General features: G+C 72.8%; 107 protein-coding genes, 7 tRNA genes, 2 pseudogenes and 1 riboswitch (1 of these 117 cut by a window edge). Of the genes and pseudogenes, 33 read left to right on the top strand and 83 right to left on the bottom strand.

Annotation, left to right across the window (positions count from 1 at the left end):
- The 3 genes from ABZ449_RS15270 to ABZ449_RS15260 form a co-directional block, all read right to left on the bottom strand.
- Positions 1-510: the 5' portion of a hypothetical protein gene (locus ABZ449_RS15270; RefSeq protein ID WP_360345608.1), read on the bottom strand. The gene continues 21 nt to the left of window position 1, outside the view; only the first 510 of its 531 coding nucleotides appear in the window; its start codon is at positions 508-510; its stop codon lies off the left edge, out of view.
- Positions 511-761: 251 nt separating this feature from the next.
- On the bottom strand, positions 762-1,592 hold the full coding sequence (locus tag ABZ449_RS15265) for a VWA domain-containing protein (RefSeq protein WP_360345606.1): 831 nt from the start codon (positions 1,590-1,592) through the stop codon (positions 762-764).
- 118 nt (positions 1,593-1,710) lie between these two features.
- Positions 1,711-2,271, bottom strand: a complete 561-nt coding sequence (locus ABZ449_RS15260) for a hypothetical protein (protein ID WP_360345604.1) — start codon at positions 2,269-2,271, stop codon at positions 1,711-1,713.
- Between the two features lie 169 nt (positions 2,272-2,440).
- On the opposite strand from ABZ449_RS15260, the gene ABZ449_RS15255 reads away from it, so the two are divergent.
- The gene (locus ABZ449_RS15255) at positions 2,441-3,583 is read left to right on the top strand and encodes a serine hydrolase domain-containing protein (RefSeq protein ID WP_360345602.1); all 1,143 of its coding nucleotides are present in this window, start codon (positions 2,441-2,443) and stop codon (positions 3,581-3,583) included.
- On the top strand, positions 3,571-4,137 hold the full coding sequence (locus tag ABZ449_RS15250; protein ID WP_360345600.1) for a hypothetical protein: 567 nt from the start codon (positions 3,571-3,573) through the stop codon (positions 4,135-4,137). Before ABZ449_RS15255 ends, ABZ449_RS15250 begins: the two co-directional genes overlap by 13 nt.
- 360 nt (positions 4,138-4,497) lie before the next feature.
- On the opposite strand, the gene ABZ449_RS15245 is transcribed toward ABZ449_RS15250, so the two are convergent.
- Together ABZ449_RS15245 and ABZ449_RS15240 are read right to left on the bottom strand one after the other, a co-directional pair.
- Positions 4,498-5,307 (bottom strand): alpha/beta hydrolase, encoded by an 810-nt coding sequence (locus ABZ449_RS15245; RefSeq protein ID WP_360345598.1) that lies wholly within the window; start codon positions 5,305-5,307, stop codon positions 4,498-4,500.
- Positions 5,308-5,566: 259 nt separating this feature from the next.
- Entirely contained in the window at positions 5,567-7,078 is a 1,512-nt protein-coding gene (locus tag ABZ449_RS15240; protein ID WP_360345596.1) for a hypothetical protein, read from the bottom strand.
- Positions 7,079-7,305: 227 nt separating this feature from the next.
- Here ABZ449_RS15240 and ABZ449_RS15235 point away from each other — a divergent pair, with 227 nt between their 5' ends.
- Positions 7,306-8,094 carry a class I SAM-dependent methyltransferase gene (locus tag ABZ449_RS15235; RefSeq protein WP_360345594.1) on the top strand — a complete coding sequence of 263 codons (789 nt, stop codon included), beginning with the start codon at positions 7,306-7,308 and terminating at the stop codon, positions 8,092-8,094.
- Between the two features lie 88 nt (positions 8,095-8,182).
- Here the strand turns inward: ABZ449_RS15235 and ABZ449_RS15230 are convergent, their stop codons facing one another.
- The gene (locus ABZ449_RS15230; RefSeq protein ID WP_360345592.1) at positions 8,183-9,586 is read right to left on the bottom strand and encodes a carotenoid oxygenase family protein; all 1,404 of its coding nucleotides are present in this window, start codon (positions 9,584-9,586) and stop codon (positions 8,183-8,185) included.
- The gene (locus ABZ449_RS15225; protein ID WP_360345590.1) at positions 9,583-10,218 is read right to left on the bottom strand and encodes a TetR/AcrR family transcriptional regulator; all 636 of its coding nucleotides are present in this window, start codon (positions 10,216-10,218) and stop codon (positions 9,583-9,585) included. The genes ABZ449_RS15230 and ABZ449_RS15225 overlap by 4 nt, the downstream gene beginning before the upstream one ends.
- A 619-nt stretch (positions 10,219-10,837) precedes the next feature.
- On the opposite strand from ABZ449_RS15225, the gene ABZ449_RS15220 reads away from it, so the two are divergent.
- The 9 genes and pseudogenes from ABZ449_RS15220 (at position 10,838) to ABZ449_RS15180 (ending at position 15,922) form a co-directional block, all read left to right on the top strand.
- Positions 10,838-11,167: a hypothetical protein gene (locus tag ABZ449_RS15220; RefSeq protein ID WP_360345588.1), complete on the top strand. Its 330-nt coding sequence runs from the start codon at positions 10,838-10,840 to the stop codon at positions 11,165-11,167.
- Between the two features lie 32 nt (positions 11,168-11,199).
- On the top strand, positions 11,200-11,889 hold the full coding sequence (locus tag ABZ449_RS15215) for an alpha/beta hydrolase (RefSeq protein WP_360345586.1): 690 nt from the start codon (positions 11,200-11,202) through the stop codon (positions 11,887-11,889).
- A 45-nt stretch (positions 11,890-11,934) separates the two neighbouring features.
- Positions 11,935-12,069, top strand: a pseudogene (locus tag ABZ449_RS15210) (kinase); the annotation flags it as partial.
- A 73-nt stretch (positions 12,070-12,142) separates the two neighbouring features.
- Positions 12,143-12,499 carry a DUF6204 family protein gene (locus ABZ449_RS15205; protein ID WP_360345584.1) on the top strand — a complete coding sequence of 119 codons (357 nt, stop codon included), beginning with the start codon at positions 12,143-12,145 and terminating at the stop codon, positions 12,497-12,499.
- Between the two features lie 72 nt (positions 12,500-12,571).
- Positions 12,572-13,117, top strand: coding sequence for a MarR family winged helix-turn-helix transcriptional regulator (locus ABZ449_RS15200; RefSeq protein WP_360345582.1), 546 nt, complete (start codon positions 12,572-12,574; stop codon positions 13,115-13,117).
- 143 nt (positions 13,118-13,260) lie between these two features.
- A complete protein-coding gene (locus ABZ449_RS15195; protein ID WP_360345580.1) occupies positions 13,261-13,947 on the top strand; it encodes a class I SAM-dependent methyltransferase in 687 nt (228 codons plus the stop codon).
- Entirely contained in the window at positions 13,944-14,261 is a 318-nt protein-coding gene (locus tag ABZ449_RS15190; RefSeq protein WP_360345578.1) for a sulfurtransferase TusA family protein, read from the top strand. Before ABZ449_RS15195 ends, ABZ449_RS15190 begins: the two co-directional genes overlap by 4 nt.
- A 156-nt stretch (positions 14,262-14,417) precedes the next feature.
- Positions 14,418-15,431 carry a polysaccharide deacetylase family protein gene (locus tag ABZ449_RS15185; protein ID WP_360345576.1) on the top strand — a complete coding sequence of 338 codons (1,014 nt, stop codon included), beginning with the start codon at positions 14,418-14,420 and terminating at the stop codon, positions 15,429-15,431.
- Between the two features lie 41 nt (positions 15,432-15,472).
- On the top strand, positions 15,473-15,922 hold the full coding sequence (locus tag ABZ449_RS15180; protein ID WP_360345574.1) for a hypothetical protein: 450 nt from the start codon (positions 15,473-15,475) through the stop codon (positions 15,920-15,922).
- 10 nt (positions 15,923-15,932) lie between these two features.
- On the opposite strand, the gene ABZ449_RS15175 is transcribed toward ABZ449_RS15180, so the two are convergent.
- The 5 genes from ABZ449_RS15175 to def form a co-directional block, all read right to left on the bottom strand.
- Positions 15,933-16,877, bottom strand: a complete 945-nt coding sequence (locus ABZ449_RS15175; RefSeq protein WP_360345572.1) for a MerR family transcriptional regulator — start codon at positions 16,875-16,877, stop codon at positions 15,933-15,935.
- Positions 16,878-16,962: 85 nt separating this feature from the next.
- Positions 16,963-17,235 carry a hypothetical protein gene (locus tag ABZ449_RS15170; RefSeq protein WP_360345569.1) on the bottom strand — a complete coding sequence of 91 codons (273 nt, stop codon included), beginning with the start codon at positions 17,233-17,235 and terminating at the stop codon, positions 16,963-16,965.
- Positions 17,236-17,580: 345 nt separating this feature from the next.
- On the bottom strand, positions 17,581-19,014 hold the full coding sequence (locus tag ABZ449_RS15165) for a transcription antitermination factor NusB (RefSeq protein WP_360345567.1): 1,434 nt from the start codon (positions 19,012-19,014) through the stop codon (positions 17,581-17,583).
- A gap of 110 nt (positions 19,015-19,124) precedes the next feature.
- The gene (gene fmt, locus ABZ449_RS15160; RefSeq protein ID WP_360345565.1) at positions 19,125-20,063 is read right to left on the bottom strand and encodes a methionyl-tRNA formyltransferase; all 939 of its coding nucleotides are present in this window, start codon (positions 20,061-20,063) and stop codon (positions 19,125-19,127) included.
- A gap of 123 nt (positions 20,064-20,186) precedes the next feature.
- Positions 20,187-20,732 (bottom strand): peptide deformylase, encoded by a 546-nt coding sequence (def, locus tag ABZ449_RS15155; RefSeq protein ID WP_360345563.1) that lies wholly within the window; start codon positions 20,730-20,732, stop codon positions 20,187-20,189.
- 255 nt (positions 20,733-20,987) lie between these two features.
- Between def and ABZ449_RS15150 the strand changes: the two genes are divergently transcribed.
- Positions 20,988-21,665, top strand: a complete 678-nt coding sequence (locus ABZ449_RS15150; RefSeq protein ID WP_360345561.1) for a hypothetical protein — start codon at positions 20,988-20,990, stop codon at positions 21,663-21,665.
- A gap of 197 nt (positions 21,666-21,862) precedes the next feature.
- Here the strand turns inward: ABZ449_RS15150 and ABZ449_RS15145 are convergent, their stop codons facing one another.
- The 14 genes from ABZ449_RS15145 to pyrR all read right to left on the bottom strand — a co-directional run bounded on the left by ABZ449_RS15145 (position 21,863) and on the right by pyrR (position 38,519).
- Positions 21,863-23,947 carry a primosomal protein N' gene (locus tag ABZ449_RS15145; protein ID WP_360345559.1) on the bottom strand — a complete coding sequence of 695 codons (2,085 nt, stop codon included), beginning with the start codon at positions 23,945-23,947 and terminating at the stop codon, positions 21,863-21,865.
- Between the two features lie 132 nt (positions 23,948-24,079).
- Entirely contained in the window at positions 24,080-25,291 is a 1,212-nt protein-coding gene (gene metK / locus ABZ449_RS15140; protein ID WP_360345557.1) for a methionine adenosyltransferase, read from the bottom strand.
- Positions 25,292-25,443: 152 nt separating this feature from the next.
- Positions 25,444-26,673 (bottom strand): bifunctional phosphopantothenoylcysteine decarboxylase/phosphopantothenate--cysteine ligase CoaBC, encoded by a 1,230-nt coding sequence (gene coaBC / locus ABZ449_RS15135; protein ID WP_360345555.1) that lies wholly within the window; start codon positions 26,671-26,673, stop codon positions 25,444-25,446.
- Between the two features lie 194 nt (positions 26,674-26,867).
- Positions 26,868-27,134 (bottom strand): DNA-directed RNA polymerase subunit omega, encoded by a 267-nt coding sequence (gene rpoZ / locus ABZ449_RS15130; protein ID WP_030240625.1) that lies wholly within the window; start codon positions 27,132-27,134, stop codon positions 26,868-26,870.
- Between the two features lie 37 nt (positions 27,135-27,171).
- Positions 27,172-27,729 (bottom strand): guanylate kinase, encoded by a 558-nt coding sequence (gene gmk / locus ABZ449_RS15125; protein ID WP_360345553.1) that lies wholly within the window; start codon positions 27,727-27,729, stop codon positions 27,172-27,174.
- A 49-nt stretch (positions 27,730-27,778) separates the two neighbouring features.
- A complete protein-coding gene (gene mihF, locus ABZ449_RS15120; protein WP_030056187.1) occupies positions 27,779-28,105 on the bottom strand; it encodes an integration host factor, actinobacterial type in 327 nt (108 codons plus the stop codon).
- A gap of 350 nt (positions 28,106-28,455) precedes the next feature.
- The gene (gene pyrF / locus ABZ449_RS15115) at positions 28,456-29,289 is read right to left on the bottom strand and encodes an orotidine-5'-phosphate decarboxylase (protein WP_360345551.1); all 834 of its coding nucleotides are present in this window, start codon (positions 29,287-29,289) and stop codon (positions 28,456-28,458) included.
- A gap of 31 nt (positions 29,290-29,320) precedes the next feature.
- Complete coding sequence (locus ABZ449_RS15110; RefSeq protein WP_360345549.1) at positions 29,321-30,424, bottom strand: quinone-dependent dihydroorotate dehydrogenase; 1,104 nt, start codon at positions 30,422-30,424, stop codon at positions 29,321-29,323.
- Positions 30,425-30,563: 139 nt separating this feature from the next.
- Entirely contained in the window at positions 30,564-33,872 is a 3,309-nt protein-coding gene (carB, locus tag ABZ449_RS15105) for a carbamoyl-phosphate synthase large subunit (protein WP_360345547.1), read from the bottom strand.
- Positions 33,865-35,022, bottom strand: a complete 1,158-nt coding sequence (carA, locus tag ABZ449_RS15100) for a glutamine-hydrolyzing carbamoyl-phosphate synthase small subunit (protein ID WP_360345545.1) — start codon at positions 35,020-35,022, stop codon at positions 33,865-33,867. Before carA ends, carB begins: the two co-directional genes overlap by 8 nt.
- Entirely contained in the window at positions 35,019-35,612 is a 594-nt protein-coding gene (locus ABZ449_RS15095) for a hypothetical protein (protein WP_360345622.1), read from the bottom strand. The genes carA and ABZ449_RS15095 overlap by 4 nt, the downstream gene beginning before the upstream one ends.
- Positions 35,612-36,916, bottom strand: a complete 1,305-nt coding sequence (locus ABZ449_RS15090) for a dihydroorotase (RefSeq protein ID WP_360345543.1) — start codon at positions 36,914-36,916, stop codon at positions 35,612-35,614. Before ABZ449_RS15090 ends, ABZ449_RS15095 begins: the two co-directional genes overlap by 1 nt.
- Positions 36,913-37,890, bottom strand: a complete 978-nt coding sequence (locus ABZ449_RS15085; protein ID WP_360345541.1) for an aspartate carbamoyltransferase catalytic subunit — start codon at positions 37,888-37,890, stop codon at positions 36,913-36,915. Before ABZ449_RS15085 ends, ABZ449_RS15090 begins: the two co-directional genes overlap by 4 nt.
- A gap of 5 nt (positions 37,891-37,895) precedes the next feature.
- Positions 37,896-38,519 (bottom strand): bifunctional pyr operon transcriptional regulator/uracil phosphoribosyltransferase PyrR, encoded by a 624-nt coding sequence (gene pyrR / locus ABZ449_RS15080; RefSeq protein ID WP_360345539.1) that lies wholly within the window; start codon positions 38,517-38,519, stop codon positions 37,896-37,898.
- A gap of 331 nt (positions 38,520-38,850) precedes the next feature.
- Here pyrR and ABZ449_RS15075 point away from each other — a divergent pair, with 331 nt between their 5' ends.
- A complete protein-coding gene (locus ABZ449_RS15075) occupies positions 38,851-39,354 on the top strand; it encodes a transcriptional regulator (protein WP_030056198.1) in 504 nt (167 codons plus the stop codon).
- A gap of 147 nt (positions 39,355-39,501) precedes the next feature.
- Here the strand turns inward: ABZ449_RS15075 and ABZ449_RS15070 are convergent, their stop codons facing one another.
- From ABZ449_RS15070 to ABZ449_RS15050, 5 genes are all read right to left on the bottom strand, one after another.
- On the bottom strand, positions 39,502-40,419 hold the full coding sequence (locus tag ABZ449_RS15070; protein ID WP_360345537.1) for a hypothetical protein: 918 nt from the start codon (positions 40,417-40,419) through the stop codon (positions 39,502-39,504).
- A gap of 182 nt (positions 40,420-40,601) precedes the next feature.
- A complete protein-coding gene (locus ABZ449_RS15065) occupies positions 40,602-41,429 on the bottom strand; it encodes a thioesterase family protein (RefSeq protein ID WP_360345535.1) in 828 nt (275 codons plus the stop codon).
- Positions 41,430-41,570: 141 nt separating this feature from the next.
- A complete protein-coding gene (gene nusB / locus ABZ449_RS15060) occupies positions 41,571-42,008 on the bottom strand; it encodes a transcription antitermination factor NusB (RefSeq protein WP_360345533.1) in 438 nt (145 codons plus the stop codon).
- A 4-nt stretch (positions 42,009-42,012) separates the two neighbouring features.
- The gene (gene efp / locus ABZ449_RS15055) at positions 42,013-42,576 is read right to left on the bottom strand and encodes an elongation factor P (protein ID WP_360345531.1); all 564 of its coding nucleotides are present in this window, start codon (positions 42,574-42,576) and stop codon (positions 42,013-42,015) included.
- 76 nt (positions 42,577-42,652) lie between these two features.
- Entirely contained in the window at positions 42,653-43,759 is a 1,107-nt protein-coding gene (locus ABZ449_RS15050) for an aminopeptidase P family protein (RefSeq protein WP_360345529.1), read from the bottom strand.
- Positions 43,760-43,998: 239 nt separating this feature from the next.
- Between ABZ449_RS15050 and rpmG the strand changes: the two genes are divergently transcribed.
- Positions 43,999-44,163, top strand: a complete 165-nt coding sequence (gene rpmG, locus ABZ449_RS15045) for a 50S ribosomal protein L33 (RefSeq protein ID WP_360345527.1) — start codon at positions 43,999-44,001, stop codon at positions 44,161-44,163.
- 48 nt (positions 44,164-44,211) lie between these two features.
- Entirely contained in the window at positions 44,212-44,460 is a 249-nt protein-coding gene (locus tag ABZ449_RS15040) for a type B 50S ribosomal protein L31 (RefSeq protein WP_360345525.1), read from the top strand.
- A 68-nt stretch (positions 44,461-44,528) separates the two neighbouring features.
- Here ABZ449_RS15040 and ABZ449_RS15035 read toward each other — a convergent pair whose 3' ends face one another.
- Positions 44,529-45,647: a HoxN/HupN/NixA family nickel/cobalt transporter gene (locus ABZ449_RS15035; RefSeq protein ID WP_360345523.1), complete on the bottom strand. Its 1,119-nt coding sequence runs from the start codon at positions 45,645-45,647 to the stop codon at positions 44,529-44,531.
- Between the two features lie 30 nt (positions 45,648-45,677).
- A riboswitch (cobalamin riboswitch) is annotated at positions 45,678-45,891 on the bottom strand.
- A gap of 81 nt (positions 45,892-45,972) precedes the next feature.
- On the opposite strand from ABZ449_RS15035, the gene ABZ449_RS15030 reads away from it, so the two are divergent.
- Both ABZ449_RS15030 and ABZ449_RS15025 read left to right on the top strand, forming a co-directional pair.
- Complete coding sequence (locus ABZ449_RS15030; RefSeq protein ID WP_360345521.1) at positions 45,973-46,356, top strand: metalloregulator ArsR/SmtB family transcription factor; 384 nt, start codon at positions 45,973-45,975, stop codon at positions 46,354-46,356.
- Positions 46,357-46,461: 105 nt separating this feature from the next.
- Positions 46,462-48,132, top strand: a complete 1,671-nt coding sequence (locus tag ABZ449_RS15025; RefSeq protein WP_360345519.1) for a hypothetical protein — start codon at positions 46,462-46,464, stop codon at positions 48,130-48,132.
- Here the strand turns inward: ABZ449_RS15025 and ABZ449_RS15020 are convergent.
- The 15 genes from ABZ449_RS15020 to ABZ449_RS14950 all read right to left on the bottom strand — a co-directional run bounded on the left by ABZ449_RS15020 (position 48,129) and on the right by ABZ449_RS14950 (position 64,450).
- Complete coding sequence (locus ABZ449_RS15020; RefSeq protein ID WP_360345517.1) at positions 48,129-50,135, bottom strand: AAA family ATPase; 2,007 nt, start codon at positions 50,133-50,135, stop codon at positions 48,129-48,131. The genes ABZ449_RS15025 and ABZ449_RS15020 overlap by 4 nt on opposite strands.
- Positions 50,136-50,205: 70 nt before the next feature.
- The gene (locus ABZ449_RS15015; protein ID WP_360345515.1) at positions 50,206-50,532 is read right to left on the bottom strand and encodes a putative quinol monooxygenase; all 327 of its coding nucleotides are present in this window, start codon (positions 50,530-50,532) and stop codon (positions 50,206-50,208) included.
- A gap of 137 nt (positions 50,533-50,669) precedes the next feature.
- The gene (locus ABZ449_RS15010) at positions 50,670-51,479 is read right to left on the bottom strand and encodes a DNA-formamidopyrimidine glycosylase family protein (protein ID WP_360345513.1); all 810 of its coding nucleotides are present in this window, start codon (positions 51,477-51,479) and stop codon (positions 50,670-50,672) included.
- 147 nt (positions 51,480-51,626) lie between these two features.
- Positions 51,627-52,517 (bottom strand): AAA family ATPase, encoded by an 891-nt coding sequence (locus ABZ449_RS15005; RefSeq protein WP_360345511.1) that lies wholly within the window; start codon positions 52,515-52,517, stop codon positions 51,627-51,629.
- Between the two features lie 85 nt (positions 52,518-52,602).
- Entirely contained in the window at positions 52,603-53,031 is a 429-nt protein-coding gene (gene aroQ, locus ABZ449_RS15000; protein WP_360345620.1) for a type II 3-dehydroquinate dehydratase, read from the bottom strand.
- An 8-nt stretch (positions 53,032-53,039) separates the two neighbouring features.
- Positions 53,040-54,131, bottom strand: a complete 1,092-nt coding sequence (gene aroB, locus ABZ449_RS14995) for a 3-dehydroquinate synthase (RefSeq protein ID WP_360345509.1) — start codon at positions 54,129-54,131, stop codon at positions 53,040-53,042.
- The gene (locus ABZ449_RS14990) at positions 54,124-54,645 is read right to left on the bottom strand and encodes a shikimate kinase (RefSeq protein ID WP_360345507.1); all 522 of its coding nucleotides are present in this window, start codon (positions 54,643-54,645) and stop codon (positions 54,124-54,126) included. The genes aroB and ABZ449_RS14990 overlap by 8 nt, the downstream gene beginning before the upstream one ends.
- The gene (gene aroC / locus ABZ449_RS14985; protein ID WP_360345505.1) at positions 54,642-55,826 is read right to left on the bottom strand and encodes a chorismate synthase; all 1,185 of its coding nucleotides are present in this window, start codon (positions 55,824-55,826) and stop codon (positions 54,642-54,644) included. The genes ABZ449_RS14990 and aroC overlap by 4 nt, the downstream gene beginning before the upstream one ends.
- A 199-nt stretch (positions 55,827-56,025) precedes the next feature.
- On the bottom strand, positions 56,026-56,856 hold the full coding sequence (locus ABZ449_RS14980) for a shikimate dehydrogenase (RefSeq protein ID WP_360345503.1): 831 nt from the start codon (positions 56,854-56,856) through the stop codon (positions 56,026-56,028).
- Between the two features lie 34 nt (positions 56,857-56,890).
- Positions 56,891-58,801 (bottom strand): endolytic transglycosylase MltG, encoded by a 1,911-nt coding sequence (gene mltG, locus ABZ449_RS14975; protein ID WP_360345501.1) that lies wholly within the window; start codon positions 58,799-58,801, stop codon positions 56,891-56,893.
- Positions 58,802-58,989: 188 nt separating this feature from the next.
- Complete coding sequence (gene mltG / locus ABZ449_RS14970) at positions 58,990-60,258, bottom strand: endolytic transglycosylase MltG (protein WP_360345499.1); 1,269 nt, start codon at positions 60,256-60,258, stop codon at positions 58,990-58,992.
- Between the two features lie 137 nt (positions 60,259-60,395).
- Positions 60,396-60,875, bottom strand: coding sequence for a Holliday junction resolvase RuvX (gene ruvX / locus ABZ449_RS14965; RefSeq protein ID WP_360345497.1), 480 nt, complete (start codon positions 60,873-60,875; stop codon positions 60,396-60,398).
- A complete protein-coding gene (alaS, locus tag ABZ449_RS14960; protein ID WP_360345495.1) occupies positions 60,875-63,544 on the bottom strand; it encodes an alanine--tRNA ligase in 2,670 nt (889 codons plus the stop codon). Before alaS ends, ruvX begins: the two co-directional genes overlap by 1 nt.
- Entirely contained in the window at positions 63,544-63,966 is a 423-nt protein-coding gene (locus ABZ449_RS14955) for a DUF6167 family protein (protein ID WP_360345493.1), read from the bottom strand. The genes alaS and ABZ449_RS14955 overlap by 1 nt, the downstream gene beginning before the upstream one ends.
- Before the next feature lie 4 nt (positions 63,967-63,970).
- Positions 63,971-64,450, bottom strand: coding sequence for a DUF948 domain-containing protein (locus ABZ449_RS14950; protein WP_359897457.1), 480 nt, complete (start codon positions 64,448-64,450; stop codon positions 63,971-63,973).
- A 302-nt stretch (positions 64,451-64,752) separates the two neighbouring features.
- Between ABZ449_RS14950 and ABZ449_RS14945 the strand changes: the two genes are divergently transcribed.
- Entirely contained in the window at positions 64,753-66,897 is a 2,145-nt protein-coding gene (locus tag ABZ449_RS14945) for a regulator (RefSeq protein ID WP_360345491.1), read from the top strand.
- A gap of 48 nt (positions 66,898-66,945) precedes the next feature.
- Positions 66,946-67,272 (top strand): tetratricopeptide repeat protein, encoded by a 327-nt coding sequence (locus tag ABZ449_RS14940; protein ID WP_360345489.1) that lies wholly within the window; start codon positions 66,946-66,948, stop codon positions 67,270-67,272.
- 99 nt (positions 67,273-67,371) lie between these two features.
- Here ABZ449_RS14940 and rpsD read toward each other — a convergent pair whose 3' ends face one another.
- The 8 genes from rpsD to ABZ449_RS14900 form a co-directional block, all read right to left on the bottom strand.
- Entirely contained in the window at positions 67,372-67,986 is a 615-nt protein-coding gene (gene rpsD, locus ABZ449_RS14935) for a 30S ribosomal protein S4 (protein WP_196952100.1), read from the bottom strand.
- Positions 67,987-68,296: 310 nt separating this feature from the next.
- Positions 68,297-69,754, bottom strand: coding sequence for a replication-associated recombination protein A (locus ABZ449_RS14930; protein ID WP_360345486.1), 1,458 nt, complete (start codon positions 69,752-69,754; stop codon positions 68,297-68,299).
- Positions 69,755-69,851: 97 nt separating this feature from the next.
- The gene (locus tag ABZ449_RS14925; protein ID WP_360345484.1) at positions 69,852-70,466 is read right to left on the bottom strand and encodes a hypothetical protein; all 615 of its coding nucleotides are present in this window, start codon (positions 70,464-70,466) and stop codon (positions 69,852-69,854) included.
- Positions 70,467-70,599: 133 nt separating this feature from the next.
- Positions 70,600-71,418, bottom strand: a complete 819-nt coding sequence (gene ppk2, locus ABZ449_RS14920) for a polyphosphate kinase 2 (protein ID WP_360345482.1) — start codon at positions 71,416-71,418, stop codon at positions 70,600-70,602.
- Between the two features lie 147 nt (positions 71,419-71,565).
- Positions 71,566-72,072: an N-acetyltransferase gene (locus ABZ449_RS14915; RefSeq protein WP_360345480.1), complete on the bottom strand. Its 507-nt coding sequence runs from the start codon at positions 72,070-72,072 to the stop codon at positions 71,566-71,568.
- A 95-nt stretch (positions 72,073-72,167) separates the two neighbouring features.
- Positions 72,168-73,958: an aspartate--tRNA ligase gene (gene aspS, locus ABZ449_RS14910; RefSeq protein ID WP_360345478.1), complete on the bottom strand. Its 1,791-nt coding sequence runs from the start codon at positions 73,956-73,958 to the stop codon at positions 72,168-72,170.
- The gene (gene hisS, locus ABZ449_RS14905) at positions 73,955-75,217 is read right to left on the bottom strand and encodes a histidine--tRNA ligase (protein ID WP_360345476.1); all 1,263 of its coding nucleotides are present in this window, start codon (positions 75,215-75,217) and stop codon (positions 73,955-73,957) included. Before hisS ends, aspS begins: the two co-directional genes overlap by 4 nt.
- 11 nt (positions 75,218-75,228) lie before the next feature.
- Positions 75,229-75,936, bottom strand: coding sequence for an MBL fold metallo-hydrolase (locus ABZ449_RS14900; protein WP_360345474.1), 708 nt, complete (start codon positions 75,934-75,936; stop codon positions 75,229-75,231).
- A gap of 250 nt (positions 75,937-76,186) precedes the next feature.
- Here ABZ449_RS14900 and ABZ449_RS14895 point away from each other — a divergent pair, with 250 nt between their 5' ends.
- Complete coding sequence (locus tag ABZ449_RS14895; RefSeq protein ID WP_360345472.1) at positions 76,187-77,026, top strand: peptidylprolyl isomerase; 840 nt, start codon at positions 76,187-76,189, stop codon at positions 77,024-77,026.
- A 265-nt stretch (positions 77,027-77,291) separates the two neighbouring features.
- Positions 77,292-78,521: a DUF349 domain-containing protein gene (locus tag ABZ449_RS14890; protein ID WP_360345470.1), complete on the top strand. Its 1,230-nt coding sequence runs from the start codon at positions 77,292-77,294 to the stop codon at positions 78,519-78,521.
- 68 nt (positions 78,522-78,589) lie between these two features.
- Here the strand turns inward: ABZ449_RS14890 and ABZ449_RS14885 are convergent.
- The 16 genes and pseudogenes from ABZ449_RS14885 to pgsA form a co-directional block, all read right to left on the bottom strand.
- Positions 78,590-80,911 (bottom strand): annotated as a pseudogene (locus tag ABZ449_RS14885) (bifunctional (p)ppGpp synthetase/guanosine-3',5'-bis(diphosphate) 3'-pyrophosphohydrolase); the annotation flags it as partial.
- 284 nt (positions 80,912-81,195) lie between these two features.
- Entirely contained in the window at positions 81,196-81,747 is a 552-nt protein-coding gene (locus tag ABZ449_RS14880; protein ID WP_360345468.1) for an adenine phosphoribosyltransferase, read from the bottom strand.
- A 44-nt stretch (positions 81,748-81,791) separates the two neighbouring features.
- On the bottom strand, positions 81,792-82,895 hold the full coding sequence (secF, locus tag ABZ449_RS14875) for a protein translocase subunit SecF (protein WP_360345466.1): 1,104 nt from the start codon (positions 82,893-82,895) through the stop codon (positions 81,792-81,794).
- Between the two features lie 4 nt (positions 82,896-82,899).
- Positions 82,900-84,600, bottom strand: coding sequence for a protein translocase subunit SecD (gene secD / locus ABZ449_RS14870; RefSeq protein ID WP_360345618.1), 1,701 nt, complete (start codon positions 84,598-84,600; stop codon positions 82,900-82,902).
- Positions 84,601-84,833: 233 nt separating this feature from the next.
- Positions 84,834-85,235: a preprotein translocase subunit YajC gene (gene yajC / locus ABZ449_RS14865; RefSeq protein ID WP_360345464.1), complete on the bottom strand. Its 402-nt coding sequence runs from the start codon at positions 85,233-85,235 to the stop codon at positions 84,834-84,836.
- 260 nt (positions 85,236-85,495) lie between these two features.
- Positions 85,496-86,581, bottom strand: coding sequence for a Holliday junction branch migration DNA helicase RuvB (gene ruvB, locus ABZ449_RS14860; RefSeq protein WP_360345462.1), 1,086 nt, complete (start codon positions 86,579-86,581; stop codon positions 85,496-85,498).
- Positions 86,582-86,634: 53 nt separating this feature from the next.
- On the bottom strand, positions 86,635-87,246 hold the full coding sequence (gene ruvA / locus ABZ449_RS14855; protein ID WP_360345460.1) for a Holliday junction branch migration protein RuvA: 612 nt from the start codon (positions 87,244-87,246) through the stop codon (positions 86,635-86,637).
- Positions 87,243-87,794 carry a crossover junction endodeoxyribonuclease RuvC gene (gene ruvC / locus ABZ449_RS14850; RefSeq protein WP_360345616.1) on the bottom strand — a complete coding sequence of 184 codons (552 nt, stop codon included), beginning with the start codon at positions 87,792-87,794 and terminating at the stop codon, positions 87,243-87,245. The genes ruvA and ruvC overlap by 4 nt, the downstream gene beginning before the upstream one ends.
- A 183-nt stretch (positions 87,795-87,977) precedes the next feature.
- Positions 87,978-88,736, bottom strand: a complete 759-nt coding sequence (locus ABZ449_RS14845) for a YebC/PmpR family DNA-binding transcriptional regulator (protein ID WP_049651428.1) — start codon at positions 88,734-88,736, stop codon at positions 87,978-87,980.
- 99 nt (positions 88,737-88,835) lie between these two features.
- Positions 88,836-89,459: a pyridoxal 5'-phosphate synthase glutaminase subunit PdxT gene (gene pdxT, locus ABZ449_RS14840; RefSeq protein WP_360345458.1), complete on the bottom strand. Its 624-nt coding sequence runs from the start codon at positions 89,457-89,459 to the stop codon at positions 88,836-88,838.
- Positions 89,460-89,553: 94 nt separating this feature from the next.
- Entirely contained in the window at positions 89,554-90,465 is a 912-nt protein-coding gene (gene pdxS, locus ABZ449_RS14835; RefSeq protein WP_360345456.1) for a pyridoxal 5'-phosphate synthase lyase subunit PdxS, read from the bottom strand.
- Positions 90,466-90,594: 129 nt separating this feature from the next.
- Positions 90,595-91,095 carry a hypothetical protein gene (locus ABZ449_RS14830; protein ID WP_360345614.1) on the bottom strand — a complete coding sequence of 167 codons (501 nt, stop codon included), beginning with the start codon at positions 91,093-91,095 and terminating at the stop codon, positions 90,595-90,597.
- A gap of 74 nt (positions 91,096-91,169) precedes the next feature.
- Positions 91,170-91,538 (bottom strand): isomerase, encoded by a 369-nt coding sequence (locus ABZ449_RS14825; RefSeq protein ID WP_360345454.1) that lies wholly within the window; start codon positions 91,536-91,538, stop codon positions 91,170-91,172.
- Between the two features lie 72 nt (positions 91,539-91,610).
- Positions 91,611-92,792, bottom strand: coding sequence for a glycosyltransferase family 4 protein (locus tag ABZ449_RS14820; protein WP_360345452.1), 1,182 nt, complete (start codon positions 92,790-92,792; stop codon positions 91,611-91,613).
- A gap of 52 nt (positions 92,793-92,844) precedes the next feature.
- Positions 92,845-93,807 (bottom strand): phosphatidylinositol mannoside acyltransferase, encoded by a 963-nt coding sequence (locus tag ABZ449_RS14815; protein ID WP_360345450.1) that lies wholly within the window; start codon positions 93,805-93,807, stop codon positions 92,845-92,847.
- A gap of 16 nt (positions 93,808-93,823) precedes the next feature.
- Positions 93,824-94,471, bottom strand: coding sequence for a phosphatidylinositol phosphate synthase (pgsA, locus tag ABZ449_RS14810; RefSeq protein WP_224278759.1), 648 nt, complete (start codon positions 94,469-94,471; stop codon positions 93,824-93,826).
- A gap of 290 nt (positions 94,472-94,761) precedes the next feature.
- Between pgsA and ABZ449_RS14805 the strand changes: the two genes are divergently transcribed.
- Positions 94,762-96,810 carry an elongation factor G-like protein EF-G2 gene (locus ABZ449_RS14805; protein ID WP_360345448.1) on the top strand — a complete coding sequence of 683 codons (2,049 nt, stop codon included), beginning with the start codon at positions 94,762-94,764 and terminating at the stop codon, positions 96,808-96,810.
- 118 nt (positions 96,811-96,928) lie between these two features.
- Here ABZ449_RS14805 and ABZ449_RS14800 read toward each other — a convergent pair whose 3' ends face one another.
- The gene (locus ABZ449_RS14800) at positions 96,929-97,354 is read right to left on the bottom strand and encodes a DUF393 domain-containing protein (protein ID WP_360345446.1); all 426 of its coding nucleotides are present in this window, start codon (positions 97,352-97,354) and stop codon (positions 96,929-96,931) included.
- A gap of 194 nt (positions 97,355-97,548) precedes the next feature.
- On the opposite strand from ABZ449_RS14800, the gene ABZ449_RS14795 reads away from it, so the two are divergent.
- Entirely contained in the window at positions 97,549-99,195 is a 1,647-nt protein-coding gene (locus tag ABZ449_RS14795) for a hypothetical protein (RefSeq protein ID WP_360345444.1), read from the top strand.
- A 72-nt stretch (positions 99,196-99,267) separates the two neighbouring features.
- On the opposite strand, the gene ABZ449_RS14790 is transcribed toward ABZ449_RS14795, so the two are convergent.
- The 4 genes from ABZ449_RS14790 to ABZ449_RS14775 form a co-directional block, all read right to left on the bottom strand.
- The gene (locus ABZ449_RS14790; RefSeq protein ID WP_360345442.1) at positions 99,268-99,828 is read right to left on the bottom strand and encodes an HIT domain-containing protein; all 561 of its coding nucleotides are present in this window, start codon (positions 99,826-99,828) and stop codon (positions 99,268-99,270) included.
- Positions 99,829-99,976: 148 nt separating this feature from the next.
- A complete protein-coding gene (thrS, locus tag ABZ449_RS14785) occupies positions 99,977-101,956 on the bottom strand; it encodes a threonine--tRNA ligase (protein WP_360345440.1) in 1,980 nt (659 codons plus the stop codon).
- A gap of 88 nt (positions 101,957-102,044) precedes the next feature.
- Positions 102,045-103,208, bottom strand: a complete 1,164-nt coding sequence (locus tag ABZ449_RS14780; RefSeq protein ID WP_360345438.1) for a hypothetical protein — start codon at positions 103,206-103,208, stop codon at positions 102,045-102,047.
- Positions 103,209-103,240: 32 nt separating this feature from the next.
- On the bottom strand, positions 103,241-103,792 hold the full coding sequence (locus ABZ449_RS14775; protein WP_360345436.1) for a DUF4365 domain-containing protein: 552 nt from the start codon (positions 103,790-103,792) through the stop codon (positions 103,241-103,243).
- Positions 103,793-103,955: 163 nt separating this feature from the next.
- Here ABZ449_RS14775 and ABZ449_RS14770 point away from each other — a divergent pair, with 163 nt between their 5' ends.
- On the top strand, positions 103,956-104,723 hold the full coding sequence (locus ABZ449_RS14770; protein ID WP_360345434.1) for an exonuclease domain-containing protein: 768 nt from the start codon (positions 103,956-103,958) through the stop codon (positions 104,721-104,723).
- A gap of 102 nt (positions 104,724-104,825) precedes the next feature.
- Here ABZ449_RS14770 and ABZ449_RS14765 read toward each other — a convergent pair.
- The 3 genes from ABZ449_RS14765 to ABZ449_RS14755 all read right to left on the bottom strand — a co-directional run bounded on the left by ABZ449_RS14765 (position 104,826) and on the right by ABZ449_RS14755 (position 105,715).
- A tRNA-Val gene (locus ABZ449_RS14765) sits at positions 104,826-104,897 on the bottom strand.
- Positions 104,898-105,106: 209 nt separating this feature from the next.
- Positions 105,107-105,178, bottom strand: a tRNA-Val gene (locus tag ABZ449_RS14760).
- Positions 105,179-105,256: 78 nt separating this feature from the next.
- Positions 105,257-105,715 (bottom strand): TIGR02611 family protein, encoded by a 459-nt coding sequence (locus ABZ449_RS14755; protein WP_360345432.1) that lies wholly within the window; start codon positions 105,713-105,715, stop codon positions 105,257-105,259.
- A gap of 194 nt (positions 105,716-105,909) precedes the next feature.
- On the opposite strand from ABZ449_RS14755, the gene ABZ449_RS14750 reads away from it, so the two are divergent.
- Complete coding sequence (locus ABZ449_RS14750) at positions 105,910-106,323, top strand: SsgA family sporulation/cell division regulator (protein ID WP_030056266.1); 414 nt, start codon at positions 105,910-105,912, stop codon at positions 106,321-106,323.
- A gap of 419 nt (positions 106,324-106,742) precedes the next feature.
- Positions 106,743-107,312 carry a CGNR zinc finger domain-containing protein gene (locus ABZ449_RS14745; RefSeq protein ID WP_360345430.1) on the top strand — a complete coding sequence of 190 codons (570 nt, stop codon included), beginning with the start codon at positions 106,743-106,745 and terminating at the stop codon, positions 107,310-107,312.
- Positions 107,313-107,346: 34 nt separating this feature from the next.
- On the opposite strand, the gene ABZ449_RS14740 is transcribed toward ABZ449_RS14745, so the two are convergent.
- Complete coding sequence (locus tag ABZ449_RS14740) at positions 107,347-107,823, bottom strand: hypothetical protein (protein WP_360345428.1); 477 nt, start codon at positions 107,821-107,823, stop codon at positions 107,347-107,349.
- 110 nt (positions 107,824-107,933) lie between these two features.
- On the opposite strand from ABZ449_RS14740, the gene ABZ449_RS14735 reads away from it, so the two are divergent.
- Entirely contained in the window at positions 107,934-108,434 is a 501-nt protein-coding gene (locus ABZ449_RS14735) for a DsbA family protein (RefSeq protein ID WP_360345426.1), read from the top strand.
- Positions 108,435-108,446: 12 nt separating this feature from the next.
- On the opposite strand, the gene ABZ449_RS14730 is transcribed toward ABZ449_RS14735, so the two are convergent.
- The 3 genes from ABZ449_RS14730 to ABZ449_RS14720 all read right to left on the bottom strand — a co-directional run bounded on the left by ABZ449_RS14730 (position 108,447) and on the right by ABZ449_RS14720 (position 111,313).
- Complete coding sequence (locus ABZ449_RS14730; protein ID WP_360345424.1) at positions 108,447-109,292, bottom strand: GNAT family N-acetyltransferase; 846 nt, start codon at positions 109,290-109,292, stop codon at positions 108,447-108,449.
- A gap of 64 nt (positions 109,293-109,356) precedes the next feature.
- Entirely contained in the window at positions 109,357-110,187 is an 831-nt protein-coding gene (locus tag ABZ449_RS14725; protein ID WP_360345422.1) for an aminodeoxychorismate lyase, read from the bottom strand.
- A 28-nt stretch (positions 110,188-110,215) separates the two neighbouring features.
- Complete coding sequence (locus tag ABZ449_RS14720) at positions 110,216-111,313, bottom strand: chorismate-binding protein (protein ID WP_360345420.1); 1,098 nt, start codon at positions 111,311-111,313, stop codon at positions 110,216-110,218.
- A 329-nt stretch (positions 111,314-111,642) separates the two neighbouring features.
- Between ABZ449_RS14720 and ABZ449_RS14715 the strand changes: the two genes are divergently transcribed.
- The 5 genes from ABZ449_RS14715 (at position 111,643) to ABZ449_RS14695 (ending at position 112,161) form a co-directional block, all read left to right on the top strand.
- Positions 111,643-111,715 (top strand) — tRNA-Gly (locus tag ABZ449_RS14715).
- A gap of 40 nt (positions 111,716-111,755) precedes the next feature.
- Positions 111,756-111,829: transfer RNA gene (locus ABZ449_RS14710), tRNA-Cys, on the top strand.
- 31 nt (positions 111,830-111,860) lie between these two features.
- A tRNA-Val gene (locus ABZ449_RS14705) sits at positions 111,861-111,932 on the top strand.
- Between the two features lie 41 nt (positions 111,933-111,973).
- Positions 111,974-112,045, top strand: a tRNA-Val gene (locus tag ABZ449_RS14700).
- Between the two features lie 44 nt (positions 112,046-112,089).
- Positions 112,090-112,161: transfer RNA gene (locus ABZ449_RS14695), tRNA-Val, on the top strand.
- The last annotated feature ends 26 nt before the right edge of the window (positions 112,162-112,187 follow it).

The raw sequence follows: 112,187 nt of genomic DNA, 5'->3' as shown, positions 1-112,187 counted from the left end.
CGAGCCGAAGCAGCAGACTTTGCTGGCGAAGTCCGTCAATTCACTCACCACACTGTCGGGCCACCACGGTTCCACCGGAATTGCGAACTCCGGCCGATGAATCGGGTAACCGAGATCGGCATACGTTTCCCACAGATCGCCCTGATGGCGCCGAAGGCTTTCGACGTGCTCATCCTGGGTGATACGCGGCGGCACGGAGTCCGCATATCGTGACGGATCAGGCAGTGCCAGGAGGGCTGCCGCCGTCCGTCTTCCGTCACTGGTCAGAGCGGCCAGACCGATACCGACCACTCTCAGCTGTTCGGGGTCGCCACCGAGATCGGACTCCTCCGTGATTCGGACCGCGAGGCGCTGCCACGGGTCACCGGCCGTCTCGGGCGGATCGGGTACGAGCACCGTCCTCGGCCCGAAGAGAAATCCGTAAGCGATGACCGGGTCGGCCGTTCCGCCCGAATGGGCAGGATACACGGTGGCGCTGACGTAGCGATCTGAGGTGATACGAGCGTTCATAGTCGACTCCCCAAGGACTGCGCACTTTCAGACCTTCCTCTCTTTCTACCTCGCCCTGTCGCATCTCGCACGGGGGGTAGGAATGCCCGAACGAATGACGGGATGGATCATCGCAACACGTCATTCGCATGCGCTTCACTTCTTCACTATGACCCGCCGTAGGTCCCGGGCACATGAGCCCCTGGTCCCGACTGTCCGCCCACGCACCCCGACCGCGGAAGCGCGCGGCTACGACTTCACGTCCCCCCGCTTCACCGCCTGGTCAGCCACGCGGTCAGGGCAGCCCAGAGGCCCCCGCGCCGCGGCTGTTCCGCCGCGGGAGCCTCCGGACCGGCCGCGGCACGCGGCACCCGCAGCGCCGGGCCCTGCGGCGCGATGCCCTGGGCCCGGGCGGCCTCGAGCCACACCGGAAGCTCCGCGAGCAGCAGGTCGTACAGCTTCTGGTCCGAGACCTTCCGGGGGTCGTGCCCCAGATGGACGAAGCCGGCGTTGTCGATGGGCCGCTTCTCCGGGACGGCCAGTTCATCCAACTTGCGCAGGAAGTCGAACTGCCGGCTGTCCGGGTCGCCGAATCCGATGAACTGCCAGAAGATCGGCAGCTTCGCCGCCTCGCACAGGCGCTGCTCCGCCGCGCCCTTGTCGATCGGCCCGCCGTCCGTCTGGAACAGGACCAGGGCCGGCGCCGTGGACCCGCTCTCCTGATAGTGCCGGACCACCGCGTCCATCGCCAGGTGGTAGCCGGTCCTGCCCATGTGCCCGAGGCCCGCGACGATCCGGTCGATCCAGCCCGCGTGGTCCGCCAGGGCGATCTCGGTCTCGGCGTCGACCTCGGTGGAGAAGAAGACGACCGGCACGCTCCCGTCGTCGTCCAGGTGCGCCGACAGCCCCAGCACCCGGTCCGCGAGCGCCTGGACGCTGCCGTCCTTGTAGTAGGGCTTCATCGAGCCGGAGTAGTCGATCACCAGGTAGACCGCCACCCGCTGGCCGCTCAGCCCGCGCCGCTCCACCGAGGCGCCCGCCGTCTTGTAGAGGTTGACCAGCGCGGGCGCGCTCTGCTCGACCTTGCTCAGGCTGACGGCCATGTGTCGCTCCTCGCTCAGTGCGGCAGCCGGGGCCACCGGGGCACGTGATCGTCAACGCGCCCCGGACACTGTGCGGCCGGGACCGCGGCGGCGGCAAGCCCTTGCCCCGGCCGGCCGCTCACCACCCTCCCGGGTGCCGCGACAGCCAGTCGGCGTGCCGCTCCTTCAGCCGGTCCCGCTCCTCCGTCGAGGCCAGGAACACGTCGGCCCCGCCGTCGTACGGGTGGTACAGCCGCCGCATGCCGGTGTCGGTGACGATCACCCCGCCCTCCCGATCGTCGGCGACCCGGCGCAGCAGCCAGTCCAGGCTGCCCCGCCGCCACTGCCGCCGCTCCACGAACACGTGGCAGTAGGTGCGGAACGCCGACTCGGGGTCGTCCGACTGGAGCCAGGTGCGCCAGTGCTTCGCGTCCCGACGCATCCGGGGCACGCTCGTCCGGCCGCTCCACCGCGGGGTGAGGACGTACACCTCGGAACCCGCGAACAGCTCGTCCAGCACGGTGTTGTAGCGCCCCAGCACGATCTCGTACTCGCGCTCGTCGTCGGGGTACCGCTTGGACTCCGGCAGGCTGTGGAAGCGCACCCAGACGTCCCGCGTCCGGGTGCCTATCTCGTACCCGACGGGTTCCGTGCCGGGCCATCGCCGCTCCCAGAGTGCGGTCAGCGCCTCGCGATCCACCTGGTTCCTCCTCCGTGCCGGCAGGCGAGTCTGCCACATCCGCCCCACCAGCCCCGGCCTGAGGAAATCCCCTCGTCACGGCCGCCCGGCTCCCGTAGCGTGGTTCGGTCGATCTTGACGGCAGCACAGGACAGTACAAGGCAGTACAGGGCAGAACGGGGTCCACATCATGCAGCAGCGCCAGGGCTGGGCCGACGAACGCTTCGGCGCCGTCGCGGACGCCTTCGCCGCCAACTTCGCCGAGTTCCCCGAACTGGGCGCCGCCGTCACGGTGTACTCGGGCGGCCGCAAGGTGGTCGAGCTGTGGGGCGGCCCGGCCGACGACCGCACCGGCCGGGCCTGGACGCAGGACACCGTCGTCCCGGTGTTCTCCTGCGCCAAGGGCCCGGTGAGCCTCTCCGCACACCTGCTCGCCCAGCAGGGCCGGCTCGACCTGGACGCGCCGGTCGCCCGCTACTGGCCGGAGTTCGCCCGCAACGGCAAGCAGGACGTCACCACCCGGATGGTCCTCGGCCACCGCGCCGGCCTCCCGGCCCTGGACGCGGCGCTCTCCTTCGAGGAGATCGCCGCGTGGGATCCGGTGATCCGGGCGATCGAGGCGCAGCAGCCGCTCTGGGAGCCGGGCTCCACCCACGAGTACCACGGTCATGTGTTCGGCTTCGCGGTCGGCGAGGTGATCCGCCGGATCACCGGGCTGACCCCGGGCTCGTTCCTGCGCAAGGAGATCGCCGAGCCGCTCGGCCTGCCGGCATGGATCGGCCTGCCGGAGAGCGAACTTCCGCGCCTGGCACGATTGGTGGAGGCCGAGGGTCGCCGTCCGATGCCGGGCCCGGAGCACCTGCTCACCCGGATCGTCACCATGAACGGCGCCCTGGTCTTCCCCGGCCTGGACGTGCCCCACGGCTGGAACGACCCGGAGCTGCACGCGATCGAGCTGCCCGGCGCGGGCGCCGTCGCCTCGGCCACCGGCCTGGCGGGCCTCTACGCGGCGGCGGCCACCGGGCTGGACGGCTCCCCCCGCCTGCTCTCGCACGACACCGTCACCGACGCGGTGCGCGAAGTCTCCTCCGGCCCGGGCTTCCTGGGCTTCGACATGGGCGCCCGCTGGGGCTCCGGCCTGCTGCTGGACTCCCCCGCCTTCCGTCCGCTGCTCGGCGCGCGCAGCTTCGGCAACGACGGCGCCGGCGGCCAGTTCGCCTTCGGGGACGACGAGTTCGGCGTCGGCTTCGCCTATGTCGCCAACCGGATGATCGGCCACGGCGACGCCCGGGCGAACCGTCTGATCGAGGCGGTGCGCGGGTGCCTGGGCTGACGGGCTTCCTCCCGCTCGTCACCGTCCTGGCCACCACCGGCGGCCTCGGCGAGCTGCGCTACGGCGCCTCACTGCCCGAACTCGCCGCCCACTACGGCGAGCCCTGGGACGGCGGGCGCGTCCACCGCGGCCACCGGTGGCCGCACGCCTTCGGCTGGGGCGACGTGCAGACGGTGTTCTGCCGCTGCCGCCGGCTCCATTCGCTCTCGCTGCCGATCTGGCACGGCGAGCTCGACCTCCCCCGACCGGGCGGCGGTTCGGTGACGCTCGACACCCGCGTCACCGAGACCGACCTGATGACGGCGCTGACCGCCACCGGCCACAGCTGGCGGACGGTGACGTACGAGAACCTTCCGGACCAGCGGAACCTGGAGTTCTCGCCGGCCGAGGAGGTCAGGGTCGAGCTGGTGCTCACCGACCGTGACAGCTACGACCGGCCGCCGCTTCCGGAGTGGGTGCTGCACAAGGCGGTGCTGTGGGGCTTCGAGCACGTCGAGTGCCCGGCGCCGGACCGCGACCTGCCGGACGACGGCTGGGGCGCCGGCGAACGGTAGCGCGGCCGCGGGACCGTTCGGGCCGCCCGGGCCGCGGTGGGCCGCTCGGGGCTGCCCGGGCTGCTGGAACCGCTGGTGCCGCTGGGACCGCGGTAGGCCGTTCCGTCCCCTGTGCGGAACGGCCCACCGCCGACGCCTCCCGCCAGCTCAGCAGGAAGTCGTAGCGTCTGTCCTGACGCGGTCACGGGATCAGCCTGCGCCCCGGCGCACTCCGATGGCGAGCGGTTATCCGAGGATTCGACAGGAGTCGAATCCCCGGGCGCGGAAAGGCGGGCGGAAGCGGGACGGACCCGGCCGAACCGTCCGGCGCCCCGTCCCGAGGGGCCGTCAACCCGAGGACGGCGACGGCACCCCTCCGGTTCAGCCCAGCGCCCGCGGCAGCACCACGCGTACCCATTCCTCCGGCTGCGACAGGTGCGGGGCGTGCCCGGCACCCTCGTACAGGTGGCGTTCCGCCTTGGGCAGGGCGAGGTCGATCAGGTCCAGCACCTCGCCGAACATCGGAGCGCTGTCGTCGCTCTGGGTGAGCAGCGCGGGCTCGCCGAACCGGGAGAGCCCGGTCAGGTCGAGGTCGAGCGCGTCCGGGTCGCGCAGCTCGTCCAGGTAGGTGGGCGCGTTGCGGATGTAGGTGTGCCGGACGGGTGCGGGCAGTTGCTCCCAGGCGCCGGGGCCGAAGGCGAGGCTGTCCACGTACAGTTCGGCGGCAGCAGCGGACTCCGCCTGCTCCAGCAGCTCCCGGACGGCGGCGATCCGGTCGGCGAAGTCGGTGCCGATCGGGCGCAGGTCCGGGTCGGCGAGCAGGATGCCGGTCCCCGGCGGCTCGTGCACGGCGATCCCGCGCAGCAGGTCGGGCCGGGCGGCGGCGAGCCGGAGGGTGACCAGTGCGCCGTAGGAGTCGCCGTAGGCGAAGGCGGGCGCCAGGCCCAGCTCCTGGATCAGCCCGGCCAGGTCGGCCGCGTCCTCGTGCACCGAACCCTGGGTGAGCGAATCCTCGCTGCGACTGTGCCCCCGGCGGTCGTAGGCGACCGCGGTGGTGGACTCGGCCAGGCCCGGCAGCACCCGCGCCCAGGAGTCCGCGTCGCTCCAGGAACCGTGCACCAGGACGACGCCGGGGCCCTCACCACGGGCCTCGTAGTGCAGCGCCACCCCGTTCACCCTGATCTCGGCCATCACGAGTCTCCCGATCTCGGCGGTGCTCCCCCACCAGCGTGACACAACCGCCCGGAAGGCTCAGATCCTCCGGTGGCGGGCCCGTCGGAGGAGCGGGGCGGAGCGCGAAGACCGTCTCCGCGCGCCCGGCAGCGCGTGATCCGGCCGTCGACTTCGACACCCGCGGTCACTCCGCGTCATCAGCTGCCCCGCTGCCGGCCGTTGCGGTGACGTCCCGTCACCGGCGTCCGTCCCCGGCGTCCGTCCCCGGCCCACGCCCTCAGCTCAGTACCCGCACCGGCGGCTCGTCCCGCGTCCCGTCCTCCGCGACCACCGTGAACCGCTCCGGCCCCGACACCGACAGGTCCACCGGGTAGAGCGACGCGGTGTCGTTGACGTCCAGCACGGCGCTCTGCCGCCCGGTCGCCACCTCGACCCTGGTCACCCGGCCCCTGGTCATCGCCCACACCGAGCCGCCGTCCACCACCAGGCCGGTCACCTGGTCGTCCAGCCCCGCCGTCCAGCGCTTGCCGCCGTCCGTGAGCGAGTACGCCAGCAGCCGACCGGTGGCGGTCCGGCTCGGGTGCTTGCCGCCGCTGATGCCGATGTCGCCGGGCTTCTCCCCCGGCACCACGAACAGGTCCCCCACCACCACCCCGCCGAACAGCGGCCGGGCACTGAACTCGTCGAAGGCGTGCAGCCCGCCCAGCATCACGTCCAGGTCGTACTCGTCGCCGGCGACCGGTATCGCCGCCCGCTGCCGGCCGGTCCGGTCGTAGCCGAGCACCGCGTGGGTGCCGCGCTCGGCCTGGGCGTCCACCCACACCGCGAGCGGGTCGACGGACACCACCGCCAGGTTCTTCAGCCCGCCCACCGCGGGCAGCGCGATCCGCTGCTGCTCCCGGCCGTCCGCCGGGGCCAGCGAGTGCAGCACGGGTGCGGCGTCGCCGCACTGCGCGACCGTGACGGCGTCCCCGGGGCCGCCCGCGACCTGCAGCGGGGCGCAGCCGGGATCGACCGCGCTGCGCCAGGCGTCCCGGCCGTCCGCGAGCCGTACGGCGCGCCAGCCGGCCTTCTCCTGGAGCAGGGCCTGCTGCCCGGCCACCGCGACGACGTCCGGCGTGGCGTCGTCGCCGTCCCGGGCGGGCGCGTCCACGGTGGCGCTCCAGCCCTCCGTGCCGTCGGCGAGGTCGAGCGCGGTGACGGTGGAGCACGGCCGGTCGTGCGGCGAGTGGCCGATCAGGCCGAGGGGGCCGCCCTGGCCCGTCCCGTCGGGTCCGGTGCGCCGGCTCATCGCGCACACCGTGTCCTGCCCGGGCGGGGACCAGCTCCAGGCGACGGCCCCGGTGGCGCTGCGGTACGCCACCACGAGGTCCGGCCGGGCCCGCACCACGAGGTCCCCGCTGGTCCAGCTGCCCACCGCGCGGATCGTGGAGGGCCGGTCCAGCGGCGCCTTCCAGGAGTCGTTGAGGCCGTCCCCGGCGAAGCCGACGAAGACCGCCAACCCCAGCAGCGTCCCGACGGCGGCCGAGGGGAGCCCGGCCCGCGGGTGGATCAGCGCCCAGACGAAGCCCGCGCCGCAGGGCATCAGCCCGAGGATGCTGATGATCCCCATGAACGCGAGGCTGTCGCCGCCGAAGCCGTTCGCCGGGCCGAACAGCACCGCGAGCCCCATGCTCGCGAACATCGCCCCCAGCACCCCGCCGGAGACCACCATCCAGGTCTCCTTGTCCCAGGCGGCCCTGGCTCCCCACCTCGCCCGGACGCCACTGTCCTCGGCCCGAACGGCCATGCCGGATTCTCCCCTGCGACGCGCCGCCCACCGCGTCGGGGCGACGATCATCGGATCGTTGCAGAGCGCGCCATGATCCGGAACAAAGAGCAGGGAAAACCCCGGCCATGACCCGCACACACCAGGCCCCTTCCGCCCTGGCTGGGGCTCCGGCTGCGGCTGGGGCTCCGGCTGGGGCTGCGGAAATCGATTGCCCGCCCTCCCGGGCGCTGGCTAGCGTGCCCGACATGACCGCGACTCCCGCCACGACCGCCGGCACGCCCGACTGGCGCACGGCCAACCGCGCGAACTGGGACGAGCGCGTACCCGTCCACGCCGCCGGCCCGTTCTACGACCTGCCCGGCTTCGTCGCGGGCCGTGACACCCTCCGGGACCACGAGCCCGCCGAGGTCGGCGACGTCAGCGGCCGCACCCTGCTCCACCTCCAGTGCCACCTCGGGCTCGACACCCTCTCCTGGGCCCGCCGCGGCGCCGTCGTCACCGGGCTGGACTTCTCCGCCCCCGCCGTCGCGGCCGCCGCCGACCTCGCGGCCCGGATCGGCGCCGACGACGCCCGGTTCGTCACCTCGGACGTCTACGGGGCCGCCGAGGCGCTCGACGGACGGACGTACGACATCGTCTACACCGGCTACGGCGCGCTCTGCTGGCTCCCCGACCTCCCCCGCTGGGCCCGGACGGTGGCCGCGCTCCTCACCCCCGGTGGCTTCCTCTACCTCGCCGAGCACCACCCGGTGGCCGACGTCCTCTCCGAGGACGGGCGCAGCTTCGAGGAGGACTACTTCGAGCGCACCCCGATCGTGGTCGACCACCCCGGCACCTACGCCGACCCGGACGCCCGGCTGGACGCCACCGTCACCGTGCAGTGGCAGCACGGCCTCGGCGAGGTCGTCACCGCACTGACCGGGGCCGGCCTGCGCCTGGACTTCCTCCACGAGCACGCCCACGGCCACTTCCGCGTCCCGGCCGGCTCGCCCGCCCCGCAGTCCTACTCCCTCCGGGCCACCCTGCCCCGATGACCCCTCCGGGGCCGGGCGGCCTTCGGCTGCGCCGAGCACGACCGTCCCTACGGCGGGCTCATTTCTGCGGCGGGCTCATTTCTGCCCCTCAGTGACGGCCCGGTTCCCCTCCCGGCACCCAGTTCCCGTGCAGGCCCAGCGGGACCCGCACCGGAAGGTGGATCCGGGCGAGGGGCTCGCCGGTGAAGTCCTGGGCCGCGAGGATCACCAGGTCCGCCGCACCCCTGTCCGGGTCGTGGACGTACGCCATCAGGTAGCCGTCGTCCTCCGCCGCCGAGGACTCGGCGGGGACGAACACCGCCTCGCCCACCGCCCCGTCGCGCCCGAACTCGTGGGCCTCGACGGTTCCCCGGCTCAGGTCGTGCTTGAGCAGGGCGTTGCTGAAGCCCTCGTCCGGGCGGTCGTCCCCGGGACCGGCCAACGGTGCGTAGAGCTCGCCGACGGCCGCGTAGCCGTATCGGTAAGGGCGCCCGGTGTGCCGGGAGTTGACGCGCGGGAAGTCCTGGACCCGGTCGTCCAGCCGCTCCTCCCGCACCGTCCCCGCCGCCACATCGATGGTCCAGCGGTCGAGCGTGGGCCGGCTCGCGCCGATGGAGCGCAGGTCGATTCCCGGCGGGTGCCGCACGACGTCGACCACCAACTCGTCCGCCCCCCGCTCGTACGCGTTGAGGGTGTGCCCGACCAGGTGCGGCGTGAGCTCGAACCACCGCACCGCGCCGCCCTCGCGCGGCATCACCCCGACCCTGGCGGTGCGCCGCTCGTCCCAGGTGAAGGGCACGCCGGTGGCCAGGTGCGCCGCGCTGAACACGACCGGCGTGTCGTACAGCAGCACGAACCGCTCGGTGAGCGCGAAGTCGTGCATGTACGGATTGCCGGGCACCTCGATCAGCGTGCTGTGTCGGACGGCGCCGACGGCGTCCATCACGATGTGCTGCACCTGCTCGGAGCCGTACCTGAAGGCCAGCGCGTGCAGCTCCCGGGTGTGCGGGTCGAGGATCGCATGGGCGTTGGCGCTGTACCCCTCCGGCGTGGCGCCGAGCTCGCACGGCCCCACCGTGTCCAGCTCGTAGGTGAGTTCGTACGGGCGGATGCCGCCCTCGATCAGCGCGTAGGTGCGCCCGGCGAGGCTCGCGACCTGCACGTTGGGGGAGATGTCCAGCCGCTCGTCGACGGGCGTGCCGCGCCGGGGCTCGCCGAGCCGGTCGGCGACCGCGCCCGAGCGGACCCAGCGGTTGCGGTACCACTCGGCGCGCCCGTCGCGTATCCGGACGCCGTGCACCATGCCCGCGCCCAGGGTCCACAGGTGCGCGGCCGGGTCCTCGATGCCCAGCGGATTGGGGCCGTTGCGCAGGTAGCGCCCGTCGAGGTGGGCGGGGATGCGGCCGCTGACGGGCAGGTCGTAGGCGGTGGTCTCCTCGGTCACCGGGCCGAAGTTCCCGCTGAGGTAGCGGTTGCGGCTCGTGCCGTTGCGAGCCGGATGGTCGGAACTCATGGTGTCGTCCTCTCGTCGGGTGATGGGGTGCCGGCGCCGAAGGCCCGTCCCAGTGCGGCCATCAGTGCCTCGTAGCGCGCCCCGGCCTCGGCCGGGGCGAAGTGGCCGGCGAGCTCCAGGCTCACCGCGCCGTGGGTGGCCGCCCAGAAGAGCTTGGAGACCTCATGGGCGTCGCCGGGCCGGAAGGTCCCGGCCGCGATGCAGGCCTCCACGGCCGCCAACGAGGCGTCGAACGCGCCGCCCGCCACGGCCAACGCCTCGGCGCCGGGACGGAATCCGGGCACCGGCTGCTCGAACATCACCCGGTAGTAGGCGGGTTCGGCGATCGCCCGCTCCCGGTAGGCCCTGCCGAGCTCGGTCAGGTACGCCAACGGGTCTCCCCCGCGCGGGACTTGCTCCTGCGCCCGGCGCAGCCGCGCGAAGCCCTCGCGGTACAGCGCGTCCAACAACCCCTCCTTCCCGCCGAACATCGTGTACAGCACCTTGGTCGAGGAGCCGATCTCGGCGGCGATCCGGCGCACGGTCAGCGCTGCGGGGCCTTCGGCGACGAGGAGGGCGATGGCGCGGTCGAGGATCACGGCGCGCACGGCATCCTGGCCGGCTCGCTGCGCGTCCTGGTAGGGCGTGCTCATGGGAAACAAAGTAACCGATGGGAAACAGTGTTACCAGCCTTTCGCGCGAACCGCCTTCCGGGCTGCGCGCACCGCATGGCACCGTCGTCGGCTCCGCCAACCCGCCGTCCACCGGGCCGCATTGAGCGGAACGGGCCGCCGGGCCCGCAGCAGCCCGGCCGCACGGCGACGCACACCCCGCCGACGTCGCGGCCGCCGCCCGACGCCCTTCCCGGGGTGCTCGGCCTCACCGGCCCGGGCCCCGGCGGTCCGGCGCCCCGGCGGCCCGACGCCCCGGCGGCCCGGCGGCCCGGCGGCCCGGCGGCCGATCCCGCCACCGCCCGGTCCCGCCACCGCCCGGTCGCACCTCCGGCCGCGCACGGGCTCCGCCGACCGGCGCGCCAGCCGTCCGCCACGGCACGCCAACCGTTCGCCAGGGAAGGACACTTGAAACGGGCCGGGGGACCGCCCCGAACCGCCGCTCCACCCGCTCCCCGCAACGTGCTGAGCCGACCGGGTAAACCTCGGCACCGGACAGTACGCGTACGCCCGGCCGGATCGTTCTGCTGTACATGCCTCCCCCGATCTCGACTCCGCCCCCGCCGCCCGTGCCCGCGTCCGCCAACCGGGGGAGGCTCCCGTGGCCGTGATCGGCCGTGCGGCAGCCACCGTGGTCGCACTGGGCATCCTGCTCGTCCCGGCGGCCGTCACGGCGGGCACCGATCTGCCGCCCGAGCTCGGCGCGGGGTGGTGGGAGGTGTCGGCCGGCGCCGCCAACGTCCGGGTCGACCACTTCGGCGAGGACACCGTCATCGGGCTCGCCCACTCGGGCGACCGGGTCGAGGTCGTGGACACCTGGACCTCCCCGCTCGGCGCCCGCTGGGCGAAGGTCATGGTGGTGCGCACCGGGGTCTCCGGCTGGGTCCTGTGGTCCCTCCTGGCGCACCGGGACCCCTCGTCGGAACCGTAGAATCCGCCTGTACACATCAGGAGGGATTTCGCGTGTTCCGAGCGCAGCGTCCGCGCACCGCAGAGCTGACCCCGCGGCAGGGGGAGGGGCCGGTCGACGGCGTCGCCCTGCTGTTGCCCGGCGGATTCCTCCGCAGTCGGCGCGCACCGCTGAGGGTCGCCGAGCTGGGCCTGCGGGACCTGGCCGCCGAGCTCACCGACCGCGGCCGGCCGCACGGCCTCGCCGTGCACCTGCTGCGCTACCGCCACGGCGGCTGGAACGGCGCCGACGCCGACACCGCCGTCGACACCCGCTGGGCGCTCGACGAGCTCACCCGGCTGTACCCGGACAGGCCCGTCGTCCTGATCGGCAACTCGCTGGGCGGGCGGGCCGCCTTCTGGTGCGCCGGACACCCGTCGGTGGTCGGCGTCGCCGGGATCGCCCCCTGGCTGCCCAGCGGCGATCCGGTCGACCAGCTGGCGGGGCGGCGGGTGCTGATCGTCCACGGCACCGGGGACAACAGCTCGGCGAGTGCCACCCAGTCCCTGGAGTACGCGCTGCGCGCCCGGCGGGTCGTGCCGGACCTCGCGCGGTACGAGGCGCCGGGCGCCAACCACCTGCTGATCCGCGAGTCCCGCGACATCAGCGCGCTGACCACCGCGTTCACCCTGGCCGCCCTGGGCGCCGAGCCCGCTCCGCTGATGACGGGGGCGGTCTGCACCCGGCTCCCGGCGCGGGTGTAGCCGCTCTCCCCCGCCGCACCCGCCGCACCCGCCGCACCCGGCTGCTGGGCCCAACTCCACGCCGTCCAGGCCGCCTTCCACGGTCGGCGGCAGGGGTTTCGGCGCGCCCGGGGAGGCCCCGAGCTCGCCCGGCTCATCCGGTACGCGGACGGGCTCGCCGAAGTGCTCACCCCCGCCTGACCGGCGCCCACGTCCACGGAGGCCGAAGAAATCGTGTTGGCGGCCGGTAGCCCGACGTGCCTATGGTCGGGGGATGACCACTCGAACCTTCCGCATCATGGTGCGCGGCGTCTTCGACGGCCTCACCGACGAGCAGCGCGCCGAACTGCTCGCCGCCGCCTCCGAGCACGACGTGCTGCACGCCGCGTTCACCCGCGAGGGCCACCTCAGCTACGACCTCGCCGCGCGGGCGGCCTTCACCTTCCGCTTCCTCGACGAGGGCGAAGCCGAGGAGGACATCCTGGAGGCCGCCGAGCGGGCCGAACAGTCGGCACAGGCCTGGCTCACCGAACGCGGCTACGGCTACAAGAACCTCCGCTCCCAGGCCGAGGACCTCTCGCAGGCGGCACTCGGCAAGCGTCAGCGCCGCGCCGCCCACACCGCTCGCTGACCCCGGCCCCTCCCCCGCCACCTCCTTGACGGCTTCCCGTCGGGATATACTTGAGTAGTCAAGGAGGTGGCAATGACAGATCAGCCAGACCGGCCGGTCCAGCCCGACCAGCCGATGCGGGTGGGACACGTACGGCAGAACGCGGCCGCACCGGCCACGGCGGGCCCGGGCCCCGACCCGCTGGACACCGCCCTACGGCTGGTCCGCGCCCAGACGGCCGTGGTCAAGCGCTTCGACGCGAGCCTCAGCGGCCTGCACGGCGTCAGCCTGGCCGACTTCACCATGCTGCTCCACCTCTCCCAGGCCGCCGGCGGCCGGATGCGCCGGGTCGACCTCGCCGAAGCCCTCGGCCTCACCGCCTCCGGCGTGACCCGCGGCCTCGCGCCGCTGGAGCGGATCGGCCTGGTCGCCCGCGAGACCGCAGCCCGCGACGCCCGGGTCGCCTACGCCGCCCTCACCCCGACCGGCCGTGAACGGCTCGCCGAGATGCTGCACACCGCCCGCCAGGTCGCCGCCGACCACTTCGCCGCCGAGCAGTGGAGCCCCGAGGACCTCGGCCGGCTGTCGACCCTGCTCACCCGCCTCGGCGGCACCGCTCCCGGCCAACGCCTCGGCTGACCCATCCGCCCCGCACCCCCGCCACACCCACCGCCCGGCCCCACGTCCTAGGCTGGCCCCGCATCACCTGCACAACCCAACCACCTGAACCACCTGTACTACCCGCACCACCCGCACCACCCCACCCCGCGAAGGGCGGCACCATGTCCGACACCCCCGGCACCGGGCCCGGCCTGGAACGCACCCTCGCCGACGCCCAACGCGCGCACTGGCAGCAGACCTACACCGCCAACCCGGGGATGTACGGCGAGCGGCCCTCCGCTCCCGCCGAGTACGCCGCCGAGGAGTTCGCCGCCGCCGGAGCCCGGGACGTGCTGGAACTCGGGGCCGGCCACGGACGCGACGCCCTGTACTTCGCCCGTAGGGGCTTCCGCATGCTGGCCGCCGACTTCAGCCCGACCGGCCTGCACCAGCTGCGCGCCGCCGCGGCGGACCAGGGCCTGGCCGACCGGCTCTCGGTCCTCGCCCATGACGTCCGCGACCCGCTGCCCCTTCCCGATGCCTCCGTCGACGCGGTCTTCGCCCACATGCTGCTCTGCATGGCGCTCTCCACCGAGGAGATCGAGGCGCTCGTCGCCGAGGTCCGCCGGGTGCTACGCCCGGGCGGCACCTTCGTCTACACCGTCCGCCACACCGGCGACGCCCACTACGGCGCCGGCACCGGCCACGGGGACGACATCTGGGAGCACGGCGGCTTCGCCGTGCACTTCTTCCCCCGCGAACTGGTGGACGCGCTCGCCGAGGGCTGGCGCCTGACCGACGTCCGTCCCTTCGAGGAGGGCGAACTGCCCCGCCGCCTCTGGCGCATCACCCAGGAGACCCCGCGATGAGCGCACCCGACACCGAGAACGCCGTCGCCCCCGACCTCACCATCGACGGCACCGGCCTGCTCTGCGTCCAGTTGCTGCTCCGGCTGCGCGCACGGATCGCGCACCTCCCGGCCGGCGCGGTGGTCCACATCCACACCACCGACCCCGCCGCCCCGCTCGACCTCCCCGCCTGGTGCCACCTGACCGGCCACACGTACCTCGGCCAGGTCCCGCACGAGGCCACCGACCGCGAGGTGTACGCGCTGCGCCTGACCTCCGCCCCGGTCCGGACCCGCCCCGACCGCCCCTGGCACCCGGCCCCCGCCACCGACTGACCGACCCGACCCCGCCTGACGCCCGACGCCGGAAGCCCGACGCCGGACGCCCGGCCCCCGACGCCCGGCCCCCGACGCCCGACGCCCGACGCCCGACCGACCGCGTCACCCGGAAAACCCCGCGCATCCACCCCACCGCCGGGCCAGACTGCCCCCATGCCCGCAGCCAACGCCACGCCCCCGCTCCCACACCCGCTCCCGCTCCCGCTCCCGCTCCCGCTCCCACACCCCACCGCCAACCACCTCCTCGGCCACCCGCCCGACGCCCGCCTCCTGCTGCTCAACTGCGACGATCTCGGCCTGGACGAGTCCGTCAACCTCGGCGTGATCGACGCCGTCCGGAACGGCATCGCCGCCTCGTGCAGCCTGATGACACCGTGCGCCGCCGCACCCCACGCGCTCCGGCTGCTGCGCCGGCACCCGGAGGTCCCGTTCGGCGTCCACCTCACGCTGGTCTGCGAGTCCACGGACCGCCGCTGGGGCCCGCTCACCGCCCGTGCCCGGGTGCCCTCCCTCCTCGACGCCTCCGGAGGGTTCTTCGCCCCCACCCCTGCCGGACGCGCCGCCCTGCTCGCCCAGGCCCGGCTCGACGACATCGAGCGCGAGTTCCGCGCCCAGATCGACGCGGTGGCGGCGGCCGGCCTCGCCCCGACCCACCTCGACTTCCACTGCCTGGCCGACGGCGGCCGCGAGGACGTCCTCGACCTCACCCTCGCCCTCGGCGCCGCGTACGGTCTGGCGGTCCGGGTCTGGCTGCCGCCCGCGCTCGCCCGGGTGCGCGGGCACGGCCTGCCGGTGGTGGACCACGGCTTCCTCGACAGCTTCAGCGTCCCCCTGGACGACAAGCCCGCCCACTACGCCCGACTGCTCGCCGCGCTCCCCCCGGGCCTCACCGAGTGGGCCCTGCACCCCAGCGTGGCCGCCCCGAGGAGCTCCCGGGCCACGGACCCGAGGAGAGGCCCGGCGCCAGGCCCGAACCACCGCGCCCCGGACGACGGTCGGCGCATCCGGCACACCGACCACGCGTTCCTCGTCTCCCCCGAGGCCCGTCGGCTGCTCACCGAACACGGCGTCACCGTCCTCGGCTACCGCACGCTCCAGGAGGCCTGGCAACGCGCCCGAGGACGGCTCACGGCCGAGGTCGCCGGGCCGCCCGGTGTGCCACGATGAGGAGGTACGAACGATCCAGCGCCACAGGGAGGTTGACAGCCGTGGACCCGATCATCAGCTGCCACTGGCAGAATCCGGACGGCGAGTGGGCCCTGACCGTCGGCCACAACGGCGACGACTGGGAACTGCTCGCCTCGGCCCCCGACGGGTCGGAGTCGATCCCCTTCTCGAACCCGGACGAGGTCCGCCGCCTCGCCCAGGCCCTGCTGGACCTGCCCGCCGAACCCGAGCCCTACGAGTTCGAGTGGCAGCTCTCCCGCCCCGGATCGGCCCCGGCCGACGGCAATCGGCAGCCCCACTTCGCGACCTTCGCCGTCGGCCTCGACCCCACCGACGACCACCGTCCGTACCTCGCCTACCAGTCCTACTACGACCTGGGCCGGGCGACCGGGCTCGGCCTGGAGGTGATCTGCGAGGATCCTCCGGTCGACCACCTCCGCGCCCAGGCCCACGCCTTCCTCACCGCCTTCCCCGGCCCCAACCGCCGGTAGCCGCACGGGCTCACGCCACGGCGCGCACCGCCCAGTCCACCTCGGCCGCCCAGCTCTGCGGCGCGTCCCATCCGTTGACCACCGCCAGCAACTCCAGGTACCGCTCCCGCCGCGGATCGGCCATCGCCCCCAGCCGCTCCGCCAGACGTTCGCGCAGCGCCCCGGCATCCCCCGGCACCGCCCCCGCGCACCACCGCCCGTACCGCTCGACCAGCGCCGCGACGACGGGCGTCGCCTCCGCCGACTCCGGATCCACCCCGGCCGCGACCGCCGGTCCGGCCAACTCCCGTACCGCCACCGCCAGTCCTGGCCTCGGCAAGCCCGAAGCAGCCCGCTCCGCCCCCACCGCCGCCTCGGCGGCCTCCGCCTCGGCCAGCCCGCGCAGCAGCGCCCGGAACCCGGCGTCCCCCGCCAGCCGCGCCAACTCCACCCAGGCCTCGACCTGTTCGACCGACGGTTCCTCCGGCAGCTCCGGCGTCAACGAGCGGGCCGCGGCGGCGAACCGCCCGTCACTCCCGATCCCGCCGAACACCCCTGCCAGGAACTCCCCGATCAGGCGCCCCCGTTCGTCCTCCGTGAGCCGGGCCAACTGGTGCACGAGCGTCAACTCCTCAGGTGTCGACCCGAGTCTGGCCACCATCCCGAGCACGGCCCGCCGCAGCCGCAGCACCCGGATCTGGGCGTCGATCGCCTCCGCCTGCGCGGCGGCGACGTCGGCCGGCGTCAGCTCACGCTCGACCACCCGCCGGATCGCGGGCAGTCCGAGCCCGAGTTCACGCAGGGTGCGGACCAGTTCCAGGCGGGCGGCGGCGTCGGCGCCGTACAGCCGGTGGCCGGCCGGGTTGCGGTCGGCCGGCGGCACGATCCCCTGGTCCGAGTAGTGGCGGACGGTCTTGACCGTCAGCCCCGTCCGCCGGGCCAGCTCACCGATGGTGTACGTCGTGTCGCCGTTCATGGCACCACCCTGCTACCTCCCCCCACGGGAGGTGCAAGCCGCCCGCGGCCGTGCCGACCCGCCACACCGGGCGTCGCCGCCGCCGTCACCCCCGGGGCCCGCGCCGCCGGCCCTCCTCCCGCCCGGAGCGCCGCGGCGTCCGCCAGGCGGCGAAGAGGATGCCCGCCGCGCCGATGACGGCCTGAAGCGCCCCGGTGCCGGCCAGCAGGCAGACCAGGGTGCACGCCGCCAGGATGCCCATCAGTGCGATCAGGTCGAGCGCGCGGCCGTCCGTCGAGGTCCGGTGGGCCCGGGGTTCCGGCGCGGCGCCCCGCGAACCGGCGGGTTCCTCGTGTGATCGCTGGAGCTCCGACGACATTGCTCGCCTCCACGGTCGGGAAGGGCAGCCACCGGGGAAGCGCATCCGCACAACGAGAACAGCCGCATCGCGCCGCATGTCTTGTGGGGTTGCTTCCCCGGCTCCGCCGCGCGACGCGACGAAGCCTGCCCCCAAAGATCATGCAGCCGAGCGGCTACACAGGAACCATGGAAGACCACACCCGACGGAACGTCAACCCCCGGCACGGGGACGGCAGTCCTCCCGCCGTAGCCGACCGTGCGCCCTCCCCGCCGAGCTCGACACTCCCGGCTGAGGAAGCGCCCAGCCGAGCAAGCGCCCCGGCCGAGGAGGAGCCCCCGGCCGGGAGGGCGACATCGGAACGCGTCAGGCCGTGCGCCGCAGCAGCGCCAGGTACATCGCGTCCGTCCCGTGCAGGTGCGGCCACAGCTGCACGTCCGGCCCCTCGCCGAGCGCCGGGACGCCGGGCAGCAGCGGGCGCGCGTCGATCCACTCGACCCGGCCGCCCTCGCCCCGCAGCACGTCCTCCACGACCGCGCGGGTCTCCGCGAGGTGCGGCGAGCAGGTCGCGTAGCCGACCACGCCGCCGACCCGGGTGGCCTCGATCGCCGAGCGCAGCAGGTCCCGCTGGAGCGGGCCGAAGGCGGCGACGTCGGCCGGCCGGCGCCGCCAGCGCGCCTCCGGGCGGCGGCGCAGCGCGCCGAGGCCGGAGCACGGCACGTCGACCAGCACCCGGTCGAAGCCGCCGGACCGCCAGGCCGGGCGCGTTCCGTCGGCCGCGATCACGGTGTACGGGCCGGGGTTGCCGGCCAGCGCCCGCGCCACCAGCCGGGCGCGGTGCGGCTGCTTCTCGCTCGCGACCAGGGCCGCACCCCGCTCGGCGGCCAGCGCGCCGAGCAGCGCGGCCTTGCCGCCGGGGCCGGCGCAGCCGTCCAGCCAGATCCGGTCCGGCCCCTCCAGCGGCGCCGAGGCCAGTGCCAGCGCGACCAGCTGGCTGCCCTCGTCCTGGACGCCCGCCCGGTTCTCCTGCACCGCCGCGACCGCTCCCGGGTCACCGCCCTCGGCGAGCCGCAGCGCGAACGGGGACCAGCGGCCCGGCTCGGCCTCCGGCAGCGCGTCGGTCAGCTCGCCGACGGTGGCCCGGCCGGGGCGGGCGACCAGGGTGACCTCGGGCCGCTCGTTGTCGGCCCGCAGCAGCTCCTCCATCGCGGTACGGCCGGAGGCGTCCGGCTGCCAGCGGCCGAGCGAGTCCCAGAGCGCGGAGACGACCCAGCGCGGGTGCGAGTGCACGACCGCCAGGTGGTCCTCGGCGTCCTTGTCGTACGGCGGGGCGACCTGCTCGATCCAGGCGTCCAGGTCGTGGGCGCTGATCCGGCGCAGTACGGCGTTGACGAACTTGGCCTTGCCGTCGCCGAGCACCACCCGGGCCAGTTCGACGGTCGCCGAGACGGCCGCGTGGCTGGGGATGCGGGTGGTCAGCAGCTGGTGCGCGCCGAGCGACAGCACGTCCAGCACCGGCGGGTCGACCTTGCCGAGCGGCCGGTCGATGCAGGCGGCGATGATCGCGTCGTAGGTGCCCTGCAGACGCAGGGTGCCGTAGACCAGCTCGGTGGCGAGGGCCGCGTCGCGCCGGTCCATGCCCTTCTGCTCGGCCTCGCGGAGGAGGGAGGGCAGGATCAGGTTGGCGTACGCGTCCCGCTCGTCGACGGCGCGCAGGGCGCGGAACGCGACGATCCGGGCCGGGTCCTTCTTCGGGCGGCGGTGCGGACGGGGTGCGCGCTTGGCGCTGGGGGTGGTCACAGGTGCCTCAAGGTGCTGCGGTGGTTATCAACGAACACGGACGATCTCAAACGACTGAAACGGCTCAACGATTCAACGACTCATACGAACAGTAGCGCCAGACCGGAGCGTCAGCCCCCGAAGCGCTCCCCCGCCTCCAGTCGCGCGCCCCGGGCCCAGTCGGCGGCCCGCATCTCCTTCTTCCCCTGCGGACGCACCTCCCCCAGCTCCACGTCGTGGCTGCCGGTGCCGACCCGGACGCTGTTCTTGCCCACCATCGCGACCTCGCCCGGCGCCAGCTCGGCGGAGTCCGGCAGCAGCCTGACCGGCCCGGTGACCTTCAGCCGCTCGCCCCGGAACTCCGTCCAGGCGCCCGGCGCCGGTGCGCAGCCGCGCACGACCCGGTCGATCCGCAGCGCGGGGTGGCTCCAGTCGATCCGCGCGTCCTCGACGGTGATCTTCGGCGCGAGCGTGACGCCCTCGACCGGCTGCGGCACCGCGTGCAGGGAGCCGTCCTCGATGCCGTCCATGGTGGCCGCGAGCAGCCGCGCGCCGGAGACCGAGAGCCGGGTCAGCAGCTCACCGCTGGTGTCGGTCGGGCGGATCTCCTCGGTGATCACACCGTAGACCGGACCGGAGTCCAGGCCCTGCTCGATCAGGAAGGTGGACGCGCCGGTGACCTCGTCGCCGGCCAGCACCGCGTGCTGGACCGGGGCCGCGCCGCGCCAGGCGGGCAGCAGCGAGAAGTGCAGGTTGACCCAGCCGTGCTTGGGGATCTCCAGCGTGCCGGGGCGCAGCAGGGCGCCGTAGGCGACCACCGGGCAGCAGTCGGGGGCGAGTTCGGTGAGCCGGGCGACGAAGTCCGGGTCGCTGGGCTTCGCCGGCTTGAGGACCTCGATCCCGGCCTCCTCGGCGCGCTGGGCGACCGGGCTGGCGACCAGCTTGCGTCCGCGCCCGGCCGGAGCGTCCGGGCGGGTGACCACCGCGACGACCTCGTGCCGGTCGGAGGCGAGCAGGGCGTCCAGGGCGGGAACGGCGACCTCGGGGGTGCCGGCGAAGACGAGACGCATCAAGGGCCTTTCTGCAAAAGGAAGTTCAGGTAACCGGCGAAACCCGACCGAAGTCGGCGCGAAGCCGGGGGATGTCGGCGGGCGCCGGCGGAAGTCAGTGAAGCCAGCGGAACCCGGCGGACGTCAGCGGGCGGAACCGAAGGTGCTGTGCGGCGAGACCTTGACCACCGGGGCCGGCCCGCCGCCCCAGTCCGCTTCCCGGATCGCCTTCAGCGCGGTCTTGCGCTGCTCGCGGTCGAGCCGGTCGATGAAGATGATGCCGTCCAGGTGGTCGGTCTCGTGCTGGATGCACCGGGCGAGCAGCTGGGTGCCCTCCAGGGTCACCGGATCGCCGTACATGTTGAAGCCCCTGGCCACCACGCCGTACGCGCGCTTGGTGTCGTAGCGCAGGCCGGGCAGCGACAGGCAGCCCTCGGGGCCGTCCTGCTCCTCCTCGCTCAGCGACAGGTCCGGGTTGATCAGGTGCCCGGTGACGCCGTCCACGTGGTACGTGAACACCCGTAGGGAGACGCCGAGTTGGGGCGCGGCCAGGCCGGCGCCGGGGGCGTCCAGCATGGTGTCGGTGAGGTCCTGGACCAGCTTGCGCAGTTCCTTGTCGAAGGTGGTCACCGGCTGGGCGGTGGACCGCAGGACGGGGTCTCCGAAGAGACGGATCGGCTGGATCGCCACGGGGTTCGGGCTCCTGTCCGTAGGGGCGCGGGCTGCGGTCGGTCGCTGGTTCACCCGCCAGTCTATGCAACCCGTGCGGCCGCCCGCCGGGGGCTTCCCGGAGGCCCCGATCGGCGGCCGGAGCGGCCCGACTGTGCGGAGCCGCGTTACCCCGGCCCCCGCTTCGGCGTTGGTCAAGAGAGATTGACCGGGGCCGGGCGCACGGGACACCGAGTGCCGGCCGACCCGAACCGTACGGAAGGTGGCACGTAGGCCATGGCCGAGCAGATCAACCACGACGCCCGGGCGCGGGCGAGCCTGCACCTGCTGGTGCGGGACATCGAGCGGGTGAGGCGGCAGGTCGACGCGCTGCGGACGCTCACCGCTCAACTGGGCAACGTCTACCGTCCGCGCCGGCCGAGCACCTCGGCCGGCTTCGTGGTGTACGGGCGGGCGCCGGCGCCGACCGTGCGCCTGGCGCAGGAGCTGCGGGAGAGCGTGGAGACCCTGGTGGCCGCGGCGGTCGAGTTCGACCGGGCGCTGGGCTTCTCCTGGGACTCGGTGGGCTCCGCCCTCGGGGTCACCAAGCAGGCCGTGCACCGGCGCTACGGCATGCGCCGCCCGACCAGCGAGCTCCTCGCCGCGAGCGGCGGCGTCCCGGGCCAGAGCCGCCCGGACCGCGTCGACGAGCTGCCCACCGGCACGGAGCGCACCGGTCTGGCCACGACCGTCCCGGCGGCCCGCCAGGGTGGCCTGGACCGCAGCAGCCTGGACCGCAGCGCCCTGGAGCGCACCACCATCGACCGCACCACGATGGACCGCACCACCATCGACCGCACCGCGATCGACCGTGTCCCGATGGACCGCACCCCCGTCGACCGCGACACCCCCGACCGCGGTACCCCCGTCGACCGCCCCCAGGCGGACCGACCCGGCATCCCGCTGCGCGGCTGACCGAGCCGCCGCAGCCCGGGCCGTCCGGGGCGGGGTGGCCCACTCACCCCGCCCCACCGCCCAACCGAACGCGAAGCCCAACCGAACGCGAAGCCCGCCGGCCCAACCGAACGCGAAGCCCAACCGAACCCGAAGCCCGCCGGCCCACCGAATCCGAGGCGCGGCAACCACCCCATCGAGCCGGAGCCCGACGCCGCTCAGCCGATGTCCGTCGGATCCACCCGCACCCGCACCGGCTCCGCCGTCCGCAGCGCGATCCGCGCGATCTGCGCCGCCTTGAGCGCCGCCGCCAGCGCCGCCCCCTGCCCCGGCGACACCCGCAGCAGCGCGCGCTCCTGCTCCTCCCCCCGCAGCGCCGCCACCGGCACCGGCCCGAGCACGTCCGCCCCCTCGGGCAGCCGGATCAGGTTCAGCAGGTCCGTCACCGCCGAGGTGCTCCCGCTCACCGAGGCCATCCGGGACACCGGCGGGAAGTGCAGCTGGGCCCGTTCGTCCCGCTCCTGCCCGGCGTGCCCCAGCGGATCCCAGCGCACCAGCGCCTGCACCGGACGGGCCGAGGGCTCGGCCACCACGACCACCGTCCCGCCGTCCGTCGAGGGCCGCACCAGGGCGGCCGCCGCGAGCCAGAGCCGCAGCGCCTCCTCCCCCGCCCGCAGGTCCGGCCGGCTGAGCAGCGCCCAGCCGTCCAGCAGCAGCGCGGCCCCGTACCCGCCGCCGCCCTCCACCACCGGTTCCGCGCCGGGCGTGGAGATCACCAGCGAGGGCTCGTCCGGCACGGTGGTGATCACCGCCTCCCGCCCAGAGGTCCGTACCGGGATGCGCGGGAACGCCTTGCCCAGCTCCTCCGCCGTCCGCCGGGCCCCGACCACCTGGGCGCGCAGCCGGAAGGACCCGCACTCGGGGCAGTGCCAGTCGTTCTCCGGCTCCCCGCACCAGCCGCAGCACAGCGAGGCGTCCGCCGAGGGCGCCTCCAGCGGCCCCTCGCAGCGCCGGCAGCGGGCGGGGGTCCGGCAGCGTCCGCAGGCCAGCCGGGGCACGTAGCCGCGCCGGGGCACCTGGATGAGCACCGGGTGCCCGGCGGCCAGCGACTCCCGGGCGGCCTCCCAGGCCACCGAGGGCAGCCGGGCGGCCTGGGCGGCGGCGTCCCGGTGCTGGTCCTGGTCGGTGACGGTCCGCACCCTGGGCGCGACCTGCCGCACCGTCTCCCGGTCCGCGACCAGCGGGCGCGCCCAGCCGGTGCTGACCAGCTGCGCGCCCTCCACCGTCACCGCGTGCCCGCCGAGCAGGACGGCCGCGCCCTCCTCGGCGGCGCGCAGCAGCGCCACCTCGCGCACGTGCGGGTGCGGGGCGCGCGGGTCGCTGTGGCTGCCGTCCCCGTCCGACCAGACGACGACCAGCCCGAGGTCCCGGACCGGCGCGAACATGGTGGCCCTGGTCCCGATCACCGCGTGCACCGAGCCGCGGCTCACCGCGAGCCAGCGCTTGTAGCGCTCGCGCGGGCCGAGGTCGGCCTCCAGCGCCACGTGCATCCCGGGGCCGAGCAGTTCGGTCAGCGCCTGGTCGACCCGGGCCACCGAGCGCCCCTCCGGGAGCACGACCAGCGCGCCGCGCCCGCTCGCCAGCGTCGCGGCCACCGCCCGGGCGATCTCGTACGGCCAGCCGGGGCCGGGCAGCGCCGCCCAGACCGCGCGCGGCGCGCCGCCCCCGGCGAGCGAGGCGAGGAAGTCGGGCCCGGCCGGGTAGCGCTGCCAGCCGCCGGGCGCCGGGGCGGCCGGGCGGGGCAGCGGCGGCGGCGAGGGTTCGGCCTCGGCCTTGGCGTGCCGGGGCGGGACGGCCAGCTGGAGCACGTCGGCCAGCGTCCCGGCGTACCGGTCGGCGACGGTCCGGCACAGCCGCAGCAGCTGCGGGGTGAGCACCGGCTCGGGCGAGAGCACCTGGGCCAGCGGAGCGAGCGGTCCGGCGAAGTCGCTCTTCTCCAGCCGGGCGACGATGAAGCCGTCGTGCAGTTCCCCGCCCTCGCGCTGGCCCCTCACCACCCGCGCCCCGAACCGCACCCGCACCCGCACCCCGGGCTGGGCGTCCTCGGCCATGCCGGCCGGCACCTCGTAGTCGAAGAACTTGTCGATGGTGAGCACGCCCTTGTCCACCACGACCCGGGCCACCGGCAGGTGCTCGGCCCGCTTGGCGCCCTTCCACGTCCGGGGCTTGGCCCGCTTGACCGTCTCCCGGATGAACGCCAGCTGCTCCGGCTCGGCGGCCCCGTTCTCCCCTGTGCTGCTCATCGCCACCAAGTACTACCAGGTCACACTGACAATGCACGAAGCGGCGCCCACCCCCGGACGGGGGCGGGCGCCGCTTCACACGAGCGGTGCGCCACGCGGGTCACACGAGCGGTGCGCCGCGCGAGCGGCGGGTCAGTCCTGGGCCGCGGCGGCCTTCAGCTGCTCCACCCGGTCGGTGCGCTCCCAGGTGAAGTCCGGCAGCTCACGGCCGAAGTGGCCGTACGCCGCGGTCTGGGAGTAGATCGGGCGCAGCAGGTCCAGGTCGCGGATGATCGCGGCCGGACGCAGGTCGAAGACCTCGGAGACGGCCTTCTGGATGGTGAGGACCGGGACGGTCTCGGTGCCGAAGGTCTCCACGAACAGGCCGACCGGCTCGGCCTTGCCGATCGCGTACGCGACCTGCACCTCGGCGCGGCGGGCGAGGCCGGCGGCGACGATGTTCTTCGCCACCCAGCGCATCGCGTACGCGGCCGAGCGGTCCACCTTGGACGGGTCCTTGCCGGAGAAGGCGCCGCCACCGTGGCGGGCCATGCCGCCGTAGGTGTCGATGATGATCTTGCGGCCGGTGAGGCCGGCGTCGCCCATCGGGCCGCCGATCTCGAAGCGGCCGGTCGGGTTGACCAGCAGGCGGTAGCCCTCGGTGGTCAGCTTGATGCCCTGCTCGGCCAGCGCCTTCAGCTCCGGCTCGACCACGAACTCGCGGATGTCCGGGGTGAGCAGCGACTCCAGGTCGATGTCGCTGGCGTGCTGGGTGGAGACGACCACGGTGTCCAGGCGGACGGCCTTGTCCCCGTCGTACTCGATGGTGACCTGGGTCTTGCCGTCGGGGCGCAGGTAGGGGATGGTCCCGTTCTTGCGCACCTCGGTCAGGCGGCGGGAGAGGCGGTGCGCCAGGGTGATCGGCAGCGGCATGAGCTCGGGCGTCTCGTCGGACGCGTAGCCGAACATCAGGCCCTGGTCACCCGCGCCCTGCTTGTCCAGGTCGTCCTCGTCACCCTCGACCCGGGCCTCGTACGCGGTGTCGACACCCTGCGCGATGTCGGGCGACTGGGCACCGATGGACACCGACACGCCGCAGGAGGCGCCGTCGAAGCCCTTCTTGGAGCTGTCGTAGCCGATCTCCAGGATCTTGTCCCGGACGAGCTGGGCGATCGGCGCGTACGCCTTGGTGGTCACCTCGCCGGCCACGTGCACCTGGCCGGTCGTGATGAGCGTCTCCACGGCGACCCGGGACGTCGGGTCCTCCCGCAGGAGAGCGTCAAGGATGGTGTCGCTGATCTGGTCAGCGATCTTGTCGGGGTGTCCCTCGGTGACGGACTCCGAGGTGAACAGGCGGCGAGACACAGCGCTCCCTGGGGTTGCAGCGGCTGCTGACTGAAGTTCCCCGGGGCGACCCGGGGAACTCCGGAAAGACTTGATTCCTGGAGTCTAACGGTCTGGTTCCGTCGAACGTCACCCGCTTCGGGATTTCTCGACCGCCGTACGAGCGGTTCCGATCAGTTGCCGCCCGTTTCCAGCCGCTTTGAGACCAGATCCCAGACCACGTCCGCGAGCGCCTCCTTCGGGCCCACCGGAACGGCCGTCTCACTGCCGTCCGAGCCCAGGACCACGGCCTCGTTGACGTCCGTGCCGAAGGCCTTGCCGTTGCCCACCTCGTTCACGACGAGCAGGTCGCACCCCTTGCGCGCGAGCTTGGCGCGGCCGTTGGCGAGCACGTCGTCGGTCTCCGCCGCGAAACCCACCACGAGTTGACCCGAACGGGCCCGGTGGGCCGACAGCTCGGCCAGGATGTCCGGATTGCGGACCAGGGCGACGGGCGCCGGCTCGGTCCCCTCGACCTTCTTGATCTTGCCGGTCGCGTACGCGGCGGGCCGGAAGTCCGCCACCGCCGCGGCCATCACCACGGCGTCCGCGTCCTGGACCGCCTTCAGCGCCGCCTCGCGCAGCTCCAGCGCGGTCGAGACGTGCACCACGTCCACCCCGGCCGGATCCGGCAGCTCGGCGTTGGCCGAGAGCAACGTCACCCTGGCCCCGCGCGCCGCGGCCGTCACCGCGAGCGCGTAGCCCTGCTTGCCGGAGGAGCGGTTGCCCAGGTAGCGCACCGGGTCCAGCGGCTCCCGGGTGCCACCGGCCGAGACCACCACGTGCCGGCCGGCCAGGTCGGTCGGCACCGCCCCGCCGCGGCGCAGCACGGCCCGGCAGGCGTCGAAGATCGCCGACGGCTCGGGCAGCCGGCCCTTGCCGGTGTCCTTGCCGGTCAGCCGCCCGACGGCCGGCTCCAGCACGATCACGCCACGGCGGCGCAGCGTGGCCACGTTCTCCCGGGTGGCCGGGTGCTCCCACATCTCGGTGTGCATGGCGGGCGCCACCACGACCGGGCAGCGGGCGGTGAGCAGGGTGTTGGTGAGCAGGTCGTCGGCGAGGCCGTGGGCGGCCTTGGCGATCAGGTCGGCGGTGGCCGGGGCGACCACCACCAGGTCGGCCTGCTGCCCGATCCGCACGTGCGGCACCTCGTGCACGCGCTCCCAGGTCTCGGTGGCGGCCGGGCGCCCGGAGAGCGCCGCCCAGGTCGCCTCGCCGACGAAGTGCAGCGCGGCGGCGGTCGGCACCACGGTGACCTGGTGGCCGGACTCGGTGAAGCGGCGCAGCAGCTCGCACGCCTTGTACGCGGCGATCCCACCGCTCACGCCGAGGACCACGCGCGGGGCGTCCGCACTCAGAGTCATCTACCGGCCTCTCTCCACGTCGGGAACCCGCCCACCCTACGACCCCTCGGCCGCCACCCGCACGGTGCCCCACCACGCGAGGAGATCCGTGAGGAGAGCCGCGAGGAGAGCACGGAAGGAAAGCACGGGAGGAGACGCCGAAGGGCCCGGCGGAAACGATTCCGCCGGGCCCTCCCGGAAATTCAGCGACCGCCTCAGGCAGCCTCGATCGCCTCGGCAGTCAGCATGCCCGCGTTGATCTCGCGCAGCGCGATCGACAGCGGCTTCTCGTGCACGTGGGTGTCGACCAGCGGGCCGACGTACTCCAGCAGGCCCTCGCCGAGCTGGGAGTAGTACGCGTTGATCTGGCGCGCGCGCTTGGCGGCGTAGATCACGAGGCTGTACTTGGAGTCGGTGGCCTCGAGCAGCTCGTCGATCGGCGGGTTGATGATGCCCTCGGGCGCGGTCATGGAAGAGGACACGCTAAAACCTTCCGAAAGGGTGGAAAAGACAGACAGGTCAGGCTACACCGAGCAAGGCTAGCAGTTCGGCCGCTACCTGCTCGACGGAGGTGTTGACAAGGGTCGTGTCGAACTCGGGCTCGGCCGCGAGCTCGACCGTGGCCGCCTCCAGCCGCTTCTCGATCACGTCCTGCGGCTCGGTGCCCCGGCCGGTCAGCCGGCGGACCAGCTCGTCCCAGCTCGGCGGAGCCAGGAAGACCAGCTGCGCCTCGGGCATCGACTCGCGCACCTGACGGGCGCCCTGGAGGTCGATCTCCAGGAGCACCGGCTCGCCGCGCTCCAGCTTCTCCTGCACGGCCGCGCGCGGGGTCCCGTAGCGGTTCCCGGCGAACTCGGCCCACTCCAGCAGCTCGCCGTTGGCGACCAGCTTGTCGAACTCGTCGTTGTCGACGAAGTGGTACTGGACCCCGTTCTTCTCGCCCGGCCTCGGGTGGCGGGTCGTCGCCGACACCGAGAGCCAGACTTCGGGGTGCATTTTCCTCATATGAGCGACGACCGTGCTCTTGCCGACCCCCGAGGGGCCGGAGAGCACGGTCAGCCGCGGACGCTCACTCATGCACCGATTATCCCGGATCGCGGGGGATCCTGGGACCACGGGGGCACGGTCAGGCGGCGCCACCGCCGAACTCCCGCTCCAGGGAAGCGATCTGGTTCGTACCGAGGCCGCGGACGCGCCGGCTCTCGCTGATGCCGAGGCGCTCCATGATCTGCTTGGCACGGACCTTGCCGACGCCCGGAAGGGACTCCAGCAGGGCCGAGACCTTCATCTTGCCGATGACGTCGTTGTCGGCCTTTCCGGCCTTGATCACCTCGTGCAGGGAGGCGCCGGAGTGCTTGAGCCGGTTCTTGACCTCGGCGCGCTCCCGGCGAGCCTCGGCGGCCTTGGCGAGCGCGGCGGTGCGCTGTTCAGGGGTAAGGGGCGGAAGGGCCACGCCGTTCACCTCAGGGTGTGGATGGATGGATTGAGCTAGGACTGGTTCGGTACCGAGGACACCGTGCGCAAGGGGAACCACAAGGCCCTGACCTGCGGGGAGCCACGAAAACCGCGGCTCGCCGATGACCTATCGCCGGACACTACCCGGATTGCGGCGCCACGTCAGGAAAAGAACACGAAAAGTCCTGGTCAGCCAAGGCCGACCAGGACTTTCCAGGGCAAAATGACCGCGATTGCGAGACTTTGGCGGTGCGGATGTGACCGCGCTCACGTCGAGTCCGCGGCCACCGCGCGGTCCTGCGGACACTCCGCAGGGTCACCGCGCGGCTACCTGAAGGACGGGTTCCGCTACTTGACGGCCTCCGCGAACTCTCCGACGAAGCGCTCCGCCGCCTCCCGCAGCGCCGGCACCGAGGGGCCGTGCTTGAGCACGTCCCGGCTGACGCTCGGCACCACGTTGATCACCGAGGCGCCGAACACCCGCGGCAGGTCCGCCATGGTCGCGCCCTGGGCACCGATGCCGGGGGCCAGCAGCGGGCCGTTGATGGCCAGTTCCACGCCCGCGTCGGCCAGCGTCGCGCCGACCACCGCGCCGAAGGAGCCGAGCGGCGCGGCGCCCTCGTTCTCGGCCGCCAGCTGCCGCAGCACGGAGGCCGCGACCGGCTCGCCGTCCGCGCCCACCGCGCGCTGCACCTCGGCCCCCTCCGGGTTGGAGGTCAGCGCCAGCGCGAACACGCCGCAGCCCTGCTCGCGGGCCAGGTCCAGGGCCGGGCGCAGCGAGCCGAAGCCCAGGTACGGGCTGACCGTCACCGCGTCCGAGAACAGCGGGCTGCCCGGCGACAGGAAGGCCTCGGCGTACGCGGCCATGGTGGAGCCGATGTCACCGCGCTTGGCGTCCATCAGGACCAGCGCACCGGCCGCCCGGGCCTCCTCGACGGTCTTCTCCAGCACCGCGACGCCCTTGCTGCCGAAGCGCTCGAAGAAGGCGGCCTGCGGCTTGAGCACGGCCACCCGGTCGGCCAGCGCCTCGACCACGGTGCGGCTGAAGGTCTCCAGCCCGGCGAGGTCGTCGCCGAGCCCCCAGGCGGCGAGCAGGGAGGCGTGCGGGTCGATGCCGACGCAGAGCTGGCCGCGGGTGTCGAGGGCCTGGCGCAGCCGGGCGCCGAACGGGGCGAGGGTCATGTCGTCTCTTTCCGGAGGGGTGGGAGGGGGTTCAGGAGCTGCGCACGGCGCTGCCGACGGCCTCGGCCAGGCTGCGGAAGCCGCCCGCGCGGACCTTGGCGGACAGGCCCTTGTGGATCCGCCGGCACCAGAACGGGCCCTCGTAGATGAAGGCGCTGTAGCCCTGGACGAGGTCGGCGCCGTGGACGATCCGCTGCCAGGCGTCCTCGGCGGTCTCGATGCCGCCGACCGAGACCAGGGTCAGCCGGCCCTCGGTGCGGGCGCGCAGCCGCTGGAGCACCTCCAGGGCGCGGGCCTTGAGCGGGGCGCCGGACAGGCCGCCCATGCCGATCTCCTCGACCCGCGCGGCGTCGGTGCGCAGGCCCTCGCGGCCGATCGTGGTGTTGGTGGCGATGATGCCGTCCAGGCCCAGCTCCAGGGCGAGGTCGGCGACCGCGTCGACGTCCTCGTCGGCCAGGTCGGGGGCGATCTTGACCAGCAGCGGCACGTGGTGGGCGGTGGTGCGGTCGGCGGCCTCGCGGACGGCGGCGAGCAGCGGCCGCAGGTGGTCCACGGCCTGGAGGTTGCGCAGCCCGGGGGTGTTCGGCGAGCTGACGTTGACCACCAGGTAGTCGGCGTACTTGGCCAGCCGCTCGGTGGACTTCACGTAGTCGGCGACGGCGTCGGCCTCCTCGACCACCTTGGTCTTGCCGATGTTGACGCCGATCACCGGGGTGGAGCTGGTGTGCGGGCGGGCGGCCAGCCGGGCGGCGACCCGGGCCGAGCCCTGGTTGTTGAAGCCCATCCGGTTGATCAGCGCGCGGTCCTCGACCAGGCGGAACAGCCGGGGCGCCGGGTTGCCGGGCTGGGGCTCGCCGGTGATGGTGCCGATCTCGACGTAGTCGAAGCCGAGCATCGACAGGCCGTCGATGCCGACGCCGTTCTTGTCGAAGCCGGCCGCCAGGCCGAACGGGCCGGGCAGGTCCAGGCCGAGGGCGCGGGTGCGCAGGGCCCGGTCGCGCGGGGCGAGCACCAGCCGCACCAGGGTGCGCAGGCCGGGCACCGAGGAGCCGAGGCGGATCCAGAAGAAGGCCAGGTGGTGGGCCTTCTCGGGGTCCATCTTCTTGAAGACCAGGTCGAACAGAAGCTTGTACAAGGGTGGTTCAACTCCCGGAGCGGAGAGAGTGGGGGCGCGGGCGCAGCCCGTCGAAAGAACGGTGGCGGCGGGCGACGGGTGGGCGGGCATGGAAGTGGGGGGCACCCATTGGCTTTCGGTGCCCCCCACTGCGGTGGTGCTACTTGCGACCGGCGTTGATCAGCTCGGCGTGCTCCTGGAGCGACATCACCCCGACCTCGTCGCGCAGCAGCGCGTCCATGCCCTGCACGGCCGCGCCCATCGCCTGGACGGTGGTCAGGCAGGGCACCGCGCGGGCGACGGCCGCGGTGCGGATCTCGTAGCCGTCGAGGCGGCCGCCGGTGCCGTACGGCGTGTTGATGATGAGGTCGACCTCACCGTCGTGGATCAGCTGGACGATGGTCTTCTCGCCGTTCGGGCCCTCGCCCTCGCTGTGCTTGCGCACCAGCGTGGACGGGATGCCGCCGCGCTGGAGCACCTCGGCGGTGCCGGCGGTGGCGAGCACCTCGAAGCCGAGGTTGACCAGCGCCCGGGCCGGGAAGACCAGGTTGCGCTTGTCGCGGTTGGCCACCGAGACGAAGACCTTGCCCTTGGTCGGCAGCGCGCCGTACGCACCGGCCTGCGCCTTCGCGTAGGCGGTGCCGAAGACGCTGTCGATGCCCATGACCTCACCGGTCGAGCGCATCTCCGGGCCGAGCACGGTGTCCACCCCGCGGCCGTGGATGTCGCGGAAGCGGCTCCACGGCATCACGGCCTCCTTGACCGCGATCGGCGCGTCGGCGGGCAGCGTGCCGCCGTCGCCCTCGGCCGGGAGCAGGCCCTCGGCGCGCAGCTCGGCGATGGTGGCGCCGAGCGAGATCCGGGCGGCGGCCTTGGCCAGCGGCACGGCGGTCGCCTTGGAGGTGAACGGGACGGTCCGGGAGGCGCGCGGGTTGGCCTCCAGCACGTAGAGGATGTCCCCGGCCATGGCGAACTGGATGTTGATCAGGCCGCGGACGCCGACACCGCGCGCGATGGCCTCGGTGGAGGTGCGCAGGCGCTTGATGTCGAAGCCGCCGAGGGTGATCGGGGGCAGCGCGCAGGCGGAGTCGCCGGAGTGGATGCCGGCCTCCTCGATGTGCTCCATGACGCCGCCGAGGTAGAGCTCGGTGCCGTCGTAGAGCGCGTCGACGTCGATCTCCACCGCGTCGTCCAGGAAGCGGTCGATGAGCACCGGGTGCTCGGAGATCAGACCGGCGTGCCGCTCCAGGTAGGAGGCGAGCGAGGCCTCGTCGTAGACGATCTCCATGCCGCGGCCGCCGAGCACGTAGGACGGGCGGGCGAGCACCGGGTAGCCGATCTCGTCGGCGATCGCCTTGGCCTCCTCGAAGGAGAAGGCGGTGCCGTGCTTGGGGGCCGGCAGGCCGGCGTCGCGCAGGACGCGGCCGAAGGCGCCGCGCTCCTCGGCGAGGTCGATCGCCTCGGGCTGGGTGCCGACGATCGGCACGCCGTTGTCCTTGAGCGCCTGGGCCAGGCCCAGCGGGGTCTGGCCGCCGAGCTGGACGATCACACCGGCGAGCGGGCCGGCCTGCTGCTCGGCGTGGACGATCTCCAGCACGTCCTCCAGGGTGAGCGGCTCGAAGTAGAGCCGGTCGGAGGTGTCGTAGTCGGTGGAGACGGTCTCCGGGTTGCAGTTGACCATGACGGTCTCGTACCCGGCGTCGGCGAGCGCGAAGGAGGCGTGCACGCAGGAGTAGTCGAACTCGATGCCCTGGCCGATGCGGTTCGGGCCGGAGCCCAGGATGATCACGGCGGGCTTGGTGCGCGGGGCGACCTCGCTCTCCTCGTCGTAGGACGAGTAGAAGTACGGGGTCTTGGCGGCGAACTCGGCGGCGCAGGTGTCGACGGTCTTGTACACCGGGCGGATGCCGAGGGCGTGGCGCACCTCGCGGACCACGTCCGGCTTCAGGCCGCGGATCTCGCCGATCTGCTGGTCGGAGAAGCCGTGCCGCTTGGCGTGGCGCAGCAGCTCGGGGGTGAGCTCCTGCGCCTCGGCGAGTTCGGCCGCGATCTCGTCCAGGAGGAAGAGCTGGTCGACGAACCACGGGTCGATCTTGGTGGCCTCGAACACCTCCTCCGGGGTGGCGCCGGCCCGGATGGCCTCCATCACGGTGTTGATCCGGCCGTCGGTCGGCACGACCGCCTTGGCCAGCAGCTCCGCCTTGTCGCCGACGGGGCCGCTCCAGCCGAACTGGGAGCCCTTCTTCTCCAGCGAGCGCAGCGCCTTCTGGAGCGCCTCGGGGAAGTTGCGGCCCAGGGCCATGGCCTCGCCGACGGACTTCATGGTGGTGGTCAGGGTGGCGTCGGCGCTCGGGAACTTCTCGAACGCGAACCGCGGGACCTTGACGACGACGTAGTCGAGGGTCGGCTCGAAGGAGGCCGGGGTCTCCTCGGTGATGTCGTTGGGGATCTCGTCCAGGGTGTAGCCGACGGCCAGCTTGGCGGCGATCTTGGCGATCGGGAAGCCGGTGGCCTTGGAGGCGAGCGCCGAGGAGCGGGAGACGCGCGGGTTCATCTCGATGACGATGACCCGGCCGTCGTCGGGGTTGACGGCGAACTGGATGTTGCAGCCGCCGGTGTCGACGCCGACCTCGCGGATGACGGCGATGCCGATGTCGCGCAGGATCTGGTACTCGCGGTCGGTGAGGGTCATCGCCGGGGCGACGGTGATCGAGTCACCGGTGTGCACGCCCATCGGGTCGAAGTTCTCGATGGAGCAGACGACCACGACGTTGTCGTGCTTGTCGCGCATCAGCTCCAGCTCGTACTCCTTCCAGCCGAGGATGGACTCCTCCAGGAGCACCTCGGTGGTCGGCGAGAGGGTCAGGCCCTGGCCGGCGATGCGGCGCAGGTCCTCCTCGTTGTGGGCGAAGCCGGAGCCGGCGCCGCCCATGGTGAAGGAGGGGCGCACGACGACCGGGTAGCCGCCGAGGGTGTCGACGCCGGCCAGCACCTCGTCCATGGTGTGGCAGATGACCGAGCGGGCGGACTCGCCGTGGCCGATCTTGGCGTTGACGGCCTCGACGACGCCCTTGAAGAGGTCTCGGTCCTCGCCCTTGTTGATCGCCTCGACGTCGGCGCCGATCAGCTCGACGCCGTACTTCTCCAGCGTGCCGGCCGCGTGCAGCGAGATCGCGGTGTTGAGCGCGGTCTGGCCGCCCAGGGTCGGCAGCAGCGCGTCGGGGCGCTCCTTGGCGATGATCTTCTCGACGAACTCCGGGGTGATCGGCTCGACGTAGGTGGCGTCGGCGATCTCCGGGTCGGTCATGATCGTGGCCGGGTTGGAGTTGACCAGCACGACCCGCAGGCCCTCGGCCTTGAGGACCCGGCAGGCCTGCGTGCCCGAGTAGTCGAACTCGGCGGCCTGGCCGATCACGATCGGGCCGGAGCCGATCACCAGGACGGACTTGATGTCAGTGCGCTTAGGCACGCTGGCCCTCCATGAGCTTCACGAAGCGGTCGAACAGGTAGGCGGCGTCGTGGGGACCGGCGGCCGCTTCGGGGTGGTACTGCACGCTGAAGGCGGGGACGTCGAGTGCCTGGAGGCCCTCGACCACGTCGTCGTTGAGGCAGACGTGGGAGACCTCGACCCGCCCGTAGGGGGTGTCGCTCACCTTGTCCAGCGGGGCGTTCACGGCGAAGCCGTGGTTGTGGGCGGTCACCTCGACCTTGCCGGTGGTGCGGTCCTGCACCGGCTGGTTGATGCCGCGGTGGCCGTACTTGAGCTTGTAGGTGCCGAAGCCCAGGGCGCGGCCGAGGATCTGGTTGCCGAAGCAGATCCCGAAGAACGGGGTCTTGCGCTCCAGCACGCCCTGCGCCACGGCGACCTGGTGGTCGGCGGTGGCCGGGTCGCCCGGGCCGTTGGAGAAGAAGACGCCGTCCGGGTTGACGGCGTAGACGTCCTCCAGGGTGGAGTTGGCGGGGAGCACGTGCACCTCGATGCCGCGCTCGGCCATCCGCTGCGGGGTCATCGCCTTGATGCCGAGGTCCAGCGCGGCGACGGTGAACCGCTTCTCACCGATCGCCGGCACCACGTAGGGCTCGCTGGTGGCGACCTCGGCGCACAGGTCGGCGCCCTTCATCTCGGGCGACTGCTGCACCCGGGCGAGCAGGGTGGCCTGGTCGGCCAGCGCCTCGCCGGAGAAGATGCCGCAGCGCATCGCGCCGCGCTCGCGCAGGTGGCGGGTCAGCGCGCGGGTGTCGATGCCGCTGATGCCGACGACGCCCTGGTTGACGAGTTCCTCGTCGAGCGGGCGCAGCGAGCGCCAGTTGGAGGCGACCCGGGCGGGGTCGCGCACCACGTAGCCGGCGACCCAGATCTGCTGGGACTCGTCGTCCTCGTCGTTCCAGCCCGTGTTGCCGATCTGCGGGGCGGTCATCACGACCACCTGGCGGTGGTACGACGGGTCGGTGAGGGTCTCCTGGTAGCCGGACATGCCGGTGTTGAAGACCGCCTCGCCGAAGGTCTCGCCGATGGCGCCGTAGGCCTGTCCGCGGAAGGTCCGGCCGTCCTCCAGGACGAGCACGGCAGGCACTCGTTCCCGCCGTTGGCGCTGCGTGGTGGGGGCAGGTGCGGTCATTGCGCGGCCTCTTCCGTCTTCGTCTTCGTACGTGTTGCGAGCTGAGCGACCGCCTCGACCCAGGCGGCGTGCTCATCGGGGTGGTCGGCCCGGAAGCCGGAGTCCAGCTCGATCGTGCCCGTGGGGGTCCCCCCGGCCGAAGGCTCGGGGAGCGTCCAGCTGACGACGAGCAGCCCGGAGGGGACGACCTTGCCGGCGATCCCGGACTCCGTGCGGGCACCGGTCAGGTGCTCGGCCGGGATCCAGAAGTCGACGTCACCGGGGCGCTGCACCAGCAGGCCGTCCTCGCCGAGGGTGAGGTCGGCGCGGCTGCGGGTGCCCAGGCCGTGGGCGACGACCCGGTCGAGCCAGTTCCCGGCGGTGGTCGTGCCGTGGTACCGGCCGCTGGTCTCCAGGATGGTGCGTCCGGCGCGGGCCGGCACGGCCGGCAGCGGCGGGATGCCGGACTGCAGGGTGCGTCGCCAGTTCCAGCCCTGGCGCATCAGCCAGTAGACGAGGCCGATCACGATCAGCAGGCCGATGGTCCAGCCGATGTAGCCGGGCCAGTTGGTGACCTTCGCCTGCTCCTGGGCGAGCGCGGCGGGGACCATCACTGGGCGCCGTCCTGCTCGGCGAGCTCTCCGGCCAGCACGGTGGCGCGCCCGCGCAGGAAGGTTGCGTGCACCCGTCCGGGCAGGTCCAGGCCCTTGTAGGGGGTGTTGCGGCTGCGGGTGGCGAAGCTGTCCGGGTTCACGACACCACGGTACGCGGGATCGAACAGCACCAGGTTGGCCGGCTCACCCACCGAGATCGGCCGGCCGTGGCCGGCGAGGCGGCCGATCCGGGCCGGGCGGTGGGACATCCGGTCCGCGACGCCCTCCCAGTTCAGCAGGCCGGTGTCGACCATGGTCTGCTGCACGACCGACAGCGCGGTCTCCAGGCCGACCATGCCCATCGCGGCCACGGCCCACTCGCAGTCCTTGTCCTCGTCCGGGTGCGGCGCGTGGTCGGTGGCGACGGCGTCGATGGTGCCGTCGGCCAGCGCGGCGCGCAGTGCCTTGACGTCCTCGGCGGTGCGCAGCGGCGGGTTCACCTTGTACACCGGGTCGTAGGTGCGGACCATCTCGTCGGTGAGCAGCAGGTGGTGCGGGGTCACCTCGGCGGTGACGTCCCAGCCCTTGGACTTGGCCCAGCGGACGATCTCGACCGAGCCGGCCGTGGAGAGGTGGCAGACGTGCAGCCGGGAGCCGACGTGCGCGGCGAGCAGCACGTCGCGGGCGATGATCGACTCCTCGGCGACGGCCGGCCAGCCGCCGAGCCCGAGCTCGCCGGAAACCTGGCCCTCGTTCATCTGGGCGCCCTCGGTGAGCCGCGGCTCCTGGGCGTGCTGGGCGACGACGCCGTCGAAGGCCTTGACGTACTCCAGGGCGCGGCGCATCAGCACCGCGTCGTCCACGCACTTGCCGTCGTCGGAGAAGACCCGGACGCCCGCGGCGGACTCGTGCATCGCGCCGAGCTCGGCGAGCTTCTTGCCCTCCAGGCCGACGGTGACGGCGCCGACCGGCTGCACGTCGCAGTAGCCGGCCTCCTGGCCGAGCCGCCAGACCTGCTCGACCACGCCGGCGGTGTCGGCCACCGGGGTGGTGTTGGCCATCGCGTGCACGGCGGTGAAGCCGCCCATCGCGGCGGCCCGGGTGCCGGTGAGCACGGTCTCGGCGTCCTCGCGGCCGGGCTCGCGCAGGTGGGTGTGGAGGTCGACCAGGCCGGGCAGGGCGATCAGTCCGGTGGCGTCGATCTCGATGTCCGCCTCGACCGTCAGGCCGGTGCCGATCGCCTTGATCACGCCGTCGGCGAGGTGGAGGTCCTGCGGGGCGCCGCCCAGGACCTCGGCGTTGCGGATCAGGTAGCTGGTCACTGGGAGGTCTCCACGGAGTCGGTGCGGGCGGTGTCGGCGATGGTGGCTCCGCCGAGCAGCAGGTACAGGACGGCCATCCGGACGGACACGCCGTTGGCGACCTGCTCGACGGCGGTGCAGCGCGGCGAGTCGGCGACCTCGGCGGTGATCTCCATGCCGCGGACCATCGGGCCGGGGTGCATCACGATCGCGTGGTCCGGCAGCTGGGCCATCCGGCGGCCGTTCATGCCGTAGCGGCGGCTGTACTCGCGCTCGGTCGGGAAGAACGCGGCGTTCATCCGCTCGCGCTGCACCCGCAGCATCATCAGCGCGTCCGTCTTGGGCAGCACGGCGTCCAGGTCGTAGCTGATCTCGCAGGGCCAGTTCTCGACCCCGATCGGCAGCAGCGTGGGCGGGGCGACGAAGGTGACCTGCGCGCCGAGGGTGTTCAGCAGGTGGACGTTGGAGCGGGCGACCCGGCTGTGCAGCACGTCGCCGACGATGGTCACCCGGCGGCCGGCCAGGTCGTTGCCGCCGCCCGGGTTGAGGTGGCGGCGCATGGTGAAGGCGTCGAGCAGCGCCTGGGTGGGGTGCTCGTGGGTGCCGTCACCGGCGTTGATCACACTGCCGTGCAGCCAGTCGGACTGGGCCAGCCGGGCCGGGGCGCCGGAGGCGTGGTGGCGGATGACCACCGCGTCGGCGCCCATCGCCTGGAGGGTCAGCGCGGTGTCCTTGAGGCTCTCGCCCTTGGAGACCGAGGAGCCCTTGGCGGAGAAGTTGATGACGTCGGCCGAGAGGCGCTTCTCGGCGACCTCGAAGGAGGTCTTCGTCCGGGTGGAGTCCTCGAAGAAGAGGTTGACGACGGTGCGGCCGCGCAGCGTGGGCAGCTTCTTGACGGCCCGGCCGGAGAGCTGGGCCAGCTCCTCGGCGGTGTCCAGGATCAGCAGCGCGTCGTCGCGGCTGAGATCGGCGGCGGAGACGAGGTGGCGCTTCACGCGGGTTACTCCGGGAGGTGCGGTTCGGAAGGCTGGGGAGCCAGGGCCTGCGAGCTGCGGGCGGCGAAGTCGCGGTCGCCGACCAGGACGGCGTCCACGCCGTCGCTGTCGGACAGGCGCACCTGCACGGCCTCGCGCAGCGAGGTGGGGAGGTTCTTGCCCACGTAGTCGGCGCGGATCGGCAGCTCGCGGTGGCCGCGGTCGACCAGGACGGCCAGCTGGACGGCGCGCGGGCGGCCGATGTCGTTCAGCGCGTCCAGCGCGGCGCGGATGGTCCGGCCGGAGAAGAGCACGTCGTCGACCAGGATGACGAGCTTGCCGTCGACGCCGCCGGGCGGGATCTCGGTGTGCTCCAGGGCGCGGGCGGGCTTCAGCCGCAGGTCGTCCCGGTACATGGTGATGTCCAGGGTGCCCAGCGGGATCTCGCGCCCGGTGATCTGGGCGAGCCGGCCGTGCAGGCGGCGGGCGAGGTGGACGCCCCTGGTGTGGATGCCGAGCAGCACGACGTCCTCCGCGCCCTTGGCGCGCTCGACGATCTCGTGCGCTATCCGGGTGACGACCCGGGCGATGTCCGTGCCGTCGAGCACCTGGTGCGGCGGCCGGGACGTCGGTTCATGGTGTGTGGTCATGCCGAAGCGGACCTCCTTCCCCGCCTCACGGGACGGGTCTTAAAGGATGTCTGGGATTGGCCCCCGCCGACCGGGCGCGGGCTTCGAGCCATCCTAGCAGCGTGCCGGATCGCAAACAGACGGCCAACATTCCGCTTCCGGGGGTTAACACTCCGGACGTGTCGACGATGCGGGCCATTCGCACGGCTGCCCCATTCGGCTTGACGCAACTACCTTACTCTACGTAACCTCACAGTGAGTTACGAGACAGACGTCGGACCCACCGGTAACGGCGTCGGCAATCGCCCGTGACCCACCACTGAACGCGAAGCAATCTCGTCCGGGGAGATCAATGTCCAGCGACTACGCGAAGCAGCTCGGAGGCAAGCTCCGAGCGATCCGCACTCAGCAGGGTCTCTCCCTGCATGGTGTCGAGGAGAAGTCCCAGGGGCGCTGGAAGGCAGTCGTCGTCGGCTCGTACGAGCGCGGTGACCGTGCGGTCACCGTGCAGCGGCTGGCCGAACTGGCGGAGTTCTACGGCGTCCCGGTGCAGGAGCTGCTGCCCGGCGGTACGCCCGGCGGTGCGGCCGAGCCGCCGCCGCGCCTGGTCCTCGACCTGGAGAGACTGACCCAGGTCCCGTCCGAGAAGGCCGGTCCGCTGCAGCGCTACGCGGCGACCATCCAGAGCCAGCGCGGCGACTACAACGGGAAGGTGCTGTCGATCCGCCAGGACGACCTGCGCACCCTGGCCGTCATCTACGACCAGTCGCCGTCGATCCTCACCGAGCAGCTGATCTCCTGGGGCGTGCTGAACCCCGACGCGCGCCGCGCGGTGCGCGAGGAGGACGCGAGCTGAGGCTCACCGCACCGGCTCCCGCCAGCGGATCCAGGTACGACCCGGCACGGGCTTCGGCCGTGCCGGCATGCAGAAACGTCACGGCGCGGCCCCCCGACCGGGGGCCGCGCCGCGGTGTCGGGGCACCGCGGCGGCGCGGCGGACGCCTCAGCAGACCGTGCCCAGGCTGTAGCCGGGCTGCGCCGCCACGCCGTCCAGCCGGACCGGCCGGTCCGCCGGGGCCCACTCCTGCCCGCCGGTCGACCAGGCCCAGGAGGCCTGGAGGTACTCCCCGCAGGAGGCGGCCGAGCCCTGCGAGCCGTGCAGCACCGCGACGCCCGGCAGTTCCAGGGCCAGCCCGGTGCAGAGCACCGCGCAGACCAGCTCCAGGTCCTCGTCGTTGATCCGGACCACGCCGTCCTCCCACTGGAGCACCCGCGCCGCCGCGGTCAGGCTCCCGCCGGGCGCGTCCACCCGCAGGCGCAGCTCGTACACGCCGGCGCCCGCGCCGACCAGCATCCGCCGGAACACCTCGCCACCGCGCTGGTAGGCGGAGCGCACCCAGGCGGCGTGCTCCTCGTCGGGCGCGCCCGCGCCCCCGCACAGGCCCCCGTCGAGCAGCAGGTCGGCGTGGCAGAGCGTCAGCCCGTTCTCCCGGGCGCGCACCAGGCGGGGTACGAAGTCCCCGGCCAGTTCCTCGCCCTGATAGGCCAGCAGCTGGGTCTGCAGGGCCGGGTTGACCAGGTAGCGGTCGCGGGCGGCGGGCTCGGCCGGGTCCAGCCCGTACAGCACGCAGAACTCCTCGAAGTCCTGCGGGTGGAACATCCGGGCGCGGACGCTGTCGAACCGCTCCAGCGCCTCGGCCAGCAGCTCGGCGGTGTCGGCCAGGTAGCGCTCGTGGTCGGGGGCATCCGAGATCCCCCAGGCGCGGGCCCGGGCGAAGTCCGCGGCGTTGGTGAGCACTCCGATGACGAAGGCCTGCTCGGCGCCCTCGGGCCGCCGCGGCCGGTGCGGCGCCCGCACCGCGGGGCGCGAGCCGCCGGCGGTGCAGTCGGAGTTACGGCGGGCGCGACCCTTTTGACTCATCGGTGGCTCCTGGCTTCAGGGGTGGACGGTCGGCGGCAGGCGTGCCGCTGACCGTCTTTCTCCCCATCCGCGCGCGCCGCACACGTACGGCGTGTCACAGGAATGTAACCACCGGTAATACGGGGGCGGCGGATCGGGCCGGCGGATCGGGTCGGCGGATCGGGTCGGCGGATCGGGTCGGGTCAGGCCGGCCGGGGAGCCCGGGCCAGCTGACGGGACTGGGCGACCAGCCGGCCGGACTCGTCCCAGACCTCCGCGTCCTCCTCGAAGTAGCCGCCGGCCAGGTTGCGGGTCGCGTGGGTGACCCGCAGCCAGCCGGGCACGGGCCTGGCCCGCAGGTGGACGGTCAGCTCGATGGTGGGCGCCCAGCCCGGCAGCCCGAGGTCGAAGGTGACCGGCGGCAGCGCGTCGGCGACCAGCAGGAGCAGCAGCGGGTCGGGCTCGCGGCCGTCGGCGAGCCGGAACCAGCCCTGGATCCGTCCGTTGCCGGAGGGCTGCCCGAGCGCCCAGCCGACGGTGGCCGGGTCCAGCCGCAGGTCGAACCGCTCCAGCAGGGCGGCCTGGGTGATCAGCTCCTTGGGCGCGTGTTCGACGCCGATGCACTGGTCCGGCGGCGGCAGCTGGGGCGGCAGCGCGCTGGTGCGCACCTCGCCGTCGGCGGTGGCGAGGTCGCCGTGGCTGGCCACCACCCGCAGCCGCTCGACGCCGTCCTGGCTGAGCGAGGCGGTGCCGGTGGACAGGCCGCGGCCGGTGCGCAGCACCTCGGTGCGGACGGTGGCCGGGCCGGGGGTGGAGGCGGACAGGTAGTAACCACTGATCGAGATCGGGTCCGGGTGGGTGCCGTGCTCCAGCGACAGCGCGTGTCCGGCGACCGCGAGCAGCAGTCCCCCGTTCACCCCGCCGCCGATCTGCCAGCCGGCGCCGAGCTCGGCCTCGTAGCGGCCGGCCTCCTCGGGGTGCCTGGTCAGGGCGATGCCCTGGTCGAACTCGCTGCGGATCGCCGTGGTCATGTGGGGGATCTGCCCTTCACGCGTGGTTCCGGACGCCAAGTTACTGGCAAGTAGGTCCACACCCTACGCCGATCGGGTGAAACGCGGAACGGCCGCCGGACACCCGTTCGGGTCCGACGGCCGTTCGCGTGGTCGACCTGATTACCGGCGGATGCTCGGCTTCAGTTCCAGGAAACGGGCGAGCATGCCGTTGACGAAGGCCGGGGAGTCATCCGTGGAGAACTCCTTGGCGATCTCGACGGCCTCGTCCAGGACGACGGCGTCCGGGACGCCGTCCTCCCAGATCAGCTCGTAGGCACCGAGCCGCAGGACGTTGCGGTCCACGATCGGCATCCGGTCGAGCGTCCAGCCCACGGCGTACTGCTCGATCAGGTCGTCGATGCGACGAGCGTGCTGGACGTACCCCTCGATGAGCTCCATCGTGTACTCGGCGACCTGCGGGGTGCCCTCGTCGGGCTTGGGCTCGCGGGCGCGGGCCACCCAGTCGGCGAGGACCTGCTGCGGGTCGGCCCCGCGGTGGTCGGCCTCGAAGAGGATCTGGAAGGCCCGGGTGCGGGCCTTGCTACGTGCGGCCGACACGGACTTACTTCACCCGGCCGAGGTAGCTGCCGTCGCGGGTGTCGACCTTGACCTTCTCGCCGGTGACGACGAAGAGCGGCACCTGGATCTCGGCACCGGTCTCCAGGGTGGCCGGCTTGGTGCCACCGGTGGAGCGGTCGCCCTGGACGCCCGGCTCGGTGTGCGAGATGACCAGCTCGACCGAGGTCGGGAGCTCGATGTAGAGGACGGCGCCGTCGTTGGTGGCGACGAGGGCCTCGAAGCCCTCCAGCAGGTAGTTGGCGGCGTCACCGACGACGGCCGGCTCGATGGTGAGCTGGTCGTAGGTGTCCATGTCCATGAACACGAAGTTCTCGCCGTCCTTGTACGAGAACTGCATGCCGCGCTTGTCGACGTTGGCGGTCTCGACCTTGGTGCCGGCGTTGAAGGTCTTGTCGACGACCTTGCCCGTCAGGACCTCCTTGAGCTTGGTACGCACGAAGGCCGGGCCCTTGCCGGGCTTGACGTGCTGGAACTCGACGACGGACCAGAGCTTGCCGCCCTCCAGCTTGAGGACCATGCCGTTCTTGAGATCGTTCGTGGAAGCCACGGGCGCACTAACTCCTGTATAGCTGTCAAGGAACCAAGGGATTGCGTCCTGCCGTCCACGGCCCCGGGGGCCGCGGTCACAGGGCGAGGAGCTCCTTGGTGGTGATGGTGAGCAGCTCGGGCCCGCCCTCTTCGAGGGGGCGCACGACGAGCGTGTCCTCGATCCGGACCCCGCCCTTGCCCGGGAGGTGGACCCCCGGACCGACGGTGACCGGTACGCGGCTGTCCAGTTTACCCATGTCCGACGGACCGAGGCGCGGGGCCTCCCGGATCTCCAGCCCGATGCCGTGGCCCACCGGGTGCGGGGAGGCCTCGGTGTGGCCCGCCGCCTCCAGAACCTGCCGGGCAGCCCGGTCGGGCACGCACTGCTCCACGCCGGGTCCGAGCGCCTCCCGCCCGGCCCGCTGAGCCCGGAAGACCAGCCGGTGCAGCTCCACCTGCCAGGGCGCGGGAGCCGCCCCGATCACGAAGGTGCGGGCGGTGGAGACGCCGTAGCCGCGGTACTGGGCGCCCATCACCACGGTCAGGAAGTCGCCCTCCTCCACCCGGCGGTCGGTCGGCTGGTGGGCGGGCTGGCCGGAGTGGCCGCCGGTGCCGACGGAGACCGGGAAGGCCGCCCGGTCGGCGCCGTGGTCGATCATCCGGCGCTCCAGCTCCATCGCCAGGTGTCGCTCGGTGCGGCCCACCAGGATCGACTCCAGCAACTCGCCCAGCGCCTGGTCGGCGATCTCGGCCGCGATCCGCAGGTCGGCGATCTCGCGCTCGTCCTTGATCACCCGCAGCCGCTCGACCGTCTGTCCGAGGTCCACCAGCCGGGCCCCCTCGGCCAGGCCCCCCACCGCCCGGTGCCGGCTGACGGTCAGGTCGTGCTCCTCCACCGCCAGGCCCGCCACCCCGGACCGCGCGGCGGCGGCCGCGGCGGCCAGCGCGGTGTCCGACCCGGACGCCACCGGCAGCCGGGTGACGTCCGGGGCGATCAGGTGCTCCCCCGAATCGTCCGGCGGCAGGTCGTCCGGAAGCGCGAGCAGCGCCCGCTCCCTGGTCAGCAGCAGGCTCGCCCCGCAGGGCGCGCAGCCCGTCAGGTACCGCACGTTCGCCGCACGGGTGATCAGCGCCGCATCGGCCCCGGCCGCACTGCAGTGCTCCCTCACCCGCTCCCGCCGCCCCGCGTACGCATCCGCCATGCGTCGAGCCTACGAACCCCCGGCCCGAAGCGCCCGCCGAGCACCCCCGACAGAACCCCCAATACCCCTTGCGCGCCCCCCTGCGCGACCGCGCCGCCCCCTCGCGCCGTCATCCGGGAATGGACCGGACCGGGCCCGCGTTGGGGCGAATGGCGAGAAGACGAAAACGACATCCATTTCGGTGTACGGTTTCGATCCGACGCCCGAGGTCCGACACCCCAGCCCCAGGAGGACGCCCGATGGCCCGCAGCGAACTGCGCCCGGTGACCAAGCTCCGCTCCACCGCCGGCACCGGCTTCACGTACGTGACCCGCAAGAACCGCCGCAACGACCCGGACCGGCTGGTCCTGCGCAAGTACGACCCGGCCGCCGGCCGGCACGTCGACTTCCGCGAGGAGCGCTGAACCCCGACCCGCGAGGAGCGCCGAACCCCGACCCGAGAGGAGTCCCCCATGAAGTCCGGAATCCACCCCGCCTACCGTCCGGTCGTCTTCCGCGACAAGGTCGGCGGCCTCGCCTTCCTCACCCGCTCCACCGTGACCGGTGACCGCACGGTCGAGTGGGAGGACGGCGACACCTATCCGGTGATCGACGTCGAGATCTCCTCGGCGAGCCACCCCTTCTACACCGGCCAGTCCCGGGTGCTGGACACCGCCGGGCGGGTCGAGCAGTTCCGCCGCCGCTACGGCGACCGGCACTGACCGCGAACGCGCCGAACGGCGCCGCCCCGGATTTTCGGGGGCGGCGCCGTTCGGCGCGTTCCGCGTGCTCAGGCCTCCTGGTCCGGTGTCCAGCGCTGCTCGACCCGGGCGAGCTTCCAGTAGCCGATCGCCACCGCCCAGACCACCACGAACAGCCCGGCGATGGCGTAGCCGACGTTGTCCAGCGATATGTCGGCGATGAACCCGGTGACCGGGTCGGTCAGATCGAGCTTCTCGTGCAGCACCCCGACCAGCTCGATGGTGCCGATAATGAAGGCCACCGCGATCGACAGGCCGGTGATGGTCAGGTTGTAGTACACCTTGCGCACCGGGTTGGCGAAGGCCCACTGGTACGCGAAGTTCATGAACGTCCCGTCCAGGGTGTCGAACAGGCTCATCCCGGCCGCGAACAGCAGCGGCAGGCAGGCGATCGCGTACCAGGGCAGCCCGGAGGCCGCGCCCGAACCGGCCATCACCATCAGGGTGACCTCGGTCGCGGTGTCGAAGCCCAGGCCCAGCACCATGCCCACCGGGAACATCTGCCCCGGCCGGGTGATCGAACGGGTCGCCCGGTTCAGCACCCGGGCCATGAAGCCGCGCGAGTCGAGGTGCGACTCCAGCTCCTTCTCGTCGAACTGCCCGGCCCGCATCGAACGGAACACCTTGAGGATGCCCAGCAGCGCCGCCAGGTTGAGCGCGCCGATCAGGTAGAGGAACACGCCGGAGGTGGTCGTCCCGACCATGCCGAGCCACTTGTGGGTGGTCGACTCGTCGTCCATCAGCGTGTCCGCCAGCTGCGCGCCGCCCGCCACCAGGGCGGCCATCAGCACCACCATCGAGGAGTGCCCGAGGGCGAACCAGAAGCCCACCGAGACGGGCCGCTTGCCGTCCGCCATCAGCTTGCGGGTGGTGTTGTCGATCACCGCGATGTGGTCGGCGTCGAAGGCGTGGCGCATGCCGAGGGTGTACGCGGTGATACCCAGGCCCACCCCGAAGACCTGGGTACCGACCGCGTACTTCTCGGGTGCGACCAGGAAGATCAGCGTGCCGAAGGCCACCACGTGCATGGCCACGATCACCGCCATCAGCCCGGCCGTACGGATGGTGTCCTCGCGCCGCCACTTGAAGCTGGGCAGCACGGAGGGGGCCGGCTTCGCCCCGGCGGCAACGGTTTCGGGCAGGGTCATCTGCGGATCACGCTCCAGCACCTCGTGGAAAACCTCGTGAGATGCCGTGGCCGGTCTCCTGGCTTACGGGACGCCCGTACCCGCCTTCCCAGGCGCACGAGGCGCCCAGTGGCTCGCTGGGTACGGCCGACGCTCCTCCGCGGACGAAGGAACGACCCGATCACAGTGGCGAGGGCCGCTCCGGGCTGGGACCCCTGAGGGTCCGTCACCGGTCTTCCCGAGCACCACGGCGGGGAACACCGTAGGGGCCGCGCCTCACGCGTGCAAGGCTGCGCACCTGCGCAGGTGTCCAGGATCACAGGCCACCGCCTGCGAGAATGCCCCCATGCATCTCGTACCGGCCGACCGCGCGGACCACCGCACCATCGACGGACACCGGGTCTGCGAGGCCATCGCCGCGATCGGCGACCCGGCCCACGTCCGGTCCTGGGCCGAGCGGTTCTCCCTGCTCGCCGACCCAGGTCGGCTCGCCCTGCTGCTCGCCCTCCACCGGGCCGGCCCGCTCGCCGTCACCGACCTCGCGGTCGCCACCGGCATGCGCGACCCCGCCGTCTCCCAGGCCCTGCGGCTGCTCCGCACGGCCGGCGTGGTCACCGGCGACCGGGACGGACGAGTGGTGCGCTACCGGCTCGTGGACGAGGCCATGCGCCCCCTCCTCGACGAGTGCGCCGCCGCCGAACACCACGAGCCCACCGCGGCCACCGGCTGACCCGCGGGCCCCATCCACGGCCACCGGCCGACCCGCCGGCCCGCCGATCCCCTGACCGGCACTCGGAACCGCGCCGCGGCCGGAGCGGGTGAGTACGATCATGGTGTGCCGTCCCACCCCCACGCCTGGCCCGCCGACCGGTGGAACACCCGACCGGTCAGGGCCCGCGTGCTGGCGGTCGCCCGCACCCTCACCTCGGCCACCCGGGTCCTGGACGTCCTCACCCTGCTGCACCCGGACGGCGTCGAGCGCTACTTCACCGTCAACCCCGGCTCCGCCTTCGCCGACCGCGCCCTGGACGCGTACCTGCACGGCCTGCCCGGCTTCACCGTGCTGGACTGGGAGGACGCCGTCCGCCGCCGCTTCGACCTGGCCGTCGCCTGCGCCGTCCACTCCTCCATGCACCGGCTGGACGCCCGCCTCGTCGTCCTCCCGCACGGCGCCGGCTACAACCGCCTGGTGACCGAGTCCACCGGCGACACGGTCAGCTCGGCCGGCCTGTCCCGCAACGAACTCACCCACCGCGGAAGGGTGTTCGTGGACGTCCTCGGGCTCTCCCACCCCGAGCAGCTGGACCGGCTGCAGACCTCCTGCCCCGAGGCGCTGGACGTCGCCCGGGTGGTCGGCGACCCGTGCTTCGACCGGATGCTCGCCAGCCGGCGCTCCCGGGACGCCTACCGCACCGCACTCGGTGCCGTCGACGGCCGACGGCTCGTCGTCGTCAGCTCCACCTGGAGCGAGCACTCGTTATTCGGCCGCCACCCCGACCTGCCCCAACGGCTGGTCCGCCAACTGCCCGCCGACGAGTACACGGTGGCCGTCGTCCTGCACCCCAACGTGTGGAGCCGCCACGACCCCGAGGCACTGCTCGACGACGCCCGCCGGATGGGCCTGCGCCTGATCCCGCCCCACCAGGGCTGGCAGGCCGCGCTCGTCGCCGCCGACTGCGTGATCGGCGACCACGGCTCGGTCACCGTCTACGGCGCCGCCCTGGAGCACCGCACCCTGCTCGTCGCCACCGGCGCCGCCGAACTCGACCCACGCTCCCCCGGCTACGCCTTCGGCCAGGCCGCACCCGTCCTCGACCCGGGCGCAGACCTCGCCGCCCAGCTGGAATCCGCCCTCGCCCAGGACCCGACCGGCCTGCGCGAGATCACCGACCGCTCCCTCGCCCGCCGCGGCGAATCCGCCCGGGTGCTGCGCCCGCTGCTCTACTCCTTCCTGGACGACCTCGACGAACCCCGGGGCGAACCGGCCCTGCCGCCCTATCCCCGACCCGTCCCCTGCCCCGACGGCGCCGAGGGGCCCACCGCGTACGACGTCCGGGGCAGCGCCGAGGGCACCGAGGTGAGCCTGCGGCGCTACCCCTTCGACCCGCACGACCACGCCCCGCGCGGCTTCCACGCCCTCACCGACGAGCACCCGGGCGACGCCCTGCGCTACACCGCCGAGGTGCTCGCCCGCACCGAGACCCACGCCGAACGCCCCGCCGCCCGCTGGCTCGCCGACACCGCCGCCGAACTGCCCGGCCTCGCCGTCGCGGTGGCCGCCCTCGGCTCGGCCCGCCACCTGCTCCGGCTGCGCACCGGCCCGCTGCTGGAGGCCCGCACCGAACCGGACTGGGGCCGGCCCGACCCCGGCCTCGACCCGCTGCTGCTCGGCTCCGCCGTCGCCTGCTGGCTCGCCGACGGCGGCGACCCGGCCGGCCTCCCCGAGCACGGGCTCACCATCCGCACCGGCGAGCACCGCACCCGGGTCTCGTTCCGTACCGGCTAGTCCGACAGCTCCCGCAGCCGCGCACGGCTGCGCTCCGCCAGGTCCGCGTCCTCCAGCTCCTCGGCGAGGGCGAGCAGCAGGGTGTGGGCCTGCGCCTCCTTCGCGTACTGGCTCAGTGCCTCGGCCCGCCGGGCGCAGTCCTGCGCGTGGGCGACGGCGAGGTCCGGCTGCCCGAGCGCCCGGTGGGCCCGGGCCCGGACCAGCGGCAGCTTCATCAGCATGTCCGTGTCGCGCGTCCGCTCGGCTCGCTCGGTGGCCCCGGCCAGCAGGGTCAGCGCCTCCTGCGGACGGCCGTCGGCGATCAGCGCCTGGGCCAGGTGGTAGCTCTGGACGATCTCGCCGTGGTCGTCGCCCCGGTTCTCCGCCAGGGCCAGGGTGAACCGCTCCACCGCGTCGCCCGGGCGGCCGTCGGCCAGGCAGAGCAGACCGTCCGTCTCGTGGAGCACCCCCACCACCCGGCGGTCGGCCACCAGCGGAAGCTGCTCCGCGGCCAGCGCCAACTGCTCGGCGGCGAGCCGGTACTCCTTGCGGTCGAAGTGGGCCCGGGCGAGCTGGTTGCGCATCCGGACCACGGCGGCCGGCTGGTTGTCCCACTGGGCCGACTCGACGCCGAGCCGGTGGGTGGCGATCCAGTCCTGGTAGAGCTTCCGGCCGTGGTACAGCGGCCAGAGCGACTCGCAGAGCCGCCACACCTCGCCGTGCCACCCCTGCGCGGCCGCCTCCTCCACCACCGCGCGGACGTTGGCCCGCTCGGCGTACAGCCACTCCAGGGCCTCGGTGCCGGAGGCGAAGCGGGGCAGGTCGTCACCGCTCGGGTCCTGCAGGCGCAGCCTCTTCCCGGCCATCGCACGGTCGGCGGCCGACGCCCGGCCCCGGTAGTACGCCACGACGGCGGCGAGGAGGTCCCCGCGGTCGGCCGGTTCCCGCGTCCGGCCGTAGGCGTGCAACCGCACCACGTCGTGGGCCCGGAAACGCTCCTCACGGTCGCCGTCCACCACCTCGTCCAGCACGTGGACGCTCCGCAGCTCCCCGATCGCCTGCTCGGCCCGCTCGACGCCGACCGCACGGGCCAGCTCGGCGGAGACGAAGGGGCCGGGGTGCACCCCGATCAGGTGGTACAGCGCCCGGCCCGGCGCCGACAGCCGCTCGTAGACCAGGTCGTACGTCGCGCCGAGATCGCCTTCCTCGCCCTCCAGCATCGCCAACCCGCCCTCCCGGTCCTGCAGTTCGGCCACCACCCGGCCGACCGGCAGGTGCTCCCGGTCCAGCAGCTGACTCCCGACCGCGTTCAGCGCGAGCGGCAGCCCGCCGCACAGCTCGACCAGTTCCGCCAGCTCCCCGTCGCTGCCCCGCCCGGGGCCCACCCAGCCGCGCACCAGCTCGGTGCCCGCCCTCGCGCTCAGCGGGCCGAGCCGGCGCACCTCGGCGCCGTCCGTCCGCAGCGCGGGCAACCGCCGCCGGCTCGCGACCACCACCAGCCCGCCGGCCGGGAGCAGCGCGCGGACCTCCGCGGCGTGCTCGACGTTGTCCAGGAAGAACAGGCACCGGCGCTCGGCGGTCGCGGTGCGGAAGGCCGTGAACCGCTCGGCCTCCGCGGCCGGGGGCTCGGCACCGAGGGCGCGCAGGAATCCGGCCAGCAGCTCGGGGAGGTCCACCCCGCCCTGGTGCCGGTAGGCCTTCAGGTCGGCGTAGAGGTCCCCGCCCGGGAAGTGCTCGCGGTGGTCCGCGGCGAACCTGGCGATCAGCTCGGTCTTCCCGACGCCGCCGAGGCCGGTGAACACCACGACCCCGGGTCCGCCCGCCACGACCCGGCCCAAGGCCTCGGTGAGCGCGGCGAGTTCGGGCTCCCGGTTGACGAAAGGACCGTGCGGAGGCCGGATCTGATGCGGCCTCGGCACCACCGGCGGCTGGTGGAGGTGCAGCGACCCGATGCTCCCGGCCTGCACCACGTGGCCACCCACCGTGGCGCCTGACACGGTGTTGGCCACCTCGCGCCGCTCCATCCGCCTGCTCCCTCCGGCCGCCCGGCCCCAGCCTACGGGCTGGGCACCCGGCCGGAGGGGCACTCGGAGGTCACCGGGGGGTGATCTCGCCCATCTCCGCCCAGCCGTCCATGCCGGGGATCTCGGTCGAGACGATCCGCGGCTTGGCGGCCACCGCGTACGACAGGTCCTCCATGGCCTTGACGAAGTGCGCCGACTCCACGTGCTCCCGGCCGGCCTCGCCGTCGCGGAACGCCTCGACCAGGACGAACTCGTTGGGGTCCTCGACGCTGCGGGACCACTCGAAGAAGAGGTTGCCGGGCTCCTCGCGGGTGGCCCGGGTGAACTCGTCGACCAGACTCAGCCACTCGTCGGCGCGCTCGGGGCGGACCGGGAACTTGACCGTGATGAAGATCATGGGACTTCCTTTCGCTTCACGTTCACACGTGGCCGTGCGGACAGGGGCGCGCGGATCGGCGCGCACCCCGCCCATCGTCGCAGGTCAGAAGGGCTGTCCAGGACACCGGGGCGGCACGCGTCCCGATCGGCTCCCGCTCATGCCGCCTGGCAGCCCGGGCACCAGAAGAGGTTGCGGGCGGCGTGCTCCTCCGTCCGCACGTCGGTGCCGCAGACCAGGCAGGGCATGGCGGCCCGGCGGTAGACGTACACCTCGCCGCCGTGGTCGTCCACCCGGGGCGGGCGGCCCATCGCCTCGGGGGTGTGCTCGGGACGGACGGTGTCGATCCGGCCGGCGGTGACGCCCTCGCGCATCAGGGCGACCAGGTCGGCCCAGAGCGCGTCCCACTCCCGGCGGGTGAGGTCGCGCCCGGCCCGGTGCGGGTCGATGCCGTGGCGGAAGAGCACCTCGGCCCGGTAGACGTTGCCCACCCCGGCCAGCACCTTCTGGTCCATCAGCAGCGCCGCGACGGTCGTGCGGCTGCCCGATATCCGGCGCCAGGCGGCCTCGGGGTCGGCGTCGGCGCGCAGCGGGTCGGGGCCCAGGCGGGCGGCGACGGCGGCCTTCCGAGCCTCGGTGACGAGCGCGCAGGTGTTGGGGCCGCGCAGGTCCGCGTAGCCGTCCTCGTTCTCCAGCCGCAGTCGGATCAGCCCCACCGGCTCGGGCGCCCGACCGGTGCCGAAGGTGAAGCCGCCGTAGAGCCCGAGGTGGACGTGCACCCAGGCGCCCTCCTCGAAGCCGAGGAAGAGGTGCTTGCCGGTGGCCTCCGCGCCGGTGAGCAGCTGCCCGTCGATCACCTTGGCCTCGTCGGCGAACCGGCCCTGCGGGCTGGAGACCCGCACCGGGCGGCCGCCGAAGGCCTTCCGGTTCTCGGTGGCGAGGCGGTGGATGATGTGGCCTTCGGGCACGGGCGTCAGCTCCTCCGGGCGCTGCGACAGGACCCGTCCATCATCGCAGCCGGCGCCGACAGTTCCGCGACGCCGCAGGTCAGCGGGCCGGGGGCGGCAGATCGGCACGCCGGGGAGCGGCCGGTCGGCGGGCCGCGGAGCGGCGGTTCAGCGGACCGGGACGCCCATCAGCCGGGCCAGGATGACGCGGTCCAGCTCGGCGGCCGTCCCGGCGACGTCCAGGTGGGAGTTGTCGATGATCGGCAGCCCGGAGTTGTACCAGCCGGCCATCCGTCCGTGGATGCGGGCCACCTCCTCGTCCCCGAGGCGGCGGTTGCCGCTGCGCCGGGCGTTGCGGCGCAGCACGGAGTCCAGGCTGGGCAGCAGGACGACCGGGATCATGCCGGGGCCGATGTGCCGCTTCCAGCCGCCGAGGCCGATCGCCGGGCGGTCCGGGAAGACGGCGTCGTCGATGATGCAGGAGATGCCGTTGGCCAGGTAGTTGCGGCAGGCGAAGCCGCAGGTGCGGCGGGCCAGCCGGTACTGCGCCTCGGAGGCGTTGTTCCAGCCGGACTGCGGGTTGGCGAAGCCGGACAGCACCCACTCGCGGACGTCGTCCAGGCTGATGTGCGCCGTCGGGGCGGGCTGCCGCTCGGCCCAGTGGCGGGCGACGGTGGTCTTGCCGGCCCCGGCCGGTCCGATCAGCAGGACGGCGATCGGCCCGGTGGGCGTGTGCTGCCGCGACGAGTGGGCGGGCAGTTGGACGGGCGCGCCGGACGGCAGCACGAAGTGTCCGGTGCCGCCTGCGGGCACGGGGGCACTCAGCACGGGGGCGCTCGGCACCGGGGCGCTCGGCACGGAAGCGGCCGCGGGGGCCGGATGCGCGACGGGACCGGCAGCGACGGGGGCCGCGGGGGCGGTGGGCGCCGGCCGGACCGGCGGCGCGGGCGGAGGGGAGAGCTGCGCCCCCGACGACGTCCCCCGTGTCCCGCCCCCCGGCGGCACCGGTGGAGCGACGGGACGCGGCGGGACCTGCCCACCTCCGGCGTACTGCGTCACGGCACCTCCCGACACCTCTCGGCAGGGACACTACACGGCGGCCCGGCGGCGGGCACAGTCCGCCGCCAGGCCACCGCCCGTACCCTCAGCGGGTGGTGAGCTGCTCGGCCAGCGCGCGCAGCGCCAGCTCGTAGGAGCCGAGCCCGAAGCCGGCGATGGTGCCGGAGGCCACCGCGGCGATCACCGAGGTGTGCCGGAAGGCCTCCCGGGCGTACGGGTTGGAGATGTGCACCTCGATCAGCGGCGCGGTGCGCTGGGCGGCGGCGTCCCGCATCGCGTACGAGTAGTGGGTGAACGCGCCGGGGTTGATCACCACCGGCACCTTCCCGTCGGCCGCCTCGTGCAGCCACTCCACCATCTGCTGCTCGGAGTTGGTCTCGTGCACCTCGACCTCGAAGCCGAACTCCTTGCCCAGCGCGGTGCAGCGCTCGACCAGCCCGGCGTACGAGGTGGCGCCGTAGACGTCCGGCTCGCGGCTGCCCAGCCGGCCCAGGTTGGGGCCGTTGAGCACCATCACCCTGGTCACGCCGAGACCTCCGCGTACGCCGCGACCAGCAGCGACGGGTCGGGGCCCTCCAGCACCGAGGTCTTGCCCAGGCCGTCCAGGACGATGAAGCGGATCAGGTCGCCGCGCGACTTCTTGTCGATCTTCATCGCGTCCAGCAGCTTCGGCCAGGCGTCCGCCCGGTAGCTCAGCGGCAGGCCGACCGAGGCCAGCACGGTGCGGTGCCGGTCGGCCGTCTCGTCGTCCAACCGCCCGGCCAGGCGGCCGAGTTCGGCGGCGAAGACCATACCGATGGAGATCGCGGCGCCGTGCCGCCACTTGTACCGCTCGTTGCGCTCGATGGCGTGGCCGAGGGTGTGGCCGTAGTTGAGGATCTCGCGGTGGCCGGACTCCTTGAGGTCCCCGGAGACCACGTCGGCCTTGACCTGGATGGCCCGCCGGATCAGCTCGACGGTGTGCGGCCCGGCCGGGGTCTTCGCGCCCTCCGGGTCGGCCTCGATCAGGTCGAGGATGGCCGGGTCGGCGATGAAGCCGCACTTGATGACCTCGGCCAGGCCGGAGACGTAGTCGTGCTTGGGCACGGTCTCCAGGGTGTCGAGGTCGGCCAGCACGCCCACCGGCGGGTGGAAGGCGCCGACCATGTTCTTGCCCTCGGCGATGTTGATGCCGGTCTTGCCGCCGACGGCCGCGTCCACCATGCCGAGCAGCGTGGTGGGCATCGAGACCCAGCGCACCCCGCGCAGCCAGGTGGCGGCGACGAAGCCGGCCAGGTCGGTGGTGGCGCCGCCGCCGAGGCCGACGATGACGTCACTGCGGGTGAAGCCGGTCTGCCCGAGCACCGACCAGCAGTACGCGGCGACCTCGACGCTCTTGGCGTCCTCGGCGTTGGGCACCTGGAGCACGATGGCCTCGTAGCCCTCGCCGACCAGGTCCTCGCGGATCGCGTCGGCGGTGGCGGTCAGCGCCTCCGGGTGGATGATCGCGACCCGCTTGGCCCGGGTGCCGATCAGCGGCGTCAGCTCACCGAGCAGCTGGTGCCCGATCAGCACGTCGTACGGGTCGTGGCCGGCGCTGCCGCCGACGTGGATCCTGACGGTGGTGTCAGTCATGGGGGGTCTTCAGCTCCAGTGCTTCCAGTACGGCGTCCGCGACCTGCTCCGGGGTGCGCCCGGCGGTGTCGACCACGGCGGTGGCCACCTCCAGGTAGAGGGGGCGGCGGGCCTCCATCAGTTCGCGCCAGCGGGCCCGCGGATTGACGGCCAGCAGCGGGCGCGGGGCGTCCAGGCCGACCCGCTTGACGGCGTCGCCGAGCGGGACCTCCAGGAAGACCACCGGCAGCTCGTGCAGCAGCGCGCGGGTGGCCCCGGCCATCACCGCGCCGCCGCCGAGCGCTAGGACCCCGTCGTGTCCCTCGGCGGCCGCGCGCACGGCCGCCGCCTCCAGCGCCCGGAAGTGCGGCTCGCCCTCGTCGACGAAGATGTCCGGGATGGGCTTGCCGGCCGTCGCCTCGACGTCGGCGTCGGTGTCCCGGAAGCCCACGCCCAGGCGCTCGGCCAGGACCCGCCCGACGGTGGACTTGCCACTGCCGGGCGGGCCGACCAGCACCACGACGGGACTGGTCATCGGATGATCAGGTGGTCGAGGTAGCCCTGCACGTTGCGGCGGGTCTCGGAGACGTTGTCGCCGCCGAACTTCTCGTTCACCGCGTCCGCCAGCACCAGCGCGACCATCGCCTCGGCGACGATGCCCGCGGCCGGGACGGCGCAGACGTCGGAGCGCTGGTGGTGCGCCTTGGCCGGCTCGCCGGTGCGCACGTCCAGGGTCTGGAGCGCCCGCGGCACGGTGGCGATCGGCTTCATCGCGGCGCGCACCCGCAGCACCTCGCCGGTGGACAGGCCGCCCTCGGTGCCGCCGGAGCGGCCGGAGGTGCGCTTGACGCCCTCGGGGGTCGGAACGATCTCGTCGTGCGCCTCGGAGCCCGGCACCCGGGCCAGCTCGAAGCCGTCGCCGACCTCGACGCCCTTGATCGCCTGGATGCCCATCAGCGCGGCGGCCAGCCGCGCGTCCAGGCGGCGGTCCCAGTGCACGTGCGAGCCGAGGCCCACCGGCACGCCGTACGCCAGCACCTCGACCACGCCGCCCAGGGTGTCGCCGTCCTTGTGGGCCTGGTCGATCTCGGCGACCATCGCCTTCGAGGCCTCGGCGTCCAGGCAGCGCACCGGGTCGGCGTCCAGCCGGGCCTCGTCCGAGGGCAGCGGCACCACGCCGGCCGGCGCCTTGGCGGCGGCCAGCTCGACCACGTGGCTGACGATCTCGATCCCGGCCACCTCGCGGAGGTACGCACGGGCCACGGCGCCCAGCGCGACCCGGGCGGCCGTCTCCCGGGCGCTGGCGCGCTCCAGGATCGGCCGGGCCTCGTCGATCGAGTACTTCTGCATGCCGGCCAGGTCGGCGTGGCCAGGCCGGGGGCGGGTGAGCGCCTCGTTGCGGGCCAGGCCCGCCAGCACCTCGGGGTCGACCGGGTCGGCCGACATGACCTGCTCCCACTTCGGCCACTCGGTGTTACCGACCATGATCGCGACCGGGCTGCCCATGGTCAGGCCGTGCCGGACGCCGCCGAGGAAGGTCACCTCGTCCTGCTCGAACTTCATCCGCGCCCCGCGGCCGTAACCGAGCCGGCGGCGCGCCAGCGCGTCGGCCACCACAGCGGTGGTGACCGGTACACCGGCGGGCAGGCCTTCCAGCGTCGCGACGAGTGCGGGGCCGTGCGACTCCCCCGCCGTCAGCCAGCGCAACGTACCCAACGGAGCTCCTTCATCAGCGGACCGGACCTCGGCACCGCCGGGGCCCGCCCCGGGCGTGCCTTGTGCCTGAATCCTTTCATGCCCCAGCAGCACCTGGCGGCACAGTCCGCGTGACGGACAGCAACCGGCCACGATCCGGCCGGGAACCGCCCGGCGGGACGGGGCCCGTGCCCGGAACCCCGGAACCCGGTGCCGGGGCTCAGCGCCCGGCGAGCGCCTTCTCCCCCGCCTCGCGCATCGCCGCCAGGGGCCCGGGCCGGTGCCCGGTGAAGGCCTCGCTCTGCAGCACCGCCTGGTGCACCAGCAGGTCCAACCCGCCCAGGACGGTCGCCCCGCGCCCGGCGCAGGCGGCGGCCAGCGCCGTCGGCCACGGGTGGTACAGCACGTCGAACAGCGCCCCCGGCTCCGCGGGCAGCACGTCGGCGAAGGCGTCGGTCGCGCCGACCGGCGTGGTGGAGACGGTCAGCGGCCGGGCCAGCGCCTCGGCCCCGCGCGCCCAGTCGGCGGTGCGGACGGCCACGCCCAGCCGCTCGCCCAGCTCGCGCATCTCCCGGGCCCGCTCGGCGCTGCGCACGAAGACCGTCACCTCGCCGGTGCAGATCCGGGCGAGCGCGGCCAGCGCCGAGGAGGCGGTGGCCCCGGCACCCAGGACGGCCGCCTCGGGCACCTCGGTGATCCCGCGCTCGCGCAGCGCGTTGACCAGCCCGGGCACGTCGGTGTTGTCCCCGGTGCGCCGGCCGTCGGCGGTGAACACCACGGTGTTCACCGCGTCCACCGCGCGGGCCGTCGCGCTGACCTCGTCGAGCAGCGGGAGGACCGCCCGCTTCAGCGGCATGGTCAGCGACAGCCCGGCCCACTCGGCCTCGTCCAGCGCGTCGACGAACCCGGGCAGCCCGGCCTCGTCGACCTCGAAGCGGTCGTAGCGCCAGCCGTCCAGCCCGAGCGCCGCGAAGGCGGCCCGGTGCAGGTCCGGCGAGAGCGAGTGGGCGATCGGCGAGCCGAGTACGGCCGCCCGGTGCTTGCTGGTCAACGCTGCCTCTCCGCGAACTGTCCTGCGGCCGTGGTCACTTCTTGGTGGTGCAGTGGCCGCGCGCCTCGTCGAAGTTCTGCCCGGCCGACTGGCAGTACTCCTTGACGTTGGCGTAGTGCTCCTTGCTCGTCTCCGCGAACCGGGTGTTGGACGGGGACATCGCGATGAAGTACAGCCACTTGCCGTCCGCCGGGTGCAGCACCGCGGTGAGCGCGTCGTCGCCGGGGTTGGAGATCGGACCGGGCGGCAGGCCCGGGTTGATGTAGGTGTTGTACTTGTTGGACGAGTCGTCCATGTCCTTCTTGTCGAGGTCCTTGCGGCCCAGCGAGTACTGGAGCGTGGTGTCCATGCCGAGCCGGTGGTTGATCTCGCCGCCGGCCGCCAGCCGGTTCTGGATGGTCTTGGCCATCTTGGCGAAGTCCGCCTTGTTGTTGCCCTCGCGCTGGAGGATGCTCGCCTCGATCAGCACCTCGTAGCCGGTCTTCAGCCCCACCGAGGCGGCCTGGGCGTCCAGATCGGCGTACTTCTCGGTGGCGTTCTTCACCATCTGCTTGAGCAGGTCCTCGGGCTTCATGCCGTCGGCGATGTTGTAGCGGGTCGGCCAGAGGAAGCCCTCGATGTTGCCGTTCGCGTACGGCGGCAGGCCGAGGTCGTTGACCTGGGCCTTGGCGACGCCCGCCGTGGTGCCCGGCTGCAGCTTCAGCTTGGTGTCGACGAGGGTGTAGATCTCGGTGGAGTTCTTGCCCTCCGGGACCACGATCGCCGCACCGCCCGCCTGGTCGAGCAGCTCCTTGAGCGCGGCGGCGGCCGGCATCTCCTTCTTCAGGCCGTAGTAGCCGTACTGGATGGTGCCGCACTTGGGCTCGGCGTTGCAGGCCTTGGTGAAAGCGTCGACGCTCTTGACCACGCCGGCGTCCTTCAGCGCCTTGCCGATCTGCCCGCCGACCGCACCCTTCTTGATCTCCACCTGGACGGGGGCGCCGCCCTCGCCGGCGAAGTCCGGCGGCGGGCCGAAGTGGTCCTGGTAGAAGCCGTAGCCCCACCAGCCGGCCCCGCCCATGGCACCGAGCAGCACCAGCGCGACCAGCAGGCAGGCGCCGCCGTTGCGGCGACCCGACTTCTTGCCCTTCTCCTTGCGCTTCTTCTGGGCCTCGCGGGAGTCGTCCTGCTCCCCGAGGAACCCGGCCTCCCCCGCCTCGGCGTGCTCGTCGGGGTAGCCGTCGTCCTCGTGGCGGGCGTCCTCGTGGCCGTCCCACTCGTCCGTCCCGCCCTCGCGCGCGGCACCGACCGGGTCGGCGCCGGCCTCCAGCGCGGCGGCCTCGGCCTCCCAGTCGATCCCGTCCGGGCCGGGGCCGGAGGCCGGCGCGGGCGCCGGGGCCTGCTGCTGGGGTGCCTGCTGCTGCACCGCCGCCTGCTGCTGGGGTGCCTGCTGCTGGGCCGGCTGCTGCGGCCGGGCCTGCTGCTGGGGTGCCTGCTGTCCGCCGGGGAACCCCTGCTGCTGCGGGTAGCCCTGCTGCGGCATCGACGCCTGCTGCTGGGGCATCTGCTGCTGCCCGTACCCCTGCTGCATCGGCTGCGGCTGGGCGTACCCCTGCTGGGGGTAGCCCTGCTGCGGCATCTGCTGGGGGTAGCCCTGCTGGCCGCCCGGGTAGCCCTGCTGCTGCATCGACGCCTGCTGCGGCGCGTGCTGCTGGGGCATCTGCTGCTGCGGGTAGCCCTGCTGCGCCATCATCTGGTGCTGCGTCTGCGGCGTCATCGACTGCTGCGCGTACCCCTGCTGCACGTCCCCGTACGGCTGCTGCTGGGCCGACTGCCCCTGCTGCGGGTACTGCTGCTGCCACTGGCCGTCCTGCTGGCCGGGGACCGGCTGCCGGCCGTCGTACCCGGGATCACCGGGGTGCCACGGCTCGCCCTGGGGGCCGTAGCCCCCACCCAGATCGGTCATCGATCCCCTTAACCGACGGTGACGGCCGGAGGATCAAACCGGCCGTCCGGGACGACGCCGTCCCGGCTGATTCTCGAACCGGCGTGCTAGCGCAGCGCCTGGAGGGAGACGTTACCGTACCGCAGCCTTACCCCCGCCCGGGCGGACGCACCGTCAGTGAGCGATCTCACCGACGGCACACAACACCGTTACGGTGTCCCCGCACCGGAGCCGGCGGGCGCACCGGCCCCGCCCGCGGCCCCCGGAGCGGAGGCCGCCGGGGAGACCGGGCCGGTGGCCTGGGCGCTCTGCTTGGCCGCCGCCCGGTTGGCGTTGAACTCGGCCACGTTGCGTTGCTGCACGTCGAAGCTGTCGGTGAAGCGGGTGTCCCCCGGTTTCACGGTGACGAAGTAGAGCCAGTCCCCCGGCGTCGGGTCGAGCGCCGCCAGGATCGCCTGCCGCCCGGGGTTGGAGATCGGGCTCGGCGGCAGCCCGGTGTGCAGGTAGGTGTTGTACGGGGAGTCCAGTCTGGTGTCGGTCACCGAGGTGTTCAGGGTCGAACGCCCGAGCGCGTAGTTGATGGTGGAGTCCAGCTGCAGGGGCATGCCCTTGGCCAGCCGGTTGTAGATCACCCGGGCCACCTTGCCCATGTCCGCAGTGTTGTCGGCCTCGCCCTGGACCATGGAGGCCACGGTGATCAGCCCGTACACGCTCTGCCCGAGGTTCTGCGCGACCACGGTGGCGTCGTCCCGGCCGAACTCCCTGCCGGCCCGGTCCACCATCTGCTTCAGCAGGTCGAAGGCGGTGGTGCCGTCGGTGACGCTGTACGTCGCCGGGAACAGGTAGCCCTCCGGGCTGCCGTTGGTGAACTCGGGCAGGCCGAGCTCGGCGCCCTGCTCCTGGGCGGTCTTCTGGGCGGTGCCCGCGGGCAGGTTCAGCTTCCGGTCGATGGCCGCGTAGATCTGGTAGCCGCGCCAGCCCTCGGGGATGGTCAGGCCGTTGGCGTTGGCCGGGTCGATCAGGATCGCCAGCGCCGCCGCGGCCGACATCTTCTGCTTCAGCGTGTACGTCCCGGGCTGGATCCGCCCGGCCGCCGCGGCGCTGCCCTTCGCGGCGCGGGTGAAGGCGAGCGAGCTGGCCACCACCCCGTTGCGCACCAGCGCGGAGGCGATCTGGGACAGGCCCGCTCCCTCCGGGACCGAGACCTGCACGCTGCCGGTGCCCTGCCCGGCGAAGTCGGCGGCGGCCGGGGGTTTGCGCTGCGCCTGGAGCCAGGTGTAGCCGGTCAGCCCGATCCCGCCGAACACCGCGATCAGCGCGAGCGCGGTGAGCCCGCAGGCCAGTCCGTTGCGCCGTCGGTGCGGATCCGGCGCATCGAAGCGCGGACGGGGCGCGGACGGCGGACGGCCCTCCGGTTCCAGCACCGGCGCGCCCAGATGCCCGGGCGTGAGCCCCGGATAGAAGTCCTGGTCGGTCATGGCTCGCGCCCCCTCGGCGGTCCCAGATCGATCCGGATCGATACGAATCGATCCAAAACGGATACGGAAGCGAACGAAAAGGGGTCCGTGCGGACGCGTCCGCACGGACCCCTCAACGGGACGTTAGATCAGACCGGTCAGCCGGCCGCCCCGACGCTCTCACCGGGCGGGCGTCCGCTCACCCGTTCGGACTCAAGGGCGGTCTGGAGGATCACCACCGCGGCGGCCTGGTCCACGACCGAGCGGCCCTTCTTCGCCTTGACCCCCGAGGCACGCAGCCCGTGGGTCGCGGTGACGGTCGACATCCGCTCGTCCACCAGCCGCACCGGCACCGGGTAGATCCGGTCGGCCAGCCGGGCCGCGTACGCCCGGACCTTCTCCGCCGCCGGGCCCTCCTTGCCGCTGAGCGAGCGCGGCAGCCCGACGATCACCTCCATCGCGCCGTACTCGTCGACGATGGCGGCGATCCTGGCCTGCGACTTCACCCCGGCCGGAACGGTCTCCACCGGCGTGGCGAGCACCCCGTCGGGGTCGCAGGACGCGACCCCGATCCGGGCGTCCCCGACGTCGACGGCGATCCGCCGCCCACGCCGGAAGGGCCTCTCCTCCTGCTCCATCAGCTGGCGCGCTCCGCGACCAGGCCGCGCACCGCGGCGATGGCCTCGCCGACCGCGGCCGGGTTGGAGCCGCCGCCCTGGGCGACGTCGTCCTTGCCGCCACCGCCGCCGCCGAGGGTCTTGGCGGCGGTCCGGACCAGCTCGCCGGCCTTGATGCCACGGCCGCGGGCGTCCTCGTTGGTGGCGATCACGGTCAGCGGACGGTCGTTCGCCACGGTGAAGGCGGCGACCACGGCCGGGCGCGAGCCCAGGCGGCCGCGCACGTCCAGGACCAGCTTGCGCAGCTCGTCCGCGCCCACGCCGTCGGCGACCTGCGCGGCGACCACGGCGATGCCGTGCACGTCCTCGGCCGAGTCGGCCAGGCCCGCCGCGGCGGCCAGCACCTTCTCGGCGCGGAAGCGCTCGATCTCCTTCTCGGCGTCCTTGAGCTTGGCGAGCATGCCCGAGATCTTCTCCGGCAGCTCCTCCGGGCGGCCCTTGACCAGCTCGGTGAGCTGGGAGACCACGGTGTGCTCACGGGCCAAGAAGCGGTAGGCGTCGACGCCGACCAGCGCCTCGACGCGGCGCACGCCGGAGCCGATCGAGGACTCGCCGAGCAGCTTCACCAGGCCCAGCTGGGCGGTGTTGCCGACGTGGGTGCCACCGCACAGCTCCTTGGAGAAGTCGCCGATGGTGACGACCCGGACCTCGTCGCCGTACTTCTCGCCGAACATCGCGATGGCGCCGGCCTTGCGGGCCTGGTCCATCGTCATGACCTCGGCGCTGACCTCCAGCTCGCGGCCCAGCACGTCGTTGATCTTCTGCTCGACGTCGACCAGCACGCTGCCGGGAACGGCGGCGGGCGAGCCGAAGTCGAAGCGGAAGCGGCCGGGGGCGTTCTCGGAGCCGGCCTGGGCGGCCGTCGGGCCGAGCGCGTCGCGCAGCGCCTGGTGGGTCAGGTGGGTGGCCGAGTGGGCGCGGGCGATCGCCCGGCGGCGCTCGGTGTCGATCGTGGCGTACGCCGAGGCGCCCAGCACGACCTCGCCGAACAGCACCCCGCCGGAGTGCACGATGACGCCCGGGACGGGCTGCTGCACGTCGCGGATCTCCACCACCGCGCCGGACTCCAGCCGGATCCGGCCCTGGTCGGCGAGCTGGCCGCCGCCCTCGGCGTAGAACGGGGTGCGGTCGAGGATGATCTCGACCTCGTCGCCCTCGGAGGCGGCCGGCGCCGGAACGCCGTCCACCAGCAGGCCGACCACGGTGGCCTCGCCCTCGGTCAGGGCGTAACCGGTGAAGAGGCTGGCGCCGGACTTGTCGGCGACCTCGCGGTACGCGGCAACATCGGCGTGGCCCATCTTCTTGGCCTTGGCGTCCGCCTTGGCGCGGTCCCGCTGCTCCTGCATCAGCCGGCGGAAGCCCGCCTCGTCCACCTGGAGGCCCTGCTCCTCGGCCATCTCCAGGGTGAGGTCGATCGGGAAGCCGTAGGTGTCGTGCAGCTTGAACGCCTGCTGGCCGGAGAGCACCACGCCACCGGCCTGCTTGGTCTCGGTGACCGCGACGTCCAGCAGGTTGGTGCCGGCCTTCAGGGTCTGGAGGAAGGCGGCCTCCTCGCCGACGACGACCGTCTCGATGCGCTTGCGGTCGGCCTCCAGCTCCGGGTACTGCGGGGCCATCGCCTTGATCGCGACGTCGATGAGCTCCTTGGCCACCGGCTCGGTGGCGCCCAGCAGGCGCATGTTGCGGATGGCACGGCGCAGGATGCGGCGCAGCACGTAGCCGCGGCCCTCGTTGCCCGGGGTCACGCCGTCGCCGACCAGCATCAGCGCGGTGCGGATGTGGTCGGTGACCACGCGCAGCGAGACGTCCGACTTGTGGTCGGCGCCGTAGGCGTGACCGGTGAGCTCGGCGGCGCGGTCGAGGATCATCCGGCTGGTGTCGATCTCGAAGAGGTTGTCGACGCCCTGCAGGATGGCGGCGAGGCGCTCCAGGCCGAGGCCGGTGTCGATGTTCTTGCTCGGCAGGTCGCCGAGGATCTCGAAGCCGTCCTTCCCGTCGCCGTGGCCGCGCTCGTACTGCATGAAGACCAGGTTCCAGATCTCCAGGTAGCGCTCGCCGTTGACGGCCGGGCCGCCCTCCTCGCCGTACGCGGGGCCGCGGTCGTAGTTGATCTCCGAGCACGGACCGCACGGGCCGGGGACGCCCATCGACCAGAAGTTGTCCTTCATGCCCAGGCGCTGGATGCGCTCCGAGGGCACGCCGATGACGTCACGCCAGATCAGCTCGGCCTCGTCGTCGTCCTTGTAGACGGTGATCCAGAGCTTCTCCTTCTCCAGGCCGTAGCCACCGTCCGCGACGGGCGTGGTGAGCAGCTCCCACGCGAACTTGATGGCTCCTTCCTTGAAGTAGTCGCCGAAGGAGAAGTTGCCGCACATCTGGAAGAAGGAGCCGTGCCGGGTGGTCTTCCCGACCTCCTCGATGTCCAGGGTGCGCACGCACTTCTGGACGCTGGTGGCGCGCGAGAACTGCGGCTTGACCTCGCCCAGGAAGTAGGGCTTGAACGGCACCATGCCGGCGTTGACGAGCAGCAGGGTGGGGTCGTCGGCGACCAGGGACGCCGACGGAACGACGGTGTGGCCGCGCTCCTCGAAGAAGCGCAGCCAGCGGCGGCGGATCTCAGCCGACTCCATTAGTGGTCCTTCCGGTTCGGGGTGCCGCCCCGCGGCGGCAGGGCACGTCGGGGCGTTTCTTCAGTGGTCTGGGGGGTGGTACGGGAGCTGCGGGACGGAGGCAGGGCGGCGGCCGGGCTACCGGGCGCCGCCGAGATAGCTCGGTACTGCGGCTCGCCACGCGGCACGCGGCGGGCGCTGCGGGGCTCCACCACGGCGGTGCCGTGCAGCCCGAGGTCGTCCTTCAGCTGCTCCTCGCGCTCGGCCATGCCGGCCCTCACGTCCTGGGCGAACTGCTTGGCCAGGTCGCCCAGGTGCAGCGCACCGCGGGCCGCGGTGCCGGAGAGGCTTTCGGGGGTGAGCCGCTGCGCCGCCTCGTTGGCCTTCTTCATGGCCCAGACGGTGGCGCCGGCGCCGACCGCCATCCAGAAGATGCGTGCCATGCCGTCAGCCCCTCACCGCGCGCCGGACCCGGGAGAACAGGCCGCTCCTGGGCGCGGTCGCGGCGCGCACCTCGGCCCGGATCAGCCGGGCCAGCTCCTCGCGCTCGCCGGCCTGCGCCGGCACCGGCGGCAGTCCGCCCTGCTGTCGGGCGACGGCCTTGCGCACGCCGTAGCTGAACGCCGCGACCTTCACCAGCGGTCCGCCCAGGGTGGCGGCCACGGTGGAGGAGAGCGCGTTGGCGTTGGCGGCGGCGTCCTGGACGTTGGCGGTGATCTCGTCCACCCGCTCCAGCTGCTCGTTGGCGCTGCGCACCGCGGCGCCCGCGTCGGTCAGCAGCGGGACGGCCTGTTCGGTGACCGCGGAGACCAGGACCGCGGCTTCCTTGAGCACCCGGGAGAGGCGGACCAGCACCACGGCGAGCAGGGTGACCAGGACCGCCCAGAACACGGCGACGAGCAATCCGGCCAGCTCTCCCACGGACACCTTTGCGCGCTCCCTCGCCTTGCAGTTCTTCGAAGGGAACCCTATCGCGCCCACGCTCCATTCCCGGACCGGGTTCTTTCCCCGGCGATCCGGTCGGGTGTGCGATCCGCGCGCGTAACCTGCCGATCGGTCACCTCGTTCTGCCTGGCAGGCCGTCGCCCGTACGGCCCGACGCACGTCCGGACCTCGACCGGTCCGGCCTGGAGCACGGGGAGCAGCCGATGGCCGGGGACTGGAGAGCGCAACCCGGGGAACCCCCGGCGGGGCCGCGGGAGCCGGAGCCCGGTCGGCTGCCGGCCGAGGTGACCGGCTTCGTCGGGCGGCAGGAGGAGCTGGCCGCACTGGCCGCACTGCTGTCCTCGGCCCGGCTGGTGACCGTCACCGGCCCGGGCGGCGTGGGCAAGAGCCGGCTGGCCCTGCGCGCCGCCGCCCGGGCGGCCGGCGCCTTCCCGGACGGCACGTGGCTGGTGGACGTGGCCCCGGTGCAGGACCGGCTGCTGCTCGGCCACGCCGTCCTGGAGGCGCTGCACCTCACCGACGACACCGCCCGTCCACCGCTGGACGTCCTGACCGAGCGGCTGGCGGGTCGGCGCGTGCTGCTGGTGCTGGACGGCTGCGAGCACCTGGTGGAGGCCTGCGCCGAGCTGGCCGACGCGCTGCTGCGGGCGCTGCCCGGCCTGCGGCTGCTGATCACCAGCCGCACCGCGCTGCGGGCCTCCGGCGAGCACCTGCTGCCGGTCGCGCCGCTGCCGGTCGGCCCGGCGCGGCCGGGCGCGCTGCCGGACGCGCTGCCGGACGCGGTACGGCTGTTCGCCGAACGGGCCCGGGCGGTGCTGCCGTCCTTCGAGGTGACGGAGGCCAACGCGGAGGCGGTCGCGCTGCTCTGCCGCCGGCTGGACGGCATCCCGCTGGCCCTGGAGCTGGCCGCCGGCCGGCTGCGCGCACTGTCGGTGGAGCAGGTCACCGCCCGGCTGGACGACCGCTTCCGGCTGCTCACCGGCGGCTCCCGGACGGCCCTGCCCCGGCACCAGACGCTGCGCACGACGATCGGCTGGAGCCATGAGCTGTGCACCGTGCAGGAACGTTTACTCTGGGCCCGCCTGTCGGTCTTCGCCGGCGGTTTCGACCTGGAGGCCGCCGAGTACGTCTGCGCCGGCGAGGGCATCGAGGCCGAGGAGGTCCTCGACCTGCTCGACGAGCTGGTCGCCAAGTCCGTGGTGCTGCGCGAGGACAGCGCCTTCGGCGTGCGCTTCCGTCTGCTGGACACCCTGAGCGAGTACGGCGGCCGGTGGCTGCGCGCCGCCGGCGAGGAGCAGCGGCTGCTGCGCCGCCACCGGGACTGGTACCTGGGCGTCGCCACCTGGGGCGAGGTCGAGTGGTTCGGCCCCCGGCAGGCGGAGACCGCCGAGCGCACCGGGCTCGCCCACGCCGACCTGCGCGCGGCGCTGGAGTTCTCCCTCTCCGAGCCCGGCGAGGAACAGGTCGCCCTGCTGCTGGCCGGCACGCTCTGGTTCTACTGGATCGGCTGCGGCCACCTCGGCGAGGGCCGGCACTGGCTGGACCGCGCGCTCGCGCTGGACCGCGAACCCACCGAGGCCCGGGCCAAGGCCCTCTGGGTGACCGGCTACACGGCCGTCCTCCAGGGCGACCTCGGCTTCGCCCGCCCGGCCCTGGAGGAGTGCCGCCGCCAGGCCCTGGACACCGGCGACGACCGGGCGCTGGCCTACGCCGTCCACCGCCAGGGCTGCGTCGCCCTGGTCGGCGACGACCCCGACCGGGCCGCCGAGCTGTTCGAGGAGGCGCTCTGGCACTACCGGACCATCGGCGAGCTCAACAGCAACGTGGTGATGGCCATGCTGGAGCTGGGTCTGGCCCACCTCTTCCAGGGCGACCTGGACAGCGGCGAGCTCTGGTTCGGCCAGGCCCGCGAGCTGTGCGAGGAGCACGGCGAGCAGTGGGCCTACGGCTACGTGCTCTACGCGACGGCGTACTCGCACTGGCTGGACGGCGCCGTGCAGCCCGCCCGGGCGCTGGCCCGGGAGTGCGTGCGGCTGAACCACCTCTTCCGCGACCTGCTCGGCATCGTGCTGGGCATCGACCTGCTGGCGCTGCTGGAGACCGAGCCGAGCAGACCGGGCCGGCCGGGCGACCTGCGCGAGGCCCGGGTGCTGCAGGGCGCCGCGCACCGGATCTGGCGCACGGTCGGCAACCCGTTCCTGGGTTCGCGGAACTTCTTCGGCCCGCACCAGGAGTGCTCCGAGCGGGCCCGGGCCGGGCTGACCGCCCAGGAGTACGAGGAGTGCTACGAGGCCGGCGCCCGGCTGGACCTGGACGCGGCGGTCACCAGGGCGCTCGGCGGCGGAGGCTCGGCGCAGGGCCCGGAACCGGCGCCGGGGCCCCGGGCGGTGCCGCCCGCACCGGCCTCCTCGCGGGTGCGGAATAGTTGAAACTTGCCGATTGCTTGAGGAGGCAAGGAACTGCCCGGAAGGAGCACCATGGCCGCCCACAACACCGCCAACGAGTACCGCATGGCGAAGTTCTACTTCGATTCCAAGGCGTACACCGACGCCGCCCGCACGCTCGAAGGCGTGCTGGCCGAGGAGCCGACCAACCTCTCCGTCCGGATGCTGCTGGCCCGCAGCTACTTCCACTCGGCCCAGCTCCGCCGCGCCGAGGCCGAGCTGCTGCGGATCCTGGAGGCCGACCCGGCCGAGGACTACGCCCGGCTGATGCTCGGCCGCACCCTGGAGCGCCAGGGCCGCACCGAGGAGGCCCGCCCGCACCTGCGGCTGGCCGCCGCGATGACCGGCGAGACCGTCTGACGGCAGCCGCACGGCGACAGCAGGGAAGAACGGGGCGAGCCCCCGCCGCCTCGAAGAGGCGACGGGGGCTCGCTGGTGTTCGCGAAGAGCGAAGCCGGGTCAGCGCGAGTAGTACTCGACGACCAGCTGCTCGTCACAGATCACCGGGACCTCCTTGCGCTGCGGCGCACGGTCCAGGCGGAAGGCCAGGGCCTTCAGGTTGACCTCGAGGTACTTCGGGGTCTGGCCCTCACCCGCGTAGCCACCCTCACGGGCGACCTGGAAGGGGACCTTCTCCTTGGAGCGCTCGCGGACGGTCACCACGAAGCCCGGCTTCATCTGGAACGACGGCTTGTTGACCTTGCCACCGTTGACCTCGATGTGGCCGTGGACGACCATCTGGCGGGCCTGGTAGATGGTGCGGGCGATGCCCGAACGCAGCACCAGCGAGTCCAGACGGGTCTCCAGCTCGGCGACGAGCGCCTCACCGGTCTTGCCCTCGGCCTTCTTCGCGCGGTCGAACGCACGCGACAGCTGCTTCTCGCTCAGGTCGTACTGGGCGCGGAGACGCTGCTTCTCGAGCAGACGGACCTTGTAGTCCGAGTTCTGCTTGCGGCCACGGCCGTGCTGGCCGGGCGGGTACGGGCGGGCCTCGAAGTACTTGACGGACTTCGGGGTCAGCGGCACACCGAGCGCGCGCGCGATCTTGACCTTGGGACGCTTCTGGTTCGCCATGAACCAAACCTTCCTTGCTTACGAATACGGCTTCACCAGGTGTTGACGGAGGTCGCATGTCGCGACCCGGAGAAAACCCCGCCGCCTGCGCGATGGGATCAGCCGCTCTCCGGAGCCGGGCACGAGATGTGCTGGTCACACGAAGGGCCCGGAAGCCGGGCCGTCCGCGACACCGAAACGGTGCGCGACGCTCCTGGTGCGGGCCTCCCGGGGGAGGCCTACCGCCGATGCCCCGCTGGTGCGGCCGGTCGGTGGGGTCTCCCCCGCCGCCGTCCCGGGACATGGCACTCCGACCGAGTATAGCCGTCGATCAGTCGGCCTTTTCCCCGGGCTTCGGGTCGGGCTTCCCGGCCGGCTTCCGGTCCGCCTTCGGTTCCGGCTTCGGTTCCGGCTTCCGGTCGGCCTGCTTCTCGCTCCTGCGCTCCCCCCGCAGCCGCCCGCGCGTCCACTCCACCACGTCCGCGTACCGGGCCTCGCCGCCGCGCCTGGTCGGCTGGTAGTACTCCCGGCCGTGCACGGCGTCCGGCGCGTACTGCTGGGTGGCGATGCCCTCCGGCAGGTCGTGCGGGTACTGGTAGCCCTTGCCGTGGCCGAGCTTGCCCGCGCCGCCGTAGTGCGCGTCCCTCAGGTGCGACGGCACGGCGCCCGCCAGGCCCTGCCGGACGTCCGCCAGCGCGGCGTCGATCGCGAGGTAGGCGGCGTTGGACTTGGGTGCCAGGGCCAGCGCGATGGCCGCCTGGGAGAGGATGATCCGGGCCTCCGGGAAACCGATCAGGGCCACCGCCTGGGCCGCCGCCACCGCCGTCTGCAGGGCCGTCGGGTCGGCCAGGCCGACGTCCTCGCTGGCCGAGATCATCAGTCGGCGGGCGATGAACCGCGGGTCCTCCCCCGCCTCGATCATCCGGGCCAGGTAGTGCAGGGTGGCGTCCACGTCGCTGCCGCGGATCGACTTGATCAGCGCGCTCGCCACGTCGTAGTGCTGGTCGCCGTCCTTGTCGTAGCGCACCGCCGCCTGGTTGACGGCCGTCTCGGTGGTGGCCAGCGTGATGCTCGACTCACCCTTCTCCAGCGCCGCCCCGGCCGCCGCCTCCAGGGTGGTGAGCGCCCGCCGGGCGTCCCCGCCGGCCAGCCGCACCAGGTGGTCCTCGGCCTCCGCGGACAGCTCCAGCGCGCCCTCCAGGCCGCGCTCGTCGGCCACCGCGCGGCGCAGCAGCGCCCGGATGTCCTCGTCGGTCAGCGACTCCAGGGTGAGCAGCAGCGAGCGGGACAGCAGCGGGGAGATCACCGAGAAGTACGGGTTCTCCGTCGTCGCCGCGATCAGGGTGACCCAGCGGTTCTCCACGGCCGGCAGCAGCGAGTCCTGCTGGGCCTTGGAGAAGCGGTGGATCTCGTCCAGGAAGAGCACCGTCTCCCGGCCGGACATCCCGACCGCCCGCCGGGCGCCGTCGATCACCGCCCGGACCTCCTTGACCCCGGCGGTGATCGCGGACAGCTCGACGAAGCGGCCCTCGACCGCCTGGCTGATCACGTGCGCCAGAGTGGTCTTGCCGGTGCCGGGCGGCCCCCAGAGGATCACCGAGCTGGTCGCCGCCGGGCCGCGCGAGCCCGCGACCAGCCGGCGCAGCGGCGAGCCGGGCTTCAGCAGCTGCCGCTGCCCGGCCACCTCGTCCAGGGTGCGCGGACGCATCCGTACGGCCAGGGGCGCCCGGCCGGGCTCCCTGGTCTGGCGTTCCTCGGCTGCGGCGGTGAAGAGGTCCGGTTCGTCCACACCGGAAGCCTATGCGAGGCCCCGGACAGCCCGTCGCGCCGCGGACGGCCGCGGCCGCGCGACGGCGGCCGGGGCGCACGGCTCCCGCGGCTCGCGGCTAGCTCGGCGGGCGCCGGTCCAGCTGGACGACGTCGAACTCCTCCAGCGACCGGACCGACACGCCGGCCGCGGCAGTGATCCTGGCCCGCGCCTCGGCCTGGGCGCTGCGGGAGGCCGCGGAGGTGGCCTGGTCCCGGAAGATCGTCCCCACCGAGGCCCGGCCCCGGTCCCGCTGGATCAGCAGGGCACCGCCCACGAAGCCGTCCATCCGCTCCAGCATCGGCAGGGCCTGCTCCCGGAACAGCTCGACCAGCCGGTCGGCCGACGCGGGGTCGAAGTCGGCCCGGACCAGCCGGAACCGGGCCCCCGGCCCGCCCTCGCCGGGCGGGGCGAAGGCCGCCGCCTCCCAGACGTCGACGGCCGCCGTGCCGGCGAACGGGGTCAGCAGCTCGCCGCGCCGCGCGCCCAGCTTCGCGTCGCTGTCCCGCTCGGCCTGGACGGTGTCCCACCAGGAGCCCATCGTGAAGACCCCCAGCTCGCGGTTGGCGAAGAGCCCGTAGCCCCGGTAGCCGGGCTCGGCGGAGAGCAGGCCGACGGCCTCCTCGACGAAGCCGTCGAGGGTCCGGCCGAGGCGGGCCGGGTCGCCGGTGAAGTAGCCGGTGCGCACGTACATGGGCGGGTCTCCTGACGTCCGGCGGACGCCGGGTCGGGCGCCCGCGCCGGGGTGGCACGTCCATCGCACGGCCCCGCCCGGGCGGCGGCAACGCCACGCGTCCGTTCGGACGACCCGCCGGCCCGCCGGCCCGCTACTCGAGCCCGGCGGCGTGGTCCGGGACGTACTTCTGCAGGTCGCGCGGCGGCCGCTGGTAGCCGCGCGAGGCCGGGCGGGGAGGCAGTTTGACCTGCGGCGCCTTGACCTCGCGGTAGGGCACGGTGGACAGCAGGTGGGCGATCATGTTGATCCGGGCCCGGCGCTTGTCGTCGCTCTCCACCACGTGCCAGGGCGAGTCCGGGATGTCGGTGTGGAGGAACATCTCGTCCTTGGCCCGCGAGTAGTCCTCCCAGCGGGTGATCGACTCGACGTCCATCGGGGAGAGCTTCCAGCGCTTCATCGGGTCCTCCAGCCGGTCCCGGAAGCGCCGCTCCTGCTCGGTGTCGCTCACCGAGAACCAGTACTTGCGCAGCAGGATGCCCGACTCGATCAGCATCCGCTCGAAGGTCGGGCACTGGTGCAGGAACTGCCAGTACTCCTCGTCGCTGCAGAAGCCCATCACGCGCTCGACGCCCGCGCGGTTGTACCAGCTGCGGTCGAACAGCACGATCTCCCCGGCGGCCGGAAGGTGCTCGACGTACCGCTGGAAGTACCACTGGGTCTTCTGCCGCTCGGTCGGCGTGGGCAGCGCCGCGACCCGGGCGATGCGCGGGTTCAGGTACTCCGTCACCCGCTGGATCGCTCCGCCCTTGCCCGCGGCGTCGCGCCCCTCGAAGACCACCACCAGCCGGGCGCCCTCGACCCGCACCCACTCCTGGAGCTTCACCAACTCCTGTTGGAGCCGCAGCAGCTCCCGCTCGTACGGCCTCCTGGCCAGTTTCTCCGGCTGTCCGGCCCGCTGCTGCTCGGCCACCCTCGGGTCCTCCGTTCGGTCGAATGCTGATGAGCACTCACCGTAGGCGCCGGGGGCCTGATCCGCAGGTCGGCGGGGCCGTGGCGACCGGACCGGTCTCGTGGACCGGCCCCGGGAGAGGCGCCCGAGGGAGAGGCGCTGGTGCCGTCAGACCGCGACGAAGGGCTCGGGGTAGCGGCAGAGCCCGCGCGGGGCGCCGTCGTACGCCGCCAGCGGCAGCGCCTGGAAGTACTCCTCCGGCACCTCGAACGGGCCGGTGACCTCGTGCCGCCCGGCCGGCGCGAAGCCGAACCGGCCGTAGTACTCCGGATCGCCGAGGACGACCACGAGCTTCTCGCCCGCGTCCTCGGCGGCCGCCAGCGCGGCCCGGACGACCAGCTCGCCGACGCCCCGGCGCTGCCACTCGGGCGCCACGGCGACCGGTGCGAGCGCCAGCCCCTTGCCGCCGCCGACCCGCAGCCGGGTCAGCAGCGCGTGGCCGATCACCAGCCCGGTCTCGTCGACCGCCACCACGGACAGCCCGGGCAGCCAGGCGGGATCGCGGCGCAGCGCGTCCACCAGGTCGGCCTCGTCCGGGCCGGGGAACGCGGCCATGTGGACGCGTCTGGTCGCCGGGGCATCATCCGGACATTCGACCCTGGTTGTGACCTTCATGAGTCAACCCTCCCTGTGTCACACATCGTTGTGGACCGGCCCCGGACAGCGGGTGGGCTGTCCGGGGCCGTTGCAGGTTAGCGGATGACGCGACGTCAGGACTTGGGCTGAGCCTCGCCCTTGGCGTCCTCGCGGACCTTCGGCTGCGCGTCCACGCCGGCCTCGCGGCGCTGCGCCGGGGTGATCGGGGTCGGGGCGCCGGTCAGCGGGTCGCCGCCGGTGGACGTCTTCGGGAAGGCGATGACGTCCCGGATGGTGTCGTACCCGCCCAGCAGCGTGACGATGCGGTCGAGACCGAAGGCGACACCACCGTGCGGCGGCGGGCCGTAGTTGAAGGCATCCAGCAGGAAGCCGAACTGCGAGGCCGCCTCCTCCTCGGAGAGGCCGATCGCGTCGAACGCCCGCTTCTGCACGTCGCGCTGGTGGATACGGATCGAACCGCCGCCCAGCTCCGAGCCGTTGAGGACCAGGTCGTAGGCGTTGGACAGGGCCGAGCCCGGGTCGGTGTCGAAGGTGGCCAGCGACTCCGCGGTCGGGGCGGTGAAGGGGTGGTGCACCGCGTGCCAACCCTGGAACTGGCCCTTGTCGTCCTCGATCGGCTCGAACATCGGGAAGTCGACGACCCAGAGGAAGGCCCACTTGGACTCGTCGATCAGCTCGCAGCGGCGGCCGATCTCCAGACGGGCGGCGCCGAGCAGCTCCTGCGAGGCGCGCTCCTTGCCGGCCGCGAAGAAGACCGCGTCGCCGTTCTTGGCGCCGACGGCGGCGGCGAGGCCGGCCAGGTGCTCCTCGGAGAGGTTCTTGGCGACCGGGCCGCGCAGCTCGCCGGTCTCGGCGTCGATGAGGACGTAGGCGAGGCCCTTGGCGCCGCGCGCCTTGGCCCAGTCCTGCCAGGCGTCCAGCTGCTTGCGCGGCTGCGAGGCGCCGCCGGGCATGACCACGGCGCCGACGTACGGGGCCTGGAAGACGCGGAACTCGGTGCCCTTGAAGTACTCGGTCAGGTCGGTGAGCTCCTGGCCGAAGCGGACGTCCGGCTTGTCCGAGCCGTAGCGGCCCATGGCGTCCGCGTAGGTCATCCGCGGCAGCGGGTTCGGGACCTCGTAGCCGTGGACCTCGCGCCAGATGGCGCCGATGATCTTCTCGCCGAGGGCCAGGACGTCCTCCTGGTCGACGAACGAGGCCTCGATGTCCAGCTGGGTGAACTCCGGCTGCCGGTCGGCGCGGAAGTCCTCGTCGCGGAAGCAGCGGGCGATCTGGTAGTAGCGCTCCATGCCGGCCACCATCAGCAGCTGCTTGAACAGCTGGGGCGACTGCGGCAGGGCGTACCAGTGACCGGGCTGCAGGCGGACCGGGACGAGGAAGTCGCGGGCGCCCTCGGGGGTGGAGCGGGTGAGGTACGGCGTCTCGATGTCGAGGTAGTCGTTCTCCTCCATCACCCGGCGGATGATGTTGTTGACCTTGGAGCGCAGGCGCAGGCCCTTGGCCGGGCCCTCGCGGCGCAGGTCCAGGTAGCGGTAGCGCAGCCGGACCTCCTCGTTGACCGTGCCCGGCTCGTACTCGGCGACCGGGAAGGGCAGCGGGGCGGCCTCGGAGAGCACCTCGATCTCGCTGACGACGACCTCGACGGCGCCGGTCGGGATGTCCGGGTTCTCGTTGCCCTCGGGGCGGACCCGGACGTCGCCGACGACCTTGACGCAGTACTCGGCGCGCAGGCCGTGCACCGAGTCGAGGTCGCGGACCACGATCTGCACGGTGCCGGAGGCGTCGCGCAGGTCGATGAAGGCGACGCCGCCGTGGTCGCGGCGGCGGGCGACCCAGCCGGCCAGGGTGACGGTGGTGCCTGCGTGCTCCGGGCGGAGCGTGCCCGCGTCGTGCGTGCGGATCACAGCTGCTTCTCCTTCAGGGTGGTGACGAGTGCGTCGAGGGCGACGGGGGTCTGTTCGCCGGTGCTCATGTCCTTGAGCTGGACGACGCCCTCGGCGAGGTCCCGGTCCCCGGCGATCAGGGCGAAGCGGGCGCCGGACCGGTCGGCGGACTTCATGGCGTTCTTGATGCTCTTGACGCCGAAGGCGAGGTCGGTGGCCACGCCGGCCCGGCGCAGCTCGACCACCTTGGCGAACAGGACGTTCTTGGCCTCCTCGCCGAGCGCGACGGCGTAGACGGAGGTGGCGGCCGGCAGGTCGAGGTCCACGCCCTCGGCCTCCAGGGCCAGGTAGGTGCGGTCCACGCCGAGGGCCCAGCCGACGGACGGCAGCGCGGGGCCGCCGATCATCTCGGACAGGCCGTCGTAGCGGCCGCCGCCGCCGATGGCGGACTGGGAGCCGAGGCCGTTGTGCACGAACTCGAACGTGGTGCGGGTGTAGTAGTCCAGGCCGCGGACCAGCTTGGGGTCGTCGACGAAGGCGACACCGTTGGCGGTGAGCAGCTCGCGGACCTTCTCGTCGTACGCCTTGCACTCCTCGCACAGGAAGTCGCGCAGCATCGGGGCGTCGGTGAGCTGGGCCTGCACGGACTCGCGCTTGTCGTCCAGGACGCGCAGCGGGTTGATCTCGGCGCGGCGGCGGGTGTCCTCGTCCAGGTCCAGGCCCGCGAGGAACTCGATCAGGGCGGTGCGGTAGACCGGGCGGCACTGCTTGTCGCCGAGGCTGTTGAGCAGCAGCGAGTAGTCGCGCAGGCCCAGCGAGCGGAAGGCGTCGTCGGCCAGGATGATCAGCTCGGCGTCCAGCGCCGGGTCCTCGGCGCCGATCGCCTCGGCACCGACCTGGGAGAACTGGCGGTAGCGGCCCTTCTGGGCGCGCTCGTAGCGGTAGTACGAGCCGGAGTACCAGAGCTTGACCGGCAGGTTGCCCTGCTTGTGCAGGTTGGCCTGGAGGGCGGCGCGCAGCACCGAGGCGGTGCCCTCGGGGCGCAGCGCCAGCTCGTCGCCGCCCTTGGTGGTGAGGGTGTACATCTCCTTGGTGACGATGTCGGTGGACTCGCCGACGCCGCGGGAGAACAGCTTCACGTCCTCGAAGACCGGGGTCTCGACGTAGCCGTAACCGGCCCGGCGGGCGGGCGCGGCGATGCGCTCGCGGATCGCCAGGAACGTCGCGGAGCTGGGGGGCAGCAGGTCGTAGGTGCCCTTGGGGGCGGTGAAGGTGCTCAACTTCTCTTCCGTCACATTCCTCGTCGGGGGAAAGCCGGGGCGCCGGCCGCCCCTGCTGCCTGTCGGAGGTAGGGGTTGGTGGCGCGCTCGCGGCCGATGGTGGTCTGACCGCCGTGGCCGGAGAGGACCACGGTGGAATCGTCGAGGGGCAGGCACACCCGGGCCAGCGAGTTCATGATCGCCTCGCTGTCCCCGCCCGGGAGGTCGGTACGCCCGATGGAGCCGGCGAACAGCAGGTCGCCCGAGAACAGCACCGGGGGGAGGTCCTCGGCACCGGGCGTCCGGAAGGTCACCGACCCCCCGGTATGGCCCGGGGCGTGGTCCACGGTGAGCTGCAGGCCGGCCAGCTCCAGCACGCTGCCGTCGGTGAGCTCGCGCACGTCGTCGGGCTCACCGACGGTGAGCTCGCCCATCAGCTGGGTGCCCAGGGAGCGGCCGAGCGCCTTCTCCGGGTCGGACATCATGTACCGGTCCTCGGGGTGGATCCAGGCCGGGACGCCGCGGGCGCCGCAGACCGGGACCACCGAGGCCACGTGGTCGATGTGGCCGTGGGTGAGCAGCACGGCGACGGGCTTCAGCCGGTGCTCGCGGACCATCTCCTCGACGCCGCGGGCCGCCTGGTGGCCGGGATCGACGATGACGCACTCCTCACCGGCCGCCGGAGCGACCAGGTAGCAGTTGGTGCCCCAGGCTCCAGCGGGGAATCCGGCGATGAACACGCGCGTCCTTCGGGTGTGCGGCGGGCGGCTGCGGCGGCTACCAGTGGTGATTGCTGCCAGTGGTGATGTAGGTGCAGCCTACCGGCGCCCCGGGTCCGGTTGCGAACCAGATAGGGGTGACGGGGCACGGCGGCCCGGCAGGTTCACCGGGTTCTTACAGGCCCGGTCCCTACACTTGGCCGCCGAGGGATGCGATGATCCGCTCCGGAATCCATCCACTTTTCCCGCACATCCGTAGGAGACACGGCCGGTGGTCAGCAGCGAACAGCGGCGGCGGCAGCTCGCCCGAGAGAAGTACGAGCGCCAGATGGAGCGCCGGGTCGCGGCCCAGTCCGCGCGCAGGCGGCGCAACACGATCCTGGGCACCTCGCTCGCCGTCGTGGTGCTGGCGGGCGGTGGCACCCTGATCGCCACCGGCGCGTTCAGCTCGGACGAAAAGGCCGACAAGAAGACGAACAGCGCCCAGGCGGCGCCGACCTCCACCGAGGAGCCGACCACCCCGACCCGCAAGCCGGTCGAGGGCTGCGCCGCCCCGGCGCCGGGCGCGCCCAACGGCAAGCAGTGGCAGGCCGAGCCGCCCATGACGATCGACGCGAGCGGCTCGTACGCCATGACGCTGGACAGCAACTGCGGCAAGGTGACGATCGCGCTGGACGCGGCCAAGGCGCCGCACACCGTGAACTCCTTCGCCTTCCTGGCCGGCGAGAAGTACTTCGACCACACCAAGTGCCACCGCCTCACCACCGACGGCATCTTCGTGCTCCAGTGCGGCGACCCGACCGCCAGCGCGACCGTCCCGGGCGGCACCGGCGGCCCCGGCTACAAGTTCGCGGACGAGAACCTGGCCGGCGCGACCTACCCGGCCGGCACCGTGGCGATGGCCAACTCCGGCCCGGGCACCAACGGCAGCCAGTTCTTCCTGGTCTACAAGGACACCAAGCTGCCGCCGAACTACACCCCCTTCGGCAAGATCACCGAGGGTCTGGACGCGGTACAGAAGATCGCCGCCGCGGGCACCCTGGAGGGCTCGCCGGACGGCCACCCGATGGCCGACGTCACCTTCAACACCGTTACGGTGGCGAAGGGTTGACCCATCCCGGGGCCGTGTGGGGGCGGCGTGCGCGCCGCCCCCACACGGCCCCGGACCGAAATCGCCCGGCCCGGATGCGGACAGCACCGGTCCTGGTCGCCTATGTTGGCGTTGTATAGGGTGCCCGCACCCGCCTGGCCGTCACCCTCGGCAGCAAGGCACGGCGGACGGGGACGGCGGACTCTTTCGGTCCGTCGCACATCAACTGTGGACGACGGACGCGCGCCGCCCCGGCGCGGGCGCGACGTCATGTGGAGGACGCGCTATGAGCAGCGACCCGTGGGGCCGTGTGGACGAGCAGGGCACGGTCTACGTCAGGACGGCCGACGGTGAACGCGTCGTCGGTTCCTGGCAGGCCGGCTCGCCCGAGGAGGCCCTCGCCTACTTCGAGCGCAAGTACCAGGGCATCGAGGTGGAGATCGGCCTGCTGGAGAAGCGGGTGCGCACCACCGACCTGGCCGCCAAGGACGCCCTGACCGCGCTGGAGCACCTGCGCGCCCAGGTCGTCGAGGGGCACGCGGTCGGGGACCTGGAGGGCCTGGCCAAGCGGCTGGACACGCTCACCGGCGAGATCGAGAGCCGGCGCGAGGAGCGCAAGGCCGCTCGCGCCAAGGCCCAGGACGAGGCCCGTGCGGCCAAGGAGGCCCTGGTCTCCGAGGCCGAGCAGCTCGCCGAGTCCACCCAGTGGCGGGAGGCCGGGGACCGGCTGCGCGCCCTGGTGGACACCTGGAAGGGCCTGCCGCGGCTGGACCGCAAGAGCGACGACGAGCTGTGGCACCGCTTCTCGCACGCCCGCTCGGTCTTCTCCAAGCACCGCAAGGCGCACTTCGCCACCCTGGACGCCGAGCGCGAGAAGGCCCGGCAGACCAAGGAGGCGCTGGTCGCCGAGGCCGAGGCGCTGTCCTCGTCCACGGAGTGGGGCAGCACCGCGGCCGCCTACCGCGACCTGATGGCGCGCTGGAAGGCCGCCGGCCGGGCCCAGCGGGACATCGAGGACGAGCTGTGGGCGCGGTTCCGCGGCGCCCAGGACGTCTTCTTCCAGGCCCGTTCGTCGGTGTTCAGCGAGCGGGACGCCGAGCAGGTGGAGAACCAGAAGCTCAAGGAGGCGCTGGCCACCGAGGCCGAGGCGATCCTGCCGATCACCGACCTCAAGGCCGCCAAGGCCGCGCTGCGCGAGGTCAACGAGCGCTGGGAGGCCATCGGGCACGTGCCGCGCGAGGTCCGTCCGAAGCTGGACGGCCGGCTGAACACGGTCGAGCGGGCCATCCGCGAGGCCGAGGACGCCGAGTGGAAGCGCTCCAACCCGGAGGCCAAGGCCCGCGCGGCCGGCATGGTGGGCCTGTTCCAGGCGAAGGCCGACAAGCTCCAGGCCGACCTGGACAAGGCCCGCGCGGCCGGCAACGCCTCCAGGATCGCCAAGCTGGAGTCCGAGCTGGACGGCGTGCGGACCCTGCTGGACCAGGCGCACAAGAGCCAGGAGGAGTTCAGCGGCTGATCGCTCGGCCCGCTGGAACGGCGAAGGCCCCCGGGATCGCTCCCGGGGGCCTTTCCCGTACCGGCCCGCTACTTGCGGGCGGAGGTGACGCGGTAGACGTCGTACACGCCCTCGACGCCGCGCACCGCCTTGAGCACGTGGCCCAGGTGCTTCGGGTCGCCCATCTCGAAGGTGAAGCGGCTCATCGCCACCCGGTCCCGGGAGGTCTGCACCGCCGCCGACAGGATGTTGACGTGCTGGTCGGAGAGCACCCGGGTGACGTCCGAGAGCAGCCGGGAGCGGTCCAGCGCCTCGACCTGGATGGCCACCAGGAAGACCGAGGACTGGGTGGCCGCCCACTCGACGTCGATCATGCGCTCCGGCTGCTGGCTCAGCGCCTCCACGTTGACGCAGTCGGCGCGGTGCACCGAGACGCCGTTGCCGCGGGTCACGAAGCCGACGATCGGGTCTCCGGGCACCGGGGTGCAGCACCGGGAGAGCTTGACCCAGACGTCCTCGACGCCCTTGACGATCACGCCCGGGTCGCCCTTGGCCCGGCGGCGCACCGCACGGCGGTTGTCGTGGGTCGGGGTGGCGGTCTCCGCCAGGTCCTCGGTCGCGCCCTCCTCGCCGCCGAGCGCCTGGACCAGCTTCTGCACGATGTTCGGCGCGGCGACGTGGCCCTCGCCGATCGCGGCGTAGAGCGAGGAGATGTCGGGGTAGCGCATCTCGTGGGCCAGGGTGACCAGCGAGTCGCCGGTCAGGATCCGCTGGATCGGCAGGCCCTGCTTGCGCATCGCCCGGACGATCGCCTCCTTGCCGTGCTCGATCGCCTCCTCGCGGCGCTCCTTGGAGAACCAGGCGCGGATCTTGTTGCGGGCGCGCGGGGACTTGACGAAGCCCAGCCAGTCCCGCGAGGGGCCGGCGTTCTCCGCCTTGGAGGTGAACACCTCGACGGTGTCGCCGTTCTCCAGGGTCGACTCCAGCGGCACCAGCCGCCCGTTGACCCGGGCGCCTATCGTCCGGTAGCCGACCTCGGTGTGCACCGCGAACGCGAAGTCGACCGGGGTGGCCCCGGCCGGCAGGGCTATCACGTCACCCTTGGGGGTGAAGACGAAGACCTCGTTGCTGGCCAGGTCGAAGCGGAGCGACTCCAGGAACTCGCCCGGGTCGGCGGTCTCCTTCTGCCAGTCCAGCAGCTGCCGCAGCCAGGCCATCTCGTTGACGGCGCCGGCCTTGTCGTCCTTGCGGACCTGGGTCGGGGTGTCGGTGCGGACCTTGGACGCCCCGGCCACCGCGCGCTGCTTGTACTTCCAGTGCGCGGCGATGCCGTACTCGGCCCGCCGGTGCATGTCGAAGGTGCGGATCTGCAGCTCGACCGGCTTGCCCCCGGGACCGATCACCGTGGTGTGCAGCGACTGGTACATGTTGAACTTGGGCATCGCGATGTAGTCCTTGAACCGCCCCGGCACCGGGTTCCACCGCGCGTGGATGGTGCCCAGCGCCGCGTAGCAGTCGCGGACGGTGTCGACCAGGACCCTTATGCCCACCAGGTCGTAGATCTCGGCGAAGTCCCGGCCCCGGACGATCATCTTCTGGTAGACCGAGTAGTAGTGCTTCGGCCGACCGGTGACGGAGGCGGTGATCCGGGCGCCGCGCAGGTCCGCCTGGACCTGGTCGATGACGGTCGCCAGGTACTCGTCCCGCTTGGGGGCGCGCTCGGCGACCAGCCGGACGATCTCGTCGTACATCTTGGGGTAGAGGATCGCGAAGGCGAGGTCCTCCAGCTCCCACTTGATGGTGTTCATGCCCAGCCGGTGCGCCAGCGGGGCGTAGATCTCCAGCGTCTCGCGGGCCTTCTTCTCCTGCTTCTCCCGCTTGAGGTAGCGCATCGTGCGCATGTTGTGCAGGCGGTCGGCCAGCTTGATCACCAGGACCCGCGGGTCCTTGGCCATCGCCACGACCATCTTGCGGACGGTCTCGGCCTGCGCGGCCTCGCCGAACTTGACCCGGTCCAGCTTGGTGACGCCGTCCACCAGCAGGGCCACCGAGTCGCCGAAGTCCTTGCGCAGCGTCTCCAGGCCGTAGTCGGTGTCCTCGACGGTGTCGTGCAGCAGCCCGGCCATCAGGGTCGGGGCGTCCATGCCGAGTTCGGCCAGGATCGTCGCGACGGCCAGCGGGTGGGTGATGTACGGGTCGCCGCTCTTGCGCTTCTGCCCGCGGTGCCACTTCTCGGCCACCGCGTACGCCTTCTCGATGTCGCGCAGCAGCGCCGGGTCGGCCTTGGGGTCGTTCGCCCGGATCGAGCGGAACAGCGGCTCCAGGACGGGGTTGAGCACGCTGGAGCGCTGACCGCCGAGGCGGGCCAGCCGGGCGCGCATGCCGCCGGTGGAACCACGGCCCGAGGGGCCGAGCGAACGCGAGGAGGTCGGCGCCGGGCGTGCCGGGGTGGCCCCCGAGGGCGTGGGACGGTTTTCGGGGGTGGCCGCTGCGGCCGTGGGCACAACCTCGTCGGGCAAGGACAACTCCTCGGGGCACCGGACCGACCCCTGCCGAGGCCCGAGCGGTCCGGGACAACCGGGAGGGGATGAATCTTCATGGTACCGAGCCGGGCGCCGACGTGTTCATCCGGCCGGGCCAGGAAACGGAAGGACGGCGGTCGGATGTCCCGACCGCCGTCCTCCTGACCGATCCGTCAGACCGTGACCAGCGTCTCCAGCGGGGCGCCGCCCAGGTGCCCGGCCAGCCGCTCGCGGCCGTCCAGGAAGCCCAGCTCCATCAGCACCACGACGCCCGCCAGCTCGGCCCCGGCCTCCTTGACCAGGTCCAGCGAGGCGCCGATGGTGCCGCCGGTGGCCAGCACGTCGTCCACCACCAGCACCCGCTCACCGGGCGCGAAGGCGTCGCACTGGACCTCCAGCGTCGCCGAGCCGTACTCCAGCTCGTACGAGCGCCGGAACACCTCGCCGGGCAGCTTGCCCGGCTTGCGGATCGGCACGAAGCCGAGTCCGGCCGCGAAGGCCGCCGGGGCCGCCAGCACGAAGCCGCGCGCCTCCAGGCCCACCACCTTGGTCGCACCGAGCTCCTCGGCCCGGTCGGCCAGCGCCCGGGTGAGGGCGCCGAAGGCCTCGGCGTCGGCGAGCAGCGGCGCGATGTCCTTGAACAGCACACCCGGCTTCGGGTAGTCCGGGACGTCGCGGATCCGGCTGTTCAGCAGCTCGGCCAGTGCGGTGTCGGCGGTGGTCACGGTGGTGTCCTTCACGGTGGTGGGCCTGGGGCCCGCGGTCGGGGTTAGCGCTTGGTGGACGGACGACCCTTGGCACGGGAGGTGCCGGCCGAGCGGCCACGCTGTCCGACCATACCCGCGGGCTGCTCCTCGCCCGTCGGCTCCTCGTCCGCCGCGACGCCGTCGCCGGCCTCGGCCTTGGCGGCCGCGGCGGCCCGGTGCTGGAGGACCCGCTTGCGCAGCGCCTTCATCTCCGGCTGCTCCTCCTTGAGCTGCGCCAGCAGCGGGGTGGCGACGCAGATCGAGGAGTAGGCACCGGCCGCGAGGCCGATGAACAGCGCGAGCGAGATGTCGTTCAGGGTGCCGGCGCCCAGGAGGCCGCCACCGATGAACAGCAGTGCGGCGACCGGAAGCAGCGCCACCACGGTGGTGTTGAGCGAGCGCACCAGGGTCTGGTTGAGGCCCGCGTTCGCGGCCTCGCTGTAGGTGAGCTTGTTCTGCTTGGTGAGCCCCTTGGTGTTCTCCTTCACGGTGTCGAAGACGACGACCGTGTCGTAGAGCGAGTAACCGAGGATGGTCAGGAAGCCGATCACCGTACCCGGGGTGACCTCGAAGCCCACCAGGGCGTACACGCCGATGGTGATCAGGAGGTCGTGGATGAGGGCGACCAGGGCGGACACCGCCATCCGCCACTCGAAGGCGATCGCCAGGTAGACCGTCACCAGGATCATGAAGACGATCAGACCGGTGAGTGCCTTCTGGGAGATCTGCTTGCCCCAGCTGGGGCCGATCACCTGGGCCTCGACGGTGTCCAGCGGCACGCCGAGCTTCTGCGAGAGCTCGGAGCGGATCTGGTCCGAGCTCTTGGTCTCCTCGGTGCTGACCTGGATGCGGATCTTGCCGCTGTCGGTCGACTGGACCAGCGGGTGCGAGGAGACGACCCCGTCGGCGGTGTCCTGCGCCTGGGAGACCGTCAGGCCCGGCTTGGCCACGGTGTAGACCGAGCCGCCCTTGAACTCGATGCCCAGGTGCAGACCCATGGCCAGGCCGATCGCCGCGACCAGCACGATCACGCCGGAGATGGAGTACCAGAGCTTGCGGCGACCGACGAAGTCGAAGCTGACTTCGCCCTGGTAGAGCCGGTGGCCCAGGTTGGAGAAGCGTGACACGGTGTCAGGCCTCCTTCACGGCGGCAGAGGAGGGGCTACGGCGACGGCTGCTGCGCAGCGGCGGGCGGGCGCCCAGCCGCTTCGGGTCCAGGCCGGACCACGGGTGGCCGTTCAGGAAGAACTTGCGACGGGCCAGCAGCGTGATCAGCGGCTTGGTGAAGAGGAAGATCACCACGACGTCGAGCGCGGTGGTCAGACCCAGGGTGAACGCGAAGCCCTGGACCTTGCCGACCGAGACCACGTAGAGCACGGCGGCACAGAGGAAGGACACGAAGTCCGAGACCAGGATGGTGCGCCGGGCGCGCGGCCAGGCCCGCTGGACCGCCGGGCGCAGCGGGGCGCCCTCGCGGACCTCGTCGCGGATGCGCTCGAAGTACACGATGAAGGAGTCGGCGGTGATGCCGATCGCGACGATCGCACCGCAGACCGCCGGCAGGTTCAGCGCGAAGCCGATCGCGCTGCCCAGCAGGCTCATGATCGAGTAGGTCAGGATCCCCGAGACGATCAGACCGGCGATCGAGACCAGGCCGAGGCCGCGGTAGTAGATCAGCGAGTAGGCGACCACCAGGATCATGCCGATCAGGCCGGCGACCAGACCGGCCTTGAGCTGGTCGCTGCCGAGCGCCGGGGAGACGGTGGTGATGTCGCTCTTGCTGAACTCCAGCGGCAGGGCGCCGTAGCCCAGCACGTTGGCCAGGTCCTGCGCCTCGCTCTGCTTGAACTGGCCGGTGATGACCGCGCTGCCGCCCGGGATCGAGCCCCGGACCTCGGGGTGCGAGACGACCTGGTTGTCCAGCACGATGGCGAACTGGTTGTTCGGCGGGGCCTGGGTGGCCAGCTGGCCGGTGATCTTGGCGAAGGCGTCGGTGCCGGTGCCGTTGAACTGCAGCTGGACCTGCCAGCCGGCGCCGGTCTGGGTGTCGATGCCGGCCTGGGCCTTGGAGACGTCCGAGCCCTTCACGGCCACCGGGCCGAGCACCAGCTTCTCGTAGTAGCCCTTCTCGGCCTTCTGGGAGCAGGCGACGACGGCCTTGTCCTCGTCGCCGGTCTGGGCGGCGCGGACCTCGGGCTTGGAGCAGTCCAGGGCGGCGAACGCGGCGGACAGCTCCGGCGGCACGCTGCCCTGGGTCATCGCGGCGCTGAGGTCGGCCGGGGTCTGCGGGGTGGCCGCGGCGCTCGGGGCGCCGGTGGCGGCGGAGGGCGCGGCGCCGGTGGCGGCGGCGCTCGGGCTGGCGCCCTCGGCGGCCAGCGCCTCGCTCGCGGGGCGGCCCTGCTTGGTGGCGCTCGCGCCGGCGGACGGGGTGCCGGTGGCGGCCGCGGTGGCGCCGGCGGACGGGGTCGCACCCGGGGTGCCGGTGGCGCCCGCGGACGGGGTGCCGGTGGGCGCCGGCACGGCGAGGCCGCTGGGGGCCACGGCCAGGACGGGGCGGAAGAACAGCTTGGCGGTGGTACCCACCTGGTCCGCCGCGTTCTGCCGGTCGCCGCCCTTGGGGATGTTCACGATGATCGTGTCCGAGCCCTGGGTCTGGACCTCCGCCTCGGAGACACCCATGCCGTTGACGCGACGCTCGATGATCCCGACGGCGATGTCCATGTTGGACTTGGTCAGCGCCTTGGGGTCGGTCGACTTCGCGGTCAGCGTGATGCTGGTGCCACCGGCGAGGTCGATACCGAGCCGGGGCTTGGTGGTGCCGTTCCCGAACATGAGGGCGACCAGTCCGACGGTGACGACCAGGATGAGGGCCAGAGCCCGTCCTGGGTAGCCGTCGCGCGGGCGCGACTTGGGTGTTGCCACCTTGCTCGTTTCTCCCTGTCCATGCCACTTCCCCGGCCGTACCCCCGTACCGAGATCCGGCACGGGGGTACGGCGGTTGTGCGGCCCTGAGGTCTATGGGCTCGCGGCGTATGCCGCGCGGCCGGGCGGGTTGCCCGGCCGTACTACTTGCTCGCGGGAGCCCCGCCCTCGGCATCGCCCTTCTCGGCGCTGTCCTTGGTGAGCGTCAGCGGCTTGGCCTCGACCGGCTCGGCGTCCTCGGCCTCCGGCTCGGGCAGCTCGTCATCGGCGGGGCGGCCGTTGATGATCGCGTCGTACTCCTGGGGGTCCAGGACGGCCGCGACGGCGCTCTTGGTGAAGTGGGTGATCACGCCGGGCGCGATCTCCAGCTCGACGGTCTCCTCGTTGACCGCCTTCACCTGGGCGTACAGGCCACCGATGGTGCGCACCCCCGCCCCGGGCTCCAGCGCAGTCTGCATCTGCTGCTGCTGCTGCTGGCGCTTCTTCTGCGACCGGAACATGAGCACGATCGCGATGATCGGGAGGAGAAGGATGATGAGGTTCACTGCAGCCAGGGTCCTTTACGGGCCGCCGGCCGGCGGCCTGTGTGGTATTGGTCGGCCCGTCAGGTGAGAGGGGCGGTCCGGCGGAGTCTAGGCGACCCCGAATCGATCGGACAACGCCAAGCATCGCATCCTGCCGCCGAAAGTGGCGAGCCTCCGCCTGCACGGATTCCCCGGACTTCGCTCCCGGCTCCTCCGTGTGCCAGAACGGAAGCACGGGGTGGGAACCGACCGGCCCGACTCACCCGTTCAGCCGATGGCGGTCAGCTTTCGTCCGCCGGAAACAGCTCCGACTGCGCCGGAACGCCTCCGCGCATGGTCTGGACCGGCGCGGTCCGTGTCGGCGGCGTCAGGCCGAGGTGCTGCCAGGCGGCGGCGGTGGCGATCCGGCCGCGCGGGGTGCGGGCGAGCAGGCCCTCGCGGACCAGGAACGGCTCGGCGACCTCCTCGACCGTCTCGGACTCCTCCCCCACCGCGACCGCGAGTGTCGACAAACCGACCGGACCGCCGCCGAACAGCCGCAGCAGCGCGTCCAGCACCGCGCGGTCCAGCCGGTCCAGACCGCGGGCGTCCACCTCGTAGACGTCCAGCGCCTGGGCGGCGATCTCGGCGGTGACCTGCCCGTCGTGCCGGACCTGGGCGTAGTCGCGGACCCGGCGCAGCAGCCGGTTGGCGATGCGCGGGGTGCCGCGCGAGCGCCCGGCGATCTCGGCCGCGCCGGCCGGGTCTATCTCCACGTCCAGCAGCGTGGCCGAGCGGTGCACCACCCGCTGGAGCTCGGCCGGGGCGTAGAACTCCATGTGCCCGGTGAATCCGAAGCGGTCGCGCAGCGGCGGCGGCAGCAGACCGGCCCGGGTGGTGGCGCCGACCAGGGTGAACGGCGGAAGCTCCAGCGGGATGGCGGTGGCGCCCGGGCCCTTGCCGACGATCACGTCGACCCGGAAGTCCTCCATCGCCATGTAGAGCATCTCCTCGGCCGGCCGGGACATCCGGTGGATCTCGTCGAGGAAGAGCACCTCGCCCTCGGTGAGCGAGGAGAGGATCGCCGCGAGGTCCCCGGCGTGCTGGATGGCCGGGCCGGAGGTGATCCGGATCGGGGCGCCCAGCTCGGCGGCGATGATCATGGACAGGGTGGTCTTGCCGAGCCCGGGCGGCCCGCTCAGCAGCACGTGGTCGGGCGCGCTGCCGCGCTTCCGGGCGGCCTGGAGCACCAGCGACAGCTGCTCGCGCACCCGCTCCTGGCCGATGAACTCGTCCAGGAGCTTGGGGCGCAGCGCCGCCTCCACCGCCTGGTCCTCACCGTCGGCGGCGGCCGTGACCAGCCGGTCGGCGGGTTCCGGGTCGTACATCGTCGCGGGCTCCAGAGTCTCCAGTGTCGGAAAACGGACAGGTCGGCGGGTGATCAGCGGGCGCGGTTGAGGCCGCGCAGGGCGAGCCGGAGCAGGGCGCCGACGTCCGGCGTCGCCTGCGCCTCGGCCTCCGGGGTGACGGCCGCGACCGCCTCGTCCGCCTCGCGCGGGGCGTAGCCGAGGCCGGTCAGCGCGGAGTGCAGCTGCTCGCTCCACGGCGCCGGGCCGGCGGCGATCGGCTTCTGCGCGGGGACGGCGCCGTGCGGGGCGCCGAGCTTGTCCTTGTACTCCAGCAGCAGCTTGGCCGCCTTGGCCTTGCCGATGCCCGGCACCGCGACCAGCGCCTTCTCGTCGCCGCCCGCGATCGCGGCGCGCAGCGCGTCGGGGCTGTGCACGCCGAGGATCGCCTGCGCCAGCTTGGGGCCGACGCCGGGCGCGGCCTGGAGGATCTCGAACACGGCGCGCTCGTCGTCGTCCGCGAAGCCGAACAGGGTCAGCGAGTCCTCCCGGACCACCAGCGAGGTGGCCAGCCGGGCCGGCTCGCCCAGCCGCAGCCCGGCCAGGGTGTTCGGGGTGCACTGCACGGCCATGCCCACCCCGCCGACCTCGACCACCGCGATCCCGGAGGAGATGGCCGCCACGGGCCCTTGCACGAAGGCGATCATCGGACGGTGCCTTTCGGAGGAGTGGAGCGGGAGGTGGAGCGGGCGGCCCGGACGGCGGCCTCCAGCCGGTTGGTCGCCCCGCCGCGCCAGATGTGGCAGATGGCCAGCGCCAGCGCGTCGGCGGCGTCGGCGGGCTTGGGCGGCGCGTCCAGCCGCAGCAGACGCTGCACCATGGCCGTGACCTGCGCCTTGTCGGCCCGGCCGGAGCCGGTGACGGCGGCCTTGACCTCGCTGGGGGTGTGCAGGGTGACGGGGATGCCGCGCCGGGTGGCGCAGAGCATCGCGACGGCGCTGGCCTGGGCGGTGCCCATCACGGTGCGGACGTTGTGCTGGGCGAAGACCCGCTCGACGGCGACCAGGTCGGGCCGGTGCTCGTCCAGCCAGGCCTCGATGCCCTGCTCGACCTGGAGCAGCCGCTGCCCGATCTCGGCCTCGGCGGGGGTGCGCACCACGCCGACCCCGGCCATCCGCAGCGGCCGGCCCGGTGCGCCCTCGACCACGCCGACCCCGCACCTGGTCAGCCCCGGGTCCACGCCCAGTACCCGCACCACTCGCCCGTCTCCCTGTCACTCGTCGGCGTCACCCGCCGCTGCTGCCCGCCCCTCGCCGAGCGACCACCGCAGGCTACCGCCCGGGTCCGACAACCCGACCGACGACACCGGCCCGGTGGTCCAGGGACCACCGGGCCGGGCAGTGAGAACGGTCACTCACCGACGATCACTGGGCAGTGATCACTCGGCGTCGAGCTGCGCGCCGACCTCGTCGGAGATGTCGAAGTTGGCGAAGACGTTCTGCACGTCGTCGCTGTCCTCCAGCGCGTCGATCAGCTTGAGGATCTTGCGGGCGCCGTCGACGTCCAGCTCGACCTGCATGCTGGGGAGGAAGTTGGCCTCGGCCGAGTCGTAGTCGACGCCCGCGTCGACCAGCGCGGTGCGCACGGCGACCATCTTGGAGGCCTCGGAGACGATCTCGAACGAGTCGCCGAGGTCGTTGATCTCCTCCGGCTCCTGGTCGAGGACGACCTCGAACAGCTTGTCCTCGTCCACGCCGTCGGCCTTGGGGACGATGACGACGCCCTTGCGGGTGAACAGGTACGACACCGAGCCCGGGTCGGCCATCGAGCCGCCGTTGCGGGTCATCGCGACGCGCACGTCGGAGGCGGCGCGGTTGCGGTTGTCGGTGAGGCACTCGATCAGGACGGCGACGCCGTTCGGGCCGTAGCCCTCGTACATGATGGTCTGGTAGTCGGCGCCGCCGGCCTCCAGACCGCCACCGCGCTTGACGGCGCGGTTGATGTTGTCGATCGGGACCGAGCTCTTCTTCGCCTTCTGGATGGCGTCGTAGAGGGTCGGGTTGCCCGCCGGGTCGGGACCGCCGGTGCGCGCCGCCACCTCGATGTTCTTGATCATCTTGGCGAAGAGCTTGCCGCGCTTGGCGTCGATCACGGCCTTCTTGTGCTTGGTGGTAGCCCACTTAGAGTGGCCGGACATCGCCAGCTCCTTTACGTCGCCAAAGGGAAATGAACAGATGAGATCTTACCGGTGTCGTCACCGGTGGGGCGCACACGGTCAGCACGTGGCCGACACGGGTCAGCGCGCGGCCTCGGCGAGGCGCTCCTCGACCATCCGCACGAAGTACGCGTGCACCCGGTGGTCACCGGTCAGCTCCGGGTGGAAGGACGTGGCCAGCAGGTTGCCCTGGCGCACCGCCACGATCCGGCTCTCCGGGCCGTCGGCGGCGGGCAGCTCGGCCAGCACCTCGACGCCCGCGCCGACCGCCTCGACCCAGGGGGCGCGGATGAAGACGCCGTGCACCGGCGCGTCGCCCAGGCCCGCGAAGTCGATCCCGGACTCGAAGGACTCGTTCTGGCGGCCGAAGGCGTTGCGGCGCACCGTCATGTCGATGCCGCCGACGGTCTCCTGGTCCTCGCGGCCGTCCAGGATCTTGTCGGCCAGCATGATCATGCCCGCGCAGGTGCCGTAGACCGGCATCCCCGCGGCGACCCGCTCGCGCAGCGGGTCCATCACGCCGAACAGCAGCGCCAGCTTGGACATGGTGGTGGACTCCCCGCCGGGGATCACCAGCGCGTCGACCTCGGCCAGCTCCTCGGCGCGGCGCACCGGACGGGCGAGCGCGTCGGCCTCGGCCAGCGCCACCAGGTGCTCGCGGACGTCGCCCTGGAGGGCGAGGACGCCGATGACAGGAGTGCTCACGGTCTTCAACCTCTATCGATCGTTACGACGGACTACGTGGCGCGGCCCGCCGCAGCGCCGAGGCGCTGCGGCGGGCCGGCTCAAGGGACGGCGACTACCAGCCGCGGTTGGCGTAGCGCTCGGTCTCCGGCAGGGTGTCGCAGTTGATGCCGACCATGGCCTCGCCCAGGTTGCGGGAGGCGTCCGCGATGATCTTCGGGTCGTCGAAGAAGGTGGTGGCCTTCACGATGGCGGCGGCGCGCTTGGCCGGGTCGCCCGACTTGAAGATGCCCGAGCCGACGAAGACGCCCTCGGCACCCAGCTGGCGCATCAGCGCGGCGTCGGCCGGGGTGGCGACGCCACCGGCGGAGAACAGCACGACCGGCAGCTTGCCGAGCTCGGCGACCTCCTTGACCAGCTCGTACGGGGCGCGCAGCTCCTTGGCGGCGGCGTACAGCTCGTTGTTGTCCAGGGCGCGCAGCTGGCCGATCTCGTTCTTGATCTGGCGCAGGTGGCGGACGGCCTCGACGACGTTGCCGGTGCCGGCCTCGCCCTTCGAGCGGATCATGGCCGCGCCCTCGGCGATGCGGCGCAGGGCCTCGCCCAGGTTGGTGGCGCCGCAGACGAAGGGGGTGGTGAAGGCGAACTTGTCCGAGTGGTTGACCTCGTCGGCCGGGGTCAGCACCTCGGACTCGTCGATGTAGTCGACGCCCAGCGACTGGAGCACCTGGGCCTCGACGAAGTGACCGATGCGGGACTTGGCCATCACCGGGATGGAGACCGCGGCGATGATCTCCTCGATCATGTTCGGGTCGGACATGCGGGCGACGCCGCCGTCCTTGCGGATGTCCGCCGGGACCCGCTCCAGGGCCATGACGGCCACGGCGCCGGCGTCCTCGGCGATCTTGGCCTGCTCGGCGTTGACCACGTCCATGATCACACCGCCCTTGAGCTGCTCGGCCATGCCGCGCTTGACCCGGGCGGTGCCGATCTGCGGCTGGTCTGCGGTGGTGGGGGTGGTGGACACGTGAGACCTCACTCGAAGCTGAATCGGTGCTATCGCCCTATGGTAGGCAGAACGGGTGACCCCTCCATGCGCCACCAAGTCCAGCCCGGACGACGGGACACGACAAACGGGCCGTATCCGGGGGACACCTTAAGCAGGCGCCCCCTCGGGCGTAAGAGCGGGCGGCGGCGCATCGTCCATCTCGAACGCCAGCGGGAAGGGCGCCTTCCCCGCCAGCCGGAAGTACCGCACCAGCCGGTGCTCGCGCACCGCCCGGGCCGCCCGCACCGCGTCGTTGTGGAACCGGCGGGCCATCGGCACCCGCCGCACCGCGGCCGTCAGATCACGAACCGCGTCCTCGCCACCCGGCTCGGCCACCAGCGCCGCCACCTGCTCCGGCTCCTCGAACACCGCCCGCAGCGCCAGGCTCAACTGGCTCTCCGCCACCTCGCGCTGCTCGTCCTCGGCCTGCCGGGCCGCGTGCGCCGCGTCCAACAGCAGCAGCGAGGCCGCCGGATCCAGCAGCGAGGACGTCGCCAGCTCCAACGCCACCGAGGCCCGGCGCACCAGCTGCGCGTCCAGCGCCGCCCGCGCGGCATCGATCCTGGCGTGCAGCCGGTCCAGACGACCGGCCGTCCAACTCAGGTACATGCCGAACAGCACCACGGCCACGCCGGCCCAGATCCAGGTAGTCACGGGCCGCTACGTTACCGGGTGTCACCGGTTCAGCCCTGGGCGGTCGCGTTCCGGTAGCACTCCCGGTCGATGTCCGCGATGTCCACCGCCGTGAACAACCGGGTGCCCGGCCGCGGCCGGACGTACTGCGCCAGCAGCGCCAGCACCCCCTCGCTCAGCGCCGCCTTCGCCTCCGGCGAACGCCCCGGGAAGATCTGGAACTCCACGAACACCTGGGCGTCGGCGGCCGCCCCGCTGGTGCCCACCACCAGCAGCTCGCTCTGCCGGAACACCGTCTTGCAGGAATCCGGCTTCGCGTCGATCGTCGCCTCCGCCAGCCGGTTGATCGCCAGGCCGAGGCCCCGGCGGTCGAAGGTGCCGGCCAGGGAGGCCGAGTAGTCGACGGAGATCTGCGGCATGTCGCCCCCGTGGATCGCAGTGGTACGGACGCCCGACCCTAACGCCACCGACACCCGGGCCCGCCGCGGGGATCAGTCCCTGGCCAGCCCGAACCGGCGCCGACCGCTGCGCACGTCCTCCTCGACCACCGCCGCCTCGCCGGCCGTCACCGTCTCGTACACCGCCAGGATGTCCGCGCCCACCGTCGACCAGTCGAACCGCCGCACGTGCCGCGAGGCCGCCTCCCGCAGTTCCTCCAGCCGCGCCGGATCACCCAGCAGCCGCAGCGCCGCACGGGCCAACGCGTCCGCGTCCTCCACCGGGAACAGCTCGCCCGCGCCCCCGCCGTCCAGCACCTGCTTGAACGCGTCCAGATCGCTCGCCAGGACCGGCGCGCCCGCGGACATCGCCTCCACCAGGATGATCCCGAAGCTCTCGCCACCGGTGTTCGGCGCCACGTACAGGTCCACGCTGCGCAGCAGCCGGGCCTTGTCCCGGTCGCTCACCATGCCGAGGAACTCCACCTGCCGACGCACCTCGGGCGCCAGGCCCGCGACGGCCTCCTCCTCGTCGCCCTTGCCCGCCACCAGCAGCCGCACCCCCGGCCGCTCGGCCAGGATCCCCGGCAGCGCCGCCAGCAGCGTCGGCAGGCCCTTGCGCGGCTCGTTGATCCGGCCGATGAAGCCGATCGTGCCCGGCTCCCCCTTCGCCGCGCCTCCGGTCCAGCGCTCGTCCGGCTCCGCCCGCGCGAAGAAACCCACGTCCACACCGTTCGGGATCACCACCGCGTCCCCGCCGAGGTGCTCCACCAGGGTGCGCCGGGCGTACTCCGACACCGCGATCCGGGCCCGCATCTTCTCCAGCCCCGGCTGGAGGATCGGCGAGGCCGCGATCATCACCCGCGAACGCGGGTTGGAGGTGTGGAAGGTCCCCACCATCGGCCCGGTCGCCGACCACGCGGCCAGCATCGACAGGCTCGGCGCCGCCGGCTCGTGCACGTGCAGGATGTCGAAGCGCCCGTCGTGCAGCCACCGCCGCACCCGCGCCGCCGACAGGATCCCGAAACTCAGCCGCGCCACCGACCCGTTGTACGGCACCGCCACCGACCGACCCGCCGGAACCACGTACGGCGGCAGCGCCTCGTCGTCCTCGGCCGGCGCCAGCACCGACACCTCGTGCCCCAGACCGATCAGGTGCTCGGCCAGGTCCCGGATGTGGAACTGCACCCCCCCGGGGACGTCCCAGTCGTACGGGCAGACGATGCCGATCTTCACGGGTTCCTCAAGCTCCTTCGGACAGTGGTGCGGGCGGGCAGGACGGAACGGCTCAGGACCCGGAGGCCTCGACCGCGGGCTCCGGGGCCGCCTCCGCACGCTCCGCGGGCGCCGCCCTCACCGTCTCACGAACCGGCAGGTCGGCCAGCCAGAACCGCTGCAGCATGTGCCAGTCCTGCGGGTGCTCGCGGATGCCCCGCTCCCACACCTGCGCCATCGCCTGGGTCATCGCCAGGGTGCGCTCCTTGCGGTCGCCCTCCTCGGGCACCGGCACCTCCGGATGGATCCGCGCCCGCAGCACCGGGCCGTCGTACCAGAGCGTCACCGGCAGCAGCGCCGCCCCGGTCCGCTGGCACAGCGCCGCCGGACCGGCCGGCATCCGCGTCCCCTCACCGAAGAACGACACCCCGATGCCCGCCTCCGACAGGTCCCGGTCCCCCACCAGGCAGACCAGCCGTCCCTCGCGCAGCCGCCGCGCCAGCGTGCCGATCACGTTCACCGAACCACCGGTCAGCGCCAGGACCTCCATGCCCAGGCCCTCCCGGAACGCCACGAACCGGTCGAACAGCCGCTCCGGCTTCAACCGCTCCGCGACCGTGGTGAACGGGTAGCCCTGCTGCGCCACCCAGGCCCCCGCGAGGTCCCAGTTGCCCATGTGCGGCAGCGCTATCAGCGCGCCCCGACCCGCCTCCAGCGGCGCCCGCAGGTGCTCGAAGCCCTCCACCTGGACGTCCCGGGCCACCCGCTCCCGGCTCCACACCGGCAGCCGGAACGACTCCATCCAGTACCGCAGGTACGAGCGCATCCCGGCCCGGGACAGCTCCCGCAGCGCGGCCTCGTCCATCCCCGGACGGACCCGGCGCAGATTCGCCTCCAGCTGGAGCACCCGCTTGCCGCGCTTGCGCCACGCGTAGTCCGCCAGCCGGTCGAACAGCCCCCTGGCCACCCGCTCCGGCAGGTGCTTCAGAAGCCCCCACCCCAGCGCGTACGCCCAGTACACCAGTCGGTCCGTCACCGCAGGACGCCCCCCATCAGCTCCCGGCCGCCGCTCGGTCGGCCTCGAACGCCTCCCGGCGCACGGTCAGCATCCGCTGGAACACCGTCACCAGGCTGCCCGCCGCCACCAGCCACAGCGCCACCGGCAGCAGCCACTCCACGTACGGCACACCGAACTTGTGCAGACCCGCGACCCCGGCCGCCACCAGGCTGGCCACCAGCCGCTCGGCCCGCTCCACCAGCCCCGACACGTCGCACGGCAGACCCTGGCTCTCCGCCCGCGCCTTGGTGTACGACACCACCAGACCGCTCGCCAGACAGAAGATCGCCACCGCACAGAGCAGGTTGTTGTCACCCTTGCCCGCGTACCACATCGCCAGACCGCCGAAGATCGCCGCGTCCGCGACCCGGTCCAGGGTGGAGTCGAGGAACGCCCCCCACTTCGTGCTCCGGCCCAGCTGGCGGGCCATGTTCCCGTCCACCAGGTCCGAGAAGATGAACAGCGTGATCGTGATGGTGCCCCAGAAGAACTCCCCACGCGGGAAGAACACCAGCGCACCGGCCACCGAACCGGCGGTACCGATCAGCGTCACGGCGTCCGGGCTCACGCCCAGGCGGATCAGGAACGCGGCGAACGGGGTCAGGACACGTGTGAAGAAGGCACGCGCGTATTTGTTGAGCATGGCCTTCCCAGCCGCTCCGATCTCCCAGATACCCGCCTGGCGCAGCACGCGCAGCAGACGGCCGGGCGGATCAGCCCGTCCGGCCCACCCATCGTAGCCACGCCCGGGACACGCTCCGGCGCACGCACCGCCGGACGCCACCCCCACCCAACTCCGCGCACACGCACGGTCACCGACCGGCCGTACGACACGCACCCCGCCCCGACCCGACCGGCCGTACGAGACGCGCCACCACGACACCCGACCCTAGACTGCGAAGGACAGCCTCGGCGCCACGGGAGGAGACCCCGATGCCCGACCGCAGCACGGCACGAGCCGGCCAGGCACCCGCCGTCACCGGCCCGAAGGACCTGCGCAACGTCGTCCTCATCGGCTCCAGCGGTGTGGGCAAGACCACCCTCGCCGAATCCCTCGCCCTCGCCGCCGGCGCCACCGGCCGGGCCGGCCGCGTCACCGACGGCACCACCGTCTCCGACCACGAGGACATCGAGCAGCAGCAACAGCGCTCCGTCCAGCTCGCGCTCCTCCCCCTCGAATGGAAGGGCGTCAAGATCAACCTGATCGACCCGCCCGGCCACCCCGACTTCACCGCCGACCTGCGCGCCGCCCTGCACGCCGCCGACGCCGCCGTCTTCGTCGTCTCCGCCACCGACCCGGTCACCGCCCCCACCCGCGCCCTGTGGCGCGAATGCGCCGCCGAAGGCATCCCCCGCGCCATCGCCGTCGCCAAACTCGACCTCGCCCACACCGGCTTCGACGACATCCTCACCGCCTGCCACGACGCCTTCGAACTGGGCCCGGACACCCTGCGCCCGCTCTTCCTGCCCGTCCTCCACGACGGGCACCCCGACGGCAGCGTCGACCTCCTCACCGGCGACACCTACGGCGACGCCGACCCCCTGCCCGACACCGCCCCCGCCCACGACAGCCTCGTCGAAGCCATCTCCGGCCAGGACGACACCCTCATGGAGCGCTACCTCTCCGGCGACCCCCTCGACACCGACTCCCTCGAAGCCGGCCTGCGCCGCGAAGTCCTCTCCTGCGCCCTCCACCCCGCCGTCCCCACCAGCGAGAACGGCCTGGGCGCCGCCGAACTCCTCGACCTCATCGCCCACGCCTTCCCCGACCCCACCGAACGCACCCGCCCCGCCCCCGCCTGCGACCCCGACGCCCCCCTCGCCGCCCAGGTCGTCCGCGTCACCGGCGACGCCTACGTCGGCCGGATCAGCCTGCTGCGCCTGTACGCCGGCACCCTGCGCCCCGACACCAAGATCCACCTCGTCGGCCCCGCCCACACCGACGACCAGAACGGCGACGAACGCGTCACCGCCCTCACCAGCCCCTTCGGCAAGCTCCAGCGGCCCGTCCCGCACGCCGTCGCCGGCGACCTCGTCTGCGCCGCCAAACTCACCACCGCCCGCGCCGGCGACACCGTCCACGAACCCGGCCAACCCGTCACCCTCGACGGCTGGACCCTCCCCGAACCGCTGCTCCCGATCGCCGTCGAAGCCCACAGCAAGGCCGACGACGACAAGCTCTCCCAGGCCCTCGCCCGCCTGACCGCCGAGGACCCGGCGCTACGCCTGGAACAGAACCCCGACACCCACCAGCTCGTCCTCTGGTGCACCGGCGAGGCCCACGCCGACGTCGTCCTCGACCGCCTCCGCACCCGCCACGGCGTCCACGTCGACACCGTCGAACCCAAGGTCGCCCTGCGCGAGACCTTCGGCAGCGCCGCCGCCGGCCACGGGCGCCTGGTCAAGCAGTCCGGCGGCCACGGCCAGTACGCCATCTGCGACCTCGAGGTCGAACCGCTACCGGCCGGCTCCGGCTTCGAGTTCCAGGAGCACGTCGTCGGCGGCGCCGTCCCCAAACACTTCATCCCCTCCGTCGAGAAGGGCGTCCGCGCCCAGCTCGCCAAGGGCGTCGCCACCGGGTACCCGCTCGTCGACGTCCGGGTCACCCTCACCGACGGCAAGGCGCACTCCGTCGACTCCTCCGACGCGTCCTTCCAGAACGCCGCCGCCCTCGCCCTGCGCGACGCCGCCGAGCACGCCGTCATCCGCCTGCTCGAACCCGTCGCCGCCGTCAGCGTCCTGCTCCCCGACGACTACCTCGGCGCCGTCCTCGGCGACCTCTCGGCCCGCCGCGGCCGCGTCCTCGGCACCGAGACCGGCGGCAGCGGCCTCACCCTGCTGCGCGCCGAGGTCCCCGAACTCGAACTCGTCCGCTACCCGATCGACCTGCGCTCGCTCACCCACGGCACCGCCGAGTTCTCCCGCGCCTACCTGCGCCACGAACCCATGCCCCCCGCCCTCGCCGGGCGCTACACCGACTGAGCGGCACCGCGGCTCGTCGACGTCACGACCCGGCGACGCCACGGCCGGGCGACGTCACGACCCGGCGACGCCACGGCCGGGCGACGTCACGACCCGGCGACGCCACGGCCGGGCGACGTCACGGCTGGACGGGATTCCGGTTCGGCAGCGCACAGGCCGCCGTACCCCCCGGCATCCGGTGCCGGTTGCGCGCCACCCAGCGGTACACCAGCCCCGCCAACGGCCGCACCGGCGCCGCCGTCAACACCGCGCCCGGATATGCCCACACCCCGCCGGAGCGCATCAGCAGCCGCGCAACCGCCTGCGCGCCCCCGTACACCCGGCCACTCGGCGTCACCCAGAGCACCTCGCGCTCGGCCCGCTCGGCCGACACCTCGCCCCGGCCGCCCGCCCGCCCGTCCAGCCCCGCCAGATCCGCGAACTGGAACGGCACCGCCTCCCAGCCCCCCGAGGCCAGCGTCTGCCGCAGGTACCGCTCCGCCCAGCGCACGCAGGACGAACAGAACGAACAGTCCCCGTCGTAAACCAGCACCGGATCCTTCACGGCACTCCCCTTTCCTCGCTCCCGCCGTCCATCCTGCCCCACCGCCCCCATCCTCACCGCGATGGGTATCGACCCCTCCGAAGCTGGGCATCATGGCCCTCAGGCCTCCGGTGACGGTACTTCAGACGATCATCCGCGCGGGGGTGCCACGGCACGGTAACCTGCCGCTGACAAGGGGAGGAGGGGACGCCACCGTGACCACACTCGACATGACCCCGGGTGCGCAGATACCCCGGACCGACGCCGGCCCGCAGACCGCCATCACCCAGGGACTCTCCTCGACCGCGTACCGCGACGGCGAGATCAAGGGCTTCGTCGGCGCCGTCACCGACGCCACCGAGAAGAAGGGCCGCTTCGCGCTCTTCCGCCCCAACCTCGGCGAGGCCTTCAGCAAGGCGCTGGTCTCCCGTGCCCTGGGCGGCGGCCGCAAACCCCTCGTCCCGGCCTTCGGAGTCGACACCCGCCAGGTCGTCGAACACTGCCTGGCCGCCGAGGAACTGCGCAACACCCGCGACCGGCAGCTCAGCACCGTCTCCATCGCCACCGGCGTGCTCTTCCTCCCCGGCACCCTGGTCTGGCTCGGCGCCTTCCAGCTCCGCGCCTGGCTCAAGCGGGACAATCCGAAGAACGCGGCCGTCTACGGCGGCATCGTGCTCGCCGTGACCGCCGCCCTCGCGATCCTGCTCGCGCTGCGCCCGCCGGCCACCGGCTTCATCGGCATCTACCTGCGCGTGACGATGCTCGCCCCGGTCGTCGGCTGGTACCTCGCCCGCCGGATCGTCGAGCGCTCCGCCAAGGACCTGCGCTCCCGCTGGCAGTCCCTGGTCGAGGGCAGCGTGGTGGCCGCCTCCGTCGCCAAGGCCGTCCCCCGGGACGACCTCGACAAGAAGGCCGCCGACCTGCGCGACAAGCTCGGCCGCCTGGACGCCGAGCAGGAGACCAACATCCACCACTACGCCGGCCCCAAGGGCATCCTCGGTGCCGGCCGCCGCTGGGGCGAATGGCGCCTCGCCGACACCCTCCACCCCGCCGAGGGCCACGCCGACTTCCGCGCCTTCCACCCCTGGGACCTGATCCGCCGGATCTCCTCCCACCTCAAGGGCCTCGGCGTCAGCCACGTCGCCAACAGCGGCATGCCCAACGTCGCCATCAAGCAGTGGGTGGTCTTCGACATCGGCGAGGGCGCCGACGAGATCAGCCGCCCCGGCAACGCCGACATGGACGGCGACCGGATGCGCGACTTCGCCGTGCAGAGCGTCGCCGACAAGCAGACCTTCTCCGGCGGCCCCCGGCACTACCTCGCCACCCAGTTCATCACCCACGACGGCAAGCTGGTCCTCACCTTCACCGTCACCGTCACCCTGCTCGCCAACGTCCTGAACATCACCGTCTCCGGCTACGCGCTCGGCCCGGTGAAGGGCGTCTTCTTCGACAAGCCCAAGGACAAGGAGAAGTCGGTCGCCAAGACCGTGAAGTTCTGGGAGGAGCGCACCGTCAAGCTCCCCCTGATCGACAACGACGAGGTCGTCCGCCAGGCCGTCCGCGCCCCCTTCTACCGGATGCCCGGCCTGCTCGGCTGGCTCGGCGGCGGTCTCGGCCTGCCCGAACCGTTCGGACTGCGGCACATCTGGGCCGGCCGCGCCTGGGAGAACCGCTCCATGGTCGACAACGCCCAGAACGCCTCCGTCCCGGTGCTCGCGGCGGTCCACGCCGCCACGCTGGAGTTCCTTGAGGAGCACGACCTGGACGCCGACCGCTTCTTCAAGAACCGCACCTCGATCATCAAGTCCGAGGCGCAGAGCCCCCGCCCGTACGACGTCGACACCTTCAACGCCGGCTGATCCAGCGAGCACGGAGAGGGCCCCACCGAGATCCTCGGTGGGGCCCTCTCCGTGTCGTTCCGGGTCTCCGGATCAGCCCTGCGGCCAGACCTCGGCCAGCATCTTCCGGGTGTCCGCCAGCAGCTGCGGCAGCACCTTGGTGTGGCCGACCACCGGCATGAAGTTGGTGTCCCCGCCCCAGCGCGGCACCACGTGCTGGTGCAGGTGCGCCGCGATCCCGGCCCCGGCCGCGGCGCCCTGGTTCATCCCGATGTTGAACCCGTGCGCCCCGGAGGCCGCCCGCAGCGCCGTCATGGCCTTCTTGGTGAAGTCCGCCAGCTCGGCCGTCTCGGCCTCGTCCAGCTCGGTGTAGTCGGCCACGTGCCGGTACGGGACCACCATCAGGTGGCCGCCGTTGTACGGGTACAGGTTCAGCACCGCGAACACGGCGCTCCCCCGGGCGATGATCAGCCCGTCCTCGTCGCTCAGGGACGGGATCGAGCAGAACGGACAACCGTCGTCCGGAGCCGGGCCGGTGGGCTTGTTCTCACCCTGGATGTAGGCCATCCGATGGGGGGTCCACAGGCGGCGGAAGCCGTCCGGCTCACCGACGCCCCGCTGCAGTTCCGGCTCAGTCGTCATGCTGATCAGCATATTCGCCCGACGGTGCTTGCAAAGCCGCGCGGGGCAGACTCATCGAGAGCCTGCCCCGCGCGATCCCCGCCAGGGCGGGGCCTACGACTTCTGTCCCTGCTTGATCATCTCGTGCATGGGGACACCCCCGCTCAAGCGGGGAAGCTGGTCACACCTGGATGCGGTTCTTCACCGCGTCCACGATCTCGGCAACCGCGTCGGCCACCGGCACACCGTTCTTCTGCTCGCCGTTGCGGTAGCGGAAGGACACCGCGCCCGCCTCGACGTCGTCGTTACCGGCGATCAGCATGAACGGCACCTTGCTGCGCTGCGCGTTGCGGATCTTCTTCTGCATGCGGTCGTCCGAGGTGTCCACCTCGACCCGGATCCCCTGCTTCTTCAGCTCGGCCGCGACCTCCAGCAGGTACGGCACGTGCTCGTCGGTGATCGGGATGCCGGTCACGGTGACCGGGGCCAGCCACGGCGGCATGGCGCCGGCGTAGTGCTCCAGCAGCACCGCGAAGAACCGCTCGATCGAACCGAAGAGGGCCCGGTGGATCATGACCGGCCGCTGACGCGAGCCGTCCGCAGCGGTGTACTCCAGGTCGAAGCGTTCGGGCAGGTTGAAATCCAACTGAATCGTCGACATTTGCCAAGTCCGGCCGATGGCGTCCCGCGCCTGCACCGAGATCTTCGGACCGTAGAAGGCCGCGCCGCCCGGGTCCGGAACCAGCGGCAGGCCCTGCTTCTCGGCCACGCTCGCCAGGACGGCGGTGGCCTCCTCCCAGGTCTCGTCCGAGCCGACGTACTTGACCGGGTCCTTGGTCGACAGCTCCAGGTAGAAGTCGGTCAGACCGTAGTCGCGGAGCAGGTTGAGCACGAAGGTCAGCGTGGAGTCGAGCTCCTCCGCCATCTGCTCACGGGTGCAGTAGATGTGGGCGTCGTCCTGCGTGAAGCCGCGGGCGCGGGTCAGGCCGTGCACCACGCCGGACTTCTCGTAGCGGTACACCGTCCCGAACTCGAAGAGGCGCAGCGGCAGTTCACGGTACGAGCGGCCGCGCGCGTCGAAGATCAGGTTGTGCATCGGGCAGTTCATCGGCTTGAGGTAGTAGTCCACGCCCTCGTCGAGCTGCATGGGCGGGTACATACCGTCCGCGTACCAGTCGAGGTGGCCGCTCTTCTCGAAGAGCTTCCCCTTGGTGGCGTGCGGGGTGTAGACGAACTCGTAGCCCTCTTCCTCGTGCCGCTTGCGCGAGTAGTCCTCCATCGCGCGGCGGATGATGCCGCCCTTGGGGTGGAAGACGGCGAGGCCGGAGCCGATCTCCTCGGGGATGGAGAAGAGGTCGAGCTCGTTGCCGAGCTTGCGGTGGTCGCGCTTCTCGGCCTCGACGAGGAAGTCGAGGTGGGCCTTGAGCTCGTCCTTGGTCGGCCAGGCGGTGCCGTAGATGCGCTGGAGCTGCTTGTTCTTCTCGCTGCCGCGCCAGTAGGCGGAAGCGTTGCGCATCAGCTTGAACGCCGGGATGTGGCGGGTGCTGGGCAGGTGCGGGCCGCGGCAGAGGTCGCCCCAGCACTGGTCGCCGGTCTTGGCGTCCAGGTTGTCGTAGATGGTGAGCTCGCCGGCGCCGACCTCGACGTCGGCGCCTTCACCGGCGGTGGCGGCGGAGCCCTTGAGGCCGATCAGCTCCAGCTTGTACGGCTCGGCGGCCAACTCCTCGCGGGCGGACTCGTCGGTGACCACACGACGGGAGAACTTCTGCCCGCGCTTGATGATCTCCTGCATGCGCTTCTCGATGGCCTTGAGGTCATCGGGGTGGAAGGGCTTCTCGACGTCGAAGTCGTAGTAGAAGCCGTCCTTGACCGGCGGGCCGATGCCGAGCTTGGCCTCGGGGTAGAGCTGCTGCACGGCCTGGGCCATGACGTGCGCGGTGGAGTGCCGCAGGATGTCGAGGCCGTCCTTGCTGTCGATCGCGACCGGCTCGACCTCGTCGCCGTCCTGGACGGCGTAGGCGAGGTCCTTGAGCTGGCCGCCGACGCGGGCGGCGATGATCGAGCGGTCGTCGGCGAAGAGCTCGGCGGCCGTGGTGCCCGTCGTCACCACGCGCTCTTCCCGATCGGGTTCGCGGCTGATGATTACCCGGACGTCCGTCACCGGTCTCTCCTGACGTGCTGGATTTCAGAGGACGCAACACTGCGCTGCGCGTGACGATGGTACCGAGAGCGCCGCCCCTGCCGTCCACCTACGCCTCTTCTCCCCCTTCTCCCGCCTTCTCCCCGAGCGCCTTCAGCAGCCGTTCGCGGTCCCCTTCCTCCCAGCCGCGGAGCTCCAGGCCGTGCGGGCGGGTGAGCCGGCGGAAGCCGCCGTGCCGGTCCAGGCGGCCGCTGACCCGGACGGGCAGGCCCGCGAGGTGGGCCTCGGCGGCGAGCCGGTAGTCGGGGGCGGGCAGGCGGAGCTTGAGCTCGTGGACCTCGGCGCCGGCCAGGACCCGCAGCCGTACCGAGCCCGGACCGGCCGGGTCGGCGCGCTTGAGGCGGGTGACCACGCCGACCACGGTGACGTCGACGGCGGGTTCGATCCGTTCCAGCAGGTCGGCGGCCTCGGCCAGGGCGGGCAGGTCGCCGGGTGAGAAGTCGAGGTCGATCCGGCGGTCCCCGAAGCCGCCCGGCGTCCCGGCGGCGGGTGACCAGGCGACGCCGAGCCGGGCGGCCGTCGCGTCGCGCACCAGGTCCTCGACGGAGCGGACGAGCTCCCGGCTGACCCCGGCCCGGACGGCGTTCGCGAAGGCCTCGGGCCCGCCGCTGACCCGGCGGAAGTCGACGGCGTCGCGCAGTGCCTCCAGGGCGCGGACCAGGGTGGTGACGGCGGCGCGGCCCTCGGGGGCGGGGGTGTACGCGGTGAGGGCGGCGCCTTGTTCGACCAGCAGGACGCGGTCCAGGAAGTCCCCGGCGGGACCGTCCAGCCGGGCGCCGAAGTAGCCGGCCCTGGTGCGGGCGGCCTTGGCGCCGGCGGCGAGCATCCCGCGGGCCGCCCGTCGCAGGCGTTCGGCCTCGTCCCAGGGCGTGGCCCCGGCGGGGCCGGGCGTCTCGCGGTGCCAGCGCAGTTCGTCGCCGGGGACGGTGAGGGCGAGCAGGATCGAGCGGGCGGAGGGGGTGCGGGAGCGGGAGAGCGCGGTGACGGCGTCGGCGAGGAGTTCGACGGCGTCGTCGAAGCCGTTCCCGGCCGGGACGAGCAGGCTGGTGCCGGGTTCGTCGTCGGGCGGGGTCCAGCGTCCGTACCGGGCGGCCGGTCCGCCGCGGCGGACCCAGCCGTGCCGGGCGAGCAGGGTGGCCAGCACCGTCGGGTCGACGGTGGCCGGATCGGGCAGGGGCCGGGCCGGCTCGCCCGGTGCGTACGGCGGTGTCATGGGTCCGTTCCCTCCCTGCCGGGCCCGGGCCGTCACGGGCTGCCGCCCGCGCCGACCCGGGCCATGATGTCGCAGAGCGCGCGGTCGTCGAAGACCTTCCGGGTGGGCACCCGGACGTTGGTGCGCCGCTGCCCGGTGACCGGGTGGCCGGCCAGGTTGACCCAGTAGCAGCAGTGCCGCAGCTCCAGGGCGTCCGGGCGGGCCCGCAGCCAGTGGTCGACCCGGCGCGGCAGCAGCATCACGACCAGGATCCGCGGCACGGCGACCCGGGGCCGGGCGAGCTTGCGCAGGTGGTCGTTGTCCAGGGTGAAGCTGAAGAACGGCCCGGCCGGGTCGGGCGCGACCTGCTGGGTGGCCTTGAGCTGGATCTTGACGGTGACCTCGTCGTCCACCTCGTGCGCCCGGGAGCCGTGGCTGACGTGCCAGTCGATGCCGTTGTCCGGGAACGGCTGGGAGAGCGAGCAGCCGGCCGCGGCGGCGACCGCGTGCAGGTAGCCGACCTGCAGGGTCTCCATGCAGGCGGTGACCGCGAGGTTCCCGCGCAGGACGGCCGCGTCCTCGGGCTGCGGCTGGGTCAGTGCCATCGCCCGGCCTCCCCCGGTTCCGGGCCCGTTCCGCTGCGGACGGGCCGGTCGATGCGAACGGGACGGTCATGGCCAGGATCCCCGGTCGGGCTTGGGCCAAACGGGTTGAAGGGGCGTCAGAACCGGGTATCACCCGGGCGCAACGCTCGTCTGAGGGGCAGTCATGCAGCAGCACTGGTACACCGGCCCGCTCGCCTCCTTCGACACCGAGACGACCGGCGTGGACGTGGAGAACGACCGGATCGTCTCCGCCGCCCTGGTCGTCCAGCTCGCGCCGGGCGAGCCGGCGCGGACCACGACCTGGCTCGCCGATCCCGGGGTTCCGATCCCGGACGGCGCCCGCGCGGTGCACGGCATCACCGACGAGCAGGTGCGCGCCCACGGCCGCCCGGCCGGCACCGTGGTGGCGGAGGTCACCCGGGCGCTGGCGGCCGAGGCGCGGGCCGGGCGGCCGGTGGTGGTGATGAACGCGCCCTACGACCTGACGCTGCTGGACCGGGAGCTGCGCCGCCATCACGGGCTGACGCTGACAGCCGGACTGTCGGCGTCCGGGCTGGTGGTGCTGGATCCCCGGGTGCTGGACAAGCACGTGGACCGCTACCGCAAGGGCCGCCGGACGCTGACCGACCTGTGCGCCCACTACGGCGTGACGCTGGCCGGGGCGCACGACGCGGCGGCGGACGCGACGGCGGCGCTGGCGCTGACCCGGCGGATCGGCGCCCGTTACCCGGCGGCGCTGGGCGGGCTGTCGGCGGCGGAGCTGCACCTGCGGCAGGCGATCTGGCACGCGGCGCAGGCGCGGGGGCTGCAGAACTGGTTCGACCGCTCGGGGACGCCGGAACGGGTGGACCTGTCCTGGCCGCTGCGGCCGGCCCGGTGCGGCTGCGGGCGCCGGCTGGACCCGGAGCACGGCTGCGAGGCGGCGGCGTAGCGGCTTCCCGGCTTCCCGGCTTCCCGGCTTCCCGGCTTCCCGGGCCCGAAACGCGCCGCAGGCCCTGACCGGTTTCCTGGTCAGGGCCTGCGTGCTGTCCGGTGGGCGATACTGGGATCGAACCAGTGACCCCTTCGGTGTGAACGAAGTGCTCTCCCGCTGAGCTAATCGCCCGGGCAACGAGAAGAACTGTAGCACCATTCGGGGCCGGTCGTACAACTCGCCCGTTCCGGGGACGGCCAACACCTCCGCAGAACTCGCGCGCCACAGGGAAGATGACTGTGCCTCAGCCGATTACCGACGGCCCTTCAGGCGGATTCCGGAAATACACGTAAGGCCCAGCCGATAATCGGCTGGGCCTTACGTATCACCATGCATTCCGGTGGGCGATACTGGGATCGAACCAGTGACCCCTTCGGTGTGAACGAAGTGCTCTCCCGCTGAGCTAATCGCCCGGGTGCAGGGAAAACATTACCGCATCCCGGGGGGTGCTCCGAACACGCTCCCCGTTCGCGGGCCCGCACCCGGGCAGGTCAGCTCCCGTCCAGCTGCCAGGGGACGGTCAGGCCGTAGCGGGCGAAGTACCAGCCGCCCACCCCGACGAGGGCGGCCAGTCCGATCGCGGTGAGGGTCAGGTTGCGGCGGCGCACCCGCGGGTCCATGGCCCGCTGGGCGGCCTCGGCGACCTTGCGGCGGGTCCAGCGCAGGGCCAGCTGGGCCCAGACGAACTCGGTCGCCCAGATCCCCATGCCCAGGAAGATCACCAGCCAGCCGGGGCCGGGCAGCGGCAGCATGATCACCCCGAGCCCCACCACGGCGAGGCCGGCCAGGAAGATCGCCACCTGCCAGACCTTGTGCAGCGTCGGCGCGCGGCGGACGAAGGCCGGGGCCCGCGATCCGACCGCCCGTCCGCCGTCGGCGACCTCGTCAACCTCCACGGCCGCTTCACCCGTTCTCGCGTTCCCGCCCGCCTTGTCGTTTCGCACAGTCATGCCAGGAAACTAACCAAGAAGTGCCGGGGAATGCCCGGCCCGGCCACTGCGGGTCGATTCCGCAATGCGCCGTAAGGGGTACGACTCGCGCCCGAATCGGGACAGAGGGGTTTACATCGGTCGTGGGGGTGGGATGGTCCGTTCGCCGACGTGCGATTCCCCGAGCGCACACTGAGCGAAAGGCCATGGCGCTTATGAACACCACGGTCAGCTGCGAGCTGCACCTGCGCCTCATCGTGTCCAGCGAGTCCTCACTGCCCGTCCCCGCGGGCCTGCGCTACGACACCGCCGACCCCTATGCCGTGCACGCCACGTTCCACACGGGCGCCGACGAGACCGTGGAGTGGGTGTTCGCCCGAGATCTCCTCGCGGAGGGGCTGCACCGACCCACCGGTACCGGCGACGTCCGGGTGTGGCCGTCGCGCAGCCACGGGCAAGGGGTGGTCTGCATCGCACTGAGCTCTCCGGAAGGAGAAGCCCTGCTGGAGGCCCCGGCCCGGGCGCTTGAGTCGTTCCTCAAGCGGACGGACGCCGCGGTGCCCCCCGGCACCGAACACCGTCACTTCGACCTCGACCGGGAGCTGTCCCACATCCTCGCCGAAAGCTGAACCCCGTCCGGAGGCGGTCACGCCCCGCTGTCGGCGGGGCCCCATCCCCTGCCTCATCGCAGCCGTCCTACTCGGGGGCACGGCAGCAGCGGACTCAGCCGCGCACGACGCGGTCTCGGGGCCGGTGAGCGGCTCCGCTCCCACCGGAGCGGGCCACAGCACCGCAGGCGCCCGGCACCGAGGCCGGCCACCCCCACGGGTGGCCGGCCTCGGTGCCGGGCGCCGACGTCTTCCGGGGCTCCCTGCGGGCTGGTTTCGGGGCCGGCCGCGGTCCCGGCGACGCCCGGTTTCGGACGCCTTGCCGGACTGCGCACACATCTTCGAAAGAAGGCGCCGCCCTACCGGCACCGGGCCCGGTATGGTCTGGGGTAACCGTGGACGCGGGGTATCGGAGTCCCCCTGCGCGAGGAGCCCCCAACGTGCTGATCACCCATGACACCGAGTGCGCGCTGAGCATCCTCGTGGAGCTGCTCAACACCGCGCCCGAGGTGTGCGGCGACGAGCGGCTGCCGGACGTCGCCGCGCTGGACGCCTTCGTGGTCCGCCAGGAGATCAGCGAGATCGACTCGCTGACCGAGGACGACCTCCGGCGGGTGCACGAGCTGCGCACCCGGCTGCGCGAGGTGTTCGCGACGGAGTCCACCGCGCAAGCCGCGGATCTGGTCAACTCCATCGTCGCGGCCGCCGGGACGACGCCCCGGCTGACCGACCACGACGACCACGACTGGCACATCCACTACTTCGCGCCGCACGCCGCGCTCGGTGACCACCTGGCGGCCGAGCTGGGCATGGCGCTGGCCTTCATCCTGATGGCGGGCGAGCGGGAGCGGCTGCGGCGCTGCGAGGCGCCGGACTGCGCGCGGGTCTTCGTGGACCTCTCCCGGAACCGCTCGCGGCGCTACTGCGACAGCCGCACCTGCGGCAACCGGCTGCACGTCGCCGCCTACCGGGCGCGGCAGCGGTCGGCGGAGGCCGTCCCCTCCGCCTGACCCGCCTCTTCCCCGCCAGCCGCCGGCTCCCCGTTCAGATCCCGCGCTTGCGGAGGATCTCCTCGATGTCGGCGAAGTCGCCGAGGCCGTCGTCCGGCTTGCCCGCGGCCGGCTTGCCCGAGACCGGCTTTCCCGAGGCCCTGGGCGTCGGCGCCACCGCCGGACGCCCGGGCGCCGGCCCGGCCGCGGCCGGGCGCTCCGGGGCGCCCTCCACGGCCGCCCCGCCCCGGCGGCCCACCCAGCGGGTGGTGACCAGCAGGACCACGGAGACGCCGAGCAGTGCGATGCCGGTCCACACCCGGGGGTCGAGCACCAGCTTGGTCGCCCAGTCGGCGAACTCCCGGCCGATCGTGCTCGCCAGCGGGAACAGGCCGGTCAGGTAGAGGCCCGCGGGCAGCAGGGCCACCGCGAACCAGCGGGTCGCCGACAGGAAGCGCCGCCGGTAGGCCCGCAGCCCGGCGAAGGCCACCCCGCCCGCGGTGAGGACGAAGCTGATCGCCGCGCTCAGCACGGAGCCGCTCCTTCGTGTCCGGTCGTCCTGGTCATCGGTGCCTTCCTCTCGGTCCGCCCTCGGGCGCACCTCCGGCCGGAGCGGGCGCCCATTAGTGGAACACTGGGGGAATGATCGATGGTTCCCTCCCCCGCCTCGAGTTCTGGTGCGACCTCCAGTGCCCGGACTGCCACACCGCGCTGGACGACGTACGGGCGCTGCGCGCGCAGTACGGCGAGGCGCTGCCCGTGGAGGTGCGGCACTTCCCGCTGGAGAAGCACAAGCACGCCTACGCCGCCGCGGAGGCGGCCGAGGAGGCGTTCGCGCAGGGGCTGGGGTGGCCGTTCGTGGAGGCGCTGCTGGCCCGCACCGCGGAGCTGGACGCACGCGGGCAGCAGGTGCTGCTGGACGTGGCCCGGGAGGTCGGGGCGGACGTCGACGAGGTGGACACCGCGCTGATCGACGGCCGGCACATGCTGACCGTCGACGCCGACCAGGCCGAGGGCAAGGCGATCGGGGTCACCGGCACGCCGACGTACGTGATCGGCGGGCAGCGCCTCGACGGCGGCCGGAGCCAGGACGGGCTGCGCGAGCGGATCGTGGCCGTCATCGAGGCGGCGAAGGCTTCCTGACGACACGTCAGGTCACAGCGGCTTGCCGTAGAAGCGCTCGGTGACCCGGTAGCCGAGCGAGGTGTAGAGCCGGACGGCGACCTCGTTGCCGGAGAAGACGTTGAGGCCGAGGTTCCGCACCCCGGCGGCCAGGCACTCGCGTTCGGCGAGCAGCATCAGCGTGCGTCCGTGTCCCCGGCCCCGGTGGGCCGGGGACACCTCGACCTTCATCACCCAGGCGAGCGGTTCGCCGTCCGGCAGGTCGCGCAGGCGCAGTTGCAGCCAGAGCAGGCCGTACGGCTCCTGGCCGCCGTCGGCGCCGTAGAGGCGGCGCAGGACCACGCCCGGGGTCTGCCCGTCCGGCGGGAGCACGTTCTGCCCGGGTCCCGAGCGGGCGCGGGCCTGTTCCTCGGTGAGGCCGGACCGCACCATCGTGCGGACGTAGTCCTCCGCGGACCGTTCGTACCAGGCCCGGATCTCGGCCGGGTCGCCGAAGGGGCGCGCGCTCAGACCGGCGGGCAGATCGGGGGCGGTGACCAGCCGCTTGGCCATGGTCAGGGCCCGCTCGGTGTAGCCGAGGGCGGCGACGAGACCCCGGGCCGTCACGGCCGACTCCGGGACGGTGACGTCGACCCGGGTGCAGCCCCAGGTGCGCAGTACCTCCTCGGCGGCCAGCGCGCCGAAGGTGCCGCGGCCCCGGCCGCGCCCCTCCGTGATTTCCAACTCGGCTATGGTTCCGCAGAGTCGACCGCTCTCCGGGTCGGCGGTGGTGCGCAGCGCGCCGACCCGGTGGCCGTTCGAGAGGATCAGCCAGCGTCTGGTGCGGCCGCCGGCCGCGGTGGGTGTCTCCGGGCCCTCGGGGCGCAGCGTGGTGGTCATGTGGGGGTCCCTTCCCGCTGTGGGGAGGGTTATCCGCCCGGTCGGCGCGCTCTCCGTGCGGGGATCACGGGTCGAGGTCGTCGCCGCTGCGTTCGGCGAAGACGGCCATGGCCTTGGCGGTGACGGGACCGATGCCGGGCAGTTCGCGGTCGTCGACGCGGGTGATGGCCTGGACGTCGCGGGTGCTGGAGGTCAGGAAGATCTCCTCGGCGTCCTGGAGGGCGCCGAGCGGGAGGTCGGCCTCCTCGGCGCCGCACCAGTCGAGGACCAGCTGCCGGGTGATGCCGGCCAGGCAGCCCGAGGCGAGGGTGGGGGTGAGCAGGCGGCCGTCGAGGACCACGAAGACGTTGGATCCGGTGCCCTCGCAGAGCCGTCCGGCGGTGTTGGCGAACAGGGCCTCGGAGGCCCCGGCGCGGTGGGCGGCGGCCAGGGCGACGACGTTCTCGGCGTACGAGGTGGTCTTGAGGCCGGCGACGGCGCTGTGCTCGTTGCGGCGCCAGGGGACGACGGCGACGGCGGTCTCGTCGGGGCGGCGGCCGATCGCGCTGAGGGCGACGACCAGGGTGGGGCCGTCGGTGCCGCGTTCGGAGCCGAGCGGGCCGTTGCCGCCGGTGTAGGTGATGCGCAGCCGGCCGAGCGGTGCGGGGTTGGCGGCGAGGACGCGGGCGCAGGCCTCGCGGACCAGGTCGTGGTCGGGGTCGGCCAGGCCGAGGCCGCGGGCGGAGCGGGTGAGCCGGTCGAGGTGGCGGGTGACCGCGAAGGCCCGGCCGTCGACGGTCTTCATGGTCTCGAAGACGCCGTCGCCGGTGGTGAGGCCGTGGTCGAGGACCGAGACGGCCGCGTCGGCGGAGTCGACGAGGGCGCCGTTGACCCAGCTCGTGGTGCGGGTGTGCATCGGGTGCTGCTCCTAGGCGGTGGGGGGCTCAGGCTCCGGTCGGGTCGGATCCGCTGCCGGATTCGCCGTCGGGTTCGCAGTCGGGTTCGCTGCCCGACGCTATCGCGACGAGGCGGGCGGCCTTCAGCTCGGTCTCGGCCCATTCCCGCTCGGGGTCGGAGCCCCAGGTGATGCCCGCGCCGGTGCCGAAGCGCAGGACGGGGGCGGCGGGGTCCGTCCGGTCGATCCAGAAGGTGCGGATGCCGACGGCGAGTTCGGCCTCGCCGCGGTCGGCGTCGACCCAGCCGACGGCGCCGCAGTACGGGCCGCGCGGGGCGGTCTCCAGGGCTTCGATGATCCGCAGGGCGCTGGACTTGGGGGCGCCGGTGACGGAGCCGGGCGGGAAGGTGGCGGCGAGGAGCTCGGGCCAGTCGGCGCCGTCGCGCAGGGTGCCCTCGACGGTGGAGACCAGGTGGACCAGGCCGGGGTGCTTCTCGACGGCGCAGAGGTCGGGGACGGTGACGCTGCCGGTGGCGCAGACCCGGCCGAGGTCGTTGCGGACCAGGTCGACGATCATCACGTTCTCGGCGTGGTCCTTGTCGAGGAGGTCGTGCTCGGTGCGGCCGGTGCCCTTGATCGGGCCGGAGGAGACGGTGCGGCCGGTGCGGCGCAGGTAGAGCTCGGGTGAGGCGGTGGCGATCTCGACGCCGTGCCCGGGCAGGCGGATGGTGCCGGCGTAGGGGGCGGGGTTGCCGTGGGCGAGGAGGCCGGTGAGGGCGTCGACGTCGCTGTGGTCCGGGTCGGGCAATGGCGCGGAGAGCACCCGGCAGAGATTGGCCTGGTAGACCTCGCCGGAGGCTATGTGCTCGCGGATGCGGCGGACGCCCGCGGTGTAGGCGGCGCGGTCGAGGGAGCTGTGCCAGCTGCCGGCCGCCGGTCCGCGCCAGAGGGCGCCGGAGGGCGGGGCGGGGGCGGGGCGGACGTCGTCGAAGCGGGCGCAGGTGAGGCGGCCCTCGAAGTCGTAGGCGACGGCCCAGTAGCCGGCGGAGTCGAGGGCGGCCGGGTCCGAGGTGACGTCGCGCAGTCCGGTGGCCAGGCGGCCTCCGAAGCGGGCGAGCGGGGTGCGGGGGTCGGGGTGGCCGGACACGGTTCTCCTGCGCGGTGGTGCTGGGCGGCGGTGCCTGCAGTGTAGGTCGGGGGCGTGGGTCAGTCCGGGTCGCGCCCCCGCGTGCGAGCAGCTGTGTGCGTCATGCGGGTGTGCGCCGGGTGACCCGCGGATGATCGTCCGGGAGCGTCACAGGTGGCCGCAGGTGGTGGCCGGTGACCGGCCGGGAGGGCTGACAGGACGGCACTCGGCGGCCATCCCCTCGGCATGCTGCGGGAACGGATTTTTAGCTGGCCCGGGAATCCGCTAGAGTTCAACACGTCGCCAGGGAGCGCAGCCGAAGAAAAGCGGTGAAGCCCCCCGGGAGACAGGCGGACGTGGCTCAGTTGGTAGAGCATCACCTTGCCAAGGTGAGGGTCGCGAGTTCGAATCTCGTCGTCCGCTCGGTGGAGAACAGTGTAAGATCGTTCTTCATGTGTTGCCTGGTGGAGTGGCCGAGAGGCGAGGCAACGGCCTGCAAAGCCGTGTACACGGGTTCAAATCCCGTCTCCACCTCCAAGAGGTTCCCCGGTTCCACCGGGGCCTCCCCGCGCGATTAGCTCAGCGGGAGAGCACTACCTTGACACGGTAGGGGTCACTGGTTCAATCCCAGTATCGCGCACGTCGGATCCTTCGGGGTCCGCTGCAGGACCGCCACATCAGGCGCGATTAGCTCAGCGGGAGAGCACTACCTTGACACGGTAGGGGTCACTGGTTCAATCCCAGTATCGCGCACAGTAACGGGCCTTCCGGGGCCTGCTGCAACACCGCCGCACCAGGCGCGATTAGCTCAGCGGGAGAGCACTACCTTGACACGGTAGGGGTCACTGGTTCAATCCCAGTATCGCGCACGTCGGATCCTTCGGGGTCCGCTGCA

Origin of the sequence: Kitasatospora sp. NPDC005856, assembly GCF_040629945.1 — a bacterium.
Lineage (GTDB): Bacteria > Actinomycetota > Actinomycetes > Streptomycetales > Streptomycetaceae > Kitasatospora.
Note: the sequence above shows the minus strand (reverse complement) of the source record. Positions and strands in the feature narration are given on the sequence as shown.

Excerpts from the sequence above, each read along its gene's own strand:
- ABZ449_RS15240 (WP_360345596.1), bottom strand. The coding sequence starts at position 7,078 with ATGGCCGTTCGGGCCGAGGACAGTGGCGTCCGGGCGAGGTGGGGAGCC.
- pyrR (WP_360345539.1), bottom strand. The coding sequence starts at position 38,519 with ATGACCACACACCATGAACCGACGTCCCGGCCGCCGCACCAGGTGCTC.
- ABZ449_RS14830 (WP_360345614.1), bottom strand. The coding sequence starts at position 91,095 with ATGTACCTGAGTTGGACGGCCGGTCGTCTGGACCGGCTGCACGCCAGG.
- ABZ449_RS14790 (WP_360345442.1), bottom strand. The coding sequence starts at position 99,828 with ATGCTGATCAGCATGACGACTGAGCCGGAACTGCAGCGGGGCGTCGGT.
- ABZ449_RS15200 (WP_360345582.1), top strand. The coding sequence starts at position 12,572 with ATGACAGATCAGCCAGACCGGCCGGTCCAGCCCGACCAGCCGATGCGG.
- ABZ449_RS15225 (WP_360345590.1), bottom strand. The coding sequence starts at position 10,218 with ATGAGCACGCCCTACCAGGACGCGCAGCGAGCCGGCCAGGATGCCGTG.
- ABZ449_RS14955 (WP_360345493.1), bottom strand. The coding sequence starts at position 63,966 with ATGGCACGCATCTTCTGGATGGCGGTCGGCGCCGGCGCCACCGTCTGG.
- fmt (WP_360345565.1), bottom strand. The coding sequence starts at position 20,063 with ATGCGTCTCGTCTTCGCCGGCACCCCCGAGGTCGCCGTTCCCGCCCTG.
- gmk (WP_360345553.1), bottom strand. The coding sequence starts at position 27,729 with ATGAGTGAGCGTCCGCGGCTGACCGTGCTCTCCGGCCCCTCGGGGGTC.
- ABZ449_RS14780 (WP_360345438.1), bottom strand. The coding sequence starts at position 103,208 with ATGACACCGCCGTACGCACCGGGCGAGCCGGCCCGGCCCCTGCCCGAT.
- carA (WP_360345545.1), bottom strand. The coding sequence starts at position 35,022 with ATGACCGCACCTGCCCCCACCACGCAGCGCCAACGGCGGGAACGAGTG.
- ruvB (WP_360345462.1), bottom strand. The coding sequence starts at position 86,581 with ATGTACGACCCGGAACCCGCCGACCGGCTGGTCACGGCCGCCGCCGAC.
- ABZ449_RS15065 (WP_360345535.1), bottom strand. The coding sequence starts at position 41,429 with ATGACCACGGCGATCCGCAGCGAGTTCGACCAGGGCATCGCCCTGACC.
- ABZ449_RS15015 (WP_360345515.1), bottom strand. The coding sequence starts at position 50,532 with ATGATCTTCATCACGGTCAAGTTCCCGGTCCGCCCCGAGCGCGCCGAC.
- mltG (WP_360345499.1), bottom strand. The coding sequence starts at position 60,258 with ATGACCGACCAGGACTTCTATCCGGGGCTCACGCCCGGGCATCTGGGC.
- ABZ449_RS15205 (WP_360345584.1), top strand. The coding sequence starts at position 12,143 with ATGACCACTCGAACCTTCCGCATCATGGTGCGCGGCGTCTTCGACGGC.
- ABZ449_RS14915 (WP_360345480.1), bottom strand. The coding sequence starts at position 72,072 with ATGAAGGTCACAACCAGGGTCGAATGTCCGGATGATGCCCCGGCGACC.
- ABZ449_RS15150 (WP_360345561.1), top strand. The coding sequence starts at position 20,988 with ATGGCCGAGCAGATCAACCACGACGCCCGGGCGCGGGCGAGCCTGCAC.
- ABZ449_RS14725 (WP_360345422.1), bottom strand. The coding sequence starts at position 110,187 with ATGCACACCCGCACCACGAGCTGGGTCAACGGCGCCCTCGTCGACTCC.
- ABZ449_RS15235 (WP_360345594.1), top strand. The coding sequence starts at position 7,306 with ATGACCGCGACTCCCGCCACGACCGCCGGCACGCCCGACTGGCGCACG.
- ABZ449_RS14755 (WP_360345432.1), bottom strand. The coding sequence starts at position 105,715 with ATGACTGTGCGAAACGACAAGGCGGGCGGGAACGCGAGAACGGGTGAA.
- ABZ449_RS15145 (WP_360345559.1), bottom strand. The coding sequence starts at position 23,947 with ATGAGCAGCACAGGGGAGAACGGGGCCGCCGAGCCGGAGCAGCTGGCG.
- ABZ449_RS15185 (WP_360345576.1), top strand. The coding sequence starts at position 14,418 with ATGCCCGCAGCCAACGCCACGCCCCCGCTCCCACACCCGCTCCCGCTC.
- ABZ449_RS15190 (WP_360345578.1), top strand. The coding sequence starts at position 13,944 with ATGAGCGCACCCGACACCGAGAACGCCGTCGCCCCCGACCTCACCATC.
- ABZ449_RS14940 (WP_360345489.1), top strand. The coding sequence starts at position 66,946 with ATGGCCGCCCACAACACCGCCAACGAGTACCGCATGGCGAAGTTCTAC.
- pyrF (WP_360345551.1), bottom strand. The coding sequence starts at position 29,289 with ATGACCCTCGCCCCGTTCGGCGCCCGGCTGCGCCAGGCCCTCGACACC.
- ABZ449_RS15170 (WP_360345569.1), bottom strand. The coding sequence starts at position 17,235 with ATGTCGTCGGAGCTCCAGCGATCACACGAGGAACCCGCCGGTTCGCGG.
- ABZ449_RS15035 (WP_360345523.1), bottom strand. The coding sequence starts at position 45,647 with ATGACCCTGCCCGAAACCGTTGCCGCCGGGGCGAAGCCGGCCCCCTCC.
- pgsA (WP_224278759.1), bottom strand. The coding sequence starts at position 94,471 with ATGCTCAACAAATACGCGCGTGCCTTCTTCACACGTGTCCTGACCCCG.
- alaS (WP_360345495.1), bottom strand. The coding sequence starts at position 63,544 with ATGGAGTCGGCTGAGATCCGCCGCCGCTGGCTGCGCTTCTTCGAGGAG.
- ABZ449_RS15075 (WP_030056198.1), top strand. The coding sequence starts at position 38,851 with ATGTCCAGCGACTACGCGAAGCAGCTCGGAGGCAAGCTCCGAGCGATC.
- ABZ449_RS15095 (WP_360345622.1), bottom strand. The coding sequence starts at position 35,612 with ATGGTCCCCGCCGCGCTCGCCCAGGAGCAGGCGAAGGTCACCAACTGG.
- ABZ449_RS15030 (WP_360345521.1), top strand. The coding sequence starts at position 45,973 with ATGCATCTCGTACCGGCCGACCGCGCGGACCACCGCACCATCGACGGA.
- aroB (WP_360345509.1), bottom strand. The coding sequence starts at position 54,131 with ATGACTGACACCACCGTCAGGATCCACGTCGGCGGCAGCGCCGGCCAC.
- ABZ449_RS14925 (WP_360345484.1), bottom strand. The coding sequence starts at position 70,466 with ATGTACGTGCGCACCGGCTACTTCACCGGCGACCCGGCCCGCCTCGGC.
- secD (WP_360345618.1), bottom strand. The coding sequence starts at position 84,600 with ATGTTCGGGAACGGCACCACCAAGCCCCGGCTCGGTATCGACCTCGCC.
- ABZ449_RS15040 (WP_360345525.1), top strand. The coding sequence starts at position 44,212 with ATGAAGTCCGGAATCCACCCCGCCTACCGTCCGGTCGTCTTCCGCGAC.
- rpsD (WP_196952100.1), bottom strand. The coding sequence starts at position 67,986 with ATGGCGAACCAGAAGCGTCCCAAGGTCAAGATCGCGCGCGCGCTCGGT.
- ruvA (WP_360345460.1), bottom strand. The coding sequence starts at position 87,246 with ATGATCGCCTTCGTGCAAGGGCCCGTGGCGGCCATCTCCTCCGGGATC.
- ABZ449_RS14805 (WP_360345448.1), top strand. The coding sequence starts at position 94,762 with ATGCCCGACCGCAGCACGGCACGAGCCGGCCAGGCACCCGCCGTCACC.
- ABZ449_RS14775 (WP_360345436.1), bottom strand. The coding sequence starts at position 103,792 with ATGGCACTGACCCAGCCGCAGCCCGAGGACGCGGCCGTCCTGCGCGGG.
- ABZ449_RS15195 (WP_360345580.1), top strand. The coding sequence starts at position 13,261 with ATGTCCGACACCCCCGGCACCGGGCCCGGCCTGGAACGCACCCTCGCC.
- ruvX (WP_360345497.1), bottom strand. The coding sequence starts at position 60,875 with ATGGAGCAGGAGGAGAGGCCCTTCCGGCGTGGGCGGCGGATCGCCGTC.
- aroQ (WP_360345620.1), bottom strand. The coding sequence starts at position 53,031 with ATGGTGCTCAACGGCCCCAACCTGGGCCGGCTGGGCAGCCGCGAGCCG.
- ABZ449_RS14825 (WP_360345454.1), bottom strand. The coding sequence starts at position 91,538 with ATGCCGCAGATCTCCGTCGACTACTCGGCCTCCCTGGCCGGCACCTTC.
- ABZ449_RS15255 (WP_360345602.1), top strand. The coding sequence starts at position 2,441 with ATGCAGCAGCGCCAGGGCTGGGCCGACGAACGCTTCGGCGCCGTCGCG.
- ABZ449_RS15245 (WP_360345598.1), bottom strand. The coding sequence starts at position 5,307 with ATGGCCGAGATCAGGGTGAACGGGGTGGCGCTGCACTACGAGGCCCGT.
- ABZ449_RS15265 (WP_360345606.1), bottom strand. The coding sequence starts at position 1,592 with ATGGCCGTCAGCCTGAGCAAGGTCGAGCAGAGCGCGCCCGCGCTGGTC.
- ABZ449_RS14770 (WP_360345434.1), top strand. The coding sequence starts at position 103,956 with ATGCAGCAGCACTGGTACACCGGCCCGCTCGCCTCCTTCGACACCGAG.
- ABZ449_RS14735 (WP_360345426.1), top strand. The coding sequence starts at position 107,934 with ATGATCGATGGTTCCCTCCCCCGCCTCGAGTTCTGGTGCGACCTCCAG.
- mltG (WP_360345501.1), bottom strand. The coding sequence starts at position 58,801 with ATGACCGATCTGGGTGGGGGCTACGGCCCCCAGGGCGAGCCGTGGCAC.
- ABZ449_RS14730 (WP_360345424.1), bottom strand. The coding sequence starts at position 109,292 with ATGACCACCACGCTGCGCCCCGAGGGCCCGGAGACACCCACCGCGGCC.
- ABZ449_RS14845 (WP_049651428.1), bottom strand. The coding sequence starts at position 88,736 with ATGTCCGGCCACTCTAAGTGGGCTACCACCAAGCACAAGAAGGCCGTG.
- ABZ449_RS14750 (WP_030056266.1), top strand. The coding sequence starts at position 105,910 with ATGAACACCACGGTCAGCTGCGAGCTGCACCTGCGCCTCATCGTGTCC.
- ABZ449_RS15070 (WP_360345537.1), bottom strand. The coding sequence starts at position 40,419 with ATGAGTCAAAAGGGTCGCGCCCGCCGTAACTCCGACTGCACCGCCGGC.
- ABZ449_RS14990 (WP_360345507.1), bottom strand. The coding sequence starts at position 54,645 with ATGACCAGTCCCGTCGTGGTGCTGGTCGGCCCGCCCGGCAGTGGCAAG.
- ABZ449_RS15050 (WP_360345529.1), bottom strand. The coding sequence starts at position 43,759 with ATGGCGGATGCGTACGCGGGGCGGCGGGAGCGGGTGAGGGAGCACTGC.
- ABZ449_RS14890 (WP_360345470.1), top strand. The coding sequence starts at position 77,292 with ATGAGCAGCGACCCGTGGGGCCGTGTGGACGAGCAGGGCACGGTCTAC.
- ABZ449_RS15175 (WP_360345572.1), bottom strand. The coding sequence starts at position 16,877 with ATGAACGGCGACACGACGTACACCATCGGTGAGCTGGCCCGGCGGACG.
- ABZ449_RS15230 (WP_360345592.1), bottom strand. The coding sequence starts at position 9,586 with ATGAGTTCCGACCATCCGGCTCGCAACGGCACGAGCCGCAACCGCTAC.
- coaBC (WP_360345555.1), bottom strand. The coding sequence starts at position 26,673 with ATGACTCTGAGTGCGGACGCCCCGCGCGTGGTCCTCGGCGTGAGCGGT.
- ABZ449_RS15020 (WP_360345517.1), bottom strand. The coding sequence starts at position 50,135 with ATGGAGCGGCGCGAGGTGGCCAACACCGTGTCAGGCGCCACGGTGGGT.
- rpmG (WP_360345527.1), top strand. The coding sequence starts at position 43,999 with ATGGCCCGCAGCGAACTGCGCCCGGTGACCAAGCTCCGCTCCACCGCC.